Source organism: Chishuiella sp. (assembly GCF_032109125.1).
Taxonomy (GTDB): Bacteria; Bacteroidota; Bacteroidia; order Flavobacteriales; family Weeksellaceae; genus Empedobacter.
Map to the genome: position 1 here is coordinate 1 of NZ_DAMCLZ010000001.1, position 115,343 is coordinate 115,343.

The 115,343-nt window shown below is 27.4% G+C and carries 104 protein-coding genes, 3 tRNA genes and 1 riboswitch (1 of these 108 running past the window's edge); of the genes, 67 read left to right on the forward strand and 40 right to left on the reverse strand.

What is annotated here, in order from left to right; translation table 11 throughout:
- The first annotated feature begins 360 nt into the window (after positions 1–360).
- From RT575_RS00005 to RT575_RS00025, 5 genes are all read left to right on the forward strand, one after another.
- Positions 361–2,226, forward strand: coding sequence for a DUF3857 domain-containing protein (locus RT575_RS00005; RefSeq protein ID WP_313577830.1), 1,866 nt, complete (start codon positions 361–363; stop codon positions 2,224–2,226).
- A gap of 105 nt (positions 2,227–2,331) precedes the next feature.
- A complete protein-coding gene (locus RT575_RS00010; protein WP_313386726.1) occupies positions 2,332–3,051 on the forward strand; it encodes a 3-ketoacyl-ACP reductase in 720 nt (239 codons plus the stop codon).
- A gap of 110 nt (positions 3,052–3,161) precedes the next feature.
- Positions 3,162–4,466: a branched-chain amino acid transport system II carrier protein gene (gene brnQ / locus RT575_RS00015; RefSeq protein WP_313386727.1), complete on the forward strand. Its 1,305-nt coding sequence runs from the start codon at positions 3,162–3,164 to the stop codon at positions 4,464–4,466.
- Positions 4,467–4,476: 10 nt separating this feature from the next.
- Positions 4,477–4,659, forward strand: coding sequence for a cysteine-rich CWC family protein (locus RT575_RS00020; protein WP_313577832.1), 183 nt, complete (start codon positions 4,477–4,479; stop codon positions 4,657–4,659).
- Positions 4,660–4,713: 54 nt separating this feature from the next.
- Entirely contained in the window at positions 4,714–4,815 is a 102-nt protein-coding gene (locus tag RT575_RS00025) for a DUF5522 domain-containing protein (protein WP_313578655.1), read from the forward strand.
- A gap of 304 nt (positions 4,816–5,119) precedes the next feature.
- Here RT575_RS00025 and RT575_RS00030 read toward each other — a convergent pair whose 3' ends face one another.
- Complete coding sequence (locus RT575_RS00030) at positions 5,120–5,887, reverse strand: hypothetical protein (protein WP_313577834.1); 768 nt, start codon at positions 5,885–5,887, stop codon at positions 5,120–5,122.
- 341 nt (positions 5,888–6,228) lie between these two features.
- Between RT575_RS00030 and RT575_RS00035 the strand changes: the two genes are divergently transcribed.
- Positions 6,229–7,272 (forward strand): DUF2971 domain-containing protein, encoded by a 1,044-nt coding sequence (locus tag RT575_RS00035; protein WP_313577836.1) that lies wholly within the window; start codon positions 6,229–6,231, stop codon positions 7,270–7,272.
- Between the two features lie 335 nt (positions 7,273–7,607).
- Here RT575_RS00035 and ybaK read toward each other — a convergent pair whose 3' ends face one another.
- The 4 genes from ybaK to RT575_RS00055 all read right to left on the reverse strand — a co-directional run bounded on the left by ybaK (position 7,608) and on the right by RT575_RS00055 (position 11,317).
- Complete coding sequence (gene ybaK, locus RT575_RS00040; protein WP_313577838.1) at positions 7,608–8,090, reverse strand: Cys-tRNA(Pro) deacylase; 483 nt, start codon at positions 8,088–8,090, stop codon at positions 7,608–7,610.
- A gap of 141 nt (positions 8,091–8,231) precedes the next feature.
- The gene (gene menD, locus RT575_RS00045) at positions 8,232–9,902 is read right to left on the reverse strand and encodes a 2-succinyl-5-enolpyruvyl-6-hydroxy-3-cyclohexene-1-carboxylic-acid synthase (RefSeq protein WP_313577840.1); all 1,671 of its coding nucleotides are present in this window, start codon (positions 9,900–9,902) and stop codon (positions 8,232–8,234) included.
- 84 nt (positions 9,903–9,986) lie between these two features.
- Positions 9,987–10,730: a 3-oxoacyl-[acyl-carrier-protein] reductase gene (gene fabG, locus RT575_RS00050; protein WP_313386734.1), complete on the reverse strand. Its 744-nt coding sequence runs from the start codon at positions 10,728–10,730 to the stop codon at positions 9,987–9,989.
- A 152-nt stretch (positions 10,731–10,882) separates the two neighbouring features.
- Positions 10,883–11,317 carry an FKBP-type peptidyl-prolyl cis-trans isomerase gene (locus tag RT575_RS00055; RefSeq protein ID WP_313577842.1) on the reverse strand — a complete coding sequence of 145 codons (435 nt, stop codon included), beginning with the start codon at positions 11,315–11,317 and terminating at the stop codon, positions 10,883–10,885.
- Positions 11,318–11,494: 177 nt separating this feature from the next.
- On the opposite strand from RT575_RS00055, the gene RT575_RS00060 reads away from it, so the two are divergent.
- The 7 genes from RT575_RS00060 to RT575_RS00090 all read left to right on the forward strand — a co-directional run bounded on the left by RT575_RS00060 (position 11,495) and on the right by RT575_RS00090 (position 20,982).
- A complete protein-coding gene (locus RT575_RS00060; RefSeq protein WP_313577844.1) occupies positions 11,495–13,357 on the forward strand; it encodes a RecQ family ATP-dependent DNA helicase in 1,863 nt (620 codons plus the stop codon).
- Positions 13,358–13,360: 3 nt separating this feature from the next.
- The gene (gene fmt, locus RT575_RS00065; protein WP_313577846.1) at positions 13,361–14,302 is read left to right on the forward strand and encodes a methionyl-tRNA formyltransferase; all 942 of its coding nucleotides are present in this window, start codon (positions 13,361–13,363) and stop codon (positions 14,300–14,302) included.
- Positions 14,303–14,434: 132 nt separating this feature from the next.
- Positions 14,435–14,722, forward strand: coding sequence for an HU family DNA-binding protein (locus RT575_RS00070; RefSeq protein ID WP_019975917.1), 288 nt, complete (start codon positions 14,435–14,437; stop codon positions 14,720–14,722).
- Between the two features lie 145 nt (positions 14,723–14,867).
- Positions 14,868–16,478 carry a family 10 glycosylhydrolase gene (locus tag RT575_RS00075; RefSeq protein WP_313577848.1) on the forward strand — a complete coding sequence of 537 codons (1,611 nt, stop codon included), beginning with the start codon at positions 14,868–14,870 and terminating at the stop codon, positions 16,476–16,478.
- A gap of 157 nt (positions 16,479–16,635) precedes the next feature.
- Positions 16,636–17,958 (forward strand): pitrilysin family protein, encoded by a 1,323-nt coding sequence (locus RT575_RS00080; RefSeq protein WP_313386740.1) that lies wholly within the window; start codon positions 16,636–16,638, stop codon positions 17,956–17,958.
- A gap of 13 nt (positions 17,959–17,971) precedes the next feature.
- Complete coding sequence (locus RT575_RS00085) at positions 17,972–20,014, forward strand: pitrilysin family protein (RefSeq protein ID WP_313577850.1); 2,043 nt, start codon at positions 17,972–17,974, stop codon at positions 20,012–20,014.
- 134 nt (positions 20,015–20,148) lie between these two features.
- Positions 20,149–20,982 (forward strand): 1,4-dihydroxy-2-naphthoyl-CoA synthase, encoded by an 834-nt coding sequence (locus RT575_RS00090; protein WP_313577852.1) that lies wholly within the window; start codon positions 20,149–20,151, stop codon positions 20,980–20,982.
- Between the two features lie 437 nt (positions 20,983–21,419).
- On the opposite strand, the gene RT575_RS00095 is transcribed toward RT575_RS00090, so the two are convergent.
- Positions 21,420–22,400 (reverse strand): AraC family transcriptional regulator, encoded by a 981-nt coding sequence (locus tag RT575_RS00095; RefSeq protein WP_313577854.1) that lies wholly within the window; start codon positions 22,398–22,400, stop codon positions 21,420–21,422.
- Positions 22,401–22,520: 120 nt separating this feature from the next.
- Between RT575_RS00095 and RT575_RS00100 the strand changes: the two genes are divergently transcribed.
- Genes RT575_RS00100 through RT575_RS00115 form a run of 4 tightly spaced genes read left to right on the forward strand, consistent with a single transcriptional unit; the run spans position 22,521 to position 27,429 of the window.
- Positions 22,521–24,272, forward strand: a complete 1,752-nt coding sequence (locus RT575_RS00100) for an ABC transporter ATP-binding protein (protein WP_313577856.1) — start codon at positions 22,521–22,523, stop codon at positions 24,270–24,272.
- A gap of 20 nt (positions 24,273–24,292) precedes the next feature.
- Complete coding sequence (locus RT575_RS00105) at positions 24,293–24,958, forward strand: VOC family protein (RefSeq protein ID WP_313577858.1); 666 nt, start codon at positions 24,293–24,295, stop codon at positions 24,956–24,958.
- Positions 24,959–24,977: 19 nt separating this feature from the next.
- Positions 24,978–25,718 carry a DUF6796 family protein gene (locus tag RT575_RS00110; RefSeq protein ID WP_313577860.1) on the forward strand — a complete coding sequence of 247 codons (741 nt, stop codon included), beginning with the start codon at positions 24,978–24,980 and terminating at the stop codon, positions 25,716–25,718.
- A complete protein-coding gene (locus RT575_RS00115) occupies positions 25,711–27,429 on the forward strand; it encodes an ABC transporter ATP-binding protein (protein ID WP_313577862.1) in 1,719 nt (572 codons plus the stop codon). Before RT575_RS00110 ends, RT575_RS00115 begins: the two co-directional genes overlap by 8 nt.
- A 45-nt stretch (positions 27,430–27,474) precedes the next feature.
- Here the strand turns inward: RT575_RS00115 and RT575_RS00120 are convergent, their stop codons facing one another.
- Complete coding sequence (locus tag RT575_RS00120; protein ID WP_313577864.1) at positions 27,475–27,873, reverse strand: hypothetical protein; 399 nt, start codon at positions 27,871–27,873, stop codon at positions 27,475–27,477.
- A gap of 41 nt (positions 27,874–27,914) precedes the next feature.
- Here RT575_RS00120 and RT575_RS00125 point away from each other — a divergent pair, with 41 nt between their 5' ends.
- Both RT575_RS00125 and RT575_RS00130 read left to right on the forward strand, forming a co-directional pair.
- A complete protein-coding gene (locus RT575_RS00125; RefSeq protein WP_313577866.1) occupies positions 27,915–28,511 on the forward strand; it encodes an NUDIX domain-containing protein in 597 nt (198 codons plus the stop codon).
- A gap of 10 nt (positions 28,512–28,521) precedes the next feature.
- Positions 28,522–29,088, forward strand: coding sequence for a DUF4920 domain-containing protein (locus tag RT575_RS00130; RefSeq protein ID WP_313577868.1), 567 nt, complete (start codon positions 28,522–28,524; stop codon positions 29,086–29,088).
- A gap of 191 nt (positions 29,089–29,279) precedes the next feature.
- On the opposite strand, the gene RT575_RS00135 is transcribed toward RT575_RS00130, so the two are convergent.
- A complete protein-coding gene (locus RT575_RS00135; RefSeq protein WP_313577870.1) occupies positions 29,280–30,503 on the reverse strand; it encodes a DUF1343 domain-containing protein in 1,224 nt (407 codons plus the stop codon).
- A gap of 69 nt (positions 30,504–30,572) precedes the next feature.
- On the opposite strand from RT575_RS00135, the gene RT575_RS00140 reads away from it, so the two are divergent.
- The 3 genes from RT575_RS00140 to lptB are packed head-to-tail and all read left to right on the forward strand — an operon-like array spanning position 30,573 to position 33,959.
- Entirely contained in the window at positions 30,573–31,805 is a 1,233-nt protein-coding gene (locus RT575_RS00140) for an FtsX-like permease family protein (RefSeq protein ID WP_313577872.1), read from the forward strand.
- Between the two features lie 33 nt (positions 31,806–31,838).
- On the forward strand, positions 31,839–33,200 hold the full coding sequence (locus RT575_RS00145; protein WP_313577874.1) for a pyridoxal-phosphate dependent enzyme: 1,362 nt from the start codon (positions 31,839–31,841) through the stop codon (positions 33,198–33,200).
- 30 nt (positions 33,201–33,230) lie between these two features.
- The gene (gene lptB, locus RT575_RS00150; protein ID WP_313386814.1) at positions 33,231–33,959 is read left to right on the forward strand and encodes an LPS export ABC transporter ATP-binding protein; all 729 of its coding nucleotides are present in this window, start codon (positions 33,231–33,233) and stop codon (positions 33,957–33,959) included.
- Between the two features lie 56 nt (positions 33,960–34,015).
- Here lptB and RT575_RS00155 read toward each other — a convergent pair whose 3' ends face one another.
- Complete coding sequence (locus tag RT575_RS00155; protein ID WP_313386754.1) at positions 34,016–34,258, reverse strand: hypothetical protein; 243 nt, start codon at positions 34,256–34,258, stop codon at positions 34,016–34,018.
- A 202-nt stretch (positions 34,259–34,460) separates the two neighbouring features.
- Between RT575_RS00155 and RT575_RS00160 the strand changes: the two genes are divergently transcribed.
- Positions 34,461–34,841, forward strand: coding sequence for a hypothetical protein (locus tag RT575_RS00160; protein ID WP_313577876.1), 381 nt, complete (start codon positions 34,461–34,463; stop codon positions 34,839–34,841).
- Between the two features lie 44 nt (positions 34,842–34,885).
- Here RT575_RS00160 and RT575_RS00165 read toward each other — a convergent pair whose 3' ends face one another.
- Positions 34,886–35,017 (reverse strand): 30S ribosomal protein THX, encoded by a 132-nt coding sequence (locus tag RT575_RS00165; RefSeq protein ID WP_313376596.1) that lies wholly within the window; start codon positions 35,015–35,017, stop codon positions 34,886–34,888.
- Between the two features lie 127 nt (positions 35,018–35,144).
- Between RT575_RS00165 and RT575_RS00170 the strand changes: the two genes are divergently transcribed.
- Positions 35,145–35,303: a hypothetical protein gene (locus RT575_RS00170; RefSeq protein ID WP_313376597.1), complete on the forward strand. Its 159-nt coding sequence runs from the start codon at positions 35,145–35,147 to the stop codon at positions 35,301–35,303.
- Positions 35,304–35,306: 3 nt separating this feature from the next.
- Positions 35,307–36,512: an exonuclease subunit SbcD gene (locus RT575_RS00175; protein ID WP_313577878.1), complete on the forward strand. Its 1,206-nt coding sequence runs from the start codon at positions 35,307–35,309 to the stop codon at positions 36,510–36,512.
- 138 nt (positions 36,513–36,650) lie between these two features.
- On the opposite strand, the gene RT575_RS00180 is transcribed toward RT575_RS00175, so the two are convergent.
- Positions 36,651–37,052, reverse strand: a complete 402-nt coding sequence (locus RT575_RS00180; protein ID WP_313577880.1) for a group III truncated hemoglobin — start codon at positions 37,050–37,052, stop codon at positions 36,651–36,653.
- Positions 37,053–37,145: 93 nt separating this feature from the next.
- Here RT575_RS00180 and rbfA point away from each other — a divergent pair, with 93 nt between their 5' ends.
- Both rbfA and RT575_RS00190 read left to right on the forward strand, forming a co-directional pair.
- Positions 37,146–37,505: a 30S ribosome-binding factor RbfA gene (gene rbfA / locus RT575_RS00185; RefSeq protein ID WP_313386758.1), complete on the forward strand. Its 360-nt coding sequence runs from the start codon at positions 37,146–37,148 to the stop codon at positions 37,503–37,505.
- Positions 37,505–38,689 carry an FtsX-like permease family protein gene (locus RT575_RS00190; protein WP_313577882.1) on the forward strand — a complete coding sequence of 395 codons (1,185 nt, stop codon included), beginning with the start codon at positions 37,505–37,507 and terminating at the stop codon, positions 38,687–38,689. The genes rbfA and RT575_RS00190 overlap by 1 nt, the downstream gene beginning before the upstream one ends.
- Before the next feature lie 225 nt (positions 38,690–38,914).
- Here RT575_RS00190 and lon read toward each other — a convergent pair whose 3' ends face one another.
- From lon to RT575_RS00215, 5 genes are all read right to left on the reverse strand, one after another.
- Positions 38,915–41,353, reverse strand: a complete 2,439-nt coding sequence (lon, locus tag RT575_RS00195; RefSeq protein ID WP_313577884.1) for an endopeptidase La — start codon at positions 41,351–41,353, stop codon at positions 38,915–38,917.
- A gap of 526 nt (positions 41,354–41,879) precedes the next feature.
- Complete coding sequence (locus RT575_RS00200; protein ID WP_313577886.1) at positions 41,880–43,145, reverse strand: ectonucleotide pyrophosphatase/phosphodiesterase; 1,266 nt, start codon at positions 43,143–43,145, stop codon at positions 41,880–41,882.
- A gap of 112 nt (positions 43,146–43,257) precedes the next feature.
- Entirely contained in the window at positions 43,258–44,319 is a 1,062-nt protein-coding gene (locus RT575_RS00205) for an agmatine deiminase family protein (RefSeq protein WP_313577888.1), read from the reverse strand.
- 1 nt (position 44,320) lies between these two features.
- Entirely contained in the window at positions 44,321–45,049 is a 729-nt protein-coding gene (gene bla / locus RT575_RS00210; protein ID WP_313577890.1) for a BlaB/IND/MUS family subclass B1 metallo-beta-lactamase, read from the reverse strand.
- Positions 45,039–45,914 carry a carbon-nitrogen hydrolase gene (locus tag RT575_RS00215; protein WP_313386764.1) on the reverse strand — a complete coding sequence of 292 codons (876 nt, stop codon included), beginning with the start codon at positions 45,912–45,914 and terminating at the stop codon, positions 45,039–45,041. Before RT575_RS00215 ends, bla begins: the two co-directional genes overlap by 11 nt.
- Positions 45,915–46,178: 264 nt before the next feature.
- Here RT575_RS00215 and RT575_RS00220 point away from each other — a divergent pair, with 264 nt between their 5' ends.
- Together RT575_RS00220 and RT575_RS00225 are read left to right on the forward strand one after the other, a co-directional pair.
- Positions 46,179–46,823 (forward strand): DUF5715 family protein, encoded by a 645-nt coding sequence (locus RT575_RS00220; protein ID WP_313577892.1) that lies wholly within the window; start codon positions 46,179–46,181, stop codon positions 46,821–46,823.
- A 44-nt stretch (positions 46,824–46,867) separates the two neighbouring features.
- Positions 46,868–47,449, forward strand: a complete 582-nt coding sequence (locus tag RT575_RS00225; protein ID WP_313386766.1) for a DUF5715 family protein — start codon at positions 46,868–46,870, stop codon at positions 47,447–47,449.
- A gap of 248 nt (positions 47,450–47,697) precedes the next feature.
- Here RT575_RS00225 and RT575_RS00230 read toward each other — a convergent pair whose 3' ends face one another.
- From RT575_RS00230 to RT575_RS00245, 4 genes are all read right to left on the reverse strand, one after another.
- Positions 47,698–48,654 (reverse strand): EamA family transporter, encoded by a 957-nt coding sequence (locus tag RT575_RS00230; RefSeq protein ID WP_313577894.1) that lies wholly within the window; start codon positions 48,652–48,654, stop codon positions 47,698–47,700.
- A 65-nt stretch (positions 48,655–48,719) separates the two neighbouring features.
- Positions 48,720–49,334 carry a deoxynucleoside kinase gene (locus RT575_RS00235; RefSeq protein WP_313386768.1) on the reverse strand — a complete coding sequence of 205 codons (615 nt, stop codon included), beginning with the start codon at positions 49,332–49,334 and terminating at the stop codon, positions 48,720–48,722.
- Positions 49,335–49,541: 207 nt separating this feature from the next.
- Complete coding sequence (locus tag RT575_RS00240; RefSeq protein ID WP_313577897.1) at positions 49,542–50,330, reverse strand: hypothetical protein; 789 nt, start codon at positions 50,328–50,330, stop codon at positions 49,542–49,544.
- Positions 50,331–51,098, reverse strand: a complete 768-nt coding sequence (locus RT575_RS00245) for a TSUP family transporter (RefSeq protein ID WP_313577899.1) — start codon at positions 51,096–51,098, stop codon at positions 50,331–50,333.
- A 320-nt stretch (positions 51,099–51,418) separates the two neighbouring features.
- On the opposite strand from RT575_RS00245, the gene RT575_RS00250 reads away from it, so the two are divergent.
- From RT575_RS00250 to RT575_RS00265, 4 genes are all read left to right on the forward strand, one after another.
- Positions 51,419–52,456 (forward strand): o-succinylbenzoate synthase, encoded by a 1,038-nt coding sequence (locus RT575_RS00250; RefSeq protein WP_313577901.1) that lies wholly within the window; start codon positions 51,419–51,421, stop codon positions 52,454–52,456.
- Complete coding sequence (locus RT575_RS00255; protein ID WP_313577903.1) at positions 52,456–53,067, forward strand: DUF1684 domain-containing protein; 612 nt, start codon at positions 52,456–52,458, stop codon at positions 53,065–53,067. The genes RT575_RS00250 and RT575_RS00255 overlap by 1 nt, the downstream gene beginning before the upstream one ends.
- Before the next feature lies 1 nt (position 53,068).
- Complete coding sequence (locus RT575_RS00260) at positions 53,069–54,094, forward strand: AMP-binding protein (protein ID WP_313577905.1); 1,026 nt, start codon at positions 53,069–53,071, stop codon at positions 54,092–54,094.
- A 164-nt stretch (positions 54,095–54,258) separates the two neighbouring features.
- Positions 54,259–55,152, forward strand: coding sequence for a hypothetical protein (locus RT575_RS00265; RefSeq protein WP_313386774.1), 894 nt, complete (start codon positions 54,259–54,261; stop codon positions 55,150–55,152).
- A gap of 2 nt (positions 55,153–55,154) precedes the next feature.
- Here RT575_RS00265 and RT575_RS00270 read toward each other — a convergent pair whose 3' ends face one another.
- The 6 genes from RT575_RS00270 to RT575_RS00295 all read right to left on the reverse strand — a co-directional run bounded on the left by RT575_RS00270 (position 55,155) and on the right by RT575_RS00295 (position 61,844).
- Positions 55,155–56,468, reverse strand: a complete 1,314-nt coding sequence (locus RT575_RS00270; protein ID WP_313577907.1) for a carboxylesterase family protein — start codon at positions 56,466–56,468, stop codon at positions 55,155–55,157.
- 248 nt (positions 56,469–56,716) lie between these two features.
- Positions 56,717–57,898 carry a DUF58 domain-containing protein gene (locus RT575_RS00275; protein WP_313577909.1) on the reverse strand — a complete coding sequence of 394 codons (1,182 nt, stop codon included), beginning with the start codon at positions 57,896–57,898 and terminating at the stop codon, positions 56,717–56,719.
- Between the two features lie 146 nt (positions 57,899–58,044).
- On the reverse strand, positions 58,045–59,037 hold the full coding sequence (locus RT575_RS00280; RefSeq protein WP_313577910.1) for a MoxR family ATPase: 993 nt from the start codon (positions 59,035–59,037) through the stop codon (positions 58,045–58,047).
- Positions 59,034–60,206, reverse strand: a complete 1,173-nt coding sequence (locus tag RT575_RS00285) for a hypothetical protein (RefSeq protein WP_313577912.1) — start codon at positions 60,204–60,206, stop codon at positions 59,034–59,036. Before RT575_RS00285 ends, RT575_RS00280 begins: the two co-directional genes overlap by 4 nt.
- Complete coding sequence (locus tag RT575_RS00290; RefSeq protein ID WP_313577914.1) at positions 60,203–60,859, reverse strand: hypothetical protein; 657 nt, start codon at positions 60,857–60,859, stop codon at positions 60,203–60,205. Before RT575_RS00290 ends, RT575_RS00285 begins: the two co-directional genes overlap by 4 nt.
- Complete coding sequence (locus RT575_RS00295; RefSeq protein ID WP_313577916.1) at positions 60,846–61,844, reverse strand: stage II sporulation protein M; 999 nt, start codon at positions 61,842–61,844, stop codon at positions 60,846–60,848. Before RT575_RS00295 ends, RT575_RS00290 begins: the two co-directional genes overlap by 14 nt.
- 30 nt (positions 61,845–61,874) lie before the next feature.
- On the opposite strand from RT575_RS00295, the gene RT575_RS00300 reads away from it, so the two are divergent.
- Entirely contained in the window at positions 61,875–62,597 is a 723-nt protein-coding gene (locus RT575_RS00300) for an RDD family protein (RefSeq protein ID WP_313386781.1), read from the forward strand.
- A gap of 44 nt (positions 62,598–62,641) precedes the next feature.
- Here RT575_RS00300 and RT575_RS00305 read toward each other — a convergent pair whose 3' ends face one another.
- Both RT575_RS00305 and RT575_RS00310 read right to left on the reverse strand, forming a co-directional pair.
- Positions 62,642–63,148 carry a hypothetical protein gene (locus RT575_RS00305; RefSeq protein WP_313386782.1) on the reverse strand — a complete coding sequence of 169 codons (507 nt, stop codon included), beginning with the start codon at positions 63,146–63,148 and terminating at the stop codon, positions 62,642–62,644.
- Positions 63,149–63,180: 32 nt separating this feature from the next.
- Positions 63,181–63,576, reverse strand: coding sequence for a barstar family protein (locus tag RT575_RS00310; RefSeq protein ID WP_313386783.1), 396 nt, complete (start codon positions 63,574–63,576; stop codon positions 63,181–63,183).
- Positions 63,577–63,678: 102 nt separating this feature from the next.
- Between RT575_RS00310 and RT575_RS00315 the strand changes: the two genes are divergently transcribed.
- The gene (locus RT575_RS00315; RefSeq protein ID WP_313577919.1) at positions 63,679–64,053 is read left to right on the forward strand and encodes a YchJ family metal-binding protein; all 375 of its coding nucleotides are present in this window, start codon (positions 63,679–63,681) and stop codon (positions 64,051–64,053) included.
- A 111-nt stretch (positions 64,054–64,164) separates the two neighbouring features.
- Here the strand turns inward: RT575_RS00315 and RT575_RS00320 are convergent, their stop codons facing one another.
- Together RT575_RS00320 and RT575_RS00325 are read right to left on the reverse strand one after the other, a co-directional pair.
- Positions 64,165–65,247, reverse strand: coding sequence for a glucosaminidase domain-containing protein (locus RT575_RS00320; RefSeq protein ID WP_313577921.1), 1,083 nt, complete (start codon positions 65,245–65,247; stop codon positions 64,165–64,167).
- Positions 65,244–66,161, reverse strand: a complete 918-nt coding sequence (locus RT575_RS00325; protein WP_313577923.1) for a pyridoxal-phosphate dependent enzyme — start codon at positions 66,159–66,161, stop codon at positions 65,244–65,246. The genes RT575_RS00320 and RT575_RS00325 overlap by 4 nt, the downstream gene beginning before the upstream one ends.
- Before the next feature lie 478 nt (positions 66,162–66,639).
- Between RT575_RS00325 and RT575_RS00330 the strand changes: the two genes are divergently transcribed.
- Both RT575_RS00330 and RT575_RS00335 read left to right on the forward strand, forming a co-directional pair.
- Complete coding sequence (locus RT575_RS00330; protein WP_313386787.1) at positions 66,640–66,804, forward strand: DUF5522 domain-containing protein; 165 nt, start codon at positions 66,640–66,642, stop codon at positions 66,802–66,804.
- A complete protein-coding gene (locus tag RT575_RS00335) occupies positions 66,801–67,535 on the forward strand; it encodes a DUF2911 domain-containing protein (protein ID WP_313386788.1) in 735 nt (244 codons plus the stop codon). The genes RT575_RS00330 and RT575_RS00335 overlap by 4 nt, the downstream gene beginning before the upstream one ends.
- 227 nt (positions 67,536–67,762) lie before the next feature.
- Here RT575_RS00335 and RT575_RS00340 read toward each other — a convergent pair whose 3' ends face one another.
- A complete protein-coding gene (locus RT575_RS00340; RefSeq protein WP_313577925.1) occupies positions 67,763–68,527 on the reverse strand; it encodes a glycerophosphodiester phosphodiesterase family protein in 765 nt (254 codons plus the stop codon).
- Between the two features lie 19 nt (positions 68,528–68,546).
- Entirely contained in the window at positions 68,547–71,708 is a 3,162-nt protein-coding gene (locus tag RT575_RS00345) for a carboxypeptidase regulatory-like domain-containing protein (RefSeq protein ID WP_313577927.1), read from the reverse strand.
- 359 nt (positions 71,709–72,067) lie between these two features.
- A riboswitch (SAM riboswitch) is annotated at positions 72,068–72,166 on the forward strand.
- Between the two features lie 125 nt (positions 72,167–72,291).
- On the opposite strand from RT575_RS00345, the gene RT575_RS00350 reads away from it, so the two are divergent.
- Positions 72,292–73,473, forward strand: coding sequence for a homoserine dehydrogenase (locus RT575_RS00350; protein WP_313386791.1), 1,182 nt, complete (start codon positions 72,292–72,294; stop codon positions 73,471–73,473).
- A gap of 119 nt (positions 73,474–73,592) precedes the next feature.
- Positions 73,593–74,252 carry a metal-dependent transcriptional regulator gene (locus RT575_RS00355; RefSeq protein WP_313386792.1) on the forward strand — a complete coding sequence of 220 codons (660 nt, stop codon included), beginning with the start codon at positions 73,593–73,595 and terminating at the stop codon, positions 74,250–74,252.
- Positions 74,253–74,299: 47 nt separating this feature from the next.
- Here the strand turns inward: RT575_RS00355 and RT575_RS00360 are convergent, their stop codons facing one another.
- Positions 74,300–74,665 (reverse strand): DUF1573 domain-containing protein, encoded by a 366-nt coding sequence (locus tag RT575_RS00360; protein WP_313386793.1) that lies wholly within the window; start codon positions 74,663–74,665, stop codon positions 74,300–74,302.
- A 204-nt stretch (positions 74,666–74,869) separates the two neighbouring features.
- On the opposite strand from RT575_RS00360, the gene RT575_RS00365 reads away from it, so the two are divergent.
- Positions 74,870–77,491 carry a valine--tRNA ligase gene (locus RT575_RS00365; RefSeq protein WP_313577930.1) on the forward strand — a complete coding sequence of 874 codons (2,622 nt, stop codon included), beginning with the start codon at positions 74,870–74,872 and terminating at the stop codon, positions 77,489–77,491.
- 163 nt (positions 77,492–77,654) lie between these two features.
- Complete coding sequence (locus RT575_RS00370) at positions 77,655–78,293, forward strand: LysE family transporter (RefSeq protein ID WP_313577931.1); 639 nt, start codon at positions 77,655–77,657, stop codon at positions 78,291–78,293.
- Positions 78,294–78,691: 398 nt separating this feature from the next.
- Here RT575_RS00370 and RT575_RS00375 read toward each other — a convergent pair whose 3' ends face one another.
- The gene (locus RT575_RS00375) at positions 78,692–79,114 is read right to left on the reverse strand and encodes a hypothetical protein (protein WP_313386797.1); all 423 of its coding nucleotides are present in this window, start codon (positions 79,112–79,114) and stop codon (positions 78,692–78,694) included.
- Positions 79,115–79,354: 240 nt separating this feature from the next.
- Between RT575_RS00375 and RT575_RS00380 the strand changes: the two genes are divergently transcribed.
- The 3 genes from RT575_RS00380 to RT575_RS00390 all read left to right on the forward strand — a co-directional run bounded on the left by RT575_RS00380 (position 79,355) and on the right by RT575_RS00390 (position 83,232).
- Complete coding sequence (locus RT575_RS00380) at positions 79,355–79,762, forward strand: Rrf2 family transcriptional regulator (protein WP_313386798.1); 408 nt, start codon at positions 79,355–79,357, stop codon at positions 79,760–79,762.
- Between the two features lie 69 nt (positions 79,763–79,831).
- The gene (gene tilS, locus RT575_RS00385; RefSeq protein ID WP_313577932.1) at positions 79,832–81,139 is read left to right on the forward strand and encodes a tRNA lysidine(34) synthetase TilS; all 1,308 of its coding nucleotides are present in this window, start codon (positions 79,832–79,834) and stop codon (positions 81,137–81,139) included.
- Positions 81,133–83,232, forward strand: a complete 2,100-nt coding sequence (locus tag RT575_RS00390) for a cytochrome c biogenesis protein CcdA (protein WP_313577933.1) — start codon at positions 81,133–81,135, stop codon at positions 83,230–83,232. The genes tilS and RT575_RS00390 overlap by 7 nt, the downstream gene beginning before the upstream one ends.
- A 78-nt stretch (positions 83,233–83,310) precedes the next feature.
- Here RT575_RS00390 and RT575_RS00395 read toward each other — a convergent pair whose 3' ends face one another.
- The gene (locus tag RT575_RS00395; RefSeq protein ID WP_313386801.1) at positions 83,311–83,649 is read right to left on the reverse strand and encodes a hypothetical protein; all 339 of its coding nucleotides are present in this window, start codon (positions 83,647–83,649) and stop codon (positions 83,311–83,313) included.
- A 345-nt stretch (positions 83,650–83,994) separates the two neighbouring features.
- Between RT575_RS00395 and RT575_RS00400 the strand changes: the two genes are divergently transcribed.
- Entirely contained in the window at positions 83,995–85,092 is a 1,098-nt protein-coding gene (locus tag RT575_RS00400) for a DUF3810 family protein (protein ID WP_313578656.1), read from the forward strand.
- 17 nt (positions 85,093–85,109) lie between these two features.
- Here RT575_RS00400 and can read toward each other — a convergent pair whose 3' ends face one another.
- From can to RT575_RS00415, 3 genes are all read right to left on the reverse strand, one after another.
- Positions 85,110–85,754, reverse strand: a complete 645-nt coding sequence (can, locus tag RT575_RS00405; RefSeq protein ID WP_313386803.1) for a carbonate dehydratase — start codon at positions 85,752–85,754, stop codon at positions 85,110–85,112.
- A 28-nt stretch (positions 85,755–85,782) separates the two neighbouring features.
- Positions 85,783–87,327: a solute carrier family 23 protein gene (locus tag RT575_RS00410; RefSeq protein WP_313577936.1), complete on the reverse strand. Its 1,545-nt coding sequence runs from the start codon at positions 87,325–87,327 to the stop codon at positions 85,783–85,785.
- 89 nt (positions 87,328–87,416) lie between these two features.
- The gene (locus RT575_RS00415; protein ID WP_313577938.1) at positions 87,417–87,776 is read right to left on the reverse strand and encodes a hypothetical protein; all 360 of its coding nucleotides are present in this window, start codon (positions 87,774–87,776) and stop codon (positions 87,417–87,419) included.
- 194 nt (positions 87,777–87,970) lie between these two features.
- On the opposite strand from RT575_RS00415, the gene RT575_RS00420 reads away from it, so the two are divergent.
- The 6 genes from RT575_RS00420 to RT575_RS00445 all read left to right on the forward strand — a co-directional run bounded on the left by RT575_RS00420 (position 87,971) and on the right by RT575_RS00445 (position 96,134).
- Complete coding sequence (locus RT575_RS00420; RefSeq protein ID WP_409515936.1) at positions 87,971–88,789, forward strand: hypothetical protein; 819 nt, start codon at positions 87,971–87,973, stop codon at positions 88,787–88,789.
- 129 nt (positions 88,790–88,918) lie between these two features.
- A complete protein-coding gene (locus RT575_RS00425; RefSeq protein ID WP_313577940.1) occupies positions 88,919–90,811 on the forward strand; it encodes a S9 family peptidase in 1,893 nt (630 codons plus the stop codon).
- Between the two features lie 187 nt (positions 90,812–90,998).
- Positions 90,999–92,414, forward strand: a complete 1,416-nt coding sequence (locus tag RT575_RS00430) for an L-serine ammonia-lyase (RefSeq protein ID WP_313577942.1) — start codon at positions 90,999–91,001, stop codon at positions 92,412–92,414.
- A gap of 274 nt (positions 92,415–92,688) precedes the next feature.
- Complete coding sequence (locus tag RT575_RS00435) at positions 92,689–94,530, forward strand: DEAD/DEAH box helicase (RefSeq protein WP_313577944.1); 1,842 nt, start codon at positions 92,689–92,691, stop codon at positions 94,528–94,530.
- A 321-nt stretch (positions 94,531–94,851) separates the two neighbouring features.
- Positions 94,852–95,724 carry a hypothetical protein gene (locus RT575_RS00440; protein WP_313386810.1) on the forward strand — a complete coding sequence of 291 codons (873 nt, stop codon included), beginning with the start codon at positions 94,852–94,854 and terminating at the stop codon, positions 95,722–95,724.
- Positions 95,725–95,753: 29 nt separating this feature from the next.
- The gene (locus tag RT575_RS00445) at positions 95,754–96,134 is read left to right on the forward strand and encodes a hypothetical protein (protein WP_313386811.1); all 381 of its coding nucleotides are present in this window, start codon (positions 95,754–95,756) and stop codon (positions 96,132–96,134) included.
- Positions 96,135–96,196: 62 nt separating this feature from the next.
- Here the strand turns inward: RT575_RS00445 and RT575_RS00450 are convergent, their stop codons facing one another.
- Positions 96,197–96,877, reverse strand: a complete 681-nt coding sequence (locus RT575_RS00450; RefSeq protein ID WP_409515937.1) for a tetratricopeptide repeat protein — start codon at positions 96,875–96,877, stop codon at positions 96,197–96,199.
- Between the two features lie 390 nt (positions 96,878–97,267).
- Here RT575_RS00450 and RT575_RS00455 point away from each other — a divergent pair.
- The 5 genes from RT575_RS00455 (at position 97,268) to RT575_RS00475 (ending at position 101,913) form a co-directional block, all read left to right on the forward strand.
- Positions 97,268–97,341: transfer RNA gene (locus tag RT575_RS00455), tRNA-Ile, on the forward strand.
- Positions 97,342–97,370: 29 nt separating this feature from the next.
- A tRNA-Ile gene (locus RT575_RS00460) sits at positions 97,371–97,444 on the forward strand.
- Positions 97,445–97,473: 29 nt separating this feature from the next.
- A tRNA-Ile gene (locus RT575_RS00465) sits at positions 97,474–97,547 on the forward strand.
- 504 nt (positions 97,548–98,051) lie between these two features.
- Entirely contained in the window at positions 98,052–101,267 is a 3,216-nt protein-coding gene (locus RT575_RS00470) for a reverse transcriptase domain-containing protein (RefSeq protein WP_313384568.1), read from the forward strand.
- Entirely contained in the window at positions 101,254–101,913 is a 660-nt protein-coding gene (locus RT575_RS00475) for a hypothetical protein (protein ID WP_313577949.1), read from the forward strand. Before RT575_RS00470 ends, RT575_RS00475 begins: the two co-directional genes overlap by 14 nt.
- Before the next feature lie 1,114 nt (positions 101,914–103,027).
- Here RT575_RS00475 and RT575_RS00480 read toward each other — a convergent pair.
- The gene (locus RT575_RS00480) at positions 103,028–103,957 is read right to left on the reverse strand and encodes a S41 family peptidase (protein WP_313384565.1); all 930 of its coding nucleotides are present in this window, start codon (positions 103,955–103,957) and stop codon (positions 103,028–103,030) included.
- Positions 103,958–104,280: 323 nt separating this feature from the next.
- On the opposite strand from RT575_RS00480, the gene RT575_RS00485 reads away from it, so the two are divergent.
- From RT575_RS00485 to RT575_RS00535, 11 genes are all read left to right on the forward strand, one after another.
- Positions 104,281–104,604: a hypothetical protein gene (locus tag RT575_RS00485; RefSeq protein ID WP_313577951.1), complete on the forward strand. Its 324-nt coding sequence runs from the start codon at positions 104,281–104,283 to the stop codon at positions 104,602–104,604.
- 87 nt (positions 104,605–104,691) lie between these two features.
- Positions 104,692–105,039, forward strand: coding sequence for a hydrogenase maturation nickel metallochaperone HypA (locus tag RT575_RS00490; RefSeq protein ID WP_313577953.1), 348 nt, complete (start codon positions 104,692–104,694; stop codon positions 105,037–105,039).
- 18 nt (positions 105,040–105,057) lie between these two features.
- Entirely contained in the window at positions 105,058–105,780 is a 723-nt protein-coding gene (gene hypB, locus RT575_RS00495) for a hydrogenase nickel incorporation protein HypB (RefSeq protein ID WP_313384559.1), read from the forward strand.
- 12 nt (positions 105,781–105,792) lie between these two features.
- Positions 105,793–106,257 carry an urease accessory protein UreE gene (locus tag RT575_RS00500; protein WP_313577955.1) on the forward strand — a complete coding sequence of 155 codons (465 nt, stop codon included), beginning with the start codon at positions 105,793–105,795 and terminating at the stop codon, positions 106,255–106,257.
- Positions 106,258–106,260: 3 nt separating this feature from the next.
- Positions 106,261–107,280: an ABC transporter substrate-binding protein gene (locus RT575_RS00505; RefSeq protein ID WP_313577957.1), complete on the forward strand. Its 1,020-nt coding sequence runs from the start codon at positions 106,261–106,263 to the stop codon at positions 107,278–107,280.
- Entirely contained in the window at positions 107,270–108,286 is a 1,017-nt protein-coding gene (locus RT575_RS00510) for an iron ABC transporter permease (protein WP_313577959.1), read from the forward strand. The genes RT575_RS00505 and RT575_RS00510 overlap by 11 nt, the downstream gene beginning before the upstream one ends.
- The gene (locus RT575_RS00515; protein WP_313577961.1) at positions 108,286–109,056 is read left to right on the forward strand and encodes an ABC transporter ATP-binding protein; all 771 of its coding nucleotides are present in this window, start codon (positions 108,286–108,288) and stop codon (positions 109,054–109,056) included. Before RT575_RS00510 ends, RT575_RS00515 begins: the two co-directional genes overlap by 1 nt.
- 7 nt (positions 109,057–109,063) lie before the next feature.
- Positions 109,064–109,567: a GNAT family N-acetyltransferase gene (locus RT575_RS00520; RefSeq protein WP_313577963.1), complete on the forward strand. Its 504-nt coding sequence runs from the start codon at positions 109,064–109,066 to the stop codon at positions 109,565–109,567.
- A 12-nt stretch (positions 109,568–109,579) separates the two neighbouring features.
- A complete protein-coding gene (locus tag RT575_RS00525) occupies positions 109,580–112,006 on the forward strand; it encodes a TonB-dependent receptor (RefSeq protein WP_313577965.1) in 2,427 nt (808 codons plus the stop codon).
- Positions 112,007–112,456: 450 nt separating this feature from the next.
- Entirely contained in the window at positions 112,457–114,868 is a 2,412-nt protein-coding gene (locus tag RT575_RS00530; RefSeq protein WP_313577967.1) for a TonB-dependent receptor, read from the forward strand.
- 166 nt (positions 114,869–115,034) lie between these two features.
- Positions 115,035–115,343: the 5' portion of a hypothetical protein gene (locus RT575_RS00535; protein ID WP_313577969.1), read on the forward strand. 45 nt of this gene lie beyond the right edge of the window; 309 of the gene's 354 nt are visible here — the first part of the coding sequence; its start codon is at positions 115,035–115,037; its stop codon lies off the right edge, out of view.

Consider the following 115,343-nt stretch of genomic DNA (forward strand, 5'->3'; position numbering starts at 1 on the left):
GCTTATAATTTACGTAATATGTACAATGTACAAAGTATTCGGGGTTGTTAAGTTTTTAAGTTTTTCAGTTCTTCGGTTATTAGTCATTAAACGTATTACCTAAAACTAATAACTCACAACTCACAACTTAAAACTTCTAGTTTCTAAATTCAGACTTTTTAATTCACAATAGGAATTGTAGTGTAAATTCTTTGCAAACGATTCTATTAAATTTAAAAACTTATTTTACTTGTTTGCAAACATTGAAAGTAAAGCGTTCCAAAAAGATTGCTCAAATAAGAAATATTTAACATATTTTAAGAAATATAAAGGTATTTGAATTGTAAAAATATATATTTGCGCTACAATTTAAAAAACTATATGAAATCAACAATTACTATTTTTTTACTTCTAATTTCAACCTTATCTTTTAGTCAGAAAAATGATTTTAAATTTGGAAAACCCTCCGAGGATAATATTAGCTTAATAAGTGTTCCTTTTGATAAAAATGCTGATGCTGTTATACTTTATGAAGAAGGTACAATGGATCTTTTACCTGCTAATTATAGATTAGAAGTAAAAAGAAGAATAAAAATTTTAACTGAAGAAGGAGTAAAGCAATCAATTATTAAACTTAATTATTACAGTAAAAACAAAGATGAATCTATTTCTGGAATTAAAGGAAATACAATAAATAATGTTAATGGGGAAATGGTGATTACACCAATTGATAGTAAAGAAGTTTTTGATGTTAATATAAATGAATTATATTCAGCAAAGACATTTACTTTTCCTAATGTAAAAGTAGGTTCAATAATTGAATATACATATGTAAAAAATAGTCAGCATAATTTTTCTATTGATGCTTGGAATTTTCAGCATGATATTCCTACAATATTTAGTGAATTTAATTTGAATAATTCTACTTACGGAGGTTATTCTATTATTACAATTGGAGATGATTTGAATACAAAATATAGATCTAAAAAAGATAATACATCAAAATGGATATTAAATAATATTAAGAGTTTTAATGACTTGAAATATGTTTATAATCCTGAAGATCAAAGTGAGAGAATAAAATTACAAGCAGATAATTACCATACAGATGGTGGAACTAAAAATACATTTGAAGCATGGAAAAAATTAATTAATGATTTAAATAACGAATATATTTCAAATAGAAATAATTCCTTTGTAAAGGATATTGCAAAATCAATTCCTGATGGTAAAGACGAAGAAGAAACTTTGAAAAATATTATTAATTATGTGGATAGTAATGTAAAATGGAATCATTTTTATTCTATAGTTCCTAGACTAACTAACAGAACATTAGTAAGCGAAAAATTAGGTAATACTGCTGATTTAAATTTATTATTAAATGAACTTTTATTAGCTAAAGGATTTAAATCTCATCTTGTATTGTACAGTACAAGAGACCATGGACAGTTGAGAATTGGTTATCCATTTATTAATCAGTTTAATTCTGTTATGACTGTAGTAGAATTAAAAAATGGATTACCAATTATATTAGATGCTTCTAAGTTGAATAGAGAGCAAATAAATTATGGGCCATTAGAAGCTTTTAATTATTATGGAGTTATTTTAAAAAAGGGAGATGCAAACTTTGTGAAATTAGCTCAAAGATTATCTAATTATGAATCTGTTATGAATTATCAATTTCTTAAAGATAAAATTATTTTAAATAGACAAGATAGTTTTAATGGTTATTTTTACAATAAGAATGCACAAGATGAAGATGTATTGAAATATTATTTAACAGAATCATTAGATACACAATTTGATATTGATGATCAAACAAAGCTTACATATAAATCAGATAAATATGTAAAAAGTTATAAATCTGAAAATAAAATAGTAAATGCACCATTTTATACATTTATAAGTCCTTTAAGAGAATTTTTGAAACAGTATACTTTTGATGATAAGAATAGAGAACGAAATATTGAGTTTAACTTCCCTTATCTATTTAACATAAATACTAAATTTAAAATTCCTGAAGGTTATGAAATAGTTTTAGATGATAAATTTAAAGCACATCATAAATCTGATTTAGGATTAGAATATTATCAAGATGTAAAATTGAAAGATAATCAAGTTACAATTATTTATCAATTTATTTTACCTGAAGGAGTTTTTGAAGTAAATAAGTATGGTAAATTAAAATCTTTTTTTGATCAAATAAGAGTTGAGTCAAATAAAGAAGTTTTAATGAAAAAAAAGTAAATATTTTATTGACTTGAATTAATAAATAAATCTTTAAATTTTGAAAAATTTTTATTTATAGATACATTTGTATATATAGAAATAATTATAATAAAAATACATATTATGCAAGATTTAAAAGGGAAAAAAGCATTAGTTACTGGAGGAAGTAGAGGACTTGGTAAGGCAATAGCTTTATCATTAGCTAAAGAAGGTGTTGATGTAGCAATTACAGGAAGAAATAAAAATACATTAGAAGAAACAATTAAAGAAATAGAAAAATTTGGTGTTAAATCATCTTATTCGGTTTTTGATGTTTCTGATAAATCAGAGGTTAAATCAGAATTGAATAAATTAGTTGAATCTTTTGGAGCATTTGATATTTTAATTAATAATGCAGGAATTGCAGCTTTTGGAGGTTTCTTGGAAATGGAAGAAGTTGAGTGGGAAGATATTGTGAAAACAAATTTATTTGGACCTTATTATGTATCTAAAGCAGTTCTTCCTTCTATGATTGAGTTAGGAAGTGGTGATATAATTAATGTTTCTTCTACTGCGGGTCTTAAAGGAAATGCTGTAACATCAGCTTATTCAGCTTCGAAAGCGGGGTTAATTGGTTTATCAGAATCATTAATGTTTGAATTAAGAAAGAAGAATATTCGTGTTACTACATTAACTCCAAGTACAATAGCTTCAGAAATGTCTAAAGATGTATTGAAAATTACTGATGGTAATGTAGATAAAGTGCTTCAACCAGAAGATTTCGCAGAATTTATAGTAGATATATTAAAATTAGAAAGAAGAGCTATGTTAGCTTCAGGTTCTTTATGGTCAACTAATCCTTAATTAAAAGAAATTCATAAAAATTATAAAAATCCAGTTTAGTATTAAACTGGATTTTTTTTCATTTATTTGCCTAAGTTTTAGAATAAATATCAATACTCGATTACTATTTCATGAAAAATAAAAAATTATTACATATTTTCACTTTAGGCTTTGCATTATTTACAATGATTTTTGGTGCAGGAAATTTATTAATTCCACCACTTTTAGGCTTACAAACTGGAGCTAATTTTTCAACAGCTATTTTTGCATTTGTATTAACAGCAGTATTATTACCTTTTTTGGTTGTTTTAGCTATTGCAATATCGGGTAATGATTTTAATGATTTAGGAAATAGAGTCAATAAAAAAGTTACTATAGTTTTAGGTACTATTATTATGATTTGTATTGGTCCTTGTATTGCTATTCCAAGAACAGCATCTACAACTTTTGAAACTGGATTAAAACCATTTTTTCCTGAAATGAAACCATATTGGGGTTCTATTATATTTTTTGTTATTACCTTTATTTTTTCTTATAAACCTTCTAAAGTAGTAGATTTACTCGGAAAATTTATGACTCCAATACTTTTATTTCTTTTAATTTTATTAATTGTTTGTGGAGTTATAAATCCTACTACTACAATAATTCCTGATAAAATGACAATGACAGATTCTTTTGTTAAAGCATTTTTAGAAGGTTATCAAACTTTGGATGTTTTAGCAGCTGTAGCTTTTTCAGGACTTATAATCACTGCAGCAAAAAAAATGGGATATACTGATATAAAAAGTAAGACTAAAATAGTAATTACTTCAGGAATTCTTACAATTTGTTGTTTATTATTTTTTTATGGAGGATTAATTTTTCTTGGTGCTAGTTCTGGAATTACGAATAATGAAATTCAACGATCAGAATTATTAATTAAGATTTCAGAAAATGTATTAGGAGAATATGGGCTTTTAGCTATAGCACTTTGTATGTCCTTTGCTTGTCTTACAACTGCCATAGCACTTACTGTAGCTGTAGGTACATTTTTTTCGAAAATGACAAGAGGTAAATTAAGTTACCTTTTACTAATTATACTTTGCACAATAATTTCTTTTATTTTATCTATTGCTGGGGTAGATAAAATTATAAAATTTGCATATCCAGCATTAGCATTTGTATATCCTATAACAATTACCTTAGTTATTTATATCGTTATATTTGGTAAAAAAATAAAAAATCAATTGCCTTATAAACTTGCAATGCTTGCAACAGCAGTAATAGCATTTTTAGATGTTTTAAAACTTTTAAATTTATTAGATAATAGTACTTTAAATTATTTAAATGTAATTCCTTTCTTTTCGTACGATTTAGGATGGATTTTCCCTTCGTGTGTAGCTTTTTTAATTGGTTTATTATATTCTAAAATTAATGCTAAAAATAAAATCATATAAATATGATTCTATGAATAAAAATTGTGAACGATGTAAAAAAGAATTTACTTGTAATACAAATGATATAAAGAATTGTGATTGTACTAAAATTGTATTAAAGGATGAAACTAAAAAATTTCTATCTAATACTTTTTATAATTGTTTATGTAATGATTGTTTAAATCAGTTAAATGATTTTTCATCACTTGCTTAGAAGTATAAATTTCCAGAATTAACTAATGAATATATAGTTAATGTCCATTATTATATAGAAAATGAATTTTGGGTTTTTACAGAATTTTTTCATTTTCAAAAAGGAAACTGTTGTAAAAATAATTGTAGACATTGTGCCTACGGATATACAAAATAAAAAAATGGTTCAAGAAAGTCTTGAACCATTTTTTAACCAACCTAAAAATACTATAAAAAACTATACATATTGCTATATGAGAATAAATCATCATCATAATCTACTTCCATATTCTCTTAACAACTATGAATAAATTACTTACATTGCAAATATAGGGTGATTATGTAAATATTTCTATAAAATACTATTTATTTTTTTATAGTTGAAATAAATTTTATTGATATTTATCATAAAAAAATATTAAAGCTCTTTTTAAGACTTGCGTACATAGATTATCAATAACGTATTAAAGAGTCGTAATGTATTAAAAAAACTTTACTATTTTATTTTTTATGTTGCTAGCTTCAACATCATTTCCAACATTTTCTAATGTTTCTACATAATCTAACAAAAATGATTTAATTTCATCTTTGCTTGACTCATCAAAATTTGAAAGATATTCTTCAAATTCAAACTTATTTAAAATCTTATCAAAGTATTCATTTGCTTTCTTATAATCTTTCAATTTAACTAAGAGAGAAGCAATAGTATGATCAATATAAAATTTATTTACTGCAGCTTGCTCTAAATTTTCATCTTTTTGGAAATAAGAAGAACTCAAATAATTATTATATTCTTCAATAGCTTTTTCATAATCTTCCAAAACCTCATAGCATCTAGCTTTAAAGAATTTTATTTCATAAAATTCTTTTTCATCAATTTTGTTAAAAAATGTAATACTTTCTTTTGGGTTTGTATAAAACTTTCTATAACCAATAATAAAATCCTCTACAAAATCCACATCAGTTTGGTCGATAGCAAAATTTAATAATTTTTTTGATTGATCTTCTGTTAATTGTCCAATGAAAGCTTCCCAATAATTAACCAAAGTATTAAAATCGTATGCTAAATCTTCCACAAAAATTTGCGCAGCAATTCGTAAAAACTTATCACCCAATTGATCTATTAAGTCATGATCTTCATCTGTTAATTCAGTTGGATTATAAAGTAGTGCTTCTATTATTTCAGAAGAATTTTCTTCATTATAATCTTTGTTAAGCTCTTTTAAACTATTTGTAATATTGAATTCCATTCAATTTTATTTTTAAGATTAGAAATTGTCGTAAAGATACTTCATTTAAAGTAAGTAAAAGCCCAATATCACCATAACATTTATAAACAGTAATGATATCTATAAAATTATATTCATTATAATTTGGGCGTTCCCTTCGGTCGGGTTTTTCGTTCCAATCTTTTCTAATTGGCCATTGAGCATAAGTCGTAATACATTCAATAAGCAAAGGATTTCCACTACAACCCCTAACGCAGATATAAACATGGTAATTAGATAGTTTTATCAGTTGAAAAAATGAAACTATATTTGAAAGAAATGAATATTAGTTTAGTGATAACTTTTGAATAAAATAGTTTAAAATGAAAGTTTATAAATATAGAAGTGATGATAAAAAATATTTAAAAAGAGATCTTCAAACCTTTTCTAAAAATCAATTTTTTGCATCTAATTTTGAAAATCTGAATGATGTTTTTGAAGCAAATTTTGATGAAATAATTTCCCAAGAATTGATGGAAATTGGGAAGGTATTTAATATAAATACTTCAAACATAAATGAAACTTATAAAAAAATAGAAAAATATAAAGAAGTTCTAGGTATATTTTCTCTTTCTAAAATATGGAATAGTCATCCGTTATGGTCTTACTATGCAAATGATAATAAAGGTTATTGTATTGAATATGATTATGAAAAATTGAAAGATAAATCATTGAATGAAGATTTATCCTATAGTATTGAAGTCGATTATACAAATAAAAAACCGCTAGTTGCTATTTCTGATATAAGAGAAAATATTATTAAGAAAATGTTTGCTACAAAATCATCAGACTGGAAACATGAAAAAGAAATAAGATTAATATTTGAAAAATCATCTCTTAAAACACATCATGAATCTTTTATAACTGCAATATATTTTGGTTGTAAAGCAAGTGAAGAATTAATAGAATTATTTAAGAAAAAATTTAAAAATAGAGATATAATTTTTTATAAATTATATGTAGATAAAACGAAAAATATATTTCAAAGAAAAAAAATATGGTCTGATAAGAAAAAACTTAAATATGACCTATCGAAATATAATTATGAGACTTTGAAAGAAGTAAATTATTTTGAAACAATTAACTATTATATTCTTCTCAAAGAAAATTATAGTTCGAAACAATTAACTAATTTAGCTTTGGGAATTAGCGAAAAATATTCATATAAATTTTCTGTTATTTATTTTCTAAATGATAAAAATTTTATTGATATTGCTATAAAATATCCTTTATCAGATGAGGAGTATTTAAAATATGCAGATGTCTTAGTTGCAGAATTTTCGTATACGGATAAAATTATCTATGAATTTCCTAATAAAAAATCGAGATATAGAGAAATAAAGAAAAATATTAAAGAAAAATATTAAAGAAAAAAAATAGGTTTAGATAATAAGAAATTTTTACATAAAAATTAAAAACAATATTGAGATTATTTATTGCGGAAAATTAAATATAAAAATAAAATAATTGGTCTCAAAGTTTACTATTATTTGGTTTTGGATATTTCCAATGCCTATTTTTTCAACTAAAGGAACTTGGGAATTAGAACTAATTTAATATATTTTTCAAAACCCAAATCTGCGTTAGGGATTGCAGTGGAAATCCTTTTGTTACCGGAAACTGAGGTTCTCGAAGTTTCCGGTAACAAAAGATTGCAACAAAAAGCCCGACCTGTAAGGTAACGCCCAGAAAGAATATAAAATTATTGTACAATATCTTCAAAATGAGCATCAATAAGATTACATAAATCATTTGGTTCTATAATGATTTGTAATCCTTTTTTTCCGCCACTTATACATATTTTATCTTGTAAAGTTGCTAATTCTTCGATATAAGTGGGAAATAATTTTTTCATACCAATAGGAGAGCATCCACCACGAACATAACCCGTTAAATTAAGTAATTCTTTTAACGGTAATAGTTCACAACTTTTATACCCAGAAACTTTTGCAATTTTCTTCAAATCCAGATGTGTATCAGCCGGAATAACAGCAACCAAATACGAATTAGTATTTGTTTTAAGAACCAAAGTTTTAAAAATTCCTTCAGGATTTACACCCAAAGAATTGGCAACGTGAAGTGCATCTAAATGTTCTTCATCTACTTCGTATTCTCGTAAGGTATAAGCGATATTGTTAGTATCTAATAATCTTACCGCATTTGTTTTTGCAGTTTTATTGCTCATATTAATTGGCTATTAAATGAACCAAGAATAGGTTATTTATAAATCTATTCTTGGTTTATTGTTGTTTATTTTTTTCTGTCAATTCGAGTATTTTCATAGAAAAATGTATAGAGAATTAAGGTAGAAAATAGTATAATCTATTTATTTTATTGTTGAAAAATAGCCTCTAAGAATACTATCGTTCGCACAATTTTTTGTGTCAATTTCTATAATTTTAGGTCGTTCACTTTCATTATAAAACTCTTTGTAAGAATTTTCTAAATCAGTTAAGTTGGAAACAACTTGATAATCGAAATCAAACATTTTTGCTAAATGCTCCGCTGTATGATGGTGTTTTGTTACAAAATAATCTTCAACAACATCTGTTTCCGATGGTCCAGGAATAAACTTGAAAATGTTTCCACCACCATTATTAATTAATATAATTCTGAAGTTTTTTGGCATATTTACATTCCAAAGTGCATTAGAATCATAGAAAAAAGAAATATCTCCAGTAATTAAAACAGTATTTTGTTCTGATGCGATGCAAGCACCAATTGCAGTAGAAGTAGAACCGTCAATCCCGCTTGTTCCACGGTTACAAAAAACAGCATTTGAATTTTTATGGTCAAATAATAGTCCATATCTTATTACTGTTGAATTACCATATTGTATTTGCCAATTTTCTGGATAATTACGAATAATAGAGTCAAAAGCTTTTAAGTCAGAAAACGGAATCATATTGATGTATTCTCTATGTTTTCTCTCATTCGCTTCTCGTATTGTATTCCAAAGTGAATAATAATTTGATTCTTTTTGGTTGACAAATGGTACAAATTGTTCTAAGAAAATCTCTGGTTTTGTTTCTATTTTATCTGTTAATGCTTGGAAAGTATCAGGTTGCCAATATTCGTCTAAATGCCAATGTTGTGTAGGCTTATGTTCTCTTAAGAAACGTTTTATTTTTTTTGAAACAACATTTTGACCAATTGTCAATAAAATATCTGGTTTTAGTGCTTCTAATTCTTCTTCTGTGTAAGGGAAGATAACTTGATCTATTTTATTGAAAAATTTAGAAGAATGTGTATTTGATGTAACTTCTGTAAGAACGACCACAGATTCATCTTCGGCTAGCTGAGATAGATAATGATTAAATTCTTCATTTGGATGATGTAATCCGACTAAAATCATTTTTCTAGCAGATGAATTCCATCGACGCATATAATCAATCACATCAATTTCTGGATAAACTTTATGGTCTATCGTAATGTTATCAATCTGAATTGATGATTCTGAAACTGATTCATACAAAGGTTCAGAAAAAGGCATATTAATATGAATAGGAGCAGATTTGTTTACACAGTCGATTAATGCATATTTTGTTAAAAGCATATTTCTAGTCAAATCATCTGTTTCTTCACTTTCAGAAAGTTGAACATTATGTACAGAATGTTTTTCGAACAGATTATGTTGACGAATAGTTTGTCCATCAAAATTATCAACCAAATGTTCTGGTCGATCAGCAGATAAAACAATTAATGGAATATTCTGAAAAAAAGCTTCTGTTACAGCAGGATAATAATTAGCTGTTGCAGAACCTGAAGTACAACAAACAACAACAGGTTTTTGTAGTTGTTGTGCCATTCCCAAGGCTACAAATCCAGCTGAACGTTCGTCTACAACACTGTAGGTTTTGAAACGTTCGTCGTTGGTAAATTGCATTGTTAAAGCCCCGTTTCTAGAGCCAGGAGATAATACTATATGGTCAATTCCAAAAGCCAATAATGTTTCGGTAATCAATTGAACATTTAATTTATTTGATATTTTTCTCAATGGAATTGTATTAAATTAAAAAAAGGTTTTGTTTAGCAAATTTACTAAAACAAAACCTTTTAATGTATATGATATTTTATAGAATTAAGTATGTAAACCTCCGTCTACGCTTAAAACTTGTCCTGTTACATAACTTGATAAATCAGAAGCTAAATATAAACATGCATTTGCAATATCTTCTGGTTTTCCTCCACGTTTCAATGGAATACCAGCACGCCATTCGTCAACTACCTTAGGATCCAATACTTCTGTCATTTCAGTTTCGATAAATCCTGGAGCAATTGCATTACAACGGATGTTACGAGAACCTAATTCTAAAGCAACAGATTTAGAGAAACCAATTAATCCCGCTTTAGAAGCAGCATAATTTGCTTGACCAGCATTTCCTTTAATTCCAACAATAGAAGACATGTTAACAATAGAACCAGAACGTTGTTTCATCATTGGTTTAATAACAGCCTTAGTTAAGTTGAATGCAGAATTTAAGTTTGTTTGAATTACATTTTCGAAATCTTCTACAGACATTCTCATTAATAAGTTGTCTTTTGTAATTCCTGCATTATTAATTACAACATCAATTTGACCAAATTCAGCTAAAACATCTTCAACTAATTTTTGAGCAGCTTCAAAATTAGAAGCATCTGATTGATATCCTTTTACTTTTCCGAATTGACTTAATTCTTCTTCTAAAGCTTTTGCTTTTTCTACAGAAGAAGCATAAGTAAAGGCAACGTTAGCGCCATTTTTTACAAAAACTTCAGCAATACTTTTTCCAATACCGCGAGTTGCGCCAGTTACGATTGCTGTTTTACCTTGCAATAAATTCATGTTTATTGGTATTTATTTTGGTCAAAAATACGATTTTTTATGAAAGTGAAAAATGGAATAGAATATATCGTATTAAATTGATAAATGAATAGAATTAAATATTCGTCTTTAGGGTAACATCCAAAACATCTAAATATTTTGGATGTTATTTTTTATAAAATACCTAATAATTCTACTTCGAAAATCATGGTAGAATTAGGTCCTAATTCTTTTGATATTTCTTGGTTTTTGTATCCTAGCTCGGGTTTTATTACAAATTTGAATTTACTACCAACAGGCATTAGTTGTAAACCTTCTGTCCAACCTTTTATAACTTTTTCTAATGGAAATGCTGCAGGTTTTTTTCTTTGTACAGAACTGTCAAAAACTTCACCATTTATGTTAATACCATGATAATGGCAAAGAACAGTGTCAGATAAGGCAGGTTTAATACCATCCCCCATCGTAATAACTTCGTATAATAAACCCGATTCAGTTTCTTGTACATTAACATTTTTCTTATATTCTTCACGAAATGCAAGACCATCATTTTGGTTTTTTTCTGCTAATTCTTTCTTGCGTTTCAATAATAATTCTGCAACACCCATAATTATATTATTTTTTTAATTGATTATATTTTGCAAATTTAATTATAGTAAATCTATTTTATTCTGAATTTATCTAAAGTTTTTTTTATCAATTTATATATTAAGATCAATTCATTATTAAAAATGTTTTTAAAACTGATTTAAAATTTGTTATTTTTACATTAAAGCATATATAATTTGACACCAAAAGAAGTACTTTCTAAATATTGGAATTATAATTCATTTAAAAATCCACAAGAAGATATTATTTCTAGTGTTTTAAATGAAAATGATACATTAGCAATTCTCCCTACAGGTGGAGGAAAATCATTGTGTTATCAAATTCCTGCAATAATACTTGATGGCTTAACATTAGTAATTTCTCCGTTGATTGCACTAATGAAAGACCAAGTTCAAAATTTACAATCAAAAGGAATTTCAACATCATATATTACGAATGAATTAGATCAAAATGTAATTGGAAAAATATTAGATGATTGTCAAAGTCATAAAATAAAGTTATTGTATGTTTCTCCTGAAAGACTTCAAAGTAAATTATTTATAGAACGTTTATCTATGGTTGATATTGCTTTGATTGCCGTTGATGAGGCACATTGTGTTTCTGAATGGGGACATGATTTTAGACCAGCTTATCATCGTATTTCTAGAATTAGACATTTATTTCCTAAGGTAAAAATTTTAGCTTTAACTGCTACTGCAACAGAAAAAATTCAAAACGAAATTGTAGAAAAGCTAGATTTGAAAGAACCTTCAATTTTTAAATCATCTTTAAAAAGAGAGAATTTATCGTATAATGTCTTTTTATCTTCTGATAAAAAAAGTGATTTAATTTATTTTTTTAAAAAATATCCTGGTTCTAGTATTGTATTTGTACGAAATAGAAAATTGACATATGAAATTTCTAATTTTTTAATTGATAATGGATTTGATGCAGATTATTTTCATGCAAAATTAACTAAGGAAGAAAAGGAAAAAAAGCAATATGAATGGACACAAAGTAATTCTAGAATTATAGTTTCTACAAATGCTTTTGGAATGGGAATAGATAAACCGAACGTACGATCTGTTTTTCATATAGATTTACCAAATGGTATCGAAGCATATTATCAAGAAGTTGGTAGGGCCGGACGAGATAATAAAGAATCTGTTGGTATATACCTTTTTAATCCAGAAGACAGAATACAAGCAGAAAGTATTTTTAAAGCTAATTTACCTTCAGAAAATGATTTTATAAAAATATCGAATTGTTTATTTAGTCAATTACAAATTGCTGAAGGTGAATTAACAGAAATTAATTATCAACTTGATTTACCAAAATTTGCTGAAAAATTTGGACTTAATCTAAAAATGGTTGTACAATTTATCGATTTTTTAAATATAAAAGAAATTATACAACAGAAAAATTACTCTCAAAATAGTACAATAAGAATAAAAGTTTCACCACATTCTGCAAGTCTAGAAAATAATAGAATATTAGAATATTTACAAAGGCATTATCCCGGAATATTTATACAGAATAGAGAAGTAAGTGAAAGTAAAATGGCTTTCGATTTACATCTTAGTATTGGTGATATAAGAAATGCTTTGCATGATTATTTTAATACAGATTTAATCGATTACTCAGATCGATTTTTAATGAGGTTTCGATTCTTAGTTCCAAGAAATTCAACTGCATTTACAAAGAAACTTTGGAAAGATTTCGAGTCGATACAAATTAATAATTGGAAAAGATTACAGGCAATGGCTTATTATGCAGAACAGAATGCAATTTGTAGAGAACGTTTACTATTTGGATATTTTAATCAAAAAACTGATGAAAATTGTGGAAAATGTGATGTGTGTATTTCAAAACAAAAAACAGTAGATTTTAGCTCAATAGAATTAATAGATTATTTAAAAGAACAACCAAGAACACAAAACGAAATTCTTTTAAAATTCTTAAATTCGCCAAAAGAAAAAATTCTAGCTGAATTACAATTTTTAATTGATGAGTTAAAAATTCAGCCAATAGGATTAGATTCTTATAAACTAATAGAATAAAACATGCGAGTAGTCTTTATGGGAACGCCAGAATTTGCGGCGACATCTTTACACGAAATAAATACAAATAGTGATCACGAAGTAGTAGGAGTAGTAACTGTTCCAGATAAACCATCTGGAAGAGGTCAAAAAATGAATATTTCTGATGTTAAAAAATATGCATTAGAACATGATTTACATTTACTACAACCAGAAAAATTGAGAGATGAAGATTTTATTGAAAATTTAAAATCTTTGAATGCTGATGTTTTTGTTGTTGTTGCCTTTCGTATGTTACCACAAGTAGTGTGGTCTATTCCTGCAAAAGGGACATTTAATTTACATGGTTCTCTTTTACCTCAATACCGAGGTGCAGCTCCAATTAATTGGGCAGTAATGAATGGAGATAAAGAAACAGGTGTAACAACTTTTTTAATTGATGAAAAAATTGATACAGGTAATATTTTAATTTCTGATAAGGTTACTATTGGAGAAGATGATAATGTAGGTAAAATTCATGATGAGCTTATGCAAATAGGAGCAAAGTTAGTAGTGAAAACATTAGATGGTTTAGAAAATGATTCTTTAAAACCCCATCCTCAAGATGAAACATTAGAATTGAAACATGCCCCTAAAATTTTTAAAGAAGATTGTAAAATCGATTGGAATAATTCAATAGATACTATTCATAATAAAATACGTGGATTATCTCCTTATCCATGTGCTTGGACTACGTATGGAAATGATGAGACATATAAGACCTTGAAAATTTATGCTGGTGTAAAGACTGATTTAGTATTAGAAGCTGATAATTTTCAATTGGTACTACAGAAAAATAATTTATATGTAAAGTTACCTTCAGGTAGTTATGAAATTTTGGAACTTCAGCCCGAAGGTAAGCGAAAAATGTTAGCTAAGGATTTTATCAATGGACATCAAAATGAAGCGTTATTATTTGTTAAATAATTTAATTTTTTCTGATATTTGACACTTTTTTTAAAAAAATCATTAAAAAAGTTGAAATTTTTTGTCTTGAAACTTGCACAAATAAAGGGAAAGAGTATATTTGTGTATAAATTAATTTAAAAATTTACAACTATGAACAAATCAGAACTTATTGACGCAATTGCAGCAGACGCTGGAATTTCTAAAGAAGCTGCTAAAAAAGCCTTAAATTCATTTACTGAAAATGTAACAAAAGCTTTAGCAAAAGGAGATAAAGTTGCTTTAGTAGGATTTGGTACTTTCTCAACATCAGAGAGAGCTGCTAGAACAGGTATCAACCCACAAACTAAAAAAGAAATCAAAATTGCTGCTAAAACTGTAGCTAAATTTAAAGCTGGATCTGAATTATCAGGAGCAGTTGATACTAAAAAGAAAAAATAATTTTTTCTTATAAAATATAAAAAAGCCTTGGGAAACCAAGGCTTTTTTTGTTATATAATAAAATTATTATTGTTAAGAAATACACTATAACAAATAAACTGTATAATATTTATTAACTTTGTAGAAAATAATAGTTCTACTGTCTATGCTAAAAAATAAAAGATATATAATAATTATATTAAGTGTCTTATTATATGTAGTAACATCATGTTCTACAAATAAAACTTCTAAGAAAATTGTTTATAAAAGAGTTGAGAATAAAGTTACAAAACCAGTTCAACCTATAAAAGAAGAAAAACCAACTGTAACAACAGCTATAGTAAAAAAAGCAGAAGTTTTTAAAGTTGATTTACCTCAAATAAATAGAGAATTTAGGGCTGCTTGGGTTGCTACAGTGGCAAATATAAATTGGCCATCCAAAAAAGATTTAACAACTGAACAACAAAAAGAAGAGGTTATAAAAATGTTAGATATGTTGGAGGCTAATAATTTTAATGCTGTTATTTTTCAAGCAAGACCATCGGCTGATGCATTATATAAAAGTAACTATGAACCTTGGTCATATTTTTTAACTGGTCAAGAGGGTAAAAGTCCATTACCTTATTATGACCCTTTGAAATTTTGGATAGATGAAGCTCATAAAAGAGGTATTGAATTACATGTTTGGATAAATCCTTATAGAGCTCATCATAGTAGTGGAGGTCCCGTAACAAGTGAATCTATGGTTAAAAAATCTCCATCAAATATTGTTCGTTTAAAAAATGGAATGTATTGGTTTGATCCAGCTGATAAAAGAACCCAAAATCATGTATCTGAAGTTGTAAAAGATATAGTAACAAGATATGATGTAGATGGAATTCATTTTGATGATTATTTTTATCCATATGCTTCTTATAATGGAGGTGCAGATTTTCCTGATAATACAACTTGGAATGAATATAAAAGAACTGGAGGAACTTTATCTAGAGCAGATTGGCGTCGTGAGAATGTTAATACAATTATAGAAAGAATTTACAAAGAAATAAAATCAGAAAAACCATATGTAAAATTTGGTATTAGCCCTTTTGGAATATGGAAACCAGGTTATCCTTCTGGAATTACAGGCTCTTCGCAATATGATGAGTTATATGCAGATGCAAAATTATGGTTAAATAAAGGTTGGGTAGATTATTTTTCTCCTCAATTATATTGGCCTATTAATTCAACAGGGCAAAGTTTCCCTAAATTATTAGAATGGTGGAAATCAGAAAATACTCAAAACCGTCATCTTTGGCCAGGTTTAAATACTGTTGAGGTTAAGGTTTCTGATAGAACAGCTGAAATAACAAATCAAGTAAAAATGGCTGCTCAAATATTACAAAATAATGTTGGTGTTGTTCATTGGTCTGTTGCTGGTTTAACAAAAAATCCATCTATGCTTAATTATTTAAAAGAAGGACCTTATAAGGAAAAGGCGTTGATCCCTAGTATGACATGGATAAAATCAACTCCATTAGAAAAACCAAATTTATATATCAATTCAAAACCAAGTGCTCTTACAATGAATTGGAATGATAGTAAACCATCTAATAATATTTCTAAATGGGTTGTGTATTCTCGATATAATAATGATTGGGAGACAACAATTGTAGATGGATTAATAACAAGTGAAACAATGCCTAAATTAAAGAACGGTAAAAAGTTAACAGCAGTAGCCATTAAAGGTGTAGATCGTTTAGGAAATGAAAGTGATTATACAGCCGTAAAAATTGATTAATACAATAAAAAAATATATATTTAAAAAAGGCAGAATTAAGTATTAACTTAATTCTGCCTTTTTTGAAATAACTAATATATTTCTATAATAAAATGTAACATTTTGTTGTCAATGATTACTAATAAAAGACTAACAATAATTATAAAAAAAATTATAGATGAAGAAATTACTTATGTCAATTTTATTTGTAGGATCAATTACTTTTGGTCAGCAAATAAAATTTGATGAATATACACTTCCAAATGGATTACATGTAATCTTACATCAGGATAACACAGCACCTGTTATTACTACTGGAGTTATGTACCATGTTGGTTCTAAAGATGAACAAGTTGGAAAAACTGGTTTTGCACATTTTTTTGAACATCTATTATTTGAAGGAACTGAGAATATAAAAAGAGGAGATTGGTTTAAAATTGTTTCTGCTCATGGAGGTTCAAATAATGCTAATACAACAACAGATAGAACATATTATTATGAAACTTTTCCATCAAATAATTTAGAATTAGGATTATGGATGGAATCTGATCGATTAAGACAGCCAATAATTAATCAAATTGGAGTTGATACACAAAAAGAAGTTGTAAAAGAGGAAAAACGTTCTCGTTTGGATAATCAGCCTTATGGTAAATTTTCCTATGGAGAAGCCGTAAATCCTCATGTTTTTAAGAAAAGTGGATATCGCTGGAGTGTGATTGGGTCTTTTGAGGATTTAAGTAAAGCTAAATTAGAGGATTTTAAACATTTTAGTCAACAGTATTATGTTCCTAATAATGCAGTTTTAGTTGTAGCAGGAGATTTTAAAACTGATGAAGCAAAAAAATTAATAGAAAAATATTTTGGAGTTATTCCTCGAGGGAAAGATGTTGTAAAAACTGTTATTCAAGAAGATCCAATTACAGAAGAAATTCGCGCTACAGAATATGATGCAAATATTCAAATTCCATTATTAGCTATTAATTATAGAACACCAGGTAATAAATCAAAAGATGCATATGCATTAGAAATGTTGTCTAGTTATCTTACCGGAGGTAAATCATCTATACTTTATAAGAAATATGTAGATGAAAAGAAAGAAGCTTTACAGATTTTTGCTTTTAATCGTCAAATGGAAGATTATGGAATTTATTCAATAGGTATATTACCACAAGGCAATATTTCTTTAGATAAATTAGAAAATGATTTACAACAAGATATAGAACAAGTACAACAAAATTTAATTTCTGAGGAAGATTATCAACAAATTTTAAATGGAGTTGAAAATGATTTTGTTTCATCAAAATCAGGCGTTGAAAATTTAGCACATGCTTTAGCTGATGCTTATATGTTGGGTGGAAATACAAATAATATCAACGAAGAATTAAAAATATATCAATCTATAACAAGAGAAGATATAAGAAATGTTGCTAAGAAATATTTGAATAAGAACCAACGTGTAATTATTAATTATTTACCAGAATCTAAAAAAGCTGTAAAATAAACGACTGAAAATTATGAAAACAAAGATATTATCACTTACAATAGCATTTATGGCTATTAGTCTTAGTGCACAAGTTACAGTTCCAATGCCTAAATCTGGACCAGCTCCAACAATAAATTTAGGAAAACCGAATGAATTTAAATTAAAAAACGGATTAACAGTTCTTGTTGTTGAAAATCATAAATTACCAAGAGTTTCTGCTACATTAACAATTGATAATCCTCCATTTGCATTAGGTACTAAAAAAGGAGCAGAATCTCTTTTAAGTGAAATGTTGGGAACTGGTACAACAACAAAATCAAAAGATGCATTTAATAAACGTATAGATTTTTTAGGTGCTAATGTTAATTTTTGGGATGAAGGAGCTTCTGCAAGTTCATTAACTAAATATTTTAATGAAATTTTTAGTTATATGGCTGATGGGGCTATTAATCCAAATTTTACAGAGGCAGAATTTGCAGATGTTAAAAAACGATATATAGAAGGATTAAAATCGAATGAAAAATCTGTTGAAAGAGCAGCATCTAGAGTTTCTAATGTTTTGGTTTATGGAAAAAATAACCCATTTTCTGAATTTGACACACCAGAACAAATAGAAAAAATTACACTACAAGACGTTAAAGATTACTATAATACCTACTACAAACCAAATAATGCATATTTAATTGTTGTTGGAGATATTTCGACAAAAGAAGTAAAAGCATTAGCAGAGAAGAATTTTAAATCTTGGCAAGCAGGAAAATTAGATATTCCAGCTTTCCCAAAAGTTGATGAGGTTAAAAAAACGGAGTTAGATGCGATTAATATGCCTAATGCTGTACAGTCTGTTGTTTCTGTTTCTTATCCAGTAAATTTAACCAAAAAGGATCCTGATTATTATGCAGTACTTATTGCTTCTACAATTTTAGGTGGAGATTTCAATTCTAAATTGAATATGAATTTACGTGAAGCTCACGGTTGGACATACGGAGCTAGAGGAGGAGTTTCAGATTCTCGTTTTATTGGTCGTTTTAGTACAAATGCAACAGTTCGTAATGAGGTTACTGATTCTGCTGTAATTGAAACGATGAAAGAGATTAAAGGAATGACAGTAAATAAAATTGACCAAAAAACATTGGAAGATGTAAAAGCTAAATTCTTAGGTAATTTTATTTTGACTTTAGAACGTCCTCAAACAATAGCAAACCAAGCTTTAACAAAGAAAACAAACCAATTATCAGATAGTTTTTATGCAGATTATATTAAAAATATAAATGCTGTAACAGTTGATGATGTGTTACGTGTTTCTAAGAAATATTTTCGTCCTGATGAAGCGAAAATTATAGTTACTGGTAAATTAGAACAAATAGCGCCTTCTTTAGAGAAATTAGGTTATCCAGTAAATTACTATGACTCGTATGGTAATAAAACTGATAAGCCAACATCTGGAGTAAAAACGACAAATGTTACTGTAGCCCAAATAACAGATAATTATTTTAAGGCAATTGGAGGAGCTGATAAAGTAAAAGCAGTGAAATCGATTTTTCAAAAAGGAAAAATTGAAACAATGGGAATGAATGGTGAGTATATTAAAAAAGACTTAGCACCAAATAAAACTATTACTATAATGAATATTGGAGGAATGACAGTAAAACAGGTTTTTGACGGTGAAAAAGGATTTTATGATATGGGGCAAAAAGTTGATTTACCTGCTGATATGATTGCTTCTTTAAAAAAGACAAATACATTATTTATTCCATTATCTGATGTTTATAAGAAAGCAAAAGTAGACGGAATTGTTACTGAAAATGGTAAAGATTATTATAAGGTAATTATTTCTGAACTAAACCGTACAGATTATTATGATATAAAATCAGGTTTGTTAGTGAAAACAGAACAAGTTCAGAAAACACCACAAGGAGATGTTGTAGCTTCAACAATAAATAGCTCTTATAATACATTTGAAGGGATTTTATTTCCTACTGATATTGTGACAGAATCTGGTGCACAAAAAGTAGAAATTACGATAAAAAGTATAGAAGTAAATAAAAATGTATCAGATAAAGATTTTAAATAATTCTTTTTAAATATTTTCAATTAAAAGGGCAATCTTAGAATAAATAAGATTGCCTTTTTATATTATTCCTTAATGGGTTTTTAATCAATAAATCTTATTTTTGATAAAATTTTAAAAAAATAAAAATACATATAATGACAAATATAAATTGGCAAACTGTAAAAGAATACGAAGATATTACATTCAAGAAATGTGATGGAGTAATGCGTATAGCTTTTAATCGTCCTGAAGTTCGTAATGCATTCCGTCCAAAAACTGTTTTCGAATTATTAGATGCTTTTCAATTAGCGGAAGAAGATAGAGAAGTAGGTGTAATTTTGTTAACTGGAGAAGGACCTTCACCTAAAGATGGAGGATGGGCTTTTTGTTCTGGAGGAGATCAACGTGTTCGTGGTGCAAAAGGGTACGAAGGTCAAGACGGTGTTGGACGCTTAAATATATTAGAAGTACAACGTTTAATTCGTTTTTCTACGAAAGTTGTTGTAGCAGTTGTAAATGGTTGGGCTGTAGGAGGAGGACATTCTCTACATGTAGTATGTGATATGACGTTAGCCTCTAAAGAACATGCTATTTTCAAACAAACTGATGCAGATGTTGCTTCATTTGATGGAGGTTATGGCTCAGCTTATTTAGCAAAACAAGTAGGTCAAAAACGTGCACGTGAAATATTCTTTTTAGGATTAAATTATTCTGCTCAAGAAGCCTATGACATGGGAATGGTTAATTTAGTTGTTCCTCATGATGAATTGGAACAAGTAGCTTTTGATTGGTCACAAGAAATCTTAACGAAATCTCCAACAGCAATTAAAATGTTGAAATATGCATTTAATTTAGTTGATGATGGTCTAGTTGGACAACAAATTTTTGCAGGAGAAACAACACGTTTTGCTTATGGAACTGAAGAGGCAGTGGAAGGAAGAAATGCATTCTTAGAAAAACGTCCAAGAGACTTTTCTAAATTCAGATAATAAATTTGTTAAAGTTTATTGATGTAATTAAGGTAATAAATTTCATAACGCATAAGGCAAAGTAATTTGGGAGAAGAACTAAAAAGAATTCTTTTGTTTATTGTTTATATTGTAGGATTTATAAAATTATATCCTAAAGGAACAAAAGTAGAGAAAAGAGCACTAATTATAACAACAGTAATATTGGTTATAGTGACCATATTATTTTACTATGGTTAGTAAAGATTTTTTTTTAATTTTTTAAAATTATGTTTATTCTTTTGGACAATTGCTCCGCATCGTGCTTTCTGCTATATCTTTTTAGATTGGACATTGAGCGGATGTCGAAATGTATCCAATCTAAAAAGGATGCCGCGTCAATCACTATTGTAAATTAGTGATTAGAATTAATTCTTTTAAACAATTTCAATATAATAAAGCGGTACCAAAAGTATCGCTTATTTTCTTATTTGACTTGGTAAAATACCATATTTTCTTTTAAAAGCAGCTGAAAAACTTCGTTGATTCTGATATCCCATTTGATACGATATATCACCTATGTTTAGCTGATTATCAATTAATAATGCTTTGGCTTTTTCCATCTTCAAATCGTTCCAAAAACTAAAAACAGTTGTTTCAAATAATTCTTTAAATCCTTTTTTCAACATAAATTCATTTGTACCTACTAAATGAGCCAAATCAATTAAAGAATATGTCGAATCAATATGATTAATTATATACTCTCTAACTGCGTGTATTTTATCTATATCTTTTTTCTTTAAAGTACTTGTAGTAAAACTTTCATTGTAAGTAAATTGTTCTAATTGAAGCATTAATAATTCTATAACTTTTGATTCTAGAAACATTCGCTTAAAAATACCCTCACGTTTACAATTTGTTATATCATGTATAATCTGATGCATTTGTAATGTAATTTGATAATGTTGAGTATTCAATAAATTAGAATTTTGTTGTTCTATTGTATTTCTAAAAGAATCATAAATTTTATGATTTTCAGGAAGAAAACGTTTAAAGAAATGCGGAGCTAAATTTATTTCACATAATTGAAAAATATCTTCTTCCCATTTCATTTCTCCACAAAGACCATTCGCATAAATGATATTATGTCGATACGAATCAAAACTTATACTTTTACCAAATTTTTCTGCAATTGCACTACTTTTACCTTTTAGAGCAAAATGCATTTCTATTGTTTCAAAATCTGTTTCAAAACCTAAATTAACTTCTCTTGCTAATTTTGCATTTCCATAACCTATGTGTATTCCTTCAAAAAAAATCTCTTTATAATAACCATTTGCACCAAAATGATCTAAGTGTGTTATTGTTTCTGTTAATGAATTGTCATGTGTGATAGGGTTAGGATATGCCTTTTCCATTAAGGTGTATCCCATTGTTTTATCATATAGTCTCAAGTTCATAGATTAAATTTTAATTTATCCTTTATTCATACATTTTTATCCGTTTCACTGACTTCTTAGGATTTCTGAAACTTTAACTTTGCCAAAGATATAAGTTATTTAGAATAATTCTTAATAAATATGAAGGAAAAAGTAAATAAGAAAAAAGGAATTGTTAGACTATTAGAAATTGCTGGAGCTAGAAAAATAACATTATTTTTTTCAGGTTTATTAGCAATATTACATGCTTTTCTTAGCTTGATTCCATATGTTATAGTATTTTATATTATAAAGGAATTAACAAAACAAGATATAAATTTTACATTAACAAAAACATATATAATTTATGCTATTATTGCAGCTATTTTAAGTATGTTTCTACTCTTTTTATCAGGAATATTATCTCATATAGCAGCATATAATATACTATTTGAACTTCGAAAATATATTGCAGATAAAGTAGGTAATTTACCAATGGGATATCTATCAAACTACAATTCGGGTGCTTTAAAAAAAATATTAGCAGACGATGTAGAAAGAATAGAAAATTTCATAGCACATCAAATTCCAGATTTTGTAAAAGGTGTTAGTTTACCCATACTTACTATTATATTCTTATTTACTCAGGATTGGAGGCTTGCTCTTATTAGTTTTCTTCCCTTAGTTGTTTTAGTGGTATTACTTCCGAAAATGTATGGAGGAAAAAATAAAAAATTAATACAGGATTATCATCAATCTTTGGAAGATATGAATGCAGGTATTGTAGAATATGTGAGAGCAATGCCTGTTATGAAAATTTTTGGTCAGTCTGCAGAAACATTTGATAAATATGGAAATACAGTAAAAAAGTTTAATGGTTTTGTGGGAGAATGGATTAAGAAAAGTACTCCAAGTTTTGCAATATTTATGAGCTTTACAAGTAATGCTATGTTACCTGTTCTAGTTTTAGGATTATATCTTTATTTTAATAATGGACTTTCTTTATCAACTTTTCTTCTTTTTTTGATTTTAGGAACAGGCTACATAAAACCTCTTTTTGTATTAAGCAATATGGGAATGCAGATTTCAATAATAAATAGAGGAGTTGAACAAATAGATAGTTTATTAAGTAAAAATGAATTAAAGAATAATTCTGTAAAACTATCTCCTAATAATTATAATGTAATCTTTCGTGATGTTTCTTTTGCTTACGATGAAAAAAATCTGGTTTTAAATAATATAAACTTTGAATTGAAAGAGAATACTATTACAGCTATAGTAGGACCTTCTGGAGCAGGAAAAACAACTTTAGGACAATTGTTATCTCGTTTTTGGGATGTTCTTGATGGAACAATAGAAATAGGAGAAATAGATATAAAAAAATATCCTATAGAACAATTAATGGAAATGGTATCCTTTGTTTTTCAAGAGAGTTTTATGTTTCAACAAAGTATGTATGATAACATAAAAATGGATATGAATAAAACTAGAAAGGAAGTCGAAAACGCAGCAAAAGCAGCTCAAATACATGATTTAATAGTTAGTCTTCCTAATGGTTATGAAACAATGTTTGGTCAATCTGGAGTCCATTTAAGTGGAGGAGAGCAACAACGTTTTCAATTAGCGAGAGCAATATTGAAAAATGCACCAATTTTAATTTTAGACGAAGCAACAGCTTTTGCAGATCCAGAAAATGAATATAAAATTCAGATTGCATTCAATGAATTAATAAAAAATAAATCAGTTCTTATCGTAGCTCATAGATTAAGTACAATTACAAATGCAGATCAAATTATTGTTTTGGATAAAGGAAAAATTGTATCAGAAGGAAAACATGACCAATTGTTAGAAAAAAGTAGTGTTTATAATAGAATGTGGAATGCACATATAAGAGCTAAAGATTTTGTGATGTAAAAAATGAAGAAGAGAAAATAATGCAAAAAGAAAATATACAACTTAGTCATGTATTATATCGTGTAAATGATTTACATGAATCTGTATTTAAACTTCAAAAAGAAGGTTTTGTAGTAGAATATGGAACAGATCCAGAAAAAGCTTATAATGCAATTATATGGTTTGAAGAAGGAATATTTGTTGAAATTTATACTAATTCAGGATTATCATTACCAATAAGATGTATGATAAAACTATTTGGTTATCAATCTGTTTTAGGTAGAATAAATAAATGGGGAAATATAGAGAATGGCTGGTGTGAATGGTCATTAGAATCAAGAATAAAAAAATTAGATATAGCAAGAGAATTTTTTAAAAATGAAAAAGAACCTTTCAAATTTCATAAGGCAAAAAGAAGAGATATTAATAATCAAATCTTGAAATGGGAATTACTAATGCCTAATGATATTTATTTTCCTTTTATAATGTCAGCGTATACTCCAAATCCAAGACCTCGTAAAATTGAACATCCTAATGGAATACAGTCTGTATCTAAAATAATTATAGGTAAAGACAATTTAAACATTTCACTTTTAGATAATCTTCTTCTGGATAAGACAGGTTTACAATTAGTAAAAGATAAGATTGGTTTACAGTCTGTAGAATTTGAAAATAGTACATTAAAAATCGAACATATTTTAATTTAATAAAATAATATACAATACAATGAATAATCAATTAAAAATAAAATTAGCCTTTTTATCATCTATTATAGCTTCAATTTGTTGGGTAGTAGGAGACATGTTTGTTGCAGGATTTGAAGTTAATCCATCAGATTATCCTCTTTTTTCTGAAACTTACGCAGATCAGGTCGATGTTGTTTTAGCAACTCTTATGTTAGAAGGATCAACAAATAGGTTAATGTTCGGAGCTTTAATTGCAGCTATGACTGCTGTACTTTTTTTACCTGGAATCTGGTTATCTTATCAATTTGTAAATAATCAATTTAAAACAAAATGGATTGCTTGGTCAAATTATTATTTACTTATTCTTAGTGTTTTATTAATGCCACTTGGACATGCGGTTTATTATTATGTAGGAGAAATATTCAAAGCAATTTATTTTACAGATAAAATTGCTCATCCTTATCTTTTAAAGATAGCATCAGGATTTACAACGAGTTTATATATTACTTGGGGAACAGCTATTATTGTTATGTTTATAGGTTGGATTATCTATGCTATTTTTATATTTTTAGGTAAAACTTCATTACCAAAATGGTTTGGTTTTATAACACCGTTTTTTTTAACCTTATATCAACAGCCTATAATACATTTCATGCCTTCTTCAGAATTAAAAGGTTGGATAGGATCTGCTGGATTTAATATTTCCTATCTAATCTTTTTTATTCTACTTTTCATTTTATACAGAGATAAACTTTTAATCAAAACAGAAAATCATGATTAAGAATCTAAAATACGTTACTTCTTATAATCGGAAAGAAACCTATAAAGTAATTTTTTGGGAAGTTTTGCATAGTATATTTATTGCGGCTCCTTCTGGAATCTTACTAGTTGTAATTTGGGAATTATTTTCTGATAAACCTAATTTATCAAAAATTTGGATAGTGACAGTTCTAATGGGAATGATGCTGATTATTCAATTCTTTATAGCATCTCAATCTATGATTAAATCGAACCTTTTGGTTTATGATCTTTCTAAAAAATTGAGAATTAATTTAGGGAATAGGATACAGAAATTTTCACTTGGATTTTTTAAACAAAAAGATCCTGGAGAAATAGCTTCTATTATTTTACAAGATGTCGCAAATTTTGAAGGTATTTTTGGACATAGTATAGGAAACTTGGCTTCGGCTATATTTGGAACAACTGTTTTATCTATTTTTTTATTTATTTATGATTGGCGTTTAGCATTATGTTTGTTATTAGCATTACCTCTGATTTACCCATTTTTGGCTTTAGCTAATTATCTTGTTTCAAGATTAGGACGTAAACAAATAGAAGCAAGAAATAATATGGGAGCTAAATTTTTAGAATATGTTCAGGGAATACAACATCTAAAATCATATGGGATAATTGGACAAAAACATAAAGTTCTAGAAGAATCTTTTGAAGATATTCGAAAAAAAAGTATTAAGCTAGAAGCTATACCTGGACCTTTCATTGTAACTGCAGCAATTGTGTTTGAGATTTGCTTTTTGATTATGGTTGCTTTAGGGTTATATTTTCTGAGTGGTAATTCAATCACTATTCCTGTATTAATTACTTTTTTGATTATGGGATATAATCTTTATAATCCTTTAAAAATTATAATGGTAGATTATATAATGCTTCGTTATATGAATGAAAGTCTTCAAAGAATTATAAACGTTTTAGAAGCTCCAACAATGGAAACTTCTAAAAGTGAATTTCCATCACATTATGATATAAATTTTGAGAATGTCAATTTTGGTTATCAAGAAAAACAAATTTTACATAATATTAGTTTTAGTGTTCCAGAGAAATCAATGCTGGCTTTAGTTGGTCATTCAGGTTCAGGAAAAACAACGATAGCTTCTCTCATAGCTCGTTTTTGGGATATAGATTCAGGAAGTATAAAAATAGGGGGAATAGATATTCGCTATATCAATCAAGCATCTTTCTATGAATTAATTAGCGAGGTTTTTCAAGAAGTTTATTTATTTGATGATACAATTTATAATAATATAAAAATTGGTAAACCAACAGCAACAAAAAAAGAAATTATGGAAGCCGCTGAAAAAGCAGAGGTTTTAAGTTTTACTTTTGATTTTCCTGAAGGATTAGAAACTAAAGTAGGTGAGGGGGGAAATAAAATTTCTGGAGGTCAAAAACAACGTATAAGTATAGCAAGAGCTTTATTAAAAGATGCACCAATTATTTTATTAGATGAAGCAACAGCAAGTTTAGATACTGAAAATGAGATTTATATTCAACAAGCTATACAAGAATTAGTGAAATCGAAGACAGTTATTGTTATTGCTCATAAATTAGCAACAATAAAAAATGCAAATCAAATTTTGGTTTTAGAAAAAGGTCATATTGCAGAAATAGGAACACATAATCAATTACTAGAAAATGGTTCTATTTATAAAAAAATGTGGGACATTCAGCAAAAATCTGGAGGTTGGAAAATTTAAAAAAGTAAAGCCCAATTTATATTGGGCTTTACTTTTTTAAATTTATCATTTTATTTTACCTAAATTCTCAGCTATAGTTTCTATAAAAGAAGTTAGAGGTTTTTTAGCCATCATTTCTATCATCATATTAAAATTACCTTCAAAATCAAGAGCAACTTCAGAAGAATTTTCATCTATAGCATCTATATCTATTGTTAGCGTATATTCAAAAGCTGGAGCAGGAGATTCAAAAACAATTTTAGATGGTTCTATAGACTCTTTCAAACGCATTCCAACTTTAGGTAAAGCACCAACACCAACAGTAAAACCATTCCCAGTTTCATGAACTTCAAATGATTTTGTATCTTCAGGCATTAATTGCTCATAATTTTTCATATCTAATAAGAAATTATAAGCTTCTTGTTGATTTTTAGCAAAGCGTACTTTATTTGTATTTACCTTCATATCCTTGTGAGTTTTTTATAAATTTGTAACAAATCACCCAAATGTACAAAGTTTTTTTTAATGAAAGTTTGTTAACTTTCTGTAACCAATCAAGAAAAGAGGCAAAAAATGTTTTGTTTCAAAATGAATCACAATTTGATGAGGCATTTCATTTATTATCATCAAAATCATCTACAGATGTCAATATATATAGCGATAAAATAGATGAAGTTTGGTCAAAATTTTTAAAGTATTATAAATTAATTCAAGCAGCAGGAGGAATTGTACGTAATACTAACGACGATTTTTTATTTATTTTCCGATTAGGTAAATGGGATTTACCAAAAGGAAAAATGGAAAAAGGAGAAACAAAAGAAGAATCTGCAATTAGAGAAATAGAAGAAGAATGTAGTATAACAGGGCTTAAATTAGAACGTTTTTTGATGCCAACCTATCATATTTATTTTCTTGAAGAATATATTATTAAAGAAACTTTTTGGTTTGAGGTAGCTTATAACGGTACAGAAAGACCAATACCACAAACCGAGGAAGGTATTGAAGCTGTAGAATGGAAAAGTAAAGATGAAATTCCTCATTTATTGAAAAATTCTTATCCAAATATTAAATTACTTACAGAATATTATTTAGATTTGTTATAAATAATTAATCATGAGAAAAACTATATTCGCTTCTTTAATACTATTAACTTTTACATTATCAGTCAATGCACAAACAAATAAAGTAGAAAAAGCAAAGACAGAAAAAATTTCAAAATCACAGTCTAAAATTATAAATAATGGAACTGCAAAAATTGAAAATTTAAATGATTATGACGTTTTTGGAGAATCTTTTGATATTAAAAATACACTTACAAAGAACGAATTAGGAAATCTATATGATAACATGAAAAACGGAGATGTTGTCAATAATATACAATTTGTATCTACAATAGAATCTGTTTGTAAAAAGAAAGGATGTTGGATGAGAGTTGATCTTGGTAAAGGAGAAGAACAATCTTTTGTACGTTTCAAAGATTATGCGTTTTTTATGCCTTTAGATGGAGAAAAATCTAATGTTGTAGTTCATGGTAAAGCATTTGTAAGTGAATTATCTGTAGCTAAATTACGTCATTATGCAGAAGATGAAGGTAAATCTAAAGAGGAAATTGCAAAAATAACAAAACCTCAATTACTTTATAATTTCGAAGCAGATGGTGTTTATTTAAAACAAAATTAAGAATAAGAATAACAATTATTCTTTGGGTAATTCCTTCGGATCCCGCTATTCATTACAATCTTTTATAAACGGATATTTTCAAGATTTTCAATATCCGTTTATAAAAGTATTTTTATTACTATCGGTATTGTATTTTAAATATTCAATTTTGTAATTCTATTCGTTTTTTATAAAATGACAAATAACTTTAATTACTTGTAAATTAAATATTTATGTCTAATTTTTTTAAAATTAGTTAAGTCTTTTTGCCAAGTTTCTTTTATTTTATCTTCTGTCAAACCTTGCTCTATTTGTTTGCGTAATTCGTCTGTACCTACTAACTGATCAATCCATAATTTATTTCCATTTTTAGTCCAAAAAGGTTGTTTTGTATTGCTTTTGTAGGCCTTAATTAACCAACTTAAATTAATAGAATTTTGTAGTGGAACATTCGACAAATCTTCTCCGAAACAAACTTCATTCTTGAACTTAGGATTTGTTGCTCCATCTCGAGAAGTTGGTGTATAAGAAAAAGGCATATTTTTAAGAAATGGAGAACCATAAACCTGAAATTGAATTGTAGTTCCTCGACCTTCATTTACATTTGTACCTTCAAAAAGACATGTACTAGGATATAAATTGATAGCATGTGCATTCGGTAGGTTAGGAGATGGTTTTATAGGTAAATCGTAAGTTGTTTGATGTGTATAATTTAATAATGGTATAACTTCTAAATCTGTTTTTATACCATTTGCTAACCATTTTTCTCCATTAATCATCTTTGCATATTCACCAATTGTCATTCCATATACAATAGGTACATTATGCATTCCTACAAAAGATTTGTATTCATCTTTCATTACAGGACCATCTACATAATGTGCATTAGGATTTGGTCTGTCCATTACAATAATCTTTTTATTATTTTCTGCTGCTGCTTCCATGACATAATGTAAAGTAGAAATGTAAGTGTAAAATCTAACACCAACATCTTGCATGTCAAAAATTAATATATCGATATCTTTTAGTTGATCTGCTTTTGGTTTTTTATTATCTCCATAAAGAGAAATGATCGGTAAACCAGTTTTTGTATCTGTTCCAGATTTCACTTTTGCTCCAGCATCAGCATCACCACGAAAACCATGTTCAGGAGAATAAAGTTTAACAACATCTATTTCATTATTCAATAAAAAATCAAGAATATGTGTAGTCTTATTATTAATTGTTACAATTCCTGTTTGGTTGGATACTAATCCAACTTTTTTTCCTTTAAGTTCAGGTAAATATGCTTTATAATTTTCTGCACCAACAACAATATTTGTATTATGAACTGTAGTGTTATTATTTTTATTTTGTGCAGATAAATTTATTGGAAGGCTAAAAAAAATAGCAGAGCTAAGTAAAGCAATTGATGTATATTTGAACAAGTTTTTCATTTCATTTTAGTATTTGAAAAATTATGGCATTAAATCATTCATTTTAAACTTATAAAAATTAAAAATAAATTGAACTTTTCTTGGTGGTTTTCAAAAAAAATTGCGCTTGGTAAAAATAGTAAAAATAACTTATCAAGTATTATAATTAGAATCTCTCAAATTTCTGTAGCATTGGGATTAATTGTTTCATTGGTTACAATTTCTACGGGGGTTGGAGCAAGAAAAGCAATAAAGGAGAAGTTAGCTGATTTTAATGGACATATAATCATAAAAAATTACAATAGTAATACATCTCTTAATTCAGATTCATTATCAATTCATCAAAAGTTTTATCCGAAATTTCCTCAGGTTCCAGAAATTGTTCATGTACAAGCGATAGCTAATAAAAGTGGTGTTATACGAACAAAAGAAAATTTTAGTGGAGTTATTTTTAAAGGAGTAGGTACAGATTATGATTCAATTCGTTTCCAAAAATTTATGATAAAAGGGAGTTTTCCCAAGGTAAATAAAGATTCTATTGTTGATGAAGTTTTGCTTTCTAAAAAAATTGCTGATGAAATGAAACTTGATGTTGATAGTTCATTTGTGATGTATTTTATCCAACAAGAAGATATGAAACCAATTTATAGACGTTTTAAAATTTCTGGTTTATTTAAAACGGATATCAAAAATTTTGATGACCAAATTATGTTGGGCGATATAAAACATGTTCAGCACCTTAATAGATGGGATAGCTCAACTGTTGGTAATTTTGAATTATTTGTAAATGATGTAGAAAAAATAGATCCTATTACAGATAAAGTACAACGTAATATACCATATAATCTTTTTGCAGAATCAGCTACAGCTACATTTGCTCAAATTAATGATTGGATTTCTATCTTCGATAAAAACATAGTAATTATTGTTTTTATTATGTTATTTGTTGTTGTAATTAATATGGTCATGGTTTTATTAATATTAATTTTAGAAAGAACACATTCTATTGGAATATTAAAAGCGTTTGGAGCAACAAATTGGCGAATTAGAAAATTATTCATTAATTATGCTTTATTTATAATGTTACCAGGATTAATTGCTGGTAATGTGATAGGTTTGGGAATATTATTCATACAAAAATATTTCGGAATAGTTAAACTTCCTGCCGAAAACTACTATTTATCTATAGCACCAGTATACTTTGATATAAATTCTATAATTTTATTGAACGTTTGGGCTTTATTAGTTTCCGCAATTGTATTACTTTTGCCCTCGTATATGATTTCTAAAATTACACCTGCGAAAGCAATTAATTTTAGATAATAATTCATTATTTTAATAAAAAAACAGAAAAAAATGAAATACGCTAATAATATTTTAGAAACAATAGGAAATACACCATTGGTTAAAATCAATAAAATTACAAAGGATTTACCTTGTAATGTACTTGCAAAAGTTGAGTATTTTAATCCAGGACATTCTTGCAAGGATAGAATGGCTCTTAAGATGGTAGAAGATGCTGAAAAAGATGGTAGACTAGTTCCCGGAGGTACAATTATAGAAGGTACTTCAGGTAATACAGGAATGGGATTGGCATTGGCGGCTATTGTAAAAGGATACAAATTAATTTGTGTGATTACAGATAAACAGTCAAAAGAAAAAATGGATATCTTACGCGCTGTGGGAGCAAAAGTAGTTGTTTGTCCTACAGATGTAGAACCAGATGATGCACGTTCTTATTATTCTGTTTCTAAAAGATTAGCTGAAGAAACACCAAATGGATGGTATGTAAATCAATATGATAATCCATCGAATGCACAAGCAAATTATGAGCAAACTGGACCAGAAATTTGGGAACAAACAGAAGGAAAAATAACTCATTTTGTAGTTGGTGTTGGTACAGGAGGAACAATATCAGGTGTTGCAAAATACTTAAAAGAAAAAAATCCAAATATAAAAATTTGGGGAGTTGATACGTACGGATCAGTTTTCAAAAAATATAAAGAAACTGGTATTTTCGATGAAAATGAAGTCTATTCTTATGTAACAGAAGGAATAGGTGAAGATATCTTACCTAAAAATGTAAATTTTGATTTGATTGATGGTTTTACAAAAGTAACTGATAAAGATGCTGCAGTTTATACTCGTAGATTAGCTTTAGAGGAAGGTTTATTTGTAGGAATGTCTTCTGGTTCAGCAATTAAAGGATTATTACAAATGAAAGATGAATTTGGTCCTGATGATATTGTTGTAGTTCTATTTCATGACTCAGGTTCTCGTTACATAGGAAAAATATTCAATGATGATTGGATGAGAGACCGTGGTTACTTAGACGAAGAAGTAAAAACTGCATTAGACTTAATTGAAGAACATGTAGAAAAACCTTTGTTAACTGTTCGTACAGAAGAATTAGCTTCTCATGCAATTGATCGTATGCGTCGTTATAAAATTTCACAAATTCCAGTAATGGATATCAATGGTTTTGTTGGATCTTTAGATGAATCAGATTTATTCCAAGCTTTTTTAGAAGATAGAAATGTTGCAGATAAACCTATTCGTGAAATCATGGGGAAACCTTTTCCTATTGTAAAATCAGGTACATCGATTGATAAAGTTTCTAAGTTAATTACAAAAGATAATCAAGCTGTTTTAATTGAATTAGAAAATGGAAAACATCATATTATAACAAAATATGATATTATTAACTCAATTAAATAACAAAAATCTTATCTTTGAACCAATATGGGAATGGTATTAAGAGGACAGAATTTAATAAAAGACTACGGTAAAAAACACGTAGTTAAAGATGTATCTTTTCAAGTAGAACAAGGAGAGATTATTGGTTTACTTGGTCCAAACGGGGCTGGTAAAACGACTTCCTTCTATATGATTGTTGGTTTAGTAAAAGCAACACAAGGGAAAGTTTTTTTAGATAAACAAGATATTACAAGTGATGCAATGTATAGACGTGCTCAAAAAGGTATCGGTTATTTAGCACAAGAAGCTTCTGTATTTAGAAAACTTTCTGTAGAAGATAATGTAAAATCTGTTTTGCAATTCACAAAATATTCAAAGAAAGAACAACAAATGCGAACAGATGCTTTAATTGAAGAATTTTCTTTAGAGCATGTTCGTAAAAATAGAGGAGATTTGTTATCAGGTGGTGAACGTAGACGATGTGAAATAGCTCGTTGTTTAGCAACAGAACCTAATTTTATTTTATTAGATGAACCTTTTGCTGGAGTTGATCCTATTGCAGTAGAAGATATACAAAAAATTGTACGTTCATTAAAAGATAAGAATATTGGAATTTTGATTACTGACCACAACGTATCACAAACTTTAGCAATTACCGATAAAACATATATTATGTTTGAAGGTAAAATATTAAAAGAAGGTTCACCAGAAGAATTAGCAAATGACGAAGATGTTCGTCGTGTTTATCTTGGTGAAAACTTTATGTATCAGCAGATATAAAATTATTTTAATTTAAATAATAAAGGTCAATTACATTTTTTGTAATTGACCTTTTTTTATAAACTAACAAAAAGTAAATTTCCTTTTGTATTTGTAGTCTCCTTGAAGTGTAAATAGACATCTTGTATATCAAAACGTCTAAAACTTATAGTTTGAACACCATCATCGTTTGGTAATTGATATGTCATTTCAAAATTTAGCATACTACCATATCCTGAACTTTCTATTTTTTTGACTACAACACCCAAAGCCTCTAACCGTTCTATTAAACGATTTATTTCCAAATCATTATGCTTCATCTTTACCTAACCTAAATCTATAACCGATGGGCAAAACTATAACATTATTCTTTAAAAATAAAGTCAATGTAAAAAAAATAATACATTTTACGTCTATATTTTGGTATTTCTAATAGATTAAATAAAGAAGAATTTAAGTTGTAAAATAAATATGTTTTACAGATATTTACTTGTATTAGCGTAAAGAAATTTAATAGATAAAATGAAGCATATATTTTTTTGTATAATTACGGTTTTATTCATTTTTCAAGTCAATGCTCAAAATAAAGAAAAATGTGAAAGTCTTGCTGCAAAATTACTTTCAGAAAATTCTTATGTAGAACAAATTACAAAAGATTGGGATAAAAAAATAAAAGAAAATGGAGGAACCGGTTATGGAATTCAATTTTATGGAACAGAAAAAAATATTTATCAATTAGTTTTAGTACAGCATTATCCAGATAGGGATTATAATTCTAATTGGTTTACTATTGATGTTAAAAATAAAAGTGCCTATGAAGAAAATATGGCAGATCCACTTTATAATAAACCTTTAATAATAAATGATAAAGATTGGAATAAATTAAAAAAATGTAATCAATAAAAAAGCTGAAAATCATTATTGATTTTCAGCTCAAAAAATTGTTTTTATCCTTTTTTAGATGACGATTTTGTTTCTACAACTTCATCTTCGTAATAATATTTTTTACGAGGACGTTTTACTCCATAAGAACCGTTAACAATTTTTCCTCTTCTCGATTTTTTATCTCCTTTTCCCATTAGTAATGTTTTAAATTAATAAATTCGATTATTCAATTACAATTTAGTAATTTCTAATTAAGAAGACAAAAGATTGACATTTTTTTAAGAAATAACTTAGCTTTGCAAAAAGATTTAAATAGCCAAAATGAGTAGAAATACAGAAGCAAATAAGAAAAGAGTAAAAGCTAAAAAAGCTCAACAAAGAAAAAAGGTTAAAGATGCAGAAGCTGGACGTAAAGCTCGTTTAAAAGAGATTATTCAACAAATGAATCAGAAAGAAAACTCTACTGAAAAAGATAATTAATACATGAAAATTCTACACACAGCAGATTGGCACTTAGGTAAAAGATTAGATAATTTTTCTAGATTAGAGGAACAAATTCTTGTTATGCAAGAGATTGTTGAAATAGCAAACCACGAACAAGTAGATTTAATTGTTGTTGCAGGTGATTTGTTCGATAATTTCAACCCAAGTGTAGAAGCTGTAGAATTATTTTATAAAACATTAAAACGTCTTTCTGCTGATGGAAAAAGACCTGTGATTGCGATTGCAGGAAATCACGATTCTCCAAATCTTATCGATGCACCAGATCCATTGGCTCGCGAATGTGGAATATTACTTATTGGTTATCCCAATGCAATTGTACAACCAATACAATTACCAAATTGGGAGATTATAAACTCTAATGAAGGTTTTCTAGAAATACAATTCAAAGCATATTCTTATCCTATAAGAATTTTACATACTCCGTATGCCAACGAAATTCGACTAAAACAATATCTTGGTGAAAATAAAGAAGATGCTTTAAATAAAGTTTTAGCAGAGAATTGGAAAATTATTTCTGACCAGTTTTGTGATACAAGAGGAGTTAATCTTTTAACGACTCATTTGTATATGAATCAGCGTGGAAAAGAACTTATAGAGGAACCAGAGGGAGAGAAGCCAATCAAAATTGGTAATGCAGACATGATTTATTCAGATGCTATTCCTTCTCAAATACAATATACAGCATTAGGACATATCCACGGTCACAAGAATATAGGGACAGAAGAAAAACCAGTTATCTATAGTTCGTCGCCATTATGCTACAGTTTCAGCGAAGCAGGGCAAACAAAATATGTAACTATTGTAGATTTAGAACCAAATAAAGAAGCTAGTTACAAAAAAATAGCTTTAGAAAATGGTAAACCTTTGATCCGAAAAACCTTTGATAATATAGATAATGCAGTTGCTTGGCTTAGCGAAAATAAAAACGCTTTGGTTGAATTAACGCTAGAAAGTGAAAGTTTTTTAACTGCCGACGAGCGCAAATTAATTTATCAAACTCATCAAGGAATCATTTATCTTATTCCAAAAGTAAAAAATACAGGGATTGTAGCCTCAAATTCGACAGAAATTAATTTAGATCAAAATATTCACGATTTATTCCACGATTATTTCAAATCCAAAAATGCAAATCAAGAACCCAACGATGATTTAAAAAACTTATTCAACGAAATTCTAAACGAATAATATTTTTTTATTTGGGCAAAACCTTCGGTACACGCTTTTTGTTACAATCTTTTATAAAAACAAACAATAATAGTTGTTTCAAGAATGTTGTTTGTTTTTATAAAAGGATTTACACGTCAATCGTTTTTGCGAATTAAATTATTGAATAATATTTCTATTATTATTTTCCATTTTGTCAATCTTAAACAAAATTAATTCACGCATAATTTTAGCTCTATTTTTAGCTTCATTTGCAATATCTCCTTTAAAAAGATTATCTACAATACCAAACCACAATTCAATCCAATGATCAAAGTGATGAGGTAATAGTTTTTCTTTCTGATGAAGAACAAGATGTGTTCTCATCGGCCAGCCTTCGAAAGTAGATTTACCTAACAATACAGTTTCCCAAAACTGAATCATATGTGGTAAATGTTCATCCCAATTTACTTTTGCTACATCCGAAAAAAAATGCCCAATAACATCATCATGTTGTACTTTATCATAAAAAGTATTTACCAATAATGCAACGTCCTCAGAAGTTTCGATGTCTTTTTTCATAGTTACAAATTTACAAAGAACTTAATTCAAACAAGGAATGTTTTTAATCACAAAAAAATGCAGTAATTTTACGGCTGAATAAAAAGAATTAAATTGGATAGTAATAGACAACAAAAAGTAAGTAAATTATTTCAAGAAGAATTAGCAGAAGCTTTCAGAAAATGGGCAATTTCAGAATTTCCAGGTAACATCATTAGTGTTACAGAAGTTAAGGTAACGCCAGATTTAGGAGTTTCTAAAATATATGTAAGTATTTTTCCTAATAACAGAAAAGAGGAAATATTTAAAGAAATCAAAAAAAATATTCCATTTTTTAGAGGGATTTTATCAAATGGAGCTTCTAAAAAAATGCGTATTACACCAGAATTAATTTTCATTTTAGATAATTCTTTAGATGAAATGGACAAAATTGATAAAGCATTAAAAGGAGAAGGTAACAATCCAATCTTATAATGAAGAATATTTCACTTTACATTGCTAAACGCTATATTTTTTCGAAAACGAACACAAATGCAGTAAATATTATTGCATTTATCGCGGTATGTGCAATTTTGGTTGCAACAGCAGCTTTATTCATTATTTTATCTGTTTTTTCAGGTTTAGAAAAAATGAATTTAAAGTATTACAGCAATGTAAACCCTGAATTGAAAATTTCTCCAGCAAAAGGTAAAACATTAGACAGCTTAACTTATGTTGTAGACGTTTTACAAAAGCAAAAAGATATCAAAGCTTTTTCTAAAGTTATAGAAGAAAAAGTATACATCGATTATAAAGGAAAACAAGATATTGCTTATCTGAAAGGGATTGATGAAAATTTTACTAAAGTTACTCGTTTGGATACAGTAATTTATGGAGGAGAATTTTTGGATTTTAAACGTAATGATAATTTTATTGTTTCCAGTGGAATAGCAGATCGTTTACAATTGTATATAGATGTTATAACTCCTGCTGATTTGCTAATGCCAAAAGCAGGAACGGGACTTCTGAAACAAGAAAGTGATGCTTTTACTAAAAAAGAAGCTTATAGTGTGGGTGTTTTTATGTTGAATGACCAATATGATAAATACATATTTACTACATTAGGTTTAGCCCAAGAGTTATTACAATTTGATACGAATGAGTGTTATGCAATCGAAATAAAAACCGACGGTAAAAAATCATTTAATGCAATAAAAAATGAACTACAAAATTCTCTTGGTTCTAATTATAAAATAGAAACAAGACAAGATTTAGATTCAGCTTTTCTGAAAGTAATGAATATAGAAAACTTAATAAGTTACTTAATTTTTACTTTAGTTATCATTATAGCATGTTTTAATTTAGCTGGAACAATTGTTATTTTAATCTTAGATAAAAAGAAAGAAATACAAACAATGACAAGTTTTGGAATGTCAAGAAAAAGTATTCGAAATATATTTTTCAATACAGGTTTCATAATTACATTTATTGCTATGTTTATGGGATTATTAATTGCATCAATTATAGGTTTATTACAAATTAATTTTGGTTTGATAATGGCATCTGTAACAGTACCATTTCCATTTATATTTTCTGTACAGAATTTTGCTGCAGTAATTGTTACTGTTTTAGGATTAGGAAGTTTTGTTTCTTGGATAGTTTCTAGACAGGTTAAATAAAGTTTTTGATAAAATAGAGTAGTGGAAATTAAAGTTTTGCGTTAGGGATTGTAGAGGAAATCCTTTTCTAATTGGGTGCATTTATATTTCAATTCAATGAGCAATTAGAAAAGATTGAAACGGAAAGCCTGCTCGAACGCCCAAATAATTAATAAAATACTTAAAAATACAAAAAGTGGAGCTCTAAATTGAGCTCCACTTTTTGTATTTTATAAACTAAGATGATTAATTTAATTCTTTTGCGTCTTTTACTTTTTGATCAGTAATAGCAATATCAAGAACTTCTTTCATTTCTTTTACAAAATGGAAAGTGATTCCTTTTATATAATCAGCTTTTATTTCTTCAATGTCTTTTCTGTTATCTTCACAAAGAATAATTTCTTTAATATTTGCACGTTTTGCAGCTAATATTTTTTCTTTTATTCCACCAACAGGCAATACTTTCCCACGTAATGTGATTTCTCCTGTCATTGCTAATTTAGCTTTTACTTTACGTTGTGTAAATGTAGAAACTAAAGAAGTCAGCATTGTAATTCCGGCAGAAGGACCATCTTTTGGTGTTGCACCTTCAGGAACGTGAATATGAACCTTGTAATTATCAAATACTTCTTGATTTATACCTAATTCATCTGCATGAGATTTTATGTATTCTAATGCTATAGTTGCAGATTCTTTCATAACAGTACCTAAATTTCCTGTGATTGAAAGTCCTCCATTTTTTGATTTAGATAATATAGATTCTATGAATAAAATATCACCACCAACGCTTGTCCAAGCTAATCCAACAACTACACCAGGAACTTCGTTATTCTCATATTGGTCTGAAGTAATTGAAGGTCCTAAAATTTTAGAAATATCAGTAATAGAATATTTTGCATTAAATTCTTCTTCAAGAGCTATATGTTTAGCTGCTGAACGAACTAATTTAGCTATTTTTTGATTAAGATTTCTAACACCAGCTTCTCTTGTGTAGCCAGTAATTAAAAATTCAATTTCTTTTTTACCTAAAACAATATCTTTTTCTTTTAATCCATGTTCAGATAATTGTTTAGGAAGTAAATGACGTTTTACGATTTCTGCTTTTTCTTCAATTGTATATCCAGCAATATTAATCATTTCCATACGATCTCTCAATGGACTTGGAATATCACTTACATTGTTAGCTGTCGCAATAAAAAATACTTTGGATAAATCATATCCTATTTCTAAGAAATTATCATAGAAAGTAGAATTTTGTTCAGGATCAAGTACTTCTAACATTGCTGATGAAGGATCTCCGTGTGCGCTAGCAGTCATTTTATCTATTTCATCTAATACAAAAACAGGATTAGAAGATTCTGATTTTTTTATAGATTGTAAAAGTCGACCTGGCATTGCACCTATGTAGGTTTTTCTATGTCCTCTAATTTCAGATTCGTCATGTAATCCACCCAAAGACATACGAACGTATTTACGACCAATTGCTTCTGAAATAGATTTTCCTAATGATGTTTTACCAACACCAGGAGGGCCGTATAAACAAAGAATTGGTGAACGCATATTTCCTTTTAATTTTAGAACAGCTAAATGTTCAAGAATACGTTCTTTTACATCTTCTAAACCATAATGATCATGATCTAAAACCTTTTTAGCATGTTTGATATCAAAATTATCTTTTGTTGTATCGTTCCAAGGTAAATCTAGCATTAATTCTAAGTAATTACGTTGAATGTTATGCTCTGGCATCTGAGGATTAAGACGAGAAAGACGATTGATTTCTTTTTCGAAATGATTTGCTACTTCTTCGCTCCAATTTTTCTTCAGTGCTTTTTTTCGCATTTCATTTATTTCTTCCTCAGTAGAATTTCCTCCTAGTTCTTCTTGAATAGATTTTATTTGCTGATTTAGAAAGTATTCTTTTTGTTGTTGATCTAATTCTTTACGAACTTTGTTCTGAATTGTATTTTTTAATTCAAGTTTCTTTAACTCAAGATTCATAAAACGCATTACTTCTATTGCTCGAAGTTTTATATCAGAAACTTCAAGAAGTAATTGTTTTTCATGAATATCCAAGGTTAAATTAGAAGCAACAAAATTGATTAAAAATGTGTTACTTTCTATACTTTTTATTGCTCCAGCAGCTTCAGATGGTAGCATAGGATTTTCTTCCACGATTTGAAAAGCTAAATCGCGTATAGAATCTATAATAATAGGATATTCTTTGTTGCGAGATGTAGGAACTTTTTCTGTTAAAATTTCAACTTCTGCTTTGTAAAAAGGATCTTCTGTAATAAATTCTTTTATTTTAAAGCGTTTCATTCCTTGTAAAATCACTGTAATGTTTCCATCAGGTAATTTTATCATTCGCATAATTTTGGCTACTGTACCAACTTTATATAATTCTTCAGGTTTTGGATCTTCATTAGAGATATCTTTTTGAGATAATACTCCAATCACACGATCCTCTTTATATGCTTGTGTTAAAAGTTTTATAGATTTATCTCTTCCCGCTGTAATTGGAGCAACTACGCCAGGAAATAAGACAGTATTTCTTAATGATAAAATAGGTAAAACAGAAGATATTTCTTGTTTATTTAACTTGTTTTCCTCGTCTTTACTCATCAAAGGAATTAATTCGATTTCTTCTTCCATTACTTGTGCTAATGACAAATTGTCTATATTCATAATTTTACTAAACGTTCAAAGTGTCAGTAATAAAAATAGTACTGACTATTTATTATAGAAATAAAGTGCGTAGGCACTTTATTTTATTTATCTTTTTCATTTCTAATAAAGACAGATTTAATAAGTCAAACCGTATGCCAATAAAAATAAATGGCAGAATTACTACTATTTTATACTTATTTTAAATTTACTATTATTGATAAAAAATACAACATTTTATATTGTTTTATACGAGTTGTTATTCCAAAGTATCCAACAAACATAACTTTTAAAAGTTATGTTTGTTGGATAATCAGTTCTCTATGAAGCATTTTTTTATAGAGTTGAACGATTTTTATTACTTATAATGAATTTGCAATAACGATTGACGTGGAAATCCTTTTTAGATTGGATGAATTTATTTATTCATTTAATGAACCAATCTAAAAAGATTGTAACAAAAAGCGTGGTACGAAGTGATTGCCAAAAAAAATGTTCTAATAAAAATTAATCTATTAGAACATTCATTATATATTTTTTAAAATAATTATTTTAAAATATCATTGGCAAGTTGATTTGTTCCATCAATTTTACCTTGAATTTGTAATCCAAGTAATTTTGCTAGCATTGGATAAACTTCTGTATTAGAGAAAGCTTTTATTTCTTTTCCTGATTTAAAACTTGGTCCCCAAGCATAAAATGTTGCTTTCATTTCTGGTGTTTCTTCAGTAAAAAATCCGTGAGAACCTTTTGGAGGTTTATTGTTAGAGAAATAATTTGGAGCATGAGCAATTAATATGATGTCACCTATGCGGTTATGATAATCATCTTTTTTACTGAATTTGTATTTTGCAGGAACATCAGTTGCTTTAAAAACATCATATTTATCTGTTTTTGTAGCTTTTATTTCTTTATAGATTGTATTGATATCTTTTCCATTTTCTACAAAAAGACTGACATAAGATCCATTAGAAACAACTTTTACTTTATTGTCATCTATTTTAATAGGAAGCTTTAAAGGATTTTTATCATCAATTCTTATCATTCCATGATCAGATACGAATACAAAGTTTACATTAAGACCAGTTTTAGCAACAGCATCATTTAATTTTTTTACAGATTCATCAACAAAATGTACAGCTTCTTCTGTTTCTTTTGCATCAGGTCCAAATGAATGTCCAGCATGATCTACTTCAGGAAAATAAAAAGTGATTAAATGTGGGCGTTTTTCAGCTGGTAGTTCTAACCAATCAACAACTTGTTGAATACGAAAATCTATTGGAGATTTTTCTGAATATGCATAAGAATAAGTAGGGTAGATGTTATTGATTGGAGCTTCTGATCCTGGCCAATAGTAACATGCTGATAACATTTTGTTTTCTTCTGCCAAATTCCAGATAGGAATACCACCATACCAACTAGGATTAGATACAGCTTTTTTATTTCCAAGAGAATATCTTTCACCAGTTTCTCTATTATACATACTATTTCCTACTAAACCATGATGTGGTGGAGTAAGCCCGGTAACTAATGTGTAATGATTAGGAAATGTAATAGAAGGAAATGAAGGTATCATTGCTTCTGATGTAATTCCTGAAGCTGATAGAGCTAATAAATTTTTAGCAGCATATTTTTTAGCATAATCATTTCTGAATCCATCAGCTGAAATAAGAATAACATATGGTTTATCTTGTTGTTTAACATCATTTGTGCGATTTTCTACAACAATTTGTTTTTCTGTTTCTTGTGCACTTGTAGTAACTGAAGTTGATAGAGCAACAACAGAAAGTATACTTAGAATTATTTTTTTCATGTTTTCCAAAGTTATAAAGTTTTACTATAATTTGAGATTAAATAATTGTCAAGAAAATAATTTAGGTTAGTATAATAAAACCGATTATTTTTATAATCGGTTTTCTAATTAGTTATATTTTTGGTTCTTGCTGACTTAGGCAATGAAATGATCCTAATCCCCAAATAATATCTGTAGAATCTATTCCAACAACTTTTCTGTCAGGAAAGCATTTTTGTATAATATCTAATGCAATAGCATCTTTTGCACAACGATATGTAGGTACAATTACAGCATGATTTGCAATATAAAAATTAGCATACGAAGCTGGTAAACGTTCTCCTTCGCAATAAACAGCATCAGGCATTGGTAATTCTATAATATTTAATGAACGACCATCTAGTAAACGCATCTTTTTTAATTGTTGAAGGTTTACTTGTAATAATTCGTAATTATCATCATCTTCGTCTGTTTCTACAACAGTTATTACAGTATCTTCATTTACAAATCGGATAGTATCATCTACATGTCCATCTGTATCGTCACCAACAATACCGTCTTCTACCCAAAGAATTTGAGAAACACCATAATAGTTTTTCAAAAATTGCTCAATTTCTTCCTGAGAATATTGTGGATTTCTGTTTTCGTTTAATAAACAAGATTTAGAAGTAAGTAATGTATTTTTTCCATTAAAATCTACAGAACCACCTTCCATAATAATGTTTGGATAAAAAACAGGAAGATGAAAAGCTTCAGCGATTTTAGTTGGGATAACATCATCATTTTCAAACGGTGGATATTTACCTCCCCAAGCATTAAATCCCCAATCTACGATAACTTTAGGGTTCTCTTTGTTGTCTTTATTAATTAAGAATGCTGGTCCATGATCTCTACACCAAGCATCATTAGTTTCATGAAAAAAGAATTCAATTTGAGATAAATCAGCATCAGTTTTTTCTATATGAGATAAAGCAAATGCTTTCATTTCCTCATTTTTAACGTTGATACGTACTTTTTCTCCTTTTGATAATTCTGCTATGAATTGAGAATATGAAGGATAAATTAAATGTATTCTATCTGGCCAAGATTCTTCTTTATGTGGCCAAGATAACCATGTTGCTTCGTGTTTTTCCCACTCGGCAGGAAATCTATAACCTAAATCTTTCGGGAATTTAGATGTATCTATTGTTTTCAATTTAATTTTTATTTAAAAGTTTAGTTGTATTTTCTAAATGACCATTCAAATTCCAATTATCATGACCAGGAACAACTTGTATAATCTTAGAATGCTTTTCTCTTAATTTATTTATAGTAATTGGCCATGCTTCAACGTTTGCATCTGCAATATTACCTAAATTTTTAGCTTCAGCACTTTTAACTAAGCATCCACCATCAAGAATTTTATATTTAGGGAACCAAACGACAGTATTATCTATAGTATGTCCTTCTCCAAAATATTCTACAATGAATTTTTCTCCTCCAAAACGATATGTTTTTCCTAATACAATTTCATTGGTAGAAGTCGCTTGATTATTTTTTCTTAAAATTTCATTCGTTTGCTTAGTAGCATAGGTAGGTATTCCCATTTGATTATAATAATCAAATCCTCCTGAACGATCTTCATGAGAATGAGTTGCAAAAACGGCAATCACAGGTAAATGATGACGTTCTTGAATCGTATCTAGTATTGTTTGATATTGAGTTTTATCCCATGGTGTATCAAAAAGAATAACACCATCTTTTGTTATTAAATACATTCCATTGGCTGAAAAATTTTTTCCATTGAAAATGTTATATGTTGTATGAACATAAAGATGAGGATTTACTTCTTGAATAATTAAAGGTTTTTCTTGAGCCATTAAAACAGTTCCTGAAAATAAAGAAAAACCAATAGTAATTTTTTTTAGATATTGATTAATCTTCATCTATAAAACGCTTTGTAATTGGTTGGTAAGAATCAATTCTACGGTCACGTAAAAAAGGCCAATGTTTTCTGAAATAGTCAGATTCGTTAAGATCTAATTCTATAACTTCAGTTTCTTCATTTTCATGTGAAGCTAAATACAAAAGGCGACCTTGTGCATTTGTTGCAAAAGAACCTCCCCAAAATTTCATAGCACCATCTTGTTCGAAACCACAACGATTTACAGATACAACAGGAACACCATTTGCAACAGCATGAGAACGTTGTATAGTTTGCCAAGCATTGTATTGGTCTTTGTTTGTTTCTTCATCTTGTGTTGTGTCCCAACCAATGGCTGTAGGATAAAATAAAATATCAGCACCCATTAATGCTGTGATACGAGAAGCTTCAGGATACCATTGATCCCAACAAATTAAAACACCAATTTTTCCAAATTTAGTTTCAAAAACTTTATAACCTAAATCTCCTGGAGTGAAATAAAATTTTTCATAAAAAGCTGGATCATCAGGAATATGCATTTTACGGTATTTCCCTAAATAAGTTCCATCTGCATCTAAAATAGCAGTTGTATTATGGTATAAACCTTGAGTTCTTTTTTCAAACAATGATGCGATAATTACAACTCCTAATTCTTTTGCTACTTCAGATAAAATATCCGTAGATGGACCAGGAATAGCTTCTGCTAAATCAAAATTATCATAGTCTTCTACATCACAAAAATAAAGAGATGTAAATAATTCTTGTAAACATACGATCTGTGCACCTTTAGCAGCAGCAATTTTTACTTGCTCTATTGCTTTATTCAAATTTTCTTGTTTGTCTTTTGTACAAGTCATTTGTACTAAACCAACTTTTACTTTTGCCATTTAATATATAGTATCAATAAATATAAAGTACAAAAATAAGGAATAAAAACAAGATGATGGAATGTAAGAAACGGTTTTGTAATATTTTTAGAAATGAGTTTGTTATTTTCATTTATTATAAAAAGCACTAAAATGCTACATTATTTACATGTTAAATTTGTTTTTTAAGAAAATTTTAAACATTTTTATATAAATATTATATATTTTAACAACTTCTTATCAAATCGTATCTTTTACTTTTGTGATGTAGTAAATATTTATTAAATGAAAAAATTAATTGCACTTTCTTGTTTTTGTTGCGGAATATTTGTGTCAGCACAAAGCCAAGAAAGTTATCTTTTAGCTGAAAATGAAGCTAGTTCTTCGTCAGCAGTTGTAGCAAAAAGTGTTACATATAGCGATCATTTAATCGCAGCAAAATCTTTTGAAATGCCTCCAGTGGAAAATTTTGATGAAATAGAAGGTTTTGTTATTATGAAAAAATTAATCGCAGTACCTGAAGAAGGAAATGGTTATAAAATTGATAAATTAACACATAGTAAGGCTTTTTTAAATCCTAAAGCTAAATCTATTTTAGAAAAAATTTCAAAAAAGTTTTTAGAAGAAAATAATGCAACAATTACAGTAACTTCATTAACTCGATCAGAAGAAAGTCAATCTAGTTTACGTCGTGTTAATAGTAATGCAGCAAAAGGTGATAGTGCTCATAATTATGGGGCAGCTTTTGATTTATCTTATACTAAATTTAATGATAAGTATACGTACAGTAAAACAAATCGAGATAACTTAGAAGTTATACTGAAAAAAATGCAAGATAATGGTGAAATTTATTATATAAAAGAATATAGACAGCATTGTTTTCATGTAACAGTTCGTAATCCTAATCAATCAAGCTCTACAACAATGTAAGAATTAATAAATCTTTTTCTATTTTTGTAGAGAATATATAGTTTATGAGGTTTATTATTGGTTTATTTTTATTTAGTTTTTCATTTAGTGTTTTAGCGCAAAAGCGGGTTGTTATAGAACCTTCTAAAGAGTATATTCAACATCTCAATGCGGCTAAATCTCATAAAATTGAATTAATAAGAACTGATAAACAACTTAATAGATATGTTAGTAAAGGAAATCTAGTGAAAATACAACAGCGTGGTTATGGTTGGAGATTAGGAAATTTAACACATAGTCACTCTTATCTTGTACCAAAAGGTAGAGATGTATTAAGAAATATAGCTAGAGATTTTGTTAAATCAACAGGACAAAATTTTTTTGTAGTTACTTCTTTAACTCGTACTTTGCATGATCAGAACAGGTTAAGAGGAATTAATTCTAACGCTTCATCAAATGATAGTTCTCACAATTTTGGTTCAGCATTTGATATTTCTTATGTTCGTTTTAATCATAAAATAAGACCAGATGCTAAATTGGAAAAGGCTTTAGAAAAAGTTTTACAGACTTATGTTAAAACTGGTAAAATATATTATGTAAAAGAATCTAAAATAAGATGTTTTCATATAGTCGTTCGAAATTATTAATAATTTCGAACGTTTTTTTTGTGTTATATAGTAATTTGTATATTTGATATAAACAATAAAGTTTATGAAGTATAATTGTTTATGTTTTTTCTAGAACGGGTATTATACCAGATTATAATGTTTTTCAATCTTACAATGATTATATAAATCAGAAAGATACTCAGTTAAATTTTACGTTACATTTGATTCAACATCAATAATATAAACTAAAAATGCTCATTTAAAAAATTAAATGAGCGTTTTTAGTTTTATTTACTTTTCTTAAAATTTAAATTTGAAAGAATAATAGCAAATATTATAATTGCTATACCAGTCCATTGTATTGGTAGCACTTTTTCTTGTAATACAATAAATGCCATTGTTACAGAAACAGGTAACTCTAATGATGAAACGATACTTCCTAAACCTAAACCTGTGTGAGGAAATCCTTTATTTAATAAAATAGGAGGTAACACAGTTCCAAAAACTGCTAAAAATATACCCCAATTAGTAAAAATACTAAAATTAAATGGATGAATACTTGCGGTATCATTGGATACATTTTTATAAAAATTTAATAAATTTTCTGAATAGTATGGACCAATTTGACTAAATATTAAAAATATAACGATTACAAAAGATCCACCATAAAGCATCCATAAACTTTTTTTGTAAGGAGGTAAATAATTCGCCATACTATTTGATGTAAACATTGTAGTTGTAAAGGAACATGCAGCTAGAAATCCCCAAAAAATTCCTTTAGGATTTAATTCAACTTCTTGATTCACTAAGTTTGTTGCTAAAATGGTTCCAAATAAAACTAAAATAACAGCAATTATTTTTTTTGCAGATGGAAATTGTTTAGCTAATATAGCTTCTACAAGAATACTGATCCAAACAGTTTGCATTAGTAATACTATTGCAATAGAGACATTTATATATTGTACAGATAAGTAGTAAAATAAACTAGTGAAACCTAATGATGTTCCAGCAATCATTAATTTTCTTTTATCTTTTTTTTCTACTTTCGGTAATGTCATTTGACTTTTCATAATAAGATTTACAATTCCAAGAATTATAATTCCTAAAACAAATTGAGACGTTGTAACTTCTGCTGTTGTATAACCTTGTTCGTAGGCTACTTTAACAAAAGTGGCTAACATTCCATAGAAGCTTGCACCCATTGCAACAAATAAAACTCCCTTTAAAATATTTTTATTTTCCATAATTTTTTTCAAAAAAATGGCTTGATTCGAAAAAATCAAGCCCTATAACGTACTATATTTTTCAATTAAAAAAGACCATTGATTTCACCTTCAATTTTATCAAAAATAAAACCTAAATCTTCTTTATTTTCTACAAAATCTAAGTTATCTACATCAATAACTAATACTTTTCCTTCTTTATAATTAGAGATCCATTTATCATATTTTTCATTTAATCGACTTAAATAATCAATACTGATAGAGTTTTCATAATCTCTTCCTCTTTTTTGTATTTGAGCAACTAAAGTAGGAATAGAAGCTTTTAAGTAAATTAATAAATCTGGAGATTCTACAAAACCAGTCATTAAATTAAAAACACGAAGATAGTTGTTGTAATCACGTGTAGATAATAATCCCATATCATTTAAATTACTAGCGAAAATATGAGCATCTTCATATATGGTACGATCTTGAATAATATCTTTACCACTTTCTCTAATTTCTTTTACTTGATTAAAACGACTCCCTAAAAAATATATTTGAAGATTGAAAGCCCATTTTTCCATATCATTATAGAAATCATCCAAATAAGGGTTCATTTCTACATCTTCAAATTGAGCTGTCCAATTATATTGTTTTGCTAAAAGCTTTGTTAGAGTGGTTTTTCCTGCTCCAATATTTCCTGCTATGGCGATATGCATTTTACAATTTTTTTAACGTTTGCAAATATACTAAACCTAAAATCTGAAAACAAAATCTCTTGAGTAAACTCATAGAAAAATCTTTTTTTACAAAAAAATAATTACTTAATATTTCTTAAATTTTTCAGAATAAAAAACTAATTTTTATTTATTTGAGTTTATTTTTTTTATTACAAGATTTAGTTTTGTTTGATTAAAAATGTTTTTTTAAGGATATTTAATTGAATAAATATTAAGAACTGAACCGTTAAAATGATAAAAATTACTTTCATTAAAAGCAATACTTTTGGTATTTTTTACATCTAAATAAGATGTAGAAACTTTTGTGGTAATATTTTTATTAATTAATCGATTGTTATCAATATAAAAAATAGAGTCTTTATAAAAATAATAAGGATTGTTATTGGTATTTAGTTCTACAGCATATTTAAAGTTTGCATAATCGTCGTAAACATAGATTGTATTTTGACTTTTTAGATAGATAAGATTTCGATAACTATGAATTTTCTCAATCGATTGGTCATCATTTTTAAGATAAATTTGTTTGGACGTTAAAATAGGTTTTTGCATCTGATAATTATATTGTACCAGTTTATTTTCGATCATATCATAAAACCAACAAAATTGATTGTCTACAACTCGTAGGGCAATTGGTAAATAATCACTTGTATTAAATTTGATAGGATCTTGTATTGGGCTTAAGTTTTCATCAAGAATATTTAATCGATTGAAATTTGTATACGCATATAAACGCAATGGATTACTTGTGTCTACTGTCAACAGAATATTTTTAAGATCTACAATTCTATTTTGTTTATCAGTTGTAAATCTTTTTTCTATTTTAGAATCAGATATAAGGTAAATAGAATTATTTAAATCAGTATCTACTGTTTTTACAGTTTGATTATTAATGATAATAGAATCTTTTAACTCAAAATTTTGTGAAAAACAAATTGAGTATATCGATAAAAATAGAATGGTATATATAACTCTCATCTAATTGAAAATAACTTCGTAACCAAATCTACAAATAGATAATAGGATAACCAAGATAAAGATGATACGAATAAATTTATTTCCTTTATTTATTGCTAGTTTTGCACCAACAAATCCTCCTAAGGCGTTACAAATAGCCATTGGTAATGCTATCTTCCATATAATTTGTCCTTTTATTAAAAATAAACAAATAGAACCAAAATTGGTAGCAAGGTTTATTAATTTGGCATTTGTACTTGCTTTTAGAAAATCCATTCCTAACAATGTGATAAATCCTAAAATAAAAAATGTTCCAGTCCCAGGACCGATAAAACCATCATAAAATCCAACAATTATACTAACGATACAACCATTTATTATGACTGTTTTTGGAGATAGTTTACGTTCTTTTGCTTGACCAAAATCTTTTTTGAATATCGTGTAAATAGCTAATAATATCAAAATTACAAGAAGTAAAGGTTTTATGAAATCATTGCTAACCACAGTTAGTAATTGAGAACCCAAGAAAGCCGAAATAAATGAAAAGAAAGCCATATAACAAAATAACTTCCAATCTATTTTTACCTTCTTTAAGTATTGAATTGTTGCTGTTGCTGTTCCACTAAATGCCGGAATTTTTAAAGTACCTATAACTGTTGAAGCAGGTAAATTTGGTAAAAAAGCAAGAGATAAAGGTGTTTGTATCAATCCGCCTCCACCAACAATAGAATCTATAAAACCAGCAAAAAAAGCTGCTGTACATAGGTAAAATAAAATTTCTATTTCCAATTCATAAAATTTCAGTAAATGTATAAATCAAAAATGGTATTTATAAATCAAGTTATCTAAACTTTTTAAAAATTATGTTTATTTTTTGAGCAATTGCTTCGCACCGTGCTTTCTGCTATATCTTTTTTGATTGGTCATTGAGCAAAGTCGAAATGCAATGACCAATCAAAAAAGGATGCCGCGTCAATCACTATTGCAAATTCGAGAAAAAAATAGTTTGAACAATTACAATTGATATAGTTAAATATTTTCTAGTATTACAAGATATTTTTACTTCATTTATCATTTAATAACTAAATATCATTTCCTAAATTTGGGATATGAAAGCAAGTTTTGAACAATATAGATTAAAATTTAAAAATCCAAGTGGAACTTCACGAGGAATATTAACTGAAAAATTGACCTATTTATTAACAATAGAAGAGGAGGGAAAAGAATATTTAGGAGAATGTGGTTTGTTTGAAGGTCTTAGTTTTGATGATAGACCAGAATATGAACAAAAATTACAATGGGCTTGTGAAAATATTGATTTAGGAATTGAACTTTTATGGAATCAATTACGTGAATGGCCTTCTATTCAGTTTGGTTTAGAACAAGCATTCCAAAGCATGTCTATCAATCGTTATAATGATGATTATACAGATAAATTTAATCCAAATTTATACGAATCAGCTTTTTCTACCGGAGATAAAGGAATTCAAACCAATGGATTAATCTGGATGGGTTCTATAGATTTTATGAGAGAACAAATTCAAGATAAATTAGCCAAAGGTTTTAAATGTATTAAGATAAAAATTGGAGTTGATTGGGAAAATGAACATAAAATATTACAACAACTACGACAAGAATTTTCTGCAAAAGAATTAGAATTACGTGTTGATGCTAATGGAGGCTTTTCTTTTGAAGAAGCAAAAGTTGTTTTACAACAATTGGCTGATTTGGAAATTCATTCTATCGAACAACCAATAAAAGCTGGTCAAATAGAAGAAATTTCAGAATTATGTGCTGCTACACCAACACCAATTGCTCTGGACGAAGAATTAATTGGTATTGTACACGAAGAAGATAAATTTAAACTTTTAGAAAAAATTAAACCTCAATATATTATTCTAAAACCAAGCTTGGTTGGAGGAATTAGAGGTTCATTGGAATGGATAAATGCAGCAGATACTTACGAAATACCTTTTTGGATTACTTCTGCTTTGGAAAGTAATGTTGGATTGAATGCGATTGCACAATGGACTGCTATTTTATATCCAGAAATGCCACAAGGTTTGGGAACAGGCGGTTTATTTACAAATAATTTCCTAAGTCGTTTAGAATTAAAAGGAGAGTTTTTATATAGAAATAAAGCATAATGAATAAATTATTTTATCTTATTTTGACAACAATTACTTTATTTAGTTGTCAGTCAGCAAAACATTTATCAAATAAAGATGATATAGAAAAATATCAAACAGAATTAGCAGAATCATATACTAATCCTGATACAACACCATTGGTAGATGAAGAAAGAACAAACTTTCATGGAATCACATTTTTTCCAATCAATGATAAATATACAGTCAAAGCTAAATTTACTCCAATTAAAGACGGAAAAGTAATTCCATTTCCTACATCTGCAAAAAAAATAAAGCACTACAAGGAATATGGAACTGTAGATTTTGTAATTGATGGTCAGCCACAAAAGTTAACTGTCTATCAATCTTCTCCAATTATGGAAAAATATAAAGAAAGTTTATTTTTACCTTTTATGGACGAAACAAATGGAGTAACATCCTATGGAGGAGGACGATATTTAGATTTGAGTACAAAAGATTTAGGTAAAAAATCAACTGAAATTATTTTAGATTTTAATAGAGTATATAATCCATATTGTGCTTACAGTAAACATTACAATTGTCCAATCCCTCCAGCTAATAATGTTCTAGATATAGAAATTAATGCTGGTGTAAGTTATCATAAATAAAATGTTGTATTTAGATTTTTCTCAAACTATTTTCAATCCACAAACTATTATTCCTAAAAATGATTTCGAAGAATCCGTAAAAGTATTTTTAATGGATTGGTTTTCAGATTCAGAAGTAATGATAGCCCATACTTCAGGGTCAACAGGAACACCAAAAGAAATAATTCTTACCAAAGAAAATATGCGTAAAAGTGCAAATATGACAGCAAAATATTTACACTTACAAAAAGGAAATACAGCGCTGCTTGCTATGCCTGTAACTTATATCGCAGGAAAATTGATGTTAGTTCGTGCAGTAGAAGTAGGATTAAAACTAATTTGTATAGAACCAACTTCTCATATATTCTTAGATCTTATCAATAAAGGAATTAATGAGAATTTGTCTATAATTGATTTTGTAGCTTTAACTCCAATGCAAGTCGAAAAATCATTAGACTTTGTTTCAAAATGTAACAAACTAATTATTGGAGGAGCTCCACTTTCTGACAAAGTGAAACAAGAATTATCATTGTATGAGAATCAGATTTATGAAACTTATGCAATGACAGAAACAATTACTCATATCGCATTCAAACAAGTTAAAAACAAACGTTATACAAATGTTGAAAATGTTTTTGAAGCATTTGATGAGGTTAAAATTTCTCAAGATGAACGAGGTTGTTTAGTCATCAATACTCCTTATGACAATCTACAAGTTGTTACCAATGATATTGTTGAAATAATTGATACTAAAAAATTCAATTGGATTGGTCGTGCTGATAATGTCATAAATTCTGGGGGAATAAAGTTATTTCCAGAGCAAATAGAAGGAAAATTAAAACCTTTTATAACAACAGATTTTTATGTAACATCAAAGAAAGATGAATTATTAGGAGAAAAATTAATTCTTGTAATAGAAGGTGAGGAGAGAAGTATGAATTTTTCAGATGTTGATTTATCAAAATACCAACTACCAAAAGAAATTCTATTTATAAAAGAATTTACAAGAACTGAAAGTGGAAAAATTAAAAGACAACAATTTAATTAAATATAATTTTTAATTAGAAATTTTTTAAATAAAATTATAAATTTAGGTCACTATGTAACGATATATAATTATCTTACATAGTGACCAATTTTATATCTATGAAAAAAGTTTTATACATTATTCTGACCTCTATTTTTTTATTTTCTTGTGTTTCTCAAAAAAAGATGAATACAGAAAAAAATATATTAATCCTAAAAGATAGCTATTGTAAACCACCTGAAAATTATAATTACGAACAATTAAAGATTTCATATAATTCTGATTCAATTATTAATTCAAATACTGATTTGAAAAATTATTTTTCAGATCAGAGTGTTTTAATTTTAAATGCTTTAGATGCTACTTCTGAAGTTGATAATATGATTAAAATAAAAAATGATACAACAATTAATTCAAGATTAAGAATTTTAGAATTAAAGAATATCATAAATAATAAAATAACAATGATTTCTACAGAATTAAATGCTGTTGCTGCGGAATATGATTGTGAAGGAGAACGTGTAGATCAGATGGCTAATTATGTTCAAAATATTAATGATAAAAAAAATAATTTTTTGGTGATGTCTTCTATTATTACGGGTGCAGCAACAAGTATTGCAGGAGGAATTATAAAAAATAACGATTGGCAAAATACTGTTGGTATTGGAGGAGGAATTTTAGGAGCAGGACTTGGATTAGCGACTTTTAATCCTAAAGGAAAAAAAATAGAATTTGAGCACGAAAGAAATTTATTAAGAGATATTTGGAATGAAAAATTAGAAACTCCAAATTTTCCTCCTTTTGTATGGTATATGTTTACAGAGAAAAAGTTTGCTAATAATGAACATGGTTTTTCTATTTTGCAAAATACAAAACAAAGATGGTTAAAATTAAATTTCAACGATGATCTTAATGAAGCAAACTCTTCTGTTGTTTTTTCTAATGGAGGAAAATATACAGCATCAGATTTAAGAAATAGAGCAATTATGCTAAATCAAATGCAATCTGTTGTAAGAACTATTTTTCAAAATATTAATTACTTGTTATTAGATTTAGACAAATTAGTACTGAAAAAATAAGTTTATAATTTATTAATTGTTAAAAATTGAGGAGATTGTTCATTAGATATTTTACCATTTCTAGCAAAATCAGCCCATATTTTTCTCATTAACTTCCCATTTTCGAAAATATAATTCCATGAAATATCTTTTATCATTTCTGCATTTTTCCATGCTTTTTCGTTAGCAAAAATCAATGGTAAATCAATACAATGTCCTGCAGCTAAGTCAGCTCCTTTTATTAATGGAGAAATTGTATAATAATAAATATTTCCGCCAGCTTTACTATAATCATTTGCGAATTTTCTACAAGGATTTTTGTAAATGGAATTTGTTATTCCATTAATCAACTTATCAGTTATAAAATTATTGATTATATTATTCTTATATTTTAAATAAAAATTGGTAGTTTTTAGGAAAAAGGATGCTTCTTCGGTATTATTACCTATTAAAACATCATATTTATTTGCATTTTTATCCCAGGCCTGCTGCATTTCATCCTCATTTGGTAAAGGATTAAAACCGTACTCTAAGCCAAAAGGCATAAATGCTTTTAAACCAAATCGAAGAAGTGGAGGTCGATTATTATTTTGTGTATTTAATAGTTTTGAAAGATCAGAATCATTTTGAACATTAGCAGTTTCTTTTGAAAAATATTTATTTAGTTTTTCTTTTTGTGTTCTTAGAGAAAGTGGGGCACTATGTATAATAGCTCTTTTAAATAAATTATTAGCTTTTTCTATTCCTAACAAATGTGTTACAGCATCCCCACCAGCAGATTGTCCCATAATAGTTATATTATTTTGATCTCCTCCAAAAGCTGCTATATTTTCTTTAACCCATTTCAATCCTTCAATAATGTCTAATAAACCTAAATTAGCTTTTCGTTTATCATAACCACCAAGAAATCCAAAAATTCCAAGTCTAAAAGTAAGTGAAACTACAATAATATTTTGTTCGTCTACCCAAACTGAAGGATCTGAGGTTCCAATAGAACCAGCTCCATATTCATAAGAACCACCATGAATCCACACAACAACAGGTAAATTATTATTGTTCTGAGAATTATCTGGGATTGTTATTGTTAAATATTGAGGAGATTCATCAAAATGGCAATCATTTATATCAATTTTTTCTAGATATTTATCTGTTAATTCACTTGGGTTTTGAGGACACATAACAATTTTATCAGAAATAAATTGTTCATTTTGTACAGGAATAGGGTTATGATATCTTTCTGATTTTGCGTAGCGAATATTTTTAATAAAAGTGACATTATTTTCTTTTATTCTAGAAAAATCTCCAACAGAAGTAGGATAAATAATTGAATTAGACATAGGTTTTTATTATCTATAATAATTGGGTTAATTGTTTTATAAAGATATAAAATCATTTAATAAAAGAATCCATCTTAGGTACATAAGATGGATTGAAATTTAATATATTGTTATTTTTAATTATACAAATATCACTCTGAACTGTGAAATTTCTAAAAAATATTATTCGAGAGAATTAAAATGAAATAAATTAATAAAAGAATTAGTTTAAATAATTTTAATAGATTAATAAAGATTTTATTATTTCTTTAGAATAATCCCTTGGCTTTTATCTCTAAATATTTATTAATAATTCCAATAGTTAATTCTTTAGGTTCGCAATAAATGGTTAAAATTCCGAATTGATTTAATCTGTTAATGATTAATTCTTTGTCATAATTAAATTTTTCAGCGATTACATTATTATAAATATCTGTTGTCGTTTTTGCTTTTTGATGAGCTAATTTTTTTAACTCCGTATTTTTAAATAAAATCAATACAACAACATGAGATTTTTTAATTAATTTTAGGTAAGGCATTTGTCGCTCTAAAGCATCTAATGTCTCAAAATTTGTATAAATAAATAGAAGAGAACGTTGAGTAAGTTTTCGTTTCATAAAAACATACAATTGCCCAAAATCAGTTTCAAGAAAATTTGTATCAACATTGTACAATTTTTCTAAAATCATAGGCATTTGATAATTTTTTCTATCAGCAACAACAAAATCCTTAATTGAATTATTAAAAGTAATTAAACCTGCTTTCTCATTTTTTTGAAGTGATATATTGGCTAAAACTAGACTAGAATTAATTGAATAATCCAATAATTTTAATCCATCAAAAGGCATTCGCATAGTTCTTCCCAAATCAATTACAGAATAGACTGGTTGTGATTTTTCTTCTTGAAATTGATTTACCATTAATTTATTCGCTTTTGCTGTAGCTTTCCAATTGATTAATCTATATTCATCACCAATGTTATAATTTCTTATATTTTCAAATTCTGTATTTGTTCCAATTTTTCGGATTCTTTTCATTCCAAATTGATTCTGTAATTTAGCCGTTGAATATAATTGGAATTGTTTTAGTTGTAAATATGATGGATAGGATGGAATAGATAAATTTTCATTACTTTGAATTCTCTTTTCGATTAGTCCAAAAACTGAAATAAAAACATTTGTTTTTCCAAAATCATAAGATCCTCTTTCTGTCGGTTTTACAGTATATAAAAATTGTGTTGCTTCTTTTTTAGCAAGATGTTTTTTAAATTCTAAATTTCTTATTTGTAATTGAATAGGAAGTTCTTCTATAATCCTTAGATATAAGGGAAATAGATAATTACTTTTTACATGTAATTTCAAATCATTTTTGTCTCCATTAGATAGACGTTCAGGATATTCTCGTATAATTTCTATTGAATTTTTCACTAAAAAAATAAATAGAATATCCATTAAAATGATTATTACAAGGATGAATGCAATAGCATTTGTTATATAGAAAAATATAGGTACAAAAAAACTAATCACATAACAAAATGCAATAAAAAATCCTATGTAGAACAAACGATTTGTGAGAAAAATACTTCTAAAAACATTCATTAACGTGGAATTTCTACGCGATCAATAATTTGTTGTATAATTTGTTGTGTTGTTATTCCTTCCATTTCTTTTTCAGGAACTAAGACAACACGATGACCTAAAATTGCATGTGCAACCTGTTTTATATCTTCAGGAATTACGAAATCTCTTCCATTAATAGCAGCATTAGATTTAGAAGCATCTAATATAGCTATAGAAGCACGGGGTGAAGCACCGATATACAAAGATTGATCAATACGAGTTTGATGCACAACTGTTGCAATATAATTTAATAATGATTCGTGTATAAAGATTGATTTTATTCGCTCTTGAAATTCATTAATATCATTACCATTAATTACCTTATGAACTAAAGTAGTTTTATCTATATTTTTACGGTCTTGTTGCTCTTTTAATAATTCTATTTCATTTTCTAAGGATGGATAATTTACAAAAATTTTAAACATGAAACGATCTAATTGGGCTTCTGGTAAACGATAAGTACCTTCTTGTTCAATAGGGTTTTGTGTTGCCAAAACTAAAAATGGAGGTTGTAAAGGATAAGTATTTCCATCAACTGTAACTTGTTGCTCGGACATACACTCGAACAAAGCTGCTTGTGTTTTAGCAGGAGATCGGTTAATTTCATCAATTAAAATAATATTTGCGAAAATTGGACCTTTTTTAAATTCGAATTCATTAATTTTTGAATTCAAAATAGAAGTTCCTATTACATCAGAAGGCATTAAATCTGGTGTAAATTGAATACGATTAAATTCAGCATTGATTGTTTTAGCTAATAATTTTGCCATCATTGTTTTCGCAACACCAGGTAAACCTTCTATAAGTGAATGACCGTCTGATAATAAAGTAAGAATTAATTGATCTATAACATCATCTTGTCCAACAATTACTTTTTTTAATTCCTTTTTTACAGCTTGCATTTTTTCTTGTACATCTGTAAAATCGATTCTATTTTCTATTTGTATTGGTTGATATGTATTTTCGTTCATGAGATATTTGCTTTCTGTTTGTAGTTTTCTATAATTTGATATACATTTTTTAAATCATGTATAGTTGGATGTTGTTTTTCGTAACTATTTTTTATTATAAGAAAATCATTTAGACATTCTTCTTGTGAAATATTTGCTTTTTGAGCAACAAGTTCTATAAATTTTTTATTCATGAGATCATCAGTTTCAATCATAAAACTTTTTCTCAATTGATAGAGAAAATAATCAATTTTCTTATTTATGATATCTTTTGTTTCACCATTTTCTTGATAAAGTGAAGATATTGTTTTAGCAAACTCTAAACTATGATTTTCTTCTTTTTCTATAATTGGTATAATTCGTTGTTCTCTTTTACTTTTAAAAATTAAAAATAAGAAAAGAAGAATCAACAAACTTATCCATGAATATTTTAAAGCAGGTTGGGACATTATAAATCTCATAACAGATGTATTTGCTGCTCCTGCATAAGTTTTTTCTGTATTATACCATAGAATGGTTTTCCCTTTCAAAGATTGAAAAACAGTTTTAGAATAAAAATAACTATCTTGATTAAGAAGATAATAATTTGAAAAATAAATAGGTTCTGTGTGATATAAAAAGTATCCTTTCGCTTTATTTGGTTGATATTTTATAAAGTTAGGATATGATTTATTGTTAATATTAATTGTTCCAAGAACTTCATGATTTCTAGCATTATATTTTTCTATATAATGATGTTGAATATCTTTCTTATTACTGATTAGATACTTATCTTTTAACGACAATTCAAAATTCCCTTTAATATCTTTATATGCTGTATATATAGTATCGTCTGTATTATCTTGATAATCTGAAATAAATACAATTCCTCCATTTTTTACTAAATCAGAAATGTACTTTTTTGAAATAGAATCTAAAAAAACTTCTTTTCCTATAATAACAAGAGCGTAATCGCTTGCCTTAGTTTTATCAATATTCAATTCAGATATTTTCTCTAAATCTTTTATTTTTCCTTTTGAAAGATTCCCTATTTCTTTATGTGCAATATATAAACCGTAAGGATCTTTACTATTTTGATCAAGAGTGATTTCCCATGATTTTGGTAAAGAAAAATTTAGTTTAGAATAACCAAAGAGCATTAAAAAAATTAGAACAAAAATTCCAATTATAATAACTAAATTATTTTTCATGCAATTATTGTTTCATTAAATTGGTTAAACATAACTTTAAGATTTTTATAATCATCTTCATTAATAACAAATTCACCAAACCAAACTTGATTAAAAATTCTTGTATTTTCTTGAAAATCTAGTTTATTCTTTTCATTTTTTATTTGATTAATAAATTGTTGATTTGTTTTTTTTGGATTCCATTCAATTATACCATACTTATCCAAATTTTGTAAGTTTTGGTAATGTAAATAACGTATTGCTAAAGGATAATTATTATTGTTTTCAGCTTTAGAAATCAATTCATTTAAATTAATATTATTTAAATTTTGTTCGATGTAATTAAAATCAGTTTCTTCACTTATTTTGCGTGCATTTTGTTTTAATAAGCCACCATTTTTATAAATGCGATAACCAACGAATAAAATAAATAGAATAACAATAGTATAAAAGATAAATACCCAAGGTAATTTTGCTAAAAATGATAAAATATAATTTAATATATTAGATAAAAAGTTAGATTTTTCTTTAGGAGGTTGTACATCATTATAATCAAATGTTTTTGATGAATATTTATGTTTAAACGCTTCGAATTCTTCTTTTTTATCTTGAGCAAAAAGAATAAATTGGGTAAATAATAATATAATAGTCCAGAATGTTTTATTCTTCCTCATTCGTGTTCGATAAAATAGGATTAGACATAGAATGATTTTTTCTATTTTTTTTGATAGGATAAATAACGTAATACCATACAATCAAAACAATGGATAATAGGATTACAGCTAGACTTAAAAATAGATTAATATCATACAAACGAGTAATAAATCCCTCGATAAACCCTGCAAGCATAAAAAATGGAATTGTACTAACTAATATCATTACAGCTTCTTTACTTTTTAAGATTAAAGATTTTTTACGTGAATAAGTTTTTGGAAACATAAAACTATTACCAAGCATTAGCCCACAAGCTCCAGCAATTATAATAACAGATATTTCTATAGTACCATGCATCCAAATTGCTGTCATGGCTTTTCCTAAAACCCCTTCTTTAAAAAACATATAATGGAATGCACCTAACATAATTCCATTGTTAAATAAGATATATCCAGCTCCAATACTAAAAAATAAACCTAATGTAAATGCATAAAATGCAACTTTTATATTGTTGACAGTAATTGCAAGTGTAGAACCAGTTTGACTTCCAGATTTATAAATAGCAGCAGGATCACCATTTTTAATGTTAACTAATGTTTCTTCTACATAATCTCTTCCTAAGATAAGACTTGTGAAATCTTGATCGTAATGAGAAGATATTATTCCTATGAGAACGGCAAAAGAAAAAATCAAAAAAGAATACAATAGCATTTTATGATTTTTGTAGATAACATTAGGAACGTCATTTTTAAAGAATTGAATGAATTGATTACTCGAATTTCTTTGGTCTTTATATATGGATTGATGAGCAAATAATGCTAGCTCATTTAAGTATTCTTTTGTTTTACTTTTTGGATAAAATGTTTGAGCAAAAGCCAAATCATTCGTAATTTCGATGTAGTTTTTAGACAGAATATCTGGATGAACATTAATTTTATTTTTCAAATTATGTTCAATATCAGACCATTTCGCCTTATTTTTATCAATAAAATGAGCTTCTCTCATTGTAGAGGGGTTAATTAGTAATTCAAATATATGAATAAACTTTTAGTCAATACACCTCAAAATGTGCAAATTGAATACAATATAGCTTCTGTAGGTAAACGTATATTAGCTTATATTATAGATATTATTATTCGTATCTTTTTGGTGATTGCACTTTATTACTTTTCAACTCTTATTCCCATAAAAGATAAATGGTTTACCTATGGTATTTTTAGTTTACTTGGATTCATTTTCTTATTATATCCTTTGGTTTTAGAAATTTTAATGAATGGACAAACTTTTGGAAAATGGTTGATGAAAATTAGGGTATTAAGAATTGATGGGAATAGAGCAAATAATTTTGATTATTTTTTACGATGGGTAATTGGACTTGTAGAATTATATTTATTTACAGGAATAATCGCATTAATAACAATCATTATTAATAAAAAACATCAACGTTTAGGAGATATTGTAGCTAATACTTGTTTAATTGATCTTAATCCTAAATTGGATTTATCTCAAACGATATTTGAAAATATTTCTGATACATATAAAATTCGTTTTCCTGAAGTTTACAAGTTGTCTGATAGAGATATAAATATTGTAAAGGATAATTTTAATATTGCAATGAAAAAGAATGACTATGATATTCTTTTAAAACTAACAAGAAAATTAGAAGAAATTATGGATGTAAAGAGTGATGGTTTAGGTAATATAGATTTTATTCAAATTATTATTCAGGACCATTACCATTATCATAAAGATAAATAGAAAAAACTCAAGATTAAGATTAATTAATTCTTGAGCTTTGTTTTTTAGTTATTTACTTTTATTTTGATTGATTTACTAGTTTTTATTCCGTTAATAGGGGTTTGAATATAGTTTATAATATACGTTCCTGCATTTTCAATTTTATAACTTTTATTGATGGAAAATTTTATACTCTCGCTAGTTCCAGGTTCTAATGTATGATATGAATTACTTGGAGGAGGAGTAATTCTCTTAACCATAGGGCCAATGTATTTAATATCATTACCTTTAGTGTCTTTTATTGTTAAAAAATCACTTATCATTCCTTCAAATGGAGTATGATATTGAGTAAATTTTATAACTTTTGAAGTTGGATTTGTTACCGTAAACTCTAAAGTAATAGTATCTTTTATATTATAATTGTTTTGTGTAGCTTTTAAAGAAGAAATTAATTTACTAGATGAAATAGAATTTTCTGTTTGCTCGTGATTATTTATTTTATTAGAGTTACATGATATCATTGTAAATGATAAAATAGACCCTAAAACGATTGTTATTGTTTTTAAATTCATTTGTAGTTAAAATGTGTGATTTGATATTTAGTTTATTGTAATATTAGCTCTATATTTTTATGAGATTTAAAGATTTCGATAATGATTTCAAAATACGTTTTACCTTTATTTTCTTGTAATTCTTTTAAATCTATTTTAATTTTTTTTACATTATATTTTTCTGGTTGAGAAATTTTACTTTCATAATAAATTTTGGTTGTTTCATAACCTAATGATTTTTTACTTTCTTCTGAGTTTTTCCATAGTATAGTAATTTTGTCTAACCCAAATAAATCTCCATATCCACCATAAAGTAAATCATCTAAGGCATCTAAACTTTCTCCTAAATTCCAATTTTCATTTTTCATGAACAATCGATTTATTTCTTGATAAAAATCTGAAATTGAGTGAATTTTGTTTCCTTTAATTTTATATGTTTTATGGTTCATGTAATACAATTAAAAAATCTAGATTAAGATACAATATTATTGATGAACTGAGTGATGTAAAAAATATTTTCTTTTTATTTTGAGTATCTTTACCACAAAAAAATGGAATGTCCTTGTTGTTCAGGAAAAGAATATAAAGATTGTTGCGAACCTTATCATAAAGATGAGTTTTTACCTAAAACACCAGAAGTTTTGATGCGTTCTCGTTATTCAGCTTTCTCACTTCATTTGGTAGATTATTTAGTAGAAACTACACATCCTAGTAAAAGGCCGTATCATTCTAAAAATGAAATAGATCAATGGTCAAAACAAAATACTTGGTTAAAATTGATTGTTGTAAAAGCTTGGGATAGTTATGTTCATTTTAAAGCCTACTACCAAGATCATTTAGGTGATTTTTATGAGCATGAAGAATTATCTGCTTTTCAAAAGGAGGGAAGTAAATGGTATTATGTTGATGGAAAATTTGACTTATAATTTTAATATTTACTTCTTATTACAAGTTTTGCAATAGTTATAGAATAAAATCCTTACAAAAACCTAACATCATAAAAATAGGATGGTTAATTTTAACCATCCTATTTTTATTTAAGCTCTAACTTTAGTTTTTAGATTAATTCGTTGTCCAACTTTTGGTTGAGTTCCAGAATCCATTCTATTGTATTTATAAAGTTTACTAACTTTTACACCAAATTTTTGAGAGATAGAATACATATCATCTCCTGGTTGAACTTTATAAGAATAATCTGATCCTTTAGATTTTTTGTTTCCGAAAAATACAATTTGGCCATCTCTTAATTTTGTTCCCATTTCAATTTCATTGTAATTGGCAATGGCAGAAGGAACGATGTTGTATGTTTTTGAAATAGAAGATATTGTTTCACCAGCTTGTGCTACAATATATGGTATATTGTTTTTGTGTCTTTTGATACGTAAAGATGGATTTTGAGGTCTTGTCTCGTAAACAATTGTCTTGGTATTTTCGGTAATTGTTTCTTTGGTTGGAGTAAGTTCTTCTATTGTAGAATTCTTAGCAACAAGAACCTCATCTTTTTTATGATGTTTTTTAGTTTCGAGAGGTTTTTTAGCATTATTAGCTAATAAAATATCATCTTGATTATTATAAAGAGTATATAATTTAGCATATACTTCTTTGGAATCTATATTGTCAAATTGATCAAGATTATATTTTTCTATTCTCGAAATTAATTTTGAAGGATATTTAGGGTCTGTTGCATAACCAGCTCTTTTTAATCCATTTGCCCAAGCTTTGTAATCTGTAGGATTTAGGGTAAATAATGATTTGTAATAAGGTCGAAGTGCAAGGAATTTTGAATGATCTCTGTAACTTTCTTCAGTTGAATTGTATTTACGGAAACATTCTCCTTTTGCATCATCATCATGATAAACTCTTGGTTTGTCTAATGGCCATTCTTCAGGTCCCTTACATTTTATTCCGAAATGGTTATTCGCCTGGTCTGCTAAACGACTTTGTCCTCCACCAGTTTCTAATAAGCCTTGAGCTAGAGTAATACTAGCAGGGATTTTATACATTTCCATTTCTTGTACCGCTAAAATAGCATGTGTGCGAATGTAAGTTATGTCTTTACTTTCTTGTGCTTTGGATACAATAAAAGTTAGTAAACCAAAAACATATAGTAACTTTTTCATTCTATGATATTTTTATTCTTTTTTCTTAAAAAATTGTTCATTCCTTCAATTCCTTGTAACCCTCCAGTATGAACGAGTAGGATAGAGGAATTGTTTTTAAAATAGTTTTTCTTGATTAAATCAGCTATTCCAAACAACATTTTTCCCGTATAGATAGGATCTAACTGAATTCTATTTAAATGTTTAAAACCATTTATAAAGTTAATTAATTCTTCGTTAACTTTTCCATATCCACCAAAATGATAATCATTAAAAATAGTGAAATTATTTTTTGATGTAAGTTCTTGAATATCTTTAGTTATAAAATCTCCTTTCAAACTAGGAAAACCAAGAATAGTTTGGTGATCAGCAGAACTTTCAATCAAACCAGTTATTGTTCCGCATGTTCCTATTGCAGATCCTAAATAATCATAATTAAAACATTCATTATACAAAATTTCTTTACAACCTTTTATAGCTAAATCATTGGTTCCTCCTTCTGGAACAATGTAAGCATTTGGAAATTTTGATTTTAATTGTTCTAGAAAACTTAATTCATGCTTAGTTCTATATTCTTCTCGAGAAATAAAATAAAGTTGCATTCCATATTGTTTAGCAAAACGAAGTGTAGCATTTTCGTTGATTTTATTTTCTAACTCTTCTCCTCTAATTATTCCAATTGTTTCAAAACCATATAATTTTCCTGCAGCAGCAGTTGCAGCAATATGATTAGAAAATGCACCTCCAAAAGTTAATAATTTTTTGAAGCCTAGTTTTTCAGCTTCAATTAAATTATATTTTAATTTTCGGTATTTATTACCTGAAATTTCAGAATGAATTAAATCTTCTCTTAAAATAGATAACTTAACATTTAAATCAGCTATTTTAGGTAGTTTTATTTCTTGTATTTCTGCTTTATAATCTTTCCAAATCATTTACAAATAGTTTAAGAAGCTATATAATTTACGATTTTTTAAATACAATAAATTACTTTCATTATCGTAAGCTTCTCTTTCAAAACTTATGTTTTTATAAGCTTCATATTTATTTTTGTAATGTATCAACCGAATAAAATACTCAATTAAATACCACGTATAAAAAAATATAACAAACATTTCTAATTGCTGTTTGATATGAATTTTTTCATGATTAACCAATGTTTTATTTAGTTTTAAACTTTTGTCTTTTAAGAATATGAATGGAAATAATGTTATTCCAATGAAATTCTTTCTGAATAAGTTTTTGCAAACAATAATAAACATTTCTTATAATCAATAATTTACAAAATTATTAAATAATTGAGGATAATCAATCTTTTCTCAGTATTTTTAATGCTTGTTTGATAATGAAGTTGAATTGATAATGGAAATTCAGAGCAATAATAATTTGTTCTGATGCAAATGGAGAAGAAATATGAAACAGTTTTTGGAAGGAGATTATTATTTATCTCCTGCGGGATATAGAATCTTTACAGAACAATATTTGAAAAGGAGAGGATATTGTTGTAAAAGTGGATGTAAACATTGTCCTTATGGTTATGATAAAAACACCGATAAAATAAATAAAAAAATAAAATGAAAATTACCTCAGCATTTTTAGCCTTAGTCGTTAGTTCTTGTGCTTTTGCTCAAATGAAATTTCCAGCTGTAAGTTCGCATGCAGAAATAGAACAAAAAGTTGGATTAACAGATTTTGAAATTGTATATAATCGTCCAAATGTTAACAATAGAGAAATTTTTGGAAAACTTGTCCCTGATGGAGAAGTATGGAGAACTGGAGCTAATGAGAATACTACAATTAGTTTTGATCAGCCAATAAAAGTTAACGGAAAAGAGTTAGCTGCTGGTAAATATGGATTATTTACTATTCCAAACAAAAATAGTTGGGATATAATTTTTTATAAAGAATCAAATAATTGGGGAAATCAGGTAGATTGGAAAGAATCGAATGTTGCTTTAAAAGTATCTGTTGTTCCAACAAAATTGAAAATTGAAAAATTAGAAACTTTTGAAATTCGTTTTACAAACGTAAAACAAAATAATGCAGATTTAGTTTTAGCTTGGGATGATATATCTGTTAAAGTTAATTTAGAGACTAATACAAAAGAAGCTGTTTTAAAAATGATTAAAGAAAATTTGAATTCAAATTCTTCAGCTCGAGATTTTTATAACTCTGCAAATTTTTATTACACAAATCGCTTAGATAGAAAACAAGCGCTAGAATGGATAAATACTGCAATTAAGAAAGATGCAAAAGTCCCTGGATATTTTAAGGAATTAAAAGAAACAATAGAAAAGGATAATTATTGATTTATTTTTAAAATAATAAAAATCCATTTAGAATATTCTAAATGGATTTTTTTATGACGATTATATTTTTAGGGCAATTGTTTCGCACCGTGCTTTCTCGTTCCTAATCTCTTTTGATTGTTTTTTAGTAAATATTGAATGTATCCAACCAAAAAAGGATTTTCACTTCAATCACTATTGCAGCTAATTACTTTTAAAAATTGAATTAAAATTGAATTAAAATCAAATTATTTTGTTATTAATTTTTGTAAATCTTCTGGCTTATCAGTTGTTATGTAATCAACTTTTTTATCCAATAAAGCTTGCATATCATTTTTAGTATTTACAGTCCAAGAGTTTACAATTAAACCTAATTTTTGAGCATCTTTCACCCAAGTTGGATTTTTTTCGAATAATGAAAAATGATAATCAATTCCATCAAAATTTAAATCTTTAGCTTCTTGGGGAGTTAAATCTCCTTTTAAGTAAGAAACATGACTTTTAGGATTATGAAGTTTCAATTGTTCACAGATATTTTTACTAAAAGAAATGTATTCAACTTGATCTTCCATTCCCAATTTTTTAACTAATTCGATAGAAGCTAAAACCGCACGATCTTCATTCTCTTTTGTCTTATGAGGTTTTATTTCATAAATCATTTTCAGGTTTGGATGTTTTTTTCCAGCAATTAAATAATGTTCTGCTGTAGGAAGAACTTCACCATTTTTTATTTTTAAATTTTTTATTTTATCAAAAGTATTACTTTCGATATCAACGCCTTGTATGTCGGCGTCGTGATTTACAACTAAAACACCATCTTTAGTTATAGAGACATCAAATTCAGTTCCATAAACTTTTATTTTATTAGACATTTCTAATGACTGAATAGAATTCTGAGCATTGTTTGGTGTATCCCAATATCCACGATGGGCGATAACTTTTGTTTGAGCATTAATCATAACAGTAGGTATAAACATTCCTACGAATAAAGCTTTTTTTACTAAATTTTTCATTATTTATTTGTGATTTTTTTTAAAATGCATATCTCAATCCGATTTGTATTTGATATGGATTACCAGAATAACTACTTGTTCCTGTGTTTGTGTTTACGTTATATTCAAATTCTTGTTTTTCAGCATTGAATTTTTTAATTGAATAAATATTTTGTTTTCCTAGATTTTTCGCTCGTCCCCATTCTTTATTCATTAAGTTGGCAACGTTAAAAATATCAGCAGAAATTTCTAAACTATGTTTATCTACAATTTTTATTTTTTTAGATAAACGTAAATCTACATAACCATAAAACCCATTAATACCTCCATTTCTTTCAGCTATCTTCCCGAAACTTTTACGAATATATTTCTTTGTGTTATTTTCAACATTAGGATTATCTAATATAGCTTGTATTCCAGCACGTAAATATTCTGGAGTATTCGGATTATTAATATCATAAATATAAGCTAAATCATTAGAGTTTACAAAATCTCCATTCATATTACCACTAACACCTAAAGAATATCGAGTTCCTCCGATAGCAGAAAATCGAACTCCTGCGTTTATCCCCCAAAATGTTGGAGTAGTTCCGTATATTACAACTTTATGACGAAAATGATTATCAGAATAAGTCATTTTACTTAAGTTTCTAGGATCATCTTTTACTAAAAGAGATAAAGTAGCTGAGTTAGCAACATTTCCATTGTATGAAGTGTTATCTTTTGTATCATTCCATGTATATGAAACAGATATTTGTCCTTCTTTATAATAGTTATATGTTCCATCAATAACAAAGGCATATTGATTAACTTTTCCATCACTAACCATTTCTAGTACGCGACCAATTTTATCACTTTTTCTACCTAACATCCAATCAGTAGCTCCATTTGTAGTATTAATAGAATTTGCAGGTACATATACACCACGATTATCTTCTGCAGCGATTCTAAAGAAAGGTTGATCGACCATATTTCTATCAACATACATATAGTTGTTTCTACCTAAAGACATATAAGCATGTGCTCCAACTTTGAAACGATTGCTAAAGAAATGCGTATATGAAGCATTTGCTTTGTACACAACAGGAACTTTAGCATCTTTTGAATTCATGTTTATAGTTGATATTTTAGGAATGTTTGGATTGTTGAATAATTCTGCTCCAGGTGCTGAGCTAGGGTTTTGTCTGTAACCAATAAAATCAGGTCTTGGAACTAAATCTCCTTGTACATCAATAGAAGCAACTCTAGTACCATCAAAAACCATGTTATTAATCATTGCATAGTTATTAATATCAGAACCAAAAATACCAGCTCCAAGACGTACAATATCTGTTTTATTTTCGTTTAAATCCCAAGTAAATTGGAATCGAGGTTGTACTTGAAATGTTTTTAAAACATTATCAGTTCTTAATCCAAGTTCATCATAAACTAATTGATTAAAGTTTCCTTTATTAAAATAATGAGTATAATCTAATCTTAATCCACCTATTAATTCTAATCCAGGAGCAAGTTTAGTCTGTAATTGTCCATAAACACCAGTAGCAAGAATATTTTGTTTTACTCTATTGTCTTCATTTAGATATACTTCTCTTGCGTAACGGTAAGGAGTTAAATTATCAAAGTTATCTAAACCAGTAAAGTAATAACGACCATTCATTTCACTTCCGTAAAGGGAATTCATATGTGTATACATCATATCAAACCCAAAAGTGTAATTTATTTTTTCTGTATTCCAATATAAGTTATCAGTAATTTGAAAAACATGATTATAAAAATTTTCGGGAGAATAACGTTGTCCACCAATTTGTATGTTTGTAAATACATCCTTTCCGTTAACATTAGATTGTACTCGTTCTACAATTGCACGAGGAATATTTGATTTAGGTAATTGGCTATTAGGTGTAGATTCTTCTGAAGTGTACAAATGTTGAACTTTTAATTCATTTGTTAATTTAGAAGATAGTTTAGATCGTAAACTTGCCATTAAGCTATTATCAACAGAGTTTACATCACCATAAACTTCATATAAATTTATAGAAGTATTATCACCTAATCCAAGATTATTTCTATCATTTACGTAATTATTGCGAATTGTTAATAAATTACGATCATTAATTTGCCAATCTAATCTCAAAAATAATGCATCAGTTCCTCTTTTACGATCAAATTGGCCAAACTGTGGCGAATTAGCAACACCGTATTTTCTTCTTGAAATATCAACGAAACGATCAAGAGAAGATTGACTTAAATTATATCTTGCTTCATCTTGTTCATTTCTAAGGTCAGCTATAATTAATGGTGAAGAATGTGCTTGATGATCCCATGCAAAGAAATAATGAAGTTTATCTTTGATAATTGGTCCTCCTAGTGTAAAACCATATTGATAAGTAGAAAATTTAGAATCTCTTTTATTTGCATTAATATCATAAGGACTAGATAACCAGTCAGTACGACCAAACATAAATGCACTTCCTGATAAAGTATTTGTTCCTGATTTAGTAACAGTATTTATAGTTCCTCCACCGCTTCGGCCATAAGTAACATCATAAGCGTTTGTTACAACAGCAAACTCACGAACGGATTCCATAGAAATAGAATATGGTCCACCGTTTCTATTTGTAGCCCCACCAGAAGTTGGATTTTTTGCAGTCATACCATCTATAGTAAAGTTTGTAGACGATGCTAATTGACCAGATAAATTACTTCCAGAGCTTAATGGTGATAGATCGATTAATGAAGTGAAATTTCTTCCATTAACAGGTAATCTCTCAATGTCTTTTGCTGTAACAGACGTAGAAGAGCCTATATTTTTTATTGTATTTTTTAATGAATTTGCTCTAACTTCTACACCTTCAATTTCTATTATTTCAGGGGAAGAATTTAGGTTAAAATCAATTTTTATATCATCACCAAGATTTAATTGATATCCATCTTTTATTTCTTCTCCATATTCGTTAGAGATAGCAGTAATGGTATAAGGTCCACCTAAAGGTAATTGTTTAAAATAGAACTCACCTTTTTCATTAGTAAATGTGGAAGTTGTAAAACCTGTGGATTCGTTTTTCACTTGTACAGTTACAGTATGTATTCCATTCCCATTTTCGTTGAAGACTTTTCCAGAAATAGAAGCTTGTGTTCCTTGTCCGTATACACAAATTGTGGTGGCGGTTAATGCAGCTAAAGTTGTAAATTGTTTTATCATCTAGTTAATGTTTATGTGTTTAATTTGGATGTAAAACTAATTTTTGGATATAAACTGAATGTTAAGGAAAAATAAACGTTAAGTTATCGTATTGTTAAAATAGTTAATAAATAGTTAAATCAAAATAAATCTTTCTAATAATTTATATTAGTGATTTTTCATGTTAAAATATGTTTTTTATTAAAACTTAATAAAACAGAATAAAATTATGTATATTAATAAAAAACAGAATAAAATTATGTTTTGTATTGTTTTTTAATTATTTATAGAAAAATATGAATAAATTTAGTCTTTTTTATTTGGATAATACATTTTAAATGTAGTAGATTTGTGCCAACGAAATAGTTTATAAAATTTACAATTTATCAAGAAAAGTGGAGGGAAATGGCCCGATGAAACTTTAGCAACCTGATTACACATCAAGGTGCTAAATCCATCCTTAATAGGGGAGATGAATAAAAACAAAATTCAATCAATCAATAATAATTTTATTAAAATTGGTTCATCTGTTTTTATTTAGACAGTTGGATCATTTTTTTTATCTACTTGTCTTGATATCAAAAACATTTTACAATTTAAAGATATGGCAAAGTTAAACATTGGTTTATTTGGTTTTGGAGTAGTCGGTGAAGGAATTTACAAGGTTTTAGAGGATAAACCTCAAATAAATGCTACAATAAAAAAAATAGTTATAAAAGATATAGATAAACCACGTAACGCACCAAAAGAATTATTTTCTACAAACGCAGATGATATATTAGATGATGAAGATATAAATCTTGTAGTAGAACTTATATCTGAAGCTGATGCGGCGTATTCTATTATAAAAAAATCCTTTAGTAAAGGAAAACATGTTGTTAGTGCAAATAAAAAAGTAATAGCAGATCATCATAGAGAATTATTAGAATTACAAGAAAAAAATAATGTTTCTTTTCTTTATGAAGCTGCGGTTTGCGGTTCTGTTCCTATTATTAGAAATCTAGAAGAATATTTTGATAATGATTTGTTAAATTATGTATCTGGAATTGTAAACGGAACAACTAATTATATTTTAACTAAAATGGTCAATGAGAATGAATCTTATCAAAATGCATTAAAATCAGCACAAGAAAATGGTTTTGCTGAAGCTGATCCAACTGCAGATGTAGAAGGTTTTGATGCTGCGAGTAAGATATCTATAATAACTCTACATGCTTTTGGTAAAAAAATAAATGTAGATGATGTTATAAGAAAAGGAATTACATCTTTACAGATTCAAGATTTGAAATATGCTAAAGAAAAAGGTTATACAATAAAGTTAATTGCTAAATCTCAAATAATTCCAGAAACTAACGAAATAAATTCGACGGTTTTACCAACGTTTATTCCTTTGGATAAAACAATTGCATTAGTTAACAACGAATATAATGGTGTTTTGATTGGAAGTTCTTTATCTGATGAACAATTTCTTTATGGAAAAGGAGCAGGGAGATTTCCGACAGCGTCTGCAGTATTAAGTGATATATCTGCACTTAAATATGATTATAAATATTCTATAAGAAAGTACGAGAATTCAGAAAAAGGAAAATTTAATCAATCAGGAATTGTGAAAATTTATCTTGGTTCTTCAATAAAATTAGATGATTATTTTGCTGTTTTTCAAGAAGTCGAAGAACGATATGAGAGTAAAGATTATAATCATATTATAGGTTTGATTGATATAAATAAATTAAAAGATAATAATTTTATTCATAATCCTAACCTTTCTATAATTGCTTTTGAATAAATTTCGTGAACTAATAGCAGTTAATTTATAAATTAATTGCTATTAGTTTTTTATTGATTTATCTAAGTATAAAATTAAAAGTTTTCTAAATAATGAATTCTTTAAATTATATTTGTCTAATGAATTCATTAGTTGAAGAAAACTATTTAAAAGCTCTATTTCATTTATCTAAAAATGGTAAAGGAGAAGTTAATGTTAAGGATTTAAGTAAGCATTTGGAAATAAAAATGCCTACTGTAAATAGTATGATGAAAAAATTAGCTGAAAAAGATTTGGTCATTTATGAGTCATATAAGCCCTTACGTTTATCTGAAAAAGGAATAATAAAAGCATCTTTGATTGTTAGAAAACATAGATTAACAGAAATGTTTTTAGTTGAAAAAATGGGATTTGGCTGGGAGCAGGTTCATGAAGTTGCAGAACAGATTGAACATATCCAAAGCCCTTTATTTTTTGATAAAATGGATGAGATTTTAAATTATCCTAAAGTTGATCCTCATGGTTCTCCAATTCCTGATAAAGAAGGAAATTTTGAAATTGTAAACTATAAAAAATTAGCTGAATTTAAAAAAGGTGATGAGGTAGAAATTTGTGCTGTAATTTATTCTTCAGAAGATTTTTTGAAATATTTAAATTCTAAAGATATTCAGTTAAATGATAAAATAAAGATTTTGGATTTGGAAGAGTTTGATGGAACAATGACAGTTGAATTCTCTCAAAAAGAGAATAAAATTGAAACTTTTAGTAATCATGTTACATTAAGACTTTTAGCAAAATAAAATATTTGAACATTAAAAAGCCAAGCATTTAGCTTGGCTTTTTAATATTATTCAGCTTTACCTTTTATTCTAAAGATTTTTCTAGAACTAACAGGATCATTAGAAGTGATAGTTACAGATTTATTAAAATCTCCTTTTACTCCTCCAGTAGAATATTTTATTACAATATCACTAGATTTTCCTGGTTCAATTGGTGTTTTAGCATATTCTGGTATAGTACAACCACAAGATCCAACAACACTTTTTAGAATTAGAGGTTTGTCACCTGTATTAGTAACTTTCATTTTAGAAGTTACTTCTGTATTCAATTTCAAATTACCAAATTGAATTTCTTCTTTTTCTAAAGTAAGTGTTTGTGCAAAAAGTGATGATACTCCTAATACAAAAGCACCTAAAAACATAATTTTTTTCATAATGATAATAAATTGTCATATCAAATATATGAAATATATATATTTTAAAATAATTATCTATCAAATAGATTTCTTAATTAATGTTAAAAAATCTATTTATAAAAAGTAAGTACCTAAAGATTCTAAATAATATTTCTATTATGATATGTATTCTTGATAAGAATTGTTATTTTTGCAGAACTTTATTTTTTTAAGAAATTACAAATGGAAATCGCATCAAAATATACGCCTCAAGAAGTTGAAGGAAAATGGTATGAATACTGGATGGAGAAGAAATATTTTAAATCTACTCCAGACCAAAGAAAAGCTTATACAATTGTAATTCCTCCACCAAATGTCACAGGTGTTTTGCATATGGGGCATATGTTAAATAATACGATACAAGATGTTTTAATTCGTCGTGCTCGTATGAGAGGATATAATGCTTGTTGGGTACCAGGAACAGATCATGCATCTATTGCTACTGAAGCAAAAGTTGTTGCGAAATTAAAAGAAGAAGGTGTATCTAAATTTGACATTGGTAGAGAAAAATTTTTAGATCACGCTTGGGATTGGACTCATAAGCATGGTGGAATTATTTTAGATCAATTAAAGAAATTAGGAGCTTCTTGTGATTGGGATCGTACTAAATTTACGATGGATGCTGATTTATCAGAATCAGTACAACGAGTATTTATTGATCTTTATAACAAAGGCTTAATTTATCGTGGTTACCGTATGGTAAACTGGGATCCAGAGGCTAAAACTAATATTTCTGATGAAGAAGTTATTCATAAAGAAAAAAATGGAAAACTTTATCATTTAAAATACCAAGTTGTAGGTTCTGATAAATATATAGTTGTAGCAACAACTCGTCCAGAAACTATTTTTGGAGATTCTGCTGTATGTATTAATCCTAATGACGAACGTTATGAATGGTTAAAAGGACAAAAAGTAATTGTTCCTTTAGTTGGTAGAGAAGTTAATATCATCGAAGATGAATATGTTGATTTAGAATTCGGAACTGGTTGTTTAAAAGTTACTCCAGCTCATGATACGAATGATTATGAATTAGGTAAAAAACATAATTTAGAGTTCATAGATATTTTTACTGATGATGCTAAATTGAATGATCATGGATTACAATATGTAGGAATGGATCGTTTCAAAGTTCGTAAAGAAATCGAGAAAGAATTACAAGAAAAAGATTTACTTGAAAAAGTAGAAGATTATACGAATAAAGTAGGAACTTCTGAAAGAACAGGAGCTGTTATCGAACCAAAAATTTCGAATCAATGGTTTTTGAAAATGACAGATCTAGCAAAACCTGCTTTAGATAATGTAATGAACGATACAATTAAATTTCATCCAGCGAAATTTAAAAATACATATCGTAATTGGATGGAAAATGTAACGGATTGGAACATATCTCGTCAATTATGGTGGGGACACCAAATACCTGCATTTTTCTATGGGGATGGAAACGAAGATTTTGTTGTCGCATTAACAAAAGAAGAAGCTCTTCCTTTAGCACAAGAAAAAACAGGAAATCAAACCTTAACAATTGATGATTTACGTCAAGATGAAGATGCTTTAGATACTTGGTTTTCTTCATGGTTATGGCCAATCTCTGTTTTTAATGGAATTAATGAGCCAGAAAATGAAGAAATTAATTATTATTATCCTACACAAGATTTAGTTACTGGTCCAGATATTATCTTTTTCTGGGTAGCTCGTATGATTGTTGCTGGATACGAATATAGAGATCAATTACCTTTCGAAAATGTATATTTCACAGGAATTGTACGTGATAAACAAGGACGTAAAATGTCTAAATCATTAGGAAATTCACCAGATCCAATTGAATTGATGAATGAATATGGTGCAGATGCAACTCGTATGGGAATGTTATTAACTGCTCCTGCTGGAAATGATTTACCATTTGATGTTGATTTATGTTTACAAGGACGTAATTTTGCTAATAAAATATGGAATGCTTTCCGATTAATTAAAGGTTGGGAAGTAAAAGAAGATTTACAACAATCTTCAGCTCAAGCTAAAGCTGTTGAATGGTTTGAAAATAAATTCCAACAAACCTTAGCTGATATCGAACATAATTATGATCAATATCGTTTATCAGATTCATTAATGGCAATTTATAAATTAATTTGGGATGATTTCTGTTCATGGTATTTAGAAGCTATAAAACCAACATTTGGAGAACCAATTGATGCAAAAACTTATCATGCAACAATAGGTTATTTAGAAAATGTATTAAAAGTTTTACATCCATTTATGCCTTTCTTAACAGAAGAAATCTGGCAATTAATAGCTGATAGAAACGAAGACGAAGCTTTAATTATTTCTGAATATCCAAAATTAACTTCATTTGATGAGGTAATTATTAAAAACTTTGAAAATACCAAAGAAGCAACAACAGCTATTCGTGGTTTACGTTCAGAAAAAGGTATGTCACCAAAAGAAGCTTTAGAAGTTTTTGCTGATGTAAATGCTGCTTCAGAAATTTTTGTTGATGTATTTTCTAAGTTAGGAAATGTTTCTAATTTCAATACAGGAGATAAGCCAGAGAAAGGTTTTGCTTTCCGTGTAGGAACATTAGAATTTATGATTCCGATGTCTGATAATATTGATATAGAAGCGGAACGTGAAAAATTAGAAAAAGATTTGGCTTATAACCAAGGGTTTTTAAATTCGGTTCGTAAAAAATTATCAAATGAAAAGTTTGTTGCTGGAGCTCCAGAACAAGTTATAGCAAGCGAACGTAAGAAAGAAGCTGATGCATTAGAGAAAATTTCTCAAATAGAAGAACAATTAGCAGCTTTATAAAACAACAACAAATTACATTTAACATAATTAAAAAAGTCACTTTCATTTGAAAGTGACTTTTTTAATTAAAATTCCCTGATTTTATGAGTATTCTAATTCAAATTTGAATAAATATCGAATTAGAATCCATAAATTTGATAAATTTAAAAAATAACAAGAATTAATGCAGTATTTGGAACTCCTTTGTATTGGAATTTTTACAGCTTTTATAGGATCATCTATTCCAGGATTATTAAACATGACTGTTGTAAAAATAGGTAAACAAGAAGGAACTAAAAGTGCCTATACATTCATGGCTGGTACTGCAATTACTATAGCTATACAAGTTTATGTTTCATTATTTTTAGCTAAGTTTATTAATTTTAATGATAATGTAACAAAATTATTTAGAGAAGGAGGATTACTTATCTTTGTATTAATTACAATTTATTTCTTATTCTTAGCTCCAAAGGTTGATGAGAAGAAAAAACGAAAAAAGTTGAATAATGATTATGTTGATCAAAAAAATAAGCTTGTCTATGGATTTCTGCTATCAGCTATAAATCTATTTCCTATACCTTTTTATGTGTTTTTTAGTGCAACATTAGTTTCATATAATGTTACAGTCTTTGGACAGCCTAATAGTTCTATTTTTACTTTTGGAGTTGTTTTAGGTTCAATGCTTATTTTTAGATTGTATTTAGCTTATTTTAAAAATAAATCAGAGGAAGATTCATTTGTACTAAAGAATATTAATTTTGTAATAGGAGGTATAACAAGTGTAGTTTCACTTTTTACGATTTATCAATTATTTTTTTCTTGATTTTTAAGGATTTAAATCTCCACTAGAATAACCTTTAAACTGTTTAAAATCTTTATCTTCAATAAATTAATAAAAAAAGAATTATCTTCAATAATGTGAAAGTTAATACTGTCTTTAATATTACCATATGTTTTAATTTCATCATATAAAGAATAAATATTTAATTTATTTTTTTCTTCTCTAAAATATATAACATAAAAATGATCTCTAGAATCTCCTATTGGGATAAAATAGTTTTTTGGTAAATTTTTACAATCACAATTATCAAGACTTAAAAAATACTTCTCATTACATTGAAATTCATATATTCTGTGATTATTAATATCTCTATATTTTTTGAAATCTTTCGAACATGATATCATTAATAGTAAAAAAAATAATATAAACGAATATTTCATTTAATTTAAATTCTTTTTTGGATGAGCATATTTTGTTAAATACTCAATCACTTCATTACATTCTTTTCCTTCAATAATATATTTTAGAATATCATCAATCAATCGGTCAATGATTTGAGGATTAAATTCGAATTTCTTTGCTAAATCAATACAAATTCTTTTTTCGTTTTGATGTATCTTGAAATCTGAAACCATTAATAAAACAGAATCATATAACATACTTAATCGAGTTATAAATGATTCTGGAAGAATAAAAGGTATATCTGTTTTTTCATTCAAAATATAGCTAACTTCTATAGCAGTAAGATTTTGCTGTTTCGCAATATCAGAAATAATTTTTATTTCATTTTCATGTAACTTTCCATCACTTTTTCCAAGAATGAAAAGGTTTTTTATATGGTATAATTTGTCTATTGTTGTCAATTTTTAAAATTTAGTTTTATTAAAAATAAACATATTTTATTAAAAAACAACTAATATTTATAGTTAACAAGCTATCTAAATTAGAGTGCTGATTTAATTATAATATTCAGAAAAAATTATTCAGTTATGTAATTAATAAAAAAAATAGATAAAATTATCATAGAGTAGATGTAAGGATTTTAATTAATATTTGGTTTATCCGTCTATCAATGTTATTTTTGTAAATCAAATTAGACAAAATTGTTATCTAAAAAAACGAAATACGGATTAAAAGCAATGGCGCATTTAGCCAGACAAGAAAGTAATAAACCTGTATTAATTGGTCAAATATCCGATACAGAAGTTATCCCTAAAAAATTCTTGGAGGCTATTTTGTTAGATTTAAAAAAATTAGGCTTTGTAAATTCTAAACAAGGTAAAGGAGGTGGATATTATCTAGCTCGCGAACCCAAGGATATAAGTTTAGCTTCTTTAATTAGAGTTCTAGAAGGACCGATTGCACTATTACCTTGTGTTAGTAAAAATTATTATGAAAAATGTGATGATTGTCCAAACGAAGGGGTTTGTACACTAAACAAAGTGATGGTAGAATTAAGAGATTCTACTTTAGAAATTTTAGAAAATAAATCATTAGAAAGTTTAAAATAATAAAAAGTCTGAATTTTTCAGACTTTTATTATTTTAGAGATATACTAATTATTCAATTGAAATTAATTGATGAAAAATATTTCTTTACAAACACGTTTTAATAATCACTTAAAAAATAAATCTTTTTCAGATACTAATTACTTATTAGCTATAAGTGGAGGAGTAGATAGCATGGTATTACTTGATTTATTCAGGAATACTAATGCTAAATTTCATGTTGCACATTGTAATTTTCAATTAAGAGATGAAGATGCCTTTGGAGATGAAATTTTTGTAAAAGAATATTGTTCTCATTATGATATTCCATTTCATTCAATTCGTTTTGATGTTGAAGCTTATCAAAAAACTGGAAATTATTCTGTAGAAATGGCTTGTAGAAACCTACGATACAATTGGTTTGATGAATTAATTGATCAAAATAAGTTAGATTATTTGGTTACTGCGCATCATTTAGATGATAATGTAGAAACATTTTTGATTAATCTTTCTCGTGGTACGGGTTTAAAAGGTCTTACTGTAATGCAATTAGACAATGGAAAAATTTTTCGACCATTATTAGAATTTACAAAAGATGATTTATTGAATTATGCAAAAGAGAACAATATATCATGGAGAGAAGATTATACAAATAAAACTGATGATTATACAAGGAATAAGATAAGACATCATATTCTTCCAGTGCTCAAGGATATTCATCCTCAGTTTAATGATAATTTTCTTAAAACATTATCTTATTTAAATGAGAATAAGATGATTATTCAAGATAGAATAAATGAAATAGAGGATAGATTATTTTTGGAAAAAAATCCAATTAAAATTCAAATAGAAGCTCTAAAAGTACTTCATCCGTTAGAAACATATTTATTTTATTTATTTGAAAAATATGGGTTTAATTCTATTCCTGAATTGATGAAATTTTTAGATTCTAAAACAGGAAGTGAAATAAAATCAACTACTTATAGATTAATTAAAAATAGAGATTATATATTACTGCAATCAATCGAACCAGCTGATAAAGATGAAATAGTGATTTTAGATGATTTTATTAAAATCAATTCAGTAAATTTGATGTTCGAGAAATCGATAAGTCAAAGTAATGAAGCTACAGAAGTTATAGATTATACAACTGTTTCTTTCCCTTTAAAACTTAGAAAAGTGAAAGAGGGAGACTATTTTTATCCTATTGGTATGAAAGGTCAAAAGAAATTGGTGAGTAAATTTATGAAAGATTTAAAGTTATCAAAGCTTGAAAAAGAGCAAGTTTTCTTACTTTGTGATCAGAAAGATCAAATAATTTGGGTAGTAAATTATCGTTTGGATGATCGATTTAAAATAACAAAAACAAGTAAAAACTTTTTAAACATTACAGTATGTTAAAGAAACTTTGGATACTTTTTTTGTTTCCAATTTTAATTAATGCACAACTTTTTAGTCCTGCAAAATGGTCAAGTTCTGTGAAAGAAATTGGGCAAAATGAGTTTGAGATAGAAGTAACAGGAAAATTAGATAAAGGTTGGCACCTTTATTCATCGAAACATCCTGATGGAGGAATAGGAATTCCAGCTTCTGCAACATTTAAGCCTTCTGCTAATTCTAAATTAGTGGGTGGAGTAAAAGAGGTTGGTAAAAGAATAGATCAATACAGTAAGGTTTTCGAACAAGATGAAAAATACTACGAAAATCAAGTAAAATTTGTTCAAAAAATAAAAGTTACAGGAAGTAAGCCTGAAAATATATCTTATACGATAGAATTTCAGATGTGTGATGACCAACGTTGTTTACCACCTGATGAAACAAGTGGAACAGTTAAATTGATGCCTTCATCTACTTCTGCTGAAGCTGAAAAAAAAGTTGAGGATAAGAATGTAAAAGAAGAAGTTAAAGCAATAGAGCAACCTCATCATATAGATTCTATAGAATCTACAACAGTAGCAACAGATTCTAATGTTGTTGATAGTTCTTTAGTTTCATCATCAGTTTCAGAAAATAAAAATATTGGAAAAAATATAGATGATTCTTTATTAGCAGATAATGAAAAGAAAAATAATGGTTTATTAAAAATCTTTTCTTTAGGATTTTTAGGAGGATTAGCAGCATTATTAATGCCTTGTATTTTTCCAATGATTCCACTTACTGTAAGTATGTTCACGAAACAAAGTAAGTCGAAAGGAGAAGGAGTAGGCAAAGCATTTATATATGGATTATCTATTATTGTTATCTATGTTGGTTTAGGATTAATTGCAACAAAATTATTCGGATCATCATTCTTAAATGAAATATCTACAAATCCTTGGGTGAATTTAGCATTTTTTGCAGTTTTTATTGTATTTGCAATTTCATTCTTTGGGGCATTTGAATTAACATTACCAAGTAAATGGGTTAATGCAGCAGATAAAGGAGCAGATAAAGGAGGTTTGATAGGTATATTTTTTACAGCATTTACATTAGCTTTAGTATCATTTTCTTGTACAGGACCAATTATTGGTTCACTATTAGTGCAAGCAACACAAGAATCAAATTACTATTCTTTAATGATAGGTATGTTTGGTTTCTCGTTAGCTTTAGCAATTCCTTTTACATTGTTTGCAATGTTTCCTAGTTGGTTGAATTCTATGCCAAAATCTGGAGGTTGGTTAAATACAATAAAAGTCTCATTAGGATTTTTAGAATTAGCTTTTGCATTAAAATTCTTATCAAATGCAGATCTTGTATGGCAAATGAATTGGTTACCAAGAGAAATTTTCTTAGCATTCTGGATTGCAATATTCTTTTTATTAGGGTTATATTTATTAGGTAAATTTAGATTGGAATTAGATGCTCCAACACAAACATTAAGTGTTCCAAGATTGTTTTTTGCATTGGCATCATTTACATTTATGATTTATTTAATTCCAGGAATGTGGGGAGCTCCATTAAAATTATTAAGTGGATTAACACCTCCAATGACTTATTCTGAATCTCCTAGAGGTTTTCATGAAGGAGTAGGAGGTCAAATTGCAAAATTTGATGATCCTAATATGGAAGCTGGTCCAAATGGAATACCTTCATTTAAAGATTTTGATTTAGGTGCAGCTTATGCAGAAAAAGTAAATAAACCAATTTTACTAGATTTTACAGGTCATGCTTGTGCGAATTGTAGAAAAGTAGAAGAACGAGTTTGGAGTGATGAAAGAGTAAAAAAAGCTTTATCAGAAGATGTTGTTTTGATTTCTTTATATGTTGATGAGGCAAAAGAATTGCCTGAAGCTGAAAAAGTATATTCTAAAGTATTAGACCGAAACTTGAAAACAATTGGTAATAAATGGACATCTTTTGAAATCGAACATTTTAATGCAAATGCTCAACCATATTACATTCTTGTAGATAAAGATTTGAATCGTTTTTCTAAACCTTTAGAAGCAGAATTGGATGTAGACGTTTATTTGAAATGGTTGAAAGATGGAATTAAAAAATATCATTCAAAAAAATAAAAGGATTATTCAACTTAAATAAAAAAACAAAAGCGTATTAACTTAGTTAATACGCTTTTTCAATAAAAAAATAAAAATTTATTCCTGAAATAATAAATAATTTTCGTCGTCTATTTTTTGATAACCAACATCATAAACATAGAATACAGTTCCATGTTTTGATTCATTCACATTAGTAATATACTTGAAATCAAAATTATTTAAATTTAAATAATTTTTACTAACAGAGCGGTTACCAACTTCCAAAATATTTTTCAATATTCTGTTATTCTTTCTTAATTTGTTGTTGATATTACGGACAATTTCTACTTTGTCTCGGTTTAGATTATTATTGTAGGTATTTCTACATAAATCATTGCAAAATTTCTTGTCTTTTCTTCCAAACAATGGTTGATGACATTGTAGACATTTATTCATAGAGTAAGAGTTTATTTTAGGTTGTTGGAATACAAATGTATAAAAAAAAATCTATGTAAAAAAAACATTACCATTTAATGAGTAGTTAAAAAATCACAATTTTTAATTGTTAAAAATTAACCGTAATAAATTGATTATTATTTATTTAAATGTCATTGTTTATTGATGATTACATGAAAAACTAAAAAAAATCATTAGCTTTTTGTTTTGATCTTCATTATTTAAATTTATACTTATTTAAAGTAAGCTTATATTTTTAGTCCTCTTTTCATCTGTCTATATATAATAAATATTAATTATATTTAGTAGTAATTAAAATTTTAATAATTTCATTATTTTTAGATGATGTATAAATTAAAAAAATATAAAGAAATATTTATTTCTATAGTTGTATTTATTTTTCAACTTGTAGGTTATCCAATCTTATTTTCTAATACTAATTTAAATGATTTCATTGTTAATGAAATCGTATTTCCTTTAGGTAATTTTTTATCAAAATTTACGAATTCTATAAATTTCCCATTTGGAGAGCTTTTTTATCTATTGATTTTATTTTTCTTTATTCGATTATTATACCTTTTATTAAAATATTGTTTTAAGAGTAATACAATAAAAAGAAGCCAAATAATTTTAAGTATTTTGGTTTTTATAAATACTTTTTATTTTATCTATATGTTTTCTTGGGGCATAATGTATAAAAAAGAAACATTAACTTTTGATCGTGAAACAATTCATATTGATAGTAAAGAGTTAAAAAAAATATATTGTTCTGAATTAGAAAAGGCTATCTATTCCAGAAATCAAATTAATTATGGTGGTGAGGGAGTTTTGAAATTTCAGTCTTCAATTCAAGATTTCAATAAAGATTTTTATCAATTACAATATAAATTAAAGGATTTAAATTGGTTAAAGAATTATCGATTTTTAGAAAACTCTCATTATAAATTTTCAAACATATCATTATTACAGAATTATTTAGGTATTTTAGGATATTACAATCCTTTTACTATAGAATCTAATCTAAATAAATATAATACTTCGATTAAACAACCTTCTACTTTATTCCATGAATATGCTCATCAAATGGGATTTGCTTCAGAAAGTGAAGCTAATTTTATAGCATATTATTTAGGAAGTTATTCTAAAAATTATGAAGTAAATTATGCTGTTTTTTACAAAAGTATTTATTCTTTATTAGCAGCTATATATAAGTCAGATCCTTATTTTGTTAAAAATGAAATAAAAAATATGAATTATAATATAAAAAGAGACAGAGATGCTGAAATAAAATTTTACTATAAATATGAGGGAGGAACGAGTGATGTTTTTTCTGAGTTAAACAATCAATTTCTTAAAGCGAATAATCAAGAAGGTACAGTTAGCTATGGTAAATATGTAGAATTGATTTATAAGTTATATCATAAAAAAAGCTACCTTAAATAAAAGGTAGCTTTTTTTAGTTAATGAGTTATATCTAATTGAAAAACAGTTTCTAAATCTTCATTAGAATCTAATGTTACATCAAGATCTTTTACAAGACCAGATGCAATTCCATAAACCCAACCATGTACATGTAATTCTTGACCTTTCGCCCAAGCATTTTGTACAATAGATGTTTTTGCTAAGTTTAATACTTGTTCGATAGCATTTACTTCAACAAAACGATCAAATCTTTTTTGTTCGTCAGTTATTGCATCTAATTCTTCTTTGTTAAAACGGTATGAATCTTTAATATGGCGAATCCAATTGTCAATCAAACCAACAGAAGAATTTCCCATGGCTGTTTTTACACCACCACAACCATAATGCCCACAAACTATTATATCTTTTACTTTTAAAACATTTACAGCATAATCTAATACAGATAACATATTCATGTCAGAGTGAAGGACCATGTTTGCTATATTTCTGTGAACAAAAACTTCTCCAGGTTGTGCTCCTATGATTTCATTTGCAGGAACACGACTATCAGCACAACCAATCCATAAAAGAGGAGGTTGTTGACCATCTGCAAGTTTATTAAAAAAATCAGGATCTAAGTTTAATTTTGATTCAACCCAAGCTTTATTTTTATCTAGTATATTTTTATAAAAATCGTTTTTCATTATATTTAGTTTTAAAAATGGTTTAGTTTTAATGAGCTCCAGCAACAATTACGTAGCCAAAGAATTCTCTAAATGAAGGAGGGTTATCAACAATTCCTCTTTCAGAAATTAATTTAATATTTATGTTATTATTTTTTGCTTTGATTTTAAATTCATCTAAATACTCAACAATATCATAATCCAAGATTTTAGTTTTACGAACATCTAATTCTAAATTAGAACCAGGTTTTAGGCTGTCTAAAGCTTTAACTATAGCACCTCTGTTTACAAAAGTCACTTCTTCAGCAAAATTCATATGAAAAATATTACCTTCTTTTATCAGCATTGCATGTGAGTTATTATATGATTTTATAAGTGTAACAACAATACCAACAGTAAGCCCAATTATTATACCTTTTAATAAATCTGTAGCAAGAATAGCAAAAACTGTTACAGCAAAGGGAATTAATTGGTCTTTTCCTAATCTTTTCATGTCCAAGAATTGTTTTGGATTACCTAATTTGAAGCCAATTACTAATAATATAGATGCTAGAACGGCATTAGGAATCATATTTAAGAAAACAGGAATAGAAATCACACTTAATAAAAGTAAAACACCATGTGTAATAGTTGATAATTTTGATACACCACCGCTCATTGCATTAGCAGATGAACGAACGATAACTTGTGTTATTGGTAAACCTCCTATAAAACCTGCAAGAGAATTTCCTATTCCCTGAGCTATTAATTCACGATTTGTAGGTGTTTGTCTTTTTAAAGGATCAATTTTATCTGCAGCTTCAACAGAAAGTAAACTTTCTAATGAAGCAACAATAGCAATTGTTAGTGCAACTTGCCATACGTGAGGATTAGTAATTCCAGCTGAGAAATTTGGAGTTGTGAATTGTTTCAAAAAGCTTTCAATATCATCAGGAATTGGAACTCTTACAAGTAAATCGTCATCAATAGCAAAAAGATTATCGTTTGATCCTCCAATTGTGACTTGATAAATAATCCCTACTAAAACAGCTATAAGAGAACCTGGAAGTAATTTAAAAAAACTTGCTTTTTTAGCTAAAAAGTTATCCCAAATAATCAAAATAAACAATGAAATACATGTAACTATAATTGCTCCAGAAGTAATATATTCAGCTTTAAAATCAGAAAAGTTAAAACTTCCTTTGTATCCAAATGCTAATGGTATTTGTTTTAAAAAGATAGATATCCCAATTGCACAAAGCATTCCTTTTATAACTGATGATGGAAAGTAATATCCTATTACTCCTGCTTTTAGAATACCTAATATAATTTGCATGATACCAGCTATAACAACCGCTACAAGGAAAATATCATAAGCACCTAAATCTGTTATAGCTGTTAATACAATAACAACTAACCCAGCAGCTGGTCCAGAAACACCTATTTGAGATTTTGAAATGAGCCCAACGACTATTCCTCCTATAATTCCAGCAATAATTCCAGCAAATGCAGGAGCTCCACTTGCTAAAGCAACTCCTAAACATAAAGGAAGTGCTACAAAAAAGACAACGATACTTGCCGGTATGTCTTTTTTCCAATTTTGAAAAAGATTCATGTTTTTAAATTGATTTAATATTATGATACAGTCAACAAATCTTGTTCCTTTTGGATAAGATTTATTAAAAATTTGATGTATTTAAGATATTAAATAACTTCTGGAGGAGGAGTTGTAACACCATCATTCATAAAGTTATAATGTTTTGAATGATAGTAATTATAATTTTCTGTAGTATTTAAATTAGCAAATGTGAATAATTTAATTTCATGAAAATATTGAATTTTCTCAGTTATTTCTTTGGATGAAGAATTACTTTGATTATTATCTTCTTCTGAAGAGGATTGAGAAAATAATTTATTAATTTTCTTTTGAGATTTTTTTACTTCTTTTTGTTCTAATTTAATTTGTTGATCGACATAACCTGCAAATCCTTGCATATTTGTGCTGAACACTAATATCAAGGTGAAGAATATTCCAATAATATGTTTTGCTAGGTTATTATTCATTTCTGACAAAAATATATGTTTAATTTCAAAAACAAAATTAATTTTTCAAAATTTAATATTTAATTATTATTTATTAACCTTTTATAAAATTTACTCATTTTAAATATTAACAAATCCTTAATTTTATTTTCACATAAAAATAAATAAGGATAAATTTGCAAAAAATTAAAATTTTGAAAAAGTATATAAGTTTAATGTTTCTAGTTGCAATCGTTGCTACTAGTTTCGGACAAGGAAAACATAATAAAGGTAAATTTTATGTTTACTGGGGTTGGAATCATGCTCAATATACAAAATCAGATATCCATTTTAAGGGTGATGGATATGATTTTACTTTAGATAATGTTGTTGCACATGACAGGCAAACGAATTTTGGGATAAAATATTTTAAACCAGGTTCAATGACTATTCCTCAATATAATTTCCGTTTAGGATATTTTATTGCAGACAATTGGAATATATCTTTTGGTATTGATCATATGAAATATGTAATGGATCAAGATCAGGTAGTTAATATGAATGGTAATATTAACACAGGATCTGCTTTTGATGGTTCTTATGATAATACTAATAAAAAATTAACAGAAGATTTTTTAACATTTGAGCATACTGATGGTTTAAATTATGCAAATTTAGAAATTCGTCGTTTTGATAATTTATTACGTTTACCAATTTCTAAAAATGGAAAAGGTATTGACGTTAATATAACAGAAGGTGTAGGTGCAGGTATTTTATATCCAAAGTCTAATGTGAAATTAATGGAAAGAGCAAGAAATGATGAGTTTCATTTAGCTGGTTTTGCAGCAGCAGCAATGGTTGGTATTAACTTTACATTCTGGGATTATTTCTTTATACAAGCAGAGATGAAGGGTGGCTATGCTAATCTTAGTGATATTAGAACAACTTCTGATAAATCAGATAAAGCAAAACAAAGCTTTGCATTTTCTCAACAAAATCTTGTATTTGGAGCTATTATTCCAGTATTTACACACAAGAATAAAATAAATTTCTAATATACAATTAGAAAAAAAACAAATTAAATCCTTCAATTTGCTAAATGTCAAATTGAAGGATTTTTGTTTTATAAAATATAGTGCTCTCTGTAAAGAATTTGTATTTTTACAATAATTAAGTCAAATATCATGATCAATAAATTTACTCTATTAGTTGCTGGAGCTTTTATAACTACAACTGCAATGGGACAAAAAGTAATGACGCCAGAACTGTTATGGCAAGTAAAAAATGTATCTCCTGTAGGAGTAACAAAAGATAAAAAAAATCTTATTTACAAAGTAACATCTACAGATGTAAAAACTCAAGAGAAATCTTCTAAAACATTTATTGTTCCTTTATTAGGAGGAAATTCTACAGTTATAGAAAATTATAAAAATCTTTTAGCTGATGAATCTTTATCAAAGGATAATAAATTCAAAGCAGAAACTGATAAAGTAAAATTACAAAAGGTTTTTGGATCAGATTTTTATCCAGAATTAGATAAATCTAATGTTCAAATTTACAACGAATTAAATTATAGACATTGGGATACTTGGAATGATGGGAATTATGACCATTTATTTGTTTCAGAAAATAAAGATGGAAACTCAACTAAAATTGATGTTTTAAATGATGAACCTTATAGTGTTTCTGAATTTGTTTGGTCGCCTGATGGATCAAAAATATTATATGTTTCTAAAAAGAAATATGGAACTGATTATGCTCTTAGTACAAATACAGATATCTATGAATATGATTTATCAACTAAAAAAACAACGAATATAACTGAACAAAATAAAGGTTATGATGTAAGTCCAAGTTTTTCATCAAAAGGAGATTTAGCTTTTCTTAGAATGGAAAGAGATGGTTATGAAGCTGATAAAAATGATTTAATCATTCGTAACGGGAATACAGAATACAACTTAACTAAAGATTGGGATGGAACTGTACAAGCTTATAAATGGAGTAATGATGGTAAAAAAATCTATTTCAATGCTCCTGTTGGAGGTACAATCCAGTTATTTGAAATAGAAGTTAATTCTAAAAAGAAAAATACAGCAAGAGTAAAACAAATTACGAATGGTGATTTTGATATTGCTGATCTTAAGGAAATTATTGGAGACAAGGCTATTGTTACAAAAACAGACCTTAATCATGCAGCAGAAATTTTTGTAGTGGATTTAAAAACAGGAAAACTTACACAATTAACTAACGAAAATAAAGATATCTTTGATTCGATAGCGTTAAGTGATGTAAAAGCACGTAAAATAAAAACAACAGATGGAAAAGAATTACATGCTTGGGTAGTTTATCCTCCAAATTTTGATCCAACTAAAAAATATCCAACTTTATTATATTGTCAAGGAGGACCACAGTCAGCATTAACTCAATTTTATTCAACAAGATGGAATTTTCAATTAATGGCAGCACAAGGTTATATTGTAATTGCTCCTAATAGAAGAGGGATGCCAGGTCATGGTGTTGAGTGGAATGAACAAATTTCTAAAGATTGGGGAGGGCAAGTGATGAAAGATTATTTGTCTGCAATAGATGACCTTTCTAAAGAATCTTATGTAGATAAAGATAGAAGAGGTGCAGTTGGTGCATCTTATGGAGGATATTCTGTATATTATTTAGCTGGTATTCATGAAGGTCGTTTCAAAACATTTATTTCTCATAATGGTGTTTTTGATTTGAAATCAATGTATGGAACTACAGAAGAAGTCTTTTTTCCAAATTGGGAAGTAGGAGGTCCTTGGTGGGATACAACGAATAAAGATGTTCAAAAAGGATATACGGAATTTGATCCTAGTAATCCAAAATTGGTTAATAAATGGAATACTCCAATGTTAATTTATGTTGGTGGCCATGATTATAGAGTACCAATGGGACAAGGACAAGAAGCTTATCAAGCGTTACAATTAAAAGGTATTAAATCGAGATTTATTTATTTTCCTGAAGAAAATCATTGGGTTTTAAAACCTCAAAATTCTATTGTGTGGCACAACGAATTTTTTAAATGGTTAAAAGAAACATTATAAATGATTCATTAAATAATAACAAAAGAGGCTATTTATTAAAATAGCCTCTTTTGTTATTATTTTTAGTGATATTTTATCAAAATTTTGCTATTAAAGAAAAATAAAATATTTAGAATAAAATAAAACAATATCATGTTTTTACAAGTATATTTGCGAATCACAAAAAAATATATTTTAAACATATAGAATGGATTGTATTTCAGTATTTGACATGCTAAAAATAGGTGTAGGACCTTCAAGCTCACATACATTAGGGCCTTGGCGTGCAGCAGAAGCTTTTGTAAAAGAATTAGAAGTTGCTTCTATTTTTGACGATGTTTTTCATGTTCAGGTTGATTTATATGGTTCTTTGTCTTTAACAGGAAAAGGACATGCTACAGATTATGCTGTTATGCTTGGGTTAAGTGGTGCTGATCCTGAATATATTCCAGTTGATGATATTTCTACAATTATTAATACTATTTCCACAGATAAAAAATTAAAATTAGGAGATAGAATTTCTATTTCTTTTGATCCATCAAAAGATATTGTTTTTAATAAAGATTTTTTACCATTTCATGCTAATGGACTTATGTTTACAGCAAGTTTTGGAAAACAAAAATATTCAACAATATTTTACTCTGTAGGTGGTGGATTTATTACAAAAGAAGATGCTGAAATAGCGAATATGGAAACAACGTGTGCATTTCCTTATTTATTTAATACTTCTACAGAATTACTTGAAATTTGTTTAAGAGAAAATAAATCAATTTCAGAAGTAATGTTCGAAAATGAAAAATCTATCCGAACTGAAGATGAAATTCATCATGAACTTAAACGTATTTGGGATACGATGTTAGAATGCATGTATATTGGTTGTCATACAGAGGGAATCCTTCCAGGGGGACTCAATGTAAAACGTAGAGCATTTGATATTCATAGAAAACTAATTGGAGAGAGACCATATACTAATCAACAAGAATGGATTACTTCAATTAGAAAAACAACGGTTTATTTTCGTCAAATATTAAAATGGGTAAGTTGCTTTGCTCTTGCAGTTAATGAAGTTAATGCTTCACTTGGGCGAGTTGTAACAGCTCCAACAAATGGTAGTGCAGGAGTTATTCCTGCTGTATTAATGTATTACTTGGTAATTGAAAATCATAAAGCAGGACAAAAGGAAATTGATCAATTTTTAATTACAGCAGGTGTTATAGGTTCTATTTTTAAAAAGGGAGCAACTATATCTGCAGCAATGGGAGGTTGTCAAGCAGAAATTGGTGTTTCATCTGCAATGGCAGCTGGTGCATTGTGTGAATTAATGGGAGGAACTCCAGCTCAAGTTACTATGGCAGCTGAAATAGCAATGGAACATCATCTTGGTCTTACATGTGATCCAATAGCTGGTTTAGTACAAATTCCTTGTATAGAGAGAAATACAATGGGCGCTATAAAAGCTATAAATGCAGCAGAATTAGCTTTAGATACTGATCCATTGTTTGCAAAAGTTCCTTTAGATAAGGTTGTTAATACCATGTGGGAAACGGCAAAGGATATGAATAATAAATATAAAGAAACATCTGAAGGAGGATTGGCTGTTGCTGTAAATATAGCAGATTGTTAAATGTGAATTATATTTATTTATTCAAGATTTTTGAATAGATTATTAGAATAATTATCATATTTTAGTATTGCAATTGTATTATATTAAAAATAAAGTCGTACATTTGCACAGCCTTTAGAGTTAAGGTACGGATGTTAAAGAATATTCATTTAGGGATTTTTTAGGCTGCTCAGCCATTTAATTTTATTCTTTCATATCTGTTGGTTAAATAATTTAAAATAAAACCGTGATATGAAATATAAATGAATTTCATTATCTCGGTATCGTATCTAACATGATTACATTCAAAGAATTAGGACTTCAAGAAGAAATCCTTACTGCAATTGAGAAAATGGGATTCGTTAACCCTTCTCCAATTCAAGAAAAAGCTATTCCTCAAATCATTACATCTGAACAAGATGTTATTGCATTGGCGCAAACAGGAACAGGAAAAACTGCAGCATTTGGGCTTCCAATTTTAAATCAATTAGACAGCAATTCAAGATCAGTACAAGCAATCGTTTTGTGCCCAACTCGTGAATTATGTTTACAAATCGCGAAAGAACTAGAATCTTTTGCTGCTGATATGCGTGGAGTTCGTATCCAAGCAGTTTACGGTGGTGCAGACATCGTAAAACAAATCAAAGGATTAAAAGATAATCCACAAATCGTTGTAGGAACACCAGGTCGTACAATGGATTTAATAAAACGTAAAGCATTAAAAATTAATGATATTACGTGGACAGTTTTAGATGAAGCTGATGAAATGTTGAACATGGGATTCCGTGACGAGATTGATTCAATTTTAGAAACTACTCCAGAAGAAAAACAAACATTATTATTCTCAGCTACAATGCCATCTGAAGTGCGTCGTATCGCTTCAGAATATATGCATAATCCAGTAGAAATAGCTGTTAGTAAAGTAAATACTGCATCAAAAAATATTGAGCACCACGTATATTTGGTTCGTTCATCTGATCGTTATTTAGCTTTAAAACGTTTAGCTGATTTTTATCCAAATATTTACGGAATTGTTTTTTGTAGAACTCGTCGTGAGGCAAAAGATATCGCTGATAAATTAATGCAAGATGGTTATAATGCTGATGCATTACATGGAGATTTATCACAATCACAACGTGATCACGTGATGGACAAATTCCGTAACCAAAATATTCAAATACTTGTTGCAACTGATGTTGCTGCTCGTGGTATTGATGTAAATGAATTAACACACGTTATTAACTATAACTTACCAGATGATCCAGAAGTTTATGTACACCGTTCTGGTCGTACTGGACGTGCAGGAAATAAAGGTATTTCTATTATTATTTCTGGTGGTAGAGAAGGTCGTAAAATTAAAGAATTGGAAAGAATAATTTCTTCTAAAATCGAACCTAAAAATGTACCAACAGGAGCTGAAATCTGTGAAAAACGTTTGATTTCTTTAATCGAAAAGATAGAAAATATTGAAGTAGATGAAGAATTAATTGAACCTTACATGGATACTGTTAATGAAAAATTAGCTAGTTTAGATCGTGATGATTTATTAAAACGTTTCTTAACTGTAGAATTTAATTCATTCTTAGAATATTACAAAAATTCTAGAGACATTCAATCAGAAGGAGATCGTGGAGATAGAGGTGAAAGAGGTGAGCGTTCTGGACGTAGAAACGGACGTGATTTCTCAAGATTCTTTATTAATATCGGACAAAAACATAACTTACGTGTTCCTAACTTAATTGGTTTAATTAACGAACAAACACGTAACCGTAATATAGAAATTGGAAAAATAGAAATTTTACGTAATTTCTCTTTCTTTGAAGTTGATACTCAATTTGAATCTTTAGTTTTAGAATCATTCAAAAGTGCTCAACGTGATGGAGTAGATTTAGATGTACAAATTTCTAAACCAGAGCCAAGACGCGGAGGTGGTGATAACGACCGTCGTGGAGGTGGAGATCGCCGTCGTAATGGAGGTGACTCTAGAGGTAGAGGTTTCAATAGCCGTCGTGATGGAGATCGTGAAAGAAGCGGTGGTTACCGTGGAGGAAGAGATCGTGATAACGGTGGAGATCGTGGTGGTTACCGCGGTGGAGATCGTAACAGATCAGGAAACTCTAGAAGAGGTAGAGATTAATTATAATCCTAGTATATATATTAAAAAGGATGATTCTAATGAATCATCCTTTTTTTATTGATAAAATTTCAATCATTATGATTGAAACTTGTAAGAATTTTAAATTAAAATGTATAAAGATTAATTACTATATGAAATTTAATACACTATTTCTGCGTTAGCCATTGTAATGGAAATCCTTTTTCTTCAGAAAAAGATTGAAACGGAAAGGGCGACCGAAGGGAACGCCATAAAAAAATAAATTAGCACAATAGAATTAATGATACAACTTTTGTAGACTACAAAAAAAACATTAATTTTAGCATTACTAAAACTTAAGCTGTGGATTATAATCGAATATTTAATGACATTTTTTTCTTGATTCTTGATGATGAAGTGAATGAAAATGAATATTTAATATGGAGAAAATTTTCGTTTATTCATAATCCAATACAACAATTAATAAAAGCTCAGGATTTATTGAATCAGCTTTTACATGAATTTCCAAGAGATAAAAAAGCTCTTTTTTTAAAAGGTGTTGTTCAAAGAAATCTTAATTTTAATGAAGAATCAATTCTTTATCTCTTAGAAGCAAAAAAAGAAGATTATTATTTGTTTGCTGCTAACTTCTATATTGCAGAATATTACATCCATAAACTAAAGTTTGAAGAAGCATTAAAATATTTGAAAGAAATTGAAATTATTTTTCCTTCAAATAAAAAATTTCTTTTTCTATCTGTTTTAGTTCATATAGAGCTATTTAATTTTGATGAAGCAAAGCGATATCTTAATATTTTATATCAATTAGTAGAGGACAAGGAAATTTTAGAGTTATTAAGTAAAAATATACTAATAACAGAAGAAATTGTTTTAAAAACAACGAATCGTTTAGTTCTGAAAAATTTTAAATTAAGAAGTTTCAATTATAATTTACAATTAAAGACAAATTTGATTACTTTCTATAAAACATTTACTGATGTTGGAATTAATTTTAACGGAATAAGTTGTTTTATACTTGCACTTACAGTAAAACAAATTACGTTGTACCCTAATTATCCTAATTTAGAAAAATATAATGTACATACTGTATTAGATTTTATAGATGTTGATAAAAAAAATGTACAAATACGATTAGAAGATATTGATTTTGAACATGATTTTGTGAAGAGTTACCATGAATATTTAGAAGTGGAAGTTTTGCTAAAAGAAGACTAAAATTTTATAGATTTGCAAAAAATTATACAATGAATTTTGTTCAGGATAAAGAGGAAATTTTTGACAATGTTGAGTCTTTTTTAGAAGGATTAGAGATGAATTCTGAACAGGAAAGAAAAAAGACAATTCAATTAATAAAAAAATCAAAAACTTTTTTAGTTATTGATATAGATGATGTGTTGGTTTTTGCACCAAGTACTTTTATAGGTTATAAAAACTATTTGATTGAGAATTTTTCAGGTAAATTAATGGAGCATGAAACAAATCCAATTCTTACACAATTATTTGGTTCTACACCAAAAATAGATAAAACCTTGGACGAGCAGTTTCTTAACTTTTGTGATGAAATAGAGGTAAATAGAAACGATGTTGGTTTATCTAGAGATTATTGGATTCTAAAAAATATTTAATTCTTATAGGTATATAAGTATTTTTATAAAATTCAATAGAATAACTGTTTTGTAAAAAACAGTTATTCTATTGAATTTTTTTCGTATTTATTAATCTTTTCTAACGCTAGATAAAATTCAGGATTCAATTCAAAAGATTTTTTAAACTCTTGTAAAGCTTCATCAATTTTGTCCTGTTTCTCGAAAATAACACCTTTGTTATAGTACGCTAAATAATGATTAGGATTTAATTCTAATGATTTATCGAAATCAGATAAAGCATTATCATAATCATTAAGAACAAAATATGTATTTCCACGATTATAATACGATAAAAAATGAGGTTTTAGCTCAATCACCTTAGTATAATCTGCAATAGCATTATCGTATTCTTTTAATTGATCGTAACAAAAAGCACGGTTATGGTAGCATGATTCGTAATCAGGGTTTATCTTTAATGCTTTGTTGAAACATTCTATAGCTTCATGGTATTTATTAAGATTCATTAATACATACCCTTTTTGATGATGAGCCACAAAGTTATTAGGATCAATTTCTATTACTTTATCAAAGTTTTCAGCAGCTTTTGTTGGGTTAAACTGATTAAAGTTAGCCATACCTTTATAAAAGTAATAACTAGGATTTTTATCATCCAATTCAATTGCTTTGTCAAAGTCTCTTATAGCATCTATATTTTGCTTCATGTAATATTGACTTAATCCACGACCAAAATAAGAATTAGCAACTTCTAATTTACGTTTAATTGCTAATGTAAAATAATCTGCGGCCTTTTTGTATTGACCTTTTTGGAGATATTTGCCCCCGTCCTCATAAAAATTCATAATTCAATATTACAACAAAGTCTTTAATTTTTGAAAAAAATTATAATGATTAATATTATTTCAAAAAAAAGTAAATTTTTATTTTAAAAAATAGATTGATGAGAATGAATAATTGTAATTGTTTAATTTGTTAAAAATAAATCAATTAATTTTTAGATTAGATACTTTTAGTGTCATTTTTTTATATAAAATCCCTAGAATAGAGGAATAGAACTAGAATTTTAGTAAAAATAATTTTGTTAATTCGGAAAAATAGCTTTAATATTGCATTCGATTTAAGGGACAACCTTCTGTAGATTGTCAATAAAATCCGGTCCTATAACTCAGTTGGTTAGAGTAGCTGACTCATAATCAGCAAGTCCTTGGTTCGAGCCCAAGTGGGACCACAACAACAAAATAAAAAAAACTATCTTCTGGTCCTATAACTCAGTTGGTTAGAGTAGCTGACTCATAATCAGCAAGTCCTTGGTTCGAGCCCAAGTGGGACCACAACAACAAAATAAAAAAAACTATCTTCTGGTCCTATAACTCAGTTGGTTAGAGTAGCTGACTCATAATCAGCAAGTCCTTGGTTCGAGCCCAAGTGGGACCACAAAAGCACCTTTTTCGAGGTGCTTTTTTTGTTTGATGATATATCTTCAAAAGAATCTTCTTAATTATTAAACAATTAAAAATAATCATTTCCTCAAAAGAAGTAGTAATGCAACAAATTGAAGCAATTTTTGAGAACCTTGATGTTATTTGTAATAGAATAAAATCAACTACCTTATGATTCTAAATCTAAATACAAAAGTTGTATTAAATTTCAAGATGAAGTTGTTATTATAGGTATTTGATCAATTTGTATACATCGAAAGATAGAATGCTTTAAAAGAAAAGATTAAGGATGAACAACTTGATCCTTCAAAATTATAGAAAGTAATTGGCGAATATCTTTTTTCAGATAAACAACCTCTGCGCGATGATATTGTAGGGACAATGTTATAACATCCTAGCTTAAAAGAACGAAGTAGTAAAATAGAACGTATGACAAATAAAATATTTAATTTTGTGAATACGTACGTTAGTGTATTTGTTGGGGAGGTAAATAGAAAATATGAATGAAATAATAAATAGAGACCAGGTATTTAGTGCATACAAAAAATTGAAGCATTATTACTATTATGATAATTCATCAATTTTAATAAAGAAAAGAATTGCTGTATTTGAAAATGAAACATTTAAAGATTCGGATAATATATCAGATCTTAAAAATAAATTATATGATAAAGTAAAAGAATATTTTAACTCAATAACTAGTAGTGAATTATTGTCAAATGAAGATATTAAAATTACTTTATTACCCAAAAAAATTTCTGACGATAAACTAAATATAAATACTAATAATTTTAAGGCTAAAGATCAAATTAATGTAGATAGATTAAATATTTATATTGATGCGCCTATAGAAGTTCATATATTATCATTACTATGGTTAATGTATGTGGCTAGGTTCCTTGAAAATGAAATATCAGATAATTCTTACGCTAATAAGCTAGATCTAAATATTGACTTAAATGATCAATTACCGTATGAAAATTTTAAAATTTATAAACCTTATTTTGTTCAATATCAATTATGGAGAGATGAGGCTATAAAAAAAGCAGAAACATTATTAGACGAAAAAAAAAATGTAACAATACTTAGCTTAGATATTAAAGATTACTATCATAATATAGTTTTGGATTTAAGTGATTTAAATGATGTTATAGAGCTTAAGATTGAAAAATATTTTGAAAACACTGTAATAAAAGAAAATAAAGTCGAAAAATTTATAGAAAGCGGTATATACTTAAATAATCTTTTATCCAATATTCACCAAATTTATTACAAAAAAGCAGAGAAATACCTATCAAATAATAAAGAAGAGATTTCTAAACATCCATTACCTATAGGTTTAATTTCTTCAGGATTTCTAGCTAATTATTATCTGAAAGATTTTGATAAAAAAATTTTACAAGAAGTTAATCCTGCATTTTATGGAAGATATGTTGATGATTTAATGTTTGTTTTCTCTGATTTAAATCAACATATAAATGAAAAATTAGTTTCACCTACAATTTCTTTTGTTGACAAAATATTTGTGAAGAAGGAAATCTTTTCAATTGATTCAAATGTATCATTAGTTAATGAAATCTTATTAAAGAATTTGAGTATCTGTGATAATAAAGAGGAAATTTTAAGAAGAATTAACGAAAAGTTTTTAAAATTAAATGAAGATCCTAATTTTTCAAATATAATCTTAAACAATTTATTAGATAAATTAAATATATCTTTTAATGATTCTATTTCTAATACTTTAAATTATTCTAAGTTAAAAATACAAAGTAGTAAAGTAGTTTTACATTATTTTGATTTTAAAGAATCTCGTGCGGTTTTAAATATTTTTAAAAGTAAACTTGAAGAGCAAAGAAGTGAATTTCGTTTTTTACCAGACGAAGATGAAATAAGTAATGATTTTGATGAAGAAGCTTTTGATTTAAAATATGGAGATTCTGTAAATAAGTTTAGAAGTATTCAAGATTTATCAGAAAATAAATATGGTGCTTCTAAATTTTTAGCTAAAAAGATTTTCGCAATAAGTTTTGGGAGAAAAGATAATGACGAAACTACTGATAAACAGATATTAACCTTTTTCAAAGGTAATGTTGGTATAAGTTTTTATACATTATGGGAAAAAGTAATTATTTATTATGTAATAGGAGAAAAACTAGATTTGTTATTACAATTTAGAAGAAATATTTTAGCAGCAATATCAAAAATCGATCATGTTAATTTTAAAGAACAAATAAAAGAGGACTTGAGAAAATATTTAGATGTAGCTACAGCTTCTTCATTCTGTTTAAATCCAACTTTATTAGAAAAATTTAATTTTCTTACTGATATTGAAAAAAAAGATTTATTAAAAATTAGTTCAATTCTTGATTTATTATTAAAATCAAATCTTTTTAGAACTTCTTTAATTTCATTACCTATAGTAAATTTTACAAAAATTGATTTAAAGACTTTTAATCTTATTGATAATGATTTTACTATTTTTCAAAAGGATAATAAAGAAACATTTGAATTAAATGAATATAAAACCTTTTTATCGCCGTACTATACTCACTTTCATGATATTAATATTTTTAAGATATTTCAAACTTTGTCTAATATAAAACAAGATGCAAGTTTTATTGATATTAATGATAATATAAATAAAATACCAGAAGAATCATTTATTGAATATTACAAAATTAATTATTCATGGAAAACTAAAGTCAAAAAAAAAGATATTGTTAAAGAAAAATATTTTGAAATAATTAAATATAACACCGAAGATCATAATTATGTAAATGTCAATAATATTTCGGTTAAAGGAGAAGCTATGCCCTATGAAGAGGTTGATAAAAAAATCGCAATTGCTAATTTAAAAGTTTCAGATGAAAATATTAAAAGTAGTATTTTAAAAAAACCAAATTTAAATAGAGAAAGGAGAAAAGAAATTTTTGATTTAATAAATAAAGCAGATTCTCTTAAAAGTGATTTAACAATATTTCCAGAAGTTAGTATACCTTTTTCTTGGCTTAAGTTATTAGCAGAACGAAGTCACAAAAGATATATGGGTATTGTTGCAGGTTTAGAACATTGGATAAATATTCACAATGTAGCTTTTAATTTTATCGCTACCGTTTTACCATTTAGAGTTAACGACTATACAACATCATTGATAAAAGTTAGATTGAAAAATCATTATTCTCCAGGTGAAATTGAAATGTTAAAGGGGTATCGTTTATTTATACCTCAAGCAAAATCTGCCGATGAGAAAAAGGCTATGGGATATGATTTATTTCATTGGAGAAAAGTATATTTTTCTGTTTACAATTGTTTTGAATTAGCAAACATACAACATAGGTCTATATTTAAATCTAAAGTTGATTTTATAATAGCTTCAGAATTAAATAAGGATACTGATTATTTTTCTGATATAGCTGGGGCATGGGTTAGAGACGTTCATAGCTATTTTATACAAGTAAATACATCAAATTACGGTGATTCAAGATTGTTACAGCCCTCGAAATCTTATAAGAAAGATTTAATTCAGGTAAAAGGTGGAGTTAATTCTACTGTACTAGTTGATAATTTAGAAATTAATAAATTAAGAGATTTTCAATACATGGAATACAATTTACAAAAAGATTTTGTTAATATGGGTAAATATGATTTTAAACCTACACCTCCCGATTTTAATAGAGATAACGTCTTAAAAAGAATGGAAGATGGAGAATTTTAGTTTTAGAATTCAAGATGTATTTAGATTATTTATACCAGGTAATATTTTATTAGTGGTAATAATACTCATCTATGGTTACGATAAATTACTAATTCATTTAATTAATTTTAAAGATTTTGAAAATATTATTTTACTAGTTTTTATAATGGTTTCTGTACTAACAGGATATATTATAGATATGACTTCTAGTTTATGTGAAAAAGTAATTTACAGTGTTATGAAAAAACCATCTTACCATTTTTTAAATGAGACTAAATTTGTAAAATTTTTCTCATCGCCATATAAAAGCAAAGATGTTTTTTTGAAAGAAGTGCAATCTGTATTTAAATATAAATTAAAAAAAAATAAAAATTTTGATAATAAAGAAGAATCTACAAAATTTTTCAATCATTGTAATCGATTAAAAGAACAACATAAAGATCAAAAAAAGTATGAAAAATTGAACAGTTACTTTTATTCTAAAATACTAAGTAGAAATATAACCATTATGTTAGTATTTGCATTATTGTTAGGGTCAATTAATAATTTTTCTTGGAGTTATTTTATGATTGGTATATTACTAATTTTATTGTCAATGTATAGATGGTTGAAATTATCGTTTAATTATACTAGACAAGTGTTTATAATATGTGAAAATATTAATTAAATATTTTATAATTTCATATTTAACAATAAGTTACATGGATAATTATTTTCTATACTTAGAATGATAGATATACAAAAAATCATTTTAGAAAATTTTAAACTTTTTACATATAAAAATATATTGGTACATTATAATAAGCTTTATAAATTAATCAATAATGTCCAGTTTTTTAATTGAAAAATTGGATATCTTATTTAAAATAAATATTAAATTTTAATATTGGGTAAATCTTTAAAATATATTAGGTTATGATGGATTTTAGTATAACTCAAAAAGAAATCGGAGAATTATAATTATGAGGCTTGGGATGCTTATGGTTGTACTCAATCTTTAAAGACATTTGAAAATAAACTTTTATTTCCAAAGTATTATAATATAGTTTCTTATTATGTTTTTAGTTAGGATGAAGATTTACTATTTTATAATTGATAAGCGATTATTTGCAATAATGAAGAAAATATGATGTCAATTAAAAAGACCTTACAATCTTCAATATTTTGGTTTTATGTTCATTGTACAAGCAAACCTTATATCTTTAACTATTATTCATTAAATGGTACATATATTAAGAATTTTGGAATACATAACTTTATTGAAGAACAAAAGCAATTTATTTTACAAGAATAGAACCATGATATCATTAATCAGTATTTAGAAGATAATTATGGAGTTAATTCAAATTAAAAAGACCGATTTAATTGTTTTTTTTAATTAACCTTATTAATTTCATAATCTTTAAAATCTTCTAAGTAAGATTTAGTTGTTTTAATTTGTTCAATTATAAATAATTAGTAAAGAAAATTATTTGATAAAGTTAATCATGCGATGATTAATTTATTATTTACCGCATATTTTGCGGAGAATATTTTTGTATTTACCTGATAAAATTATGATTACTATTTTTAAAACAACTTGACTACAAAATTATCATATTCAAAATTTGCCCAATTTTCATATTGCCAATTGTATCGCATGAGCCGATTATTTAATCTAATTGGCTCAAATATAATAAAAATATGAGCCGATTAGTAATTTTATTTGGCTCATGCGATACAATTTATATTACTAAAATAGTAAATATTCATTTCATTATGTAGCGTAAGTATTTATAAATTTATTCTTTATAATGATCATGAATATATTTTAAAATGAATTGTTCAATTTCTGTAGTTTTAAATATTTCATAATCTGGTTTAATTGAAGGTAAGTATCTATTTTTATATTTATCAACCATATAATTTGCTGTTAATATTAGCGTGTCACCATTCGATAATTTATAAGTAGCATTTCCTGTTGTAAATCCTCCTGATTCACTTCCAATAAGAATTACATTTTTTAAACTTCTTAAACTAATTGCAACAGCTTCACCAGAACTAGAAGTTCTTTCGTTGATTAAAACAAAAATATATTTTAAATTCAAGTTATATTTTATGGGAGAATCTATAAAATTTTTAGATTGATTAAAATCTCCAGAAAAAATGTAACCATTTTTTTTAGACCAAGGAATATATTCGGATTCATTTTCAAAATATCCAATATCTCCGTTTTCATAAAAAGGTAATAAGGCTGTTAACATAGGCCACATATTACCTCCTGTATTTGATCTTAAATCGATAATCCAATATTTGGGTTTATTTTCTAATTGTTTAATAATGGATTTTTGAATTTTATTAATATACTCTTCTCCTTTACTTTTAAATAAATTTTTATCTTCTGGATTAGAGTAAGCTCCAACAAAGCTTTTTCCTATAGAGTCACCTAATTCTAAGTAAGGTTTGTTTGAAGAATAAATAATTTTACCTTCTTTTGTATGGTACGAAGTGTGTCTATTATTTATTATTTTTAGACTAAATTGAATTGCAGAATCTTTACTTATTTTGGTTTTTTCATAAAATTTCTTTTCAAAATCAATCCAATCAATTTTATCTTTATTTATTGTGTTTTCCTTTAAAATAGAAAAATATTCTCTATAAAAATCATTATTTTGAGAGTATAATGAATGTTGAAAACTTAATATGATAATAAAAGTAATGTAATATTTCATTTTATAAATATATTAAAATAAGATAAACTATTATTTAAGGTAATTAGTTATTAATAAAAGGTGGTTAAATGATTTTATCTAAAATTTTAAAAAATTAATAAAATCATAAAAAAAATTAATTGAAATAATAAATCTTTATTAATTATTCACAGTTATAAAATGTTGATTATACATAGTTTTGTGAATGATTTGATCTTATTTATTAAGGATAAAATATGTTTTATAAGATTAAATAAAAAAAATATTTTGTAACGTTTTTGAACATTTATACTCTTTTTTAAATAATGATTTAAATACGATACTGTTCTAACTTTACAATCGAAATGAAAGCGATTAAATACATAGTGATATTTCTTATGATGTCTATTTTAGTAAAAAATTTTACTAAGATAAATAAGCACATATCATTTCATAATCATGTAGAACGTCTCTTTTCTAAAGAAAATAAAAAAGAAAAAGTTATATTAACTTCTGTGATTGAAGAATCTAATTCTGATGAATCATTTATTGACAATATGATTACAGTTGATTTTAAATTTAATTTAATACAAATTATTCATTCAAATTTATTCTCTGATTTATTTTCAACCTCAACAAATAAAATATGTCTTTTAAGACGTTATATTTATGGTTTACCCTTCACTTAAATAAATTTTAAATCTTATTGTTTTTATTCTGTTTCTAAACATTTTATGTTTGGTAACACATCTTATATATCTAAAAAATAAATAATTATGCACGAATTAAGTATTGTTAAAGACATATTTGATACGTTAAACGACCATTATGATTCTAAAATAGAAGACGTTGCTAAAGTTCAAATTACAGCTGGGCTTTTGTCGAATGTACAACCTGTATTAATACAAAATGCTTTTGATGCATTTATAGCAGATAATAAAAAATATAATGAAATAGAATTAGAAGTATTGGTGAATGATATTGTTGCTTATTGCGAAAAGTGTCATGAAAATTTTGAAGTAAAATACCACAAATTTGTTTGTGATAAATGCTTAACGCCATCAAGTACTATTGTAAAAGGAAATGAACTTTTTATATCACAAGTTCTTTTTAAGAATAAATAATAATCAAACATAAAAATTATGTCAACTAATACACAAAATCCCAAAAGTGCTGGGAACAGAGTAGGTTCTGTACAGTGCGATAATACAACTTTACATTTATTAAAAGCAAATGATTATGTTGCGAATGCAATCAGAGAACGTTTAAAAGATGTTTGTATCATTAACGTATGTTCTTCTCCAGGGTCAGGAAAAACAACGTTATTACAAGAAATCGGTAAGCGTTTAGGTAAAGAATTGAATATTTCAGTTTTAGTTGGTGATCCTGAAACAGAAAGAGATGCTATACGTATGCGTGAAGTTGGGATTAATGCATTACAAATTGTTACAGGAGGTATGTGTCATATAGAAGCACAAATGATTTTACAAGCTTTAGATCATATCAATTTAGATAATACAGATTTATTATTTATCGAAAATGTAGGTAATTTACTTTGTCCTTCTGCTTTCGATTTAGGTGAAGATTACCGTGTTACACTTATTGCAACAACGGAAGGAGATGATAAACCTAAAAAATATCCTCGTATGTTTCTTACAAGTGAATTAATGTTAGTTTCTAAATCAGATTTATTGCCTTACGTTCCTTTTTCTATCGAAGCTGTGACAAAAGATGCACAAGAAGTTAATCCTAATTTAGAGGTACAAACTATTAGTACTTTAAATGGAGAGGGGATTGATGAATGGTGCCAATGGTTGAAAGAAAAAGTACAGTTAAAAAAAGAAGCTGCTAAACAAGCTAACTAATACAAATATATAATGGATAATCAGTTAATTGTTATTGATGAAGTCAAAACAAAAGTAGATCAGACACAAAATGATTCTGATTTATTATCGATAGAATGGTTTGAGATTCGAAAACAAAAAATTACACGTAAAACAAAAACTGGTTTGACATTAGAGCTCCGTTTACAAAATAGAAATGAGTGGCAGAATGGTGATAGATTGCTATTCGAAAACAATGAGATAGCTACTGTATATATTAAACCAGCTTTGTGTATCCAGTTTGTTGCAGAATCTATGTCTGATGCCGCTGATTTTTGTTATTTTGTAGGAAATCGTCATTTACCTATTTATACATGTCATACTAATCAACATCAATTATTAATGCCTTATGATGGTAGAATGTACGAGCAGTTATCAGAACGTTTTCCAACTAAGATTAATTTAATAGAAGAACAATTATTGAATGAATTCTTATTAAAAAAAGTGGTAAATAATTAAATCATGAATATCAAAAAATATCTTCGAATCATTTATCTATTCTTAGGTTTTGTATTCCTACAAAGTTGTCATTCAAATTCAAAGAATGGTACTGCGAATGGTGTAAACGCTGAAGATAGTCGTGGAAAAATAATAAGTCTTCCAAAAGAAGCGAATAAAGTAGTTGTTCTTTTCGAGCCTTCTTTGGATGAAATTTATATGCTACATGCCCAAGATAAAGTTGTAGGGATTCCTCAACAAGTTTATCAGACAGAAGGTAAGTATCCATTTTATGCTGATTTAGATCCTCGTATTAAAAATAAAACAATAGCTACACCAACATTTGGTGGTGGATCTAGTAATATAGAAACAATTGTTGGCTTGCAACCTGATTTGGTTATTGTTTATGAGCAAAATGTAGAAACTATTCAACAGTTAGAAGAATTATCTATTCCTGTATTTACAGTTTCTAGTTTAAGTCAAGAAAAAATTTATAAGGAATTATTAGGAATGGGAACTTTACTTGGAAAGAAGACAAGAGCTGAAGAGATAGTTTCTTATGTAAAAAAAGAAGCAAATAAACTGAAAAAAACTATTGCAGAAAAACCTAAAAAGGTATATTATGCTTGGTCAAAAGGTCGTATTTTTTCTACTTCTGGTCAAGGAACTTTATTGGATTTAGCTATAAAACTTTCTGGTGCAGAAAATGTTTGTCCTTTAAAAATGGAATCTCCTAATGTTGGTGCAGAATCTATTTATAAATGGAACCCTGATTTAATTATTTTATGGAATTCTGATATTAATGAAGTTTATAATCTTAAAGAATTGGCTGCTTTACCAGCTGTTAAGGATAAAAAAGTTTATGCGATGAATCCTTCATTTTATTATGATCCCCATACAGTTAAATTTTTATTATTTGCGAAACAATTGAGAAATTGGTGCTATCCTTCTGAATATTCATCAGAAGAATTGAATAAAGAAATAAAAGCTGATTTATTAGAATTGTATCAAAAACAAGATCTTTTTACGACCAATGTCAATTAATATAAAATCTCTCTGCTTACTGGTAATTCTACCTTTATTTGTTATTATAATGTCTATGACAATGGGCGCAACTAATTTTATTAGTATTCCTAATTTGTTACATTATAGTAGCTCTGCTTTGAATCAATATTTTTTAAAAAATAATAATTCAATCGAGCAGTCAAGTATAGAAACAATATTGTGGCAAGTTAGATTACCTCGTATTGTTCTTACTTTTATGATTGGCGCAGCATTAGCTTCATCGGGTAATGTGTTGCAAGCAATTTTCAGAAATCCAATTGTAGATCCATTTACTTTAGGTATTTCATCAGGATCTGCTGTAGGTGCAGCTTTAGCAATGGTAGTTCCTTTTTTATCAATTAATTTATCTGCTTTCGTTTTTGGTGTAAGTGCTGTTTTATTGACTTATTTAATTTCAAAAACGAATGTAAAAAGTTCTTTGATTAGTATGGTTTTATCTGGAATGATAATTTCTGGAATATTCACAGCTTTTCTTACTTTGTTACAATATATAAGTGATCCTTATAAATTACAAGCGATTGTACAATGGACAATGGGAAATTTGCATACTGCATCTTGGGAAAAAGTAGAAATTGCATTTTACCCAATTGTTATAGGACTTTTGGTGATTATATTATTTCGATGGAAATTGAATTTATTATCATTAGGAGATGAAGAAGCGCTTGCCGTAGGAGTAAAGCCAGGTTTATTGAAAGTATTATTAATTGGTGTTGCAACATTAATAACAGCTGCTTGTGTTGCTGCAGTTGGTGTAATCAGTTTGTTCGGATTAATCGTTCCACATATTAGTAGAATGTTTTTTGGTCCTAATAATGAGAAAACAGTTTGGGCAAATATTAGTATTGGAGGAACTCTTCTTTTAATTATTGATGATTTTTCTAGAACAGTTATGCCTTTTGAAATCCCTGTTGGTGTTTTTACAATGTTAATTGGTGCACCTATTTTTATTTACTTAATGCGCAAAAATGCTGCAAATTGGAATTGATGGAAGTGATGATTAAAATACAAAATTTAGAATTTACCTATGGTAAACAAAAAATTTTAGATAACGTAAATGTTGATTTTCCTGAAGCAAAATTATCCATAGTTATGGGAAAAAATGGTAGTGGAAAATCTACTATTTTTAATGTAATAGCTGGTTTAGAAAAGAAATATCAAGGGAATGTTTTTATTGGTAATGAAGAAAGAAAGAAAATTAAAATAGGTTCTTCAATTTTACGTATTGGTTTTTTAACTCAATTTCATCAAACAACATTTCCATTCAAAGTTTTTGATGTTGTAATGACTGGTCGATCTTCATTTTCGAGATTCTCTCCAAAGAAAGAAGATTTTGATATTGTCGAACAATTGTTAACCAGGTTTAATCTTTGGCATCTAAAAGATAAGGCATATACGTCTTTATCTGGTGGTGAGCGTCAATTGGTTTTATTGTGTAGAGTTTTGGTTCAGAATCCAGATATTTTAATGTTAGATGAACCAACGAACCATTTGGATTTACATTATCAAGTATTGGTTTTAGAAACGCTTAAGGATTTAGTTAAACAAGGTAAAACAGTTCTTTGTGTAATGCACGATCCTAATTTAGCTTTTATGTATGGTGATTGTTTTTTTATGATGAAAAATCGTCAATTAATTGATTTGAAAAACTATAATCAGGACGAAATTCAATCTATTTTACAAGAAACATATGAATTACCATTAATCAGCCTTTCACATCAGGGTAAAACATTATATGTTCCTGATTTAAAACGATAAAAAAATCATGAAAAATATAGATATATCTTCTGTGGATTTAAAACATGTCGAAGAAATATTACCCTACGTAATTAATTTCAGAAGAGAATTGTTTCCAACGTTGGATCCCAATTTTGTTCCTGCTGATTTACAGAATTTTATTCAAAATTATATTGAAAATCAAAAAGGGATTTTTTTACAAGCGAAGGATGAAAACAATAATCTTGTTGGAGTTATAGGAATGATGGCTTTTGATTATAGATTTCCTTACCTTACAATTGGACAAGAAAGTACTGTTGAGGTTGCTCGTTTATTTGTTGAACCACAGCATAGAAGAAATGGTTTAGCAACAAAATTATTTAAAGAACTAAAACAAAAGGCGATAGAAAAAGATATTTATAGGCTGTATTTACATACACATCCTAGTTTACCTGGTGCTTATGAATTTTGGTTAAAACAAGGATTTGTTTTAAATCTTTTGTGTGATGAAAGTGGTTTTCCTACTTATCACATGAGCAAAGAATTAATTTAATATATAATTTCAATGAAACATTTTTCTAATTTAAAATTTAGATTCTTTTTTTTGTTTTTTGTTTTTACAATTTTTGTAGAAGCACAAGAAAAGCATATTCTATTTGGTCAAGTTTTTAACAAAGAAAACCAAGCTCTTGCTGATGTAGTTATTCATTTTGAAAATCAAAACGATACAGTTTGTACGGATACAAATGGTAATTTTAAATTAGATAAAGCCATTGATTTTCCAGTTTCTTTGGTTATTCAAAATAATGATGAAAAATTTACTTTTATTGTAACTGATAAAGATTGGGATGATAAAAATGGATTAAAAATTCATTTATCTAAAAGTGGTACAGAATTAAATGAAGTTCTAGTTCGCTCTAACAATAAACAATCCTATTCACAAAATAATATTGATTTTGAAGGAAAACTTAGTGGGAAATTAAAAGATATTCCTCAAACCATAAGTATTGTTGGGCAACAACAAATGGAAGATAAGCAAGCTTTTAAAGTTTCTGATATGGTTCATGATCTTACAGGAGTTAATCAAGCATCATCGTATGATGATTATACTTTACGAGGATTTAGCAGTGGATATGGTAATAGTTTACGTTTAGTAAATGGGTTACGTTCTGGTTATGGTTATGGAACGAGTTATTTTAATTCACCGTTGACTGTTAATTTAGAGAGAATTGAAATTTTAAAAGGTTCTGGAGGTACACTTTTTGGAGATATAGTTCCAGGAGGAACAATAAATTTAGTCACTAAAAAAACTTTAGAAGAATTTAAAGGTCAAGTTAATTTTTCATCAGGAAGTTTTGAAACTTTCAGAACAACAGTGGATATTGGAGGTCCAATTAATGATAAATTATTTTATAGATTTAATGCAGGCTATCAAACCAGTAAAACATTTAGAAAGAATAATAGTCAAAAAATATTTTCAGTTGCTCCTTCTCTAACGTTTAAACCAAGAAAGGGAACAAGAATAGATGTCGATTTAACATACGATAATTTTTATGGCTATTTGGATAGAGGAATGGGAGTAAAGCAAAATGATTTGTATGCGATTAATCGTTCATTTACTTTATCTCAACCATCAGATTTTTTTAAAACACAAACATTTAATTTTCGAGCTAAATTAGAACAGAAGATTTTAGATAATTTAACATTGACTGTAAATTATGCTAAATCAATTTATCAAGAGGATTTAAATGAACATAGAACATTGAATACTTTTGCTGATGCACCCAACAATACAATTGTTAATATGAGATTCTTATCTCGACAAGCAAAAGATTATACAGATAATGCTGTTTCTTATTTGAATTATAAAATTGGTAAGCAAGATTTAAAACAGAATATTATTTTTGGTGTTGATTATTCACAATATAAGCCAGATTCCGACAATCAACAAAAAGAAGCAAGAAGTAAAACAGTGGATGGAAAAACTGTTCCATTAACTTTCGATCTGAATAATCCTGTTTATGAAAGTAAAGATTTATCATCTTATATATGGTTGAAACAAGCAACTTTTCCTTTTTTAAGTTCTTATAAAACGACTGGAATATATGTACAAGATCAAATAAAATATCATCGTTTAGAAATGTTATTTGGTTTACGTTATGAGCATTATGTGTCTGAAAGTGCAGATCCTACAACACCATATACAGCGACACAAAATAAATTTTTACCACGAGTAGGATTAACATACAAGGTAAGTTCTAGTATTAATTATTTTGCTAATTATTCTCAAGGTTATGTACCAATCGCAGCAGATTATGTTGTTAATTATAAAAAATACGGATCAGATAAGCCCTTTAAATCAGAAAGTAGCTACCAAATAGAAACTGGATTGAAATCAGATTTTTTTAATAATAAATTACAAATTGATTTAGCTTTTTTCAATATCCAAAGAAATAATATGATGGTTGCAACAGGACAAATGTCAGATGATGGTTATGCTGTGTACCGTCAATCAGGAAAAGTAAATTCAAAAGGATTTGAGTTTGATTTACGAGGTCAGTTAATTAAGAATTTACAAATGACATTGAATTATAGTTTTACAGATACTAAAGTTCAAGCTTCTTCAATAGCATCGGAAGTTGGATTGCCCTTAGCGAATGCCCCTAAAAATATGGCAAATGTATGGTTGAAGTATTCTATTTTGCATTCTAGTTTTAAAGGTTTTGGTTTTGGTTTAGGTGCATCTTATGTTAGTAGACGAAGAATGGAAAATACAGTTGGACAAAATGCTGAAGGAGATTATTTATGGGGATTTTTGCCAGATTATACACTTGTAAATGCAGCATTATATTACGATTTGAATCCTTTGAAAGTTTCTTTACAGTTTAATAATATTTTTGATAAATATTACTTTTTAGGAGGTATAGATTATACTAGAGTTTTTCCTGGTTCTCCAAGTAATTTTATGGCTACATTAAGTTATTCTTTTTAAAATAAAAATATTCTTTAATGTTTTAAAACTATTTTTTGAATTATGTCTAACACTTATTTTTAATATATCATTCATTTTCAATAGTGATTGCAGTGGCATCCTTTTTAGATTGGTCATTGCATTTCTACTCCGCTTAATTACCAAGTCGAAATGACCAATCAAAAAAGATATAGCGAAAAGCACGCCCAAAGGGATTGCCCAAAAAACAACTTTAATAAATAAAAATATAACTACTAAAAATTAATCTTTCATTTTAATTATAAAAACATTGAATGATATTGATTTAGAATAATATAATTCTTTCTAAAGATAAAAAAATATACCTGTTGAAATTCATCAGGTCAGAGGACTATTGCCTTATTTCATCAATACGATAAAAATTAATTAACCTAGAAAATAACTTCTAATAACAAGCAAAAGAAAATAACGGTAAAATAAAAAATACTAATAATGAAATCTTTAAGTTTATTGAAAACAATATTTTTTTGTTTTTCTATAACCTCTGTGACAAAAATTACTGCTCAAGAAAAGCATATATCATTCGGTAAAGTTTCTAGCGAAGATAACAAAGCTGTTGCAAATACAATTGTTTATATTAAAAATCAGAATGATACAGTTTGTACTGATGCAAATGGGAATTTTAAATTTAACCAAGCGATTAAATTTCCTATTTCTTTGATTGTACAAGATAAAGAAGAAAAGCGTATTATTCTGGTGACAGATGAAAATTGGAATGAAAATTTTGGAATGAAAATACATTTTAAAGAAAAAGAAGTAAATCAAGAAGTAGTCAATTCTACTGCTGAAAATTTTTACACTCAAAATGATTTAGGTCTTAGTGGTAAATTAAATGGAAAGTTGAAAGATATTCCACAAACTATAAGTATTGTTAATCAAAATCAAATGTCAGATATACAATCGGTAAGAGTTTCTGATTTGATCCATGATATGGTGGGTGTTAACCAAGCATCATCGTATGATGATTATACGATAAGAGGTTTTAGTAGTGGATATACAGGATTACGATTGGTTGATGGAATGCGTTCTGGTTTTGGCTATGGAACAAGTTATTTTAATTCGCCATTAACAATAAATCTTGAAAGAATTGAGATTATAAAAGGTTCTGGAGGGATTCTTTTTGGTGATACAAATCCAGGCGGAACAATAAATTTGGTTACAAAACGACCATTAGAAAAATTTAGTGTTCAAGCTGGTGTATCATCAGGAAGTTTTGAACCGACAATAGATGTAGGAGGACCAATAAACAATAAATTGTTTTATAGATTTAATGCGGGTTATTTAACAGCTAAACCGTTTAGATATAATTCTGGAAATCAAAAATTATATACTGTTGCACCTTCTCTTACATTTAAACCAAGAAAAGGAACACAAATAGATGTAGATTTTACTTATGATAAGTTTAATGGTCTTTTGGATAGAGGAATGTTAGCAAACAAAAATGATTTATTTGCAAGCAATAGTTCATTAACTTTATCTCAACCATCAGATTTTTTTAAAACACAAACATTTAATTATCGAGCGAGTTTAGAACAGAAAATTTTAGATAATTTGACTTTAACTGCAAAATATTCTAAATCAATTTATCAAGAAGATTTGAATGAGCATAGACTATATAATGGTTTTGGTGATTCATCTAATAATACAATTCTTACAATAGAATTTTTATCTCGACAAGGTAAGTATTACACAGATAACGCTGTTTCTTATTTTAATTATAAAATTGGTAAGCGAGATCTAAAACAGAATATTATTTTTGGTGTTGATTATGCCCAATATAAGCCAGATTCGGACAATCAACAAAAGCAAGCAAGAAGTAAAATAGTGGATGGAAAAACAGTTCCGTTAACCTTTGATTTGAATAATCCTGTTTATGGAAGCAAAGATTTATCTTCTTATGTATGGTTAAAACAAAGTTCTCTTTCTACTATAAGTTCTTATAAAACAACAGGTATTTATATCAACGATCAAATAAAATATCATCGTTTAGAAATGTTATTTGGTTTACGTTATGAACATTATTTATCAAGAAGTTTAGATGCGACAACACCATATACAGCGATACAAAATAAATTTTTGCCACGAGTAGGATTAACATACAAATTGAGTTCTACTTTTAATTATTTTGCTAATTATTCTCAAGGTTATGTACCAATCGCAGCAGATTATGTTGTTAATTATAAAAAATATGGATCAGATCAACCTTTTAAATCAGAAAATAGCTACCAAATAGAAACAGGAATAAAATCAGATTTTTTTAACAATAAGTTACAGATAAATTTAGCTTTATTCAATATTGAAAGAAATAATATGATGGTTGCAACAGGTCAATTATCAGATGATGGTTATGTTGTCTATCGTCAATCAGGAAAAGTAAATTCAAAAGGTTTTGAATTTGATTTACGTGGTCAATTAATTAAGAATTTACAAATGACATTGAATTATAGTTTTACAGCTACTAAAGTTCAAGCTTCTTCAATAGCATCAGAAGTTGGATTGCCCTTGGCAAATGCCCCTAAAAATATGGCAAATGTATGGTTGAAGTATTCCATTTTGCATTCAAGTTTTAAAGGTTTTGGTTTTGGTTTAGGTGCATCTTATGTTAGTAGACGAAGAATGGAAAATACAGTTGGACAAAATGCTGAAGGAGATTATTTATGGGGGTTCTTACCAGATTATACACTCGTAAATACAGCACTGTATTATCAATTAAATTCTTTTACACTCACTTTACAGTGTACAAATGTTTTTAATAAGTACTATTTTATTGGAGGAATTGATTATACAAGAATATTTCCTGGATCATCTGTAGGTTATTCAGCTAATTTAAGCTATTCTTTTTAAAAGATATAACTTGATTGTAAAATAGGAGATAAACCATTCATTATTTATTTAATAAGAATTAATCAAAATGAAGTTTTTAATAGAATAAATTGTCACGTTTTTGAACACTTATCTTATTTTTTAAATAATAATTCTATTTTCAAAAGGAATTACATTTACATTAGAAATGAAAAAGGTAATCTATATATTTTTAACAATAATATTTACTGCAATTGTAGTAAATATTTCTAGTGTTTCTGCTAAGAGAAATGCATTAGAAGTATATGGAAGTCATCAAGAAAAAATTGATAAAGGAACAAAATCTCACTTACAAATAGATAATTTTAATTTATTATCTATAGATGAAAGTAAATCTGATATTGAATTTACTCCTTTCGATCTTAATTTTTTTGCAGTGTTTTTGAATACTTATTTTTATCAAAAACCGTTACAATTATTTTCATTTATAGAAAAAATATATTTTGGTAAAACTTTA

Excerpts from the sequence above, each read along its gene's own strand:
- RT575_RS00005 (WP_313577830.1), top strand. The coding sequence starts at position 361 with ATGAAATCAACAATTACTATTTTTTTACTTCTAATTTCAACCTTATCT.
- RT575_RS00010 (WP_313386726.1), top strand. The coding sequence starts at position 2,332 with ATGCAAGATTTAAAAGGGAAAAAAGCATTAGTTACTGGAGGAAGTAGA.
- brnQ (WP_313386727.1), top strand. The coding sequence starts at position 3,162 with ATGAAAAATAAAAAATTATTACATATTTTCACTTTAGGCTTTGCATTA.
- RT575_RS00020 (WP_313577832.1), top strand. The coding sequence starts at position 4,477 with ATGAATAAAAATTGTGAACGATGTAAAAAAGAATTTACTTGTAATACA.
- RT575_RS00030 (WP_313577834.1), bottom strand. The coding sequence starts at position 5,887 with ATGGAATTCAATATTACAAATAGTTTAAAAGAGCTTAACAAAGATTAT.
- RT575_RS00035 (WP_313577836.1), top strand. The coding sequence starts at position 6,229 with ATGAAAGTTTATAAATATAGAAGTGATGATAAAAAATATTTAAAAAGA.
- ybaK (WP_313577838.1), bottom strand. The coding sequence starts at position 8,090 with ATGAGCAATAAAACTGCAAAAACAAATGCGGTAAGATTATTAGATACT.
- fabG (WP_313386734.1), bottom strand. The coding sequence starts at position 10,730 with ATGAATTTATTGCAAGGTAAAACAGCAATCGTAACTGGCGCAACTCGC.
- RT575_RS00055 (WP_313577842.1), bottom strand. The coding sequence starts at position 11,317 with ATGGGTGTTGCAGAATTATTATTGAAACGCAAGAAAGAATTAGCAGAA.
- fmt (WP_313577846.1), top strand. The coding sequence starts at position 13,361 with ATGCGAGTAGTCTTTATGGGAACGCCAGAATTTGCGGCGACATCTTTA.
- RT575_RS00070 (WP_019975917.1), top strand. The coding sequence starts at position 14,435 with ATGAACAAATCAGAACTTATTGACGCAATTGCAGCAGACGCTGGAATT.
- RT575_RS00075 (WP_313577848.1), top strand. The coding sequence starts at position 14,868 with ATGCTAAAAAATAAAAGATATATAATAATTATATTAAGTGTCTTATTA.
- RT575_RS00080 (WP_313386740.1), top strand. The coding sequence starts at position 16,636 with ATGAAGAAATTACTTATGTCAATTTTATTTGTAGGATCAATTACTTTT.
- RT575_RS00085 (WP_313577850.1), top strand. The coding sequence starts at position 17,972 with ATGAAAACAAAGATATTATCACTTACAATAGCATTTATGGCTATTAGT.
- RT575_RS00090 (WP_313577852.1), top strand. The coding sequence starts at position 20,149 with ATGACAAATATAAATTGGCAAACTGTAAAAGAATACGAAGATATTACA.
- RT575_RS00095 (WP_313577854.1), bottom strand. The coding sequence starts at position 22,400 with ATGAACTTGAGACTATATGATAAAACAATGGGATACACCTTAATGGAA.
- RT575_RS00100 (WP_313577856.1), top strand. The coding sequence starts at position 22,521 with ATGAAGGAAAAAGTAAATAAGAAAAAAGGAATTGTTAGACTATTAGAA.
- RT575_RS00105 (WP_313577858.1), top strand. The coding sequence starts at position 24,293 with ATGCAAAAAGAAAATATACAACTTAGTCATGTATTATATCGTGTAAAT.
- RT575_RS00110 (WP_313577860.1), top strand. The coding sequence starts at position 24,978 with ATGAATAATCAATTAAAAATAAAATTAGCCTTTTTATCATCTATTATA.
- RT575_RS00115 (WP_313577862.1), top strand. The coding sequence starts at position 25,711 with ATGATTAAGAATCTAAAATACGTTACTTCTTATAATCGGAAAGAAACC.
- RT575_RS00120 (WP_313577864.1), bottom strand. The coding sequence starts at position 27,873 with ATGAAGGTAAATACAAATAAAGTACGCTTTGCTAAAAATCAACAAGAA.
- RT575_RS00125 (WP_313577866.1), top strand. The coding sequence starts at position 27,915 with ATGTACAAAGTTTTTTTTAATGAAAGTTTGTTAACTTTCTGTAACCAA.
- RT575_RS00130 (WP_313577868.1), top strand. The coding sequence starts at position 28,522 with ATGAGAAAAACTATATTCGCTTCTTTAATACTATTAACTTTTACATTA.
- RT575_RS00135 (WP_313577870.1), bottom strand. The coding sequence starts at position 30,503 with ATGAAAAACTTGTTCAAATATACATCAATTGCTTTACTTAGCTCTGCT.
- RT575_RS00145 (WP_313577874.1), top strand. The coding sequence starts at position 31,839 with ATGAAATACGCTAATAATATTTTAGAAACAATAGGAAATACACCATTG.
- lptB (WP_313386814.1), top strand. The coding sequence starts at position 33,231 with ATGGTATTAAGAGGACAGAATTTAATAAAAGACTACGGTAAAAAACAC.
- RT575_RS00155 (WP_313386754.1), bottom strand. The coding sequence starts at position 34,258 with ATGAAGCATAATGATTTGGAAATAAATCGTTTAATAGAACGGTTAGAG.
- RT575_RS00160 (WP_313577876.1), top strand. The coding sequence starts at position 34,461 with ATGAAGCATATATTTTTTTGTATAATTACGGTTTTATTCATTTTTCAA.
- RT575_RS00165 (WP_313376596.1), bottom strand. The coding sequence starts at position 35,017 with ATGGGAAAAGGAGATAAAAAATCGAGAAGAGGAAAAATTGTTAACGGT.
- RT575_RS00170 (WP_313376597.1), top strand. The coding sequence starts at position 35,145 with ATGAGTAGAAATACAGAAGCAAATAAGAAAAGAGTAAAAGCTAAAAAA.
- RT575_RS00175 (WP_313577878.1), top strand. The coding sequence starts at position 35,307 with ATGAAAATTCTACACACAGCAGATTGGCACTTAGGTAAAAGATTAGAT.
- RT575_RS00180 (WP_313577880.1), bottom strand. The coding sequence starts at position 37,052 with ATGAAAAAAGACATCGAAACTTCTGAGGACGTTGCATTATTGGTAAAT.
- RT575_RS00190 (WP_313577882.1), top strand. The coding sequence starts at position 37,505 with ATGAAGAATATTTCACTTTACATTGCTAAACGCTATATTTTTTCGAAA.
- lon (WP_313577884.1), bottom strand. The coding sequence starts at position 41,353 with ATGAATATAGACAATTTGTCATTAGCACAAGTAATGGAAGAAGAAATC.
- RT575_RS00200 (WP_313577886.1), bottom strand. The coding sequence starts at position 43,145 with ATGAAAAAAATAATTCTAAGTATACTTTCTGTTGTTGCTCTATCAACT.
- bla (WP_313577890.1), bottom strand. The coding sequence starts at position 45,049 with ATGAAGATTAATCAATATCTAAAAAAAATTACTATTGGTTTTTCTTTA.
- RT575_RS00215 (WP_313386764.1), bottom strand. The coding sequence starts at position 45,914 with ATGGCAAAAGTAAAAGTTGGTTTAGTACAAATGACTTGTACAAAAGAC.
- RT575_RS00220 (WP_313577892.1), top strand. The coding sequence starts at position 46,179 with ATGAAAAAATTAATTGCACTTTCTTGTTTTTGTTGCGGAATATTTGTG.
- RT575_RS00225 (WP_313386766.1), top strand. The coding sequence starts at position 46,868 with ATGAGGTTTATTATTGGTTTATTTTTATTTAGTTTTTCATTTAGTGTT.
- RT575_RS00230 (WP_313577894.1), bottom strand. The coding sequence starts at position 48,654 with ATGGAAAATAAAAATATTTTAAAGGGAGTTTTATTTGTTGCAATGGGT.
- RT575_RS00235 (WP_313386768.1), bottom strand. The coding sequence starts at position 49,334 with ATGCATATCGCCATAGCAGGAAATATTGGAGCAGGAAAAACCACTCTA.
- RT575_RS00240 (WP_313577897.1), bottom strand. The coding sequence starts at position 50,330 with ATGAGAGTTATATATACCATTCTATTTTTATCGATATACTCAATTTGT.
- RT575_RS00250 (WP_313577901.1), top strand. The coding sequence starts at position 51,419 with ATGAAAGCAAGTTTTGAACAATATAGATTAAAATTTAAAAATCCAAGT.
- RT575_RS00255 (WP_313577903.1), top strand. The coding sequence starts at position 52,456 with ATGAATAAATTATTTTATCTTATTTTGACAACAATTACTTTATTTAGT.
- RT575_RS00260 (WP_313577905.1), top strand. The coding sequence starts at position 53,069 with ATGTTGTATTTAGATTTTTCTCAAACTATTTTCAATCCACAAACTATT.
- RT575_RS00265 (WP_313386774.1), top strand. The coding sequence starts at position 54,259 with ATGAATACAGAAAAAAATATATTAATCCTAAAAGATAGCTATTGTAAA.
- RT575_RS00270 (WP_313577907.1), bottom strand. The coding sequence starts at position 56,468 with ATGTCTAATTCAATTATTTATCCTACTTCTGTTGGAGATTTTTCTAGA.
- RT575_RS00275 (WP_313577909.1), bottom strand. The coding sequence starts at position 57,898 with ATGGATATTCTATTTATTTTTTTAGTGAAAAATTCAATAGAAATTATA.
- RT575_RS00280 (WP_313577910.1), bottom strand. The coding sequence starts at position 59,037 with ATGAACGAAAATACATATCAACCAATACAAATAGAAAATAGAATCGAT.
- RT575_RS00285 (WP_313577912.1), bottom strand. The coding sequence starts at position 60,206 with ATGAAAAATAATTTAGTTATTATAATTGGAATTTTTGTTCTAATTTTT.
- RT575_RS00290 (WP_313577914.1), bottom strand. The coding sequence starts at position 60,859 with ATGAGGAAGAATAAAACATTCTGGACTATTATATTATTATTTACCCAA.
- RT575_RS00295 (WP_313577916.1), bottom strand. The coding sequence starts at position 61,844 with ATGAGAGAAGCTCATTTTATTGATAAAAATAAGGCGAAATGGTCTGAT.
- RT575_RS00300 (WP_313386781.1), top strand. The coding sequence starts at position 61,875 with ATGAATAAACTTTTAGTCAATACACCTCAAAATGTGCAAATTGAATAC.
- RT575_RS00305 (WP_313386782.1), bottom strand. The coding sequence starts at position 63,148 with ATGAATTTAAAAACAATAACAATCGTTTTAGGGTCTATTTTATCATTT.
- RT575_RS00310 (WP_313386783.1), bottom strand. The coding sequence starts at position 63,576 with ATGAACCATAAAACATATAAAATTAAAGGAAACAAAATTCACTCAATT.
- RT575_RS00315 (WP_313577919.1), top strand. The coding sequence starts at position 63,679 with ATGGAATGTCCTTGTTGTTCAGGAAAAGAATATAAAGATTGTTGCGAA.
- RT575_RS00320 (WP_313577921.1), bottom strand. The coding sequence starts at position 65,247 with ATGAAAAAGTTACTATATGTTTTTGGTTTACTAACTTTTATTGTATCC.
- RT575_RS00325 (WP_313577923.1), bottom strand. The coding sequence starts at position 66,161 with ATGATTTGGAAAGATTATAAAGCAGAAATACAAGAAATAAAACTACCT.
- RT575_RS00330 (WP_313386787.1), top strand. The coding sequence starts at position 66,640 with ATGAAACAGTTTTTGGAAGGAGATTATTATTTATCTCCTGCGGGATAT.
- RT575_RS00335 (WP_313386788.1), top strand. The coding sequence starts at position 66,801 with ATGAAAATTACCTCAGCATTTTTAGCCTTAGTCGTTAGTTCTTGTGCT.
- RT575_RS00340 (WP_313577925.1), bottom strand. The coding sequence starts at position 68,527 with ATGAAAAATTTAGTAAAAAAAGCTTTATTCGTAGGAATGTTTATACCT.
- RT575_RS00345 (WP_313577927.1), bottom strand. The coding sequence starts at position 71,708 with ATGATAAAACAATTTACAACTTTAGCTGCATTAACCGCCACCACAATT.
- RT575_RS00350 (WP_313386791.1), top strand. The coding sequence starts at position 72,292 with ATGGCAAAGTTAAACATTGGTTTATTTGGTTTTGGAGTAGTCGGTGAA.
- RT575_RS00355 (WP_313386792.1), top strand. The coding sequence starts at position 73,593 with ATGAATTCATTAGTTGAAGAAAACTATTTAAAAGCTCTATTTCATTTA.
- RT575_RS00360 (WP_313386793.1), bottom strand. The coding sequence starts at position 74,665 with ATGAAAAAAATTATGTTTTTAGGTGCTTTTGTATTAGGAGTATCATCA.
- RT575_RS00365 (WP_313577930.1), top strand. The coding sequence starts at position 74,870 with ATGGAAATCGCATCAAAATATACGCCTCAAGAAGTTGAAGGAAAATGG.
- RT575_RS00370 (WP_313577931.1), top strand. The coding sequence starts at position 77,655 with ATGCAGTATTTGGAACTCCTTTGTATTGGAATTTTTACAGCTTTTATA.
- tilS (WP_313577932.1), top strand. The coding sequence starts at position 79,832 with ATGAAAAATATTTCTTTACAAACACGTTTTAATAATCACTTAAAAAAT.
- RT575_RS00390 (WP_313577933.1), top strand. The coding sequence starts at position 81,133 with ATGTTAAAGAAACTTTGGATACTTTTTTTGTTTCCAATTTTAATTAAT.
- RT575_RS00395 (WP_313386801.1), bottom strand. The coding sequence starts at position 83,649 with ATGAATAAATGTCTACAATGTCATCAACCATTGTTTGGAAGAAAAGAC.
- RT575_RS00400 (WP_313578656.1), top strand. The coding sequence starts at position 83,995 with ATGTATAAATTAAAAAAATATAAAGAAATATTTATTTCTATAGTTGTA.
- can (WP_313386803.1), bottom strand. The coding sequence starts at position 85,754 with ATGAAAAACGATTTTTATAAAAATATACTAGATAAAAATAAAGCTTGG.
- RT575_RS00410 (WP_313577936.1), bottom strand. The coding sequence starts at position 87,327 with ATGAATCTTTTTCAAAATTGGAAAAAAGACATACCGGCAAGTATCGTT.
- RT575_RS00415 (WP_313577938.1), bottom strand. The coding sequence starts at position 87,776 with ATGAATAATAACCTAGCAAAACATATTATTGGAATATTCTTCACCTTG.
- RT575_RS00420 (WP_409515936.1), top strand. The coding sequence starts at position 87,971 with ATGTTTCTAGTTGCAATCGTTGCTACTAGTTTCGGACAAGGAAAACAT.
- RT575_RS00425 (WP_313577940.1), top strand. The coding sequence starts at position 88,919 with ATGATCAATAAATTTACTCTATTAGTTGCTGGAGCTTTTATAACTACA.
- RT575_RS00430 (WP_313577942.1), top strand. The coding sequence starts at position 90,999 with ATGGATTGTATTTCAGTATTTGACATGCTAAAAATAGGTGTAGGACCT.
- RT575_RS00435 (WP_313577944.1), top strand. The coding sequence starts at position 92,689 with ATGATTACATTCAAAGAATTAGGACTTCAAGAAGAAATCCTTACTGCA.
- RT575_RS00445 (WP_313386811.1), top strand. The coding sequence starts at position 95,754 with ATGAATTTTGTTCAGGATAAAGAGGAAATTTTTGACAATGTTGAGTCT.
- RT575_RS00470 (WP_313384568.1), top strand. The coding sequence starts at position 98,052 with ATGAATGAAATAATAAATAGAGACCAGGTATTTAGTGCATACAAAAAA.
- RT575_RS00475 (WP_313577949.1), top strand. The coding sequence starts at position 101,254 with ATGGAGAATTTTAGTTTTAGAATTCAAGATGTATTTAGATTATTTATA.
- RT575_RS00480 (WP_313384565.1), bottom strand. The coding sequence starts at position 103,957 with ATGAAATATTACATTACTTTTATTATCATATTAAGTTTTCAACATTCA.
- RT575_RS00485 (WP_313577951.1), top strand. The coding sequence starts at position 104,281 with ATGAAAGCGATTAAATACATAGTGATATTTCTTATGATGTCTATTTTA.
- RT575_RS00490 (WP_313577953.1), top strand. The coding sequence starts at position 104,692 with ATGCACGAATTAAGTATTGTTAAAGACATATTTGATACGTTAAACGAC.
- hypB (WP_313384559.1), top strand. The coding sequence starts at position 105,058 with ATGTCAACTAATACACAAAATCCCAAAAGTGCTGGGAACAGAGTAGGT.
- RT575_RS00500 (WP_313577955.1), top strand. The coding sequence starts at position 105,793 with ATGGATAATCAGTTAATTGTTATTGATGAAGTCAAAACAAAAGTAGAT.
- RT575_RS00505 (WP_313577957.1), top strand. The coding sequence starts at position 106,261 with ATGAATATCAAAAAATATCTTCGAATCATTTATCTATTCTTAGGTTTT.
- RT575_RS00510 (WP_313577959.1), top strand. The coding sequence starts at position 107,270 with ATGTCAATTAATATAAAATCTCTCTGCTTACTGGTAATTCTACCTTTA.
- RT575_RS00515 (WP_313577961.1), top strand. The coding sequence starts at position 108,286 with ATGGAAGTGATGATTAAAATACAAAATTTAGAATTTACCTATGGTAAA.
- RT575_RS00520 (WP_313577963.1), top strand. The coding sequence starts at position 109,064 with ATGAAAAATATAGATATATCTTCTGTGGATTTAAAACATGTCGAAGAA.
- RT575_RS00525 (WP_313577965.1), top strand. The coding sequence starts at position 109,580 with ATGAAACATTTTTCTAATTTAAAATTTAGATTCTTTTTTTTGTTTTTT.
- RT575_RS00530 (WP_313577967.1), top strand. The coding sequence starts at position 112,457 with ATGAAATCTTTAAGTTTATTGAAAACAATATTTTTTTGTTTTTCTATA.